This is a genomic window from Cedecea colo (assembly GCF_011808225.1).
Taxonomy (GTDB): Bacteria; Pseudomonadota; Gammaproteobacteria; order Enterobacterales; family Enterobacteriaceae; genus Dryocola; species Dryocola colo.
Window position 1 is genome coordinate 684,168 of record NZ_SOYS01000002.1, and the last position, 115,343, is coordinate 799,510.

The 115,343-nt window shown below is 53.2% G+C and carries 91 protein-coding genes, 1 tRNA gene, 4 pseudogenes and 3 CRISPR repeat arrays (2 of these 99 cut by a window edge); of the genes and pseudogenes, 45 read left to right on the forward strand and 51 right to left on the reverse strand.

All coding sequences use genetic code 11. The features are described 5' to 3' along the window. From E2L00_RS07770 to E2L00_RS07790, 5 genes are all read right to left on the reverse strand, one after another. A protein-coding gene (locus E2L00_RS07770; RefSeq protein WP_167609307.1) for an alpha,alpha-phosphotrehalase crosses the window boundary here: on the reverse strand, positions 1-1,019 show its 5' portion. Its footprint begins 622 nt before the window's first position; 1,019 of the gene's 1,641 nt are visible here — the first part of the coding sequence; it begins with the start codon at positions 1,017-1,019; its stop codon lies beyond the left edge, outside the window. 155 nt (positions 1,020-1,174) lie between these two features. Beyond that, on the reverse strand, positions 1,175-2,266 hold the full coding sequence (locus tag E2L00_RS07775; protein WP_167609310.1) for an ABC transporter ATP-binding protein: 1,092 nt from the start codon (positions 2,264-2,266) through the stop codon (positions 1,175-1,177). Between the two features lie 2 nt (positions 2,267-2,268). Beyond that, complete coding sequence (locus tag E2L00_RS07780; protein WP_167609313.1) at positions 2,269-3,114, reverse strand: carbohydrate ABC transporter permease; 846 nt, start codon at positions 3,112-3,114, stop codon at positions 2,269-2,271. Beyond that, a complete protein-coding gene (locus E2L00_RS07785; RefSeq protein ID WP_201279323.1) occupies positions 3,114-4,031 on the reverse strand; it encodes a carbohydrate ABC transporter permease in 918 nt (305 codons plus the stop codon). The genes E2L00_RS07780 and E2L00_RS07785 overlap by 1 nt, the downstream gene beginning before the upstream one ends. Continuing rightward, entirely contained in the window at positions 4,032-5,297 is a 1,266-nt protein-coding gene (locus E2L00_RS07790) for an ABC transporter substrate-binding protein (protein ID WP_167609316.1), read from the reverse strand. Between the two features lie 282 nt (positions 5,298-5,579). Between E2L00_RS07790 and E2L00_RS21795 the strand changes: the two genes are divergently transcribed. The 5 genes from E2L00_RS21795 to E2L00_RS07810 all read left to right on the forward strand — a co-directional run bounded on the left by E2L00_RS21795 (position 5,580) and on the right by E2L00_RS07810 (position 10,015). Then, a complete protein-coding gene (locus tag E2L00_RS21795) occupies positions 5,580-5,708 on the forward strand; it encodes a hypothetical protein (RefSeq protein ID WP_268903898.1) in 129 nt (42 codons plus the stop codon). A gap of 286 nt (positions 5,709-5,994) precedes the next feature. Continuing rightward, on the forward strand, positions 5,995-7,371 hold the full coding sequence (locus tag E2L00_RS07795) for a GntP family permease (RefSeq protein WP_167609319.1): 1,377 nt from the start codon (positions 5,995-5,997) through the stop codon (positions 7,369-7,371). A gap of 161 nt (positions 7,372-7,532) precedes the next feature. Then, positions 7,533-7,943: a nucleoside diphosphate kinase regulator gene (gene rnk, locus E2L00_RS07800; RefSeq protein ID WP_167609322.1), complete on the forward strand. Its 411-nt coding sequence runs from the start codon at positions 7,533-7,535 to the stop codon at positions 7,941-7,943. 559 nt (positions 7,944-8,502) lie between these two features. Then, positions 8,503-9,576, forward strand: coding sequence for a winged helix-turn-helix domain-containing protein (locus E2L00_RS07805; RefSeq protein ID WP_236127690.1), 1,074 nt, complete (start codon positions 8,503-8,505; stop codon positions 9,574-9,576). Further along, positions 9,548-10,015 carry a hypothetical protein gene (locus tag E2L00_RS07810; RefSeq protein ID WP_167609325.1) on the forward strand — a complete coding sequence of 156 codons (468 nt, stop codon included), beginning with the start codon at positions 9,548-9,550 and terminating at the stop codon, positions 10,013-10,015. The genes E2L00_RS07805 and E2L00_RS07810 overlap by 29 nt, the downstream gene beginning before the upstream one ends. 234 nt (positions 10,016-10,249) lie before the next feature. Here the strand turns inward: E2L00_RS07810 and E2L00_RS07815 are convergent, their stop codons facing one another. The 6 genes from E2L00_RS07815 to folD form a co-directional block, all read right to left on the reverse strand. Then, positions 10,250-11,296 carry a sigma 54-interacting transcriptional regulator gene (locus E2L00_RS07815; RefSeq protein ID WP_167609328.1) on the reverse strand — a complete coding sequence of 349 codons (1,047 nt, stop codon included), beginning with the start codon at positions 11,294-11,296 and terminating at the stop codon, positions 10,250-10,252. A gap of 284 nt (positions 11,297-11,580) precedes the next feature. Next, a complete protein-coding gene (locus E2L00_RS07820) occupies positions 11,581-12,573 on the reverse strand; it encodes a lysozyme inhibitor LprI family protein (protein WP_167609330.1) in 993 nt (330 codons plus the stop codon). A gap of 217 nt (positions 12,574-12,790) precedes the next feature. Continuing rightward, complete coding sequence (gene malI, locus E2L00_RS07825; RefSeq protein ID WP_167609333.1) at positions 12,791-13,807, reverse strand: Mal regulon transcriptional regulator MalI; 1,017 nt, start codon at positions 13,805-13,807, stop codon at positions 12,791-12,793. 87 nt (positions 13,808-13,894) lie between these two features. Continuing rightward, a complete protein-coding gene (locus tag E2L00_RS07830) occupies positions 13,895-15,394 on the reverse strand; it encodes a PTS transporter subunit EIIC (protein WP_167609336.1) in 1,500 nt (499 codons plus the stop codon). Positions 15,395-15,651: 257 nt separating this feature from the next. Further along, positions 15,652-15,864 carry a ribosome-associated protein YbcJ gene (ybcJ, locus tag E2L00_RS07835; RefSeq protein ID WP_167609339.1) on the reverse strand — a complete coding sequence of 71 codons (213 nt, stop codon included), beginning with the start codon at positions 15,862-15,864 and terminating at the stop codon, positions 15,652-15,654. Position 15,865: 1 nt separating this feature from the next. Then, positions 15,866-16,732, reverse strand: coding sequence for a bifunctional methylenetetrahydrofolate dehydrogenase/methenyltetrahydrofolate cyclohydrolase FolD (folD, locus tag E2L00_RS07840; RefSeq protein ID WP_167609342.1), 867 nt, complete (start codon positions 16,730-16,732; stop codon positions 15,866-15,868). A gap of 202 nt (positions 16,733-16,934) precedes the next feature. Between folD and E2L00_RS07845 the strand changes: the two genes are divergently transcribed. Together E2L00_RS07845 and E2L00_RS07850 are read left to right on the forward strand one after the other, a co-directional pair. Next, a tRNA-Arg gene (locus tag E2L00_RS07845) sits at positions 16,935-17,011 on the forward strand. 195 nt (positions 17,012-17,206) lie between these two features. Beyond that, a pseudogene (locus tag E2L00_RS07850) lies at positions 17,207-18,413 on the forward strand (tyrosine-type recombinase/integrase). Between the two features lie 477 nt (positions 18,414-18,890). Here E2L00_RS07850 and E2L00_RS07855 read toward each other — a convergent pair. The 3 genes from E2L00_RS07855 to E2L00_RS07865 form a co-directional block, all read right to left on the reverse strand. Continuing rightward, on the reverse strand, positions 18,891-19,517 hold the full coding sequence (locus E2L00_RS07855; protein WP_236127706.1) for a TetR/AcrR family transcriptional regulator: 627 nt from the start codon (positions 19,515-19,517) through the stop codon (positions 18,891-18,893). A 116-nt stretch (positions 19,518-19,633) separates the two neighbouring features. After that, the gene (locus tag E2L00_RS07860) at positions 19,634-21,106 is read right to left on the reverse strand and encodes an aldehyde dehydrogenase family protein (RefSeq protein ID WP_167609348.1); all 1,473 of its coding nucleotides are present in this window, start codon (positions 21,104-21,106) and stop codon (positions 19,634-19,636) included. A 640-nt stretch (positions 21,107-21,746) separates the two neighbouring features. Next, positions 21,747-22,181 (reverse strand): MarR family winged helix-turn-helix transcriptional regulator, encoded by a 435-nt coding sequence (locus tag E2L00_RS07865; RefSeq protein WP_167609351.1) that lies wholly within the window; start codon positions 22,179-22,181, stop codon positions 21,747-21,749. A gap of 910 nt (positions 22,182-23,091) precedes the next feature. On the opposite strand from E2L00_RS07865, the gene E2L00_RS07870 reads away from it, so the two are divergent. Then, entirely contained in the window at positions 23,092-24,111 is a 1,020-nt protein-coding gene (locus tag E2L00_RS07870; RefSeq protein ID WP_167609354.1) for an alpha/beta hydrolase, read from the forward strand. Positions 24,112-24,455: 344 nt separating this feature from the next. Here the strand turns inward: E2L00_RS07870 and E2L00_RS07875 are convergent. After that, positions 24,456-25,193: pseudogene (locus E2L00_RS07875) on the reverse strand (LysR substrate-binding domain-containing protein); the annotation flags it as partial. A gap of 284 nt (positions 25,194-25,477) precedes the next feature. On the opposite strand from E2L00_RS07875, the gene iraM reads away from it, so the two are divergent. Beyond that, a complete protein-coding gene (gene iraM, locus E2L00_RS07880) occupies positions 25,478-25,819 on the forward strand; it encodes an anti-adapter protein IraM (RefSeq protein ID WP_167609357.1) in 342 nt (113 codons plus the stop codon). Between the two features lie 445 nt (positions 25,820-26,264). Next, on the forward strand, positions 26,265-26,936 hold the full coding sequence (locus tag E2L00_RS07885) for an HXXEE domain-containing protein (protein ID WP_167609360.1): 672 nt from the start codon (positions 26,265-26,267) through the stop codon (positions 26,934-26,936). Between the two features lie 321 nt (positions 26,937-27,257). Here the strand turns inward: E2L00_RS07885 and E2L00_RS07890 are convergent, their stop codons facing one another. From E2L00_RS07890 to galB, 4 genes are read right to left on the reverse strand one after another with little or no spacing between them, the layout of a single operon-like run. After that, entirely contained in the window at positions 27,258-28,127 is an 870-nt protein-coding gene (locus E2L00_RS07890; protein WP_167609363.1) for an NAD(P)-dependent oxidoreductase, read from the reverse strand. 13 nt (positions 28,128-28,140) lie between these two features. Beyond that, a complete protein-coding gene (locus E2L00_RS07895; protein ID WP_167609366.1) occupies positions 28,141-29,223 on the reverse strand; it encodes a 4-oxalomesaconate tautomerase in 1,083 nt (360 codons plus the stop codon). 2 nt (positions 29,224-29,225) lie between these two features. Then, positions 29,226-29,942, reverse strand: a complete 717-nt coding sequence (locus tag E2L00_RS07900) for a 4-carboxy-4-hydroxy-2-oxoadipate aldolase/oxaloacetate decarboxylase (protein WP_167609369.1) — start codon at positions 29,940-29,942, stop codon at positions 29,226-29,228. Next, entirely contained in the window at positions 29,939-30,679 is a 741-nt protein-coding gene (gene galB, locus E2L00_RS07905) for a 4-oxalmesaconate hydratase (protein WP_420808836.1), read from the reverse strand. Before galB ends, E2L00_RS07900 begins: the two co-directional genes overlap by 4 nt. 127 nt (positions 30,680-30,806) lie before the next feature. Between galB and E2L00_RS07910 the strand changes: the two genes are divergently transcribed. From E2L00_RS07910 to E2L00_RS07930, 5 genes are all read left to right on the forward strand, one after another. After that, the gene (locus tag E2L00_RS07910) at positions 30,807-32,033 is read left to right on the forward strand and encodes a LysR family transcriptional regulator (RefSeq protein ID WP_167609372.1); all 1,227 of its coding nucleotides are present in this window, start codon (positions 30,807-30,809) and stop codon (positions 32,031-32,033) included. Between the two features lie 240 nt (positions 32,034-32,273). After that, positions 32,274-33,653, forward strand: a complete 1,380-nt coding sequence (locus E2L00_RS07915) for an MFS transporter (protein ID WP_167609375.1) — start codon at positions 32,274-32,276, stop codon at positions 33,651-33,653. 14 nt (positions 33,654-33,667) lie between these two features. Beyond that, the gene (locus tag E2L00_RS07920) at positions 33,668-34,933 is read left to right on the forward strand and encodes a gallate dioxygenase (protein WP_167609378.1); all 1,266 of its coding nucleotides are present in this window, start codon (positions 33,668-33,670) and stop codon (positions 34,931-34,933) included. A 231-nt stretch (positions 34,934-35,164) separates the two neighbouring features. Then, a complete protein-coding gene (locus E2L00_RS07925) occupies positions 35,165-35,416 on the forward strand; it encodes a DUF1158 domain-containing protein (RefSeq protein WP_167609381.1) in 252 nt (83 codons plus the stop codon). 103 nt (positions 35,417-35,519) lie between these two features. Beyond that, the gene (locus E2L00_RS07930; RefSeq protein WP_167609384.1) at positions 35,520-36,638 is read left to right on the forward strand and encodes a YbdK family carboxylate-amine ligase; all 1,119 of its coding nucleotides are present in this window, start codon (positions 35,520-35,522) and stop codon (positions 36,636-36,638) included. A gap of 45 nt (positions 36,639-36,683) precedes the next feature. On the opposite strand, the gene E2L00_RS07935 is transcribed toward E2L00_RS07930, so the two are convergent. Next, entirely contained in the window at positions 36,684-37,556 is an 873-nt protein-coding gene (locus E2L00_RS07935; protein ID WP_167609387.1) for a hypothetical protein, read from the reverse strand. A 256-nt stretch (positions 37,557-37,812) separates the two neighbouring features. On the opposite strand from E2L00_RS07935, the gene fdnG reads away from it, so the two are divergent. The 4 genes from fdnG (at position 37,813) to E2L00_RS07955 (ending at position 43,591) form a co-directional block, all read left to right on the forward strand. After that, a complete protein-coding gene (gene fdnG, locus E2L00_RS07940; RefSeq protein WP_167609390.1) occupies positions 37,813-40,860 on the forward strand; it encodes a formate dehydrogenase-N subunit alpha in 3,048 nt (1,015 codons plus the stop codon). A gap of 11 nt (positions 40,861-40,871) precedes the next feature. Beyond that, a complete protein-coding gene (gene fdxH, locus E2L00_RS07945) occupies positions 40,872-41,756 on the forward strand; it encodes a formate dehydrogenase subunit beta (RefSeq protein WP_167609393.1) in 885 nt (294 codons plus the stop codon). After that, positions 41,749-42,405, forward strand: a complete 657-nt coding sequence (fdnI, locus tag E2L00_RS07950; protein ID WP_167609395.1) for a formate dehydrogenase-N subunit gamma — start codon at positions 41,749-41,751, stop codon at positions 42,403-42,405. The genes fdxH and fdnI overlap by 8 nt, the downstream gene beginning before the upstream one ends. A gap of 523 nt (positions 42,406-42,928) precedes the next feature. After that, a complete protein-coding gene (locus E2L00_RS07955; RefSeq protein WP_236127691.1) occupies positions 42,929-43,591 on the forward strand; it encodes a Fic family protein in 663 nt (220 codons plus the stop codon). A gap of 28 nt (positions 43,592-43,619) precedes the next feature. Here the strand turns inward: E2L00_RS07955 and cas6f are convergent, their stop codons facing one another. The 7 genes from cas6f to E2L00_RS07990 form a co-directional block, all read right to left on the reverse strand. After that, the gene (gene cas6f / locus E2L00_RS07960; RefSeq protein WP_167609401.1) at positions 43,620-44,174 is read right to left on the reverse strand and encodes a type I-F CRISPR-associated endoribonuclease Cas6/Csy4; all 555 of its coding nucleotides are present in this window, start codon (positions 44,172-44,174) and stop codon (positions 43,620-43,622) included. A 10-nt stretch (positions 44,175-44,184) separates the two neighbouring features. Further along, on the reverse strand, positions 44,185-45,204 hold the full coding sequence (gene csy3, locus E2L00_RS07965) for a type I-F CRISPR-associated protein Csy3 (RefSeq protein WP_167609404.1): 1,020 nt from the start codon (positions 45,202-45,204) through the stop codon (positions 44,185-44,187). Between the two features lie 11 nt (positions 45,205-45,215). Further along, positions 45,216-46,154 carry a type I-F CRISPR-associated protein Csy2 gene (csy2, locus tag E2L00_RS07970; protein WP_167609406.1) on the reverse strand — a complete coding sequence of 313 codons (939 nt, stop codon included), beginning with the start codon at positions 46,152-46,154 and terminating at the stop codon, positions 45,216-45,218. Next, positions 46,147-47,481, reverse strand: a complete 1,335-nt coding sequence (csy1, locus tag E2L00_RS07975; RefSeq protein WP_167609409.1) for a type I-F CRISPR-associated protein Csy1 — start codon at positions 47,479-47,481, stop codon at positions 46,147-46,149. The genes csy2 and csy1 overlap by 8 nt, the downstream gene beginning before the upstream one ends. Before the next feature lie 412 nt (positions 47,482-47,893). Beyond that, entirely contained in the window at positions 47,894-51,139 is a 3,246-nt protein-coding gene (gene cas3f / locus E2L00_RS07980; protein WP_167609412.1) for a type I-F CRISPR-associated helicase Cas3f, read from the reverse strand. Further along, positions 51,136-52,116: a type I-F CRISPR-associated endonuclease Cas1f gene (gene cas1f / locus E2L00_RS07985; RefSeq protein WP_420808840.1), complete on the reverse strand. Its 981-nt coding sequence runs from the start codon at positions 52,114-52,116 to the stop codon at positions 51,136-51,138. The genes cas3f and cas1f overlap by 4 nt, the downstream gene beginning before the upstream one ends. A gap of 236 nt (positions 52,117-52,352) precedes the next feature. Beyond that, positions 52,353-52,801: a CRISPR direct-repeat array (repeat unit 28 nt; unit sequence CTTCTAAGCTGCCTGTGCGGCAGTGAAC). Positions 52,802-53,210: 409 nt separating this feature from the next. Beyond that, positions 53,211-54,458, reverse strand: coding sequence for a mechanosensitive ion channel family protein (locus tag E2L00_RS07990; protein ID WP_167609418.1), 1,248 nt, complete (start codon positions 54,456-54,458; stop codon positions 53,211-53,213). A gap of 231 nt (positions 54,459-54,689) precedes the next feature. Beyond that, a CRISPR array of direct repeats spans positions 54,690-55,557; the repeat unit is 28 nt; unit sequence TTTCTAAGCTGCCTGTACGGCAGTGAAC. A 587-nt stretch (positions 55,558-56,144) separates the two neighbouring features. On the opposite strand from E2L00_RS07990, the gene E2L00_RS07995 reads away from it, so the two are divergent. The 7 genes and pseudogenes from E2L00_RS07995 to lldD all read left to right on the forward strand — a co-directional run bounded on the left by E2L00_RS07995 (position 56,145) and on the right by lldD (position 63,608). After that, positions 56,145-56,600, forward strand: a complete 456-nt coding sequence (locus E2L00_RS07995; protein ID WP_236127692.1) for a (R)-mandelonitrile lyase — start codon at positions 56,145-56,147, stop codon at positions 56,598-56,600. Position 56,601: 1 nt separating this feature from the next. Next, complete coding sequence (locus E2L00_RS08000) at positions 56,602-57,657, forward strand: NAD(P)-dependent alcohol dehydrogenase (RefSeq protein WP_275940754.1); 1,056 nt, start codon at positions 56,602-56,604, stop codon at positions 57,655-57,657. 148 nt (positions 57,658-57,805) lie between these two features. After that, on the forward strand, positions 57,806-58,237 hold the full coding sequence (locus E2L00_RS08005; RefSeq protein ID WP_268903899.1) for a DUF2946 domain-containing protein: 432 nt from the start codon (positions 57,806-57,808) through the stop codon (positions 58,235-58,237). Positions 58,238-58,280: 43 nt separating this feature from the next. Then, positions 58,281-59,627, forward strand: a pseudogene (locus E2L00_RS08010) (PepSY-associated TM helix domain-containing protein); the annotation flags it as partial. A gap of 362 nt (positions 59,628-59,989) precedes the next feature. Continuing rightward, positions 59,990-61,645: an L-lactate permease gene (gene lldP, locus E2L00_RS08015; RefSeq protein WP_167609424.1), complete on the forward strand. Its 1,656-nt coding sequence runs from the start codon at positions 59,990-59,992 to the stop codon at positions 61,643-61,645. Further along, positions 61,642-62,430: a transcriptional regulator LldR gene (gene lldR / locus E2L00_RS08020; protein WP_167609427.1), complete on the forward strand. Its 789-nt coding sequence runs from the start codon at positions 61,642-61,644 to the stop codon at positions 62,428-62,430. Before lldP ends, lldR begins: the two co-directional genes overlap by 4 nt. After that, positions 62,427-63,608 (forward strand): FMN-dependent L-lactate dehydrogenase LldD, encoded by a 1,182-nt coding sequence (gene lldD, locus E2L00_RS08025; protein WP_167609430.1) that lies wholly within the window; start codon positions 62,427-62,429, stop codon positions 63,606-63,608. Before lldR ends, lldD begins: the two co-directional genes overlap by 4 nt. Before the next feature lie 133 nt (positions 63,609-63,741). Here lldD and E2L00_RS08030 read toward each other — a convergent pair whose 3' ends face one another. The 12 genes from E2L00_RS08030 to entC form a co-directional block, all read right to left on the reverse strand. Further along, positions 63,742-64,170 (reverse strand): OsmC family protein, encoded by a 429-nt coding sequence (locus tag E2L00_RS08030; protein ID WP_167609433.1) that lies wholly within the window; start codon positions 64,168-64,170, stop codon positions 63,742-63,744. Positions 64,171-64,535: 365 nt separating this feature from the next. Beyond that, a CRISPR array of direct repeats spans positions 64,536-64,859; the repeat unit is 24 nt; unit sequence CTTCTAAGCTGCCTGTACGGCAGT. A gap of 230 nt (positions 64,860-65,089) precedes the next feature. After that, complete coding sequence (ilvN, locus tag E2L00_RS08035; RefSeq protein ID WP_167609436.1) at positions 65,090-65,371, reverse strand: acetolactate synthase small subunit; 282 nt, start codon at positions 65,369-65,371, stop codon at positions 65,090-65,092. Between the two features lie 3 nt (positions 65,372-65,374). Then, entirely contained in the window at positions 65,375-67,063 is a 1,689-nt protein-coding gene (gene ilvB / locus E2L00_RS08040) for an acetolactate synthase large subunit (RefSeq protein ID WP_167609439.1), read from the reverse strand. 110 nt (positions 67,064-67,173) lie between these two features. Continuing rightward, positions 67,174-67,272 (reverse strand): ilvB operon leader peptide IvbL, encoded by a 99-nt coding sequence (ivbL, locus tag E2L00_RS08045; RefSeq protein WP_167609442.1) that lies wholly within the window; start codon positions 67,270-67,272, stop codon positions 67,174-67,176. Positions 67,273-67,391: 119 nt separating this feature from the next. Beyond that, complete coding sequence (locus tag E2L00_RS08050) at positions 67,392-68,414, reverse strand: CobW family GTP-binding protein (protein ID WP_167609445.1); 1,023 nt, start codon at positions 68,412-68,414, stop codon at positions 67,392-67,394. A 16-nt stretch (positions 68,415-68,430) separates the two neighbouring features. Further along, positions 68,431-68,628, reverse strand: coding sequence for a YbdD/YjiX family protein (locus tag E2L00_RS08055; RefSeq protein ID WP_167609448.1), 198 nt, complete (start codon positions 68,626-68,628; stop codon positions 68,431-68,433). 93 nt (positions 68,629-68,721) lie between these two features. Then, entirely contained in the window at positions 68,722-70,827 is a 2,106-nt protein-coding gene (gene cstA / locus E2L00_RS08060) for a pyruvate/proton symporter CstA (RefSeq protein WP_167609451.1), read from the reverse strand. A 187-nt stretch (positions 70,828-71,014) separates the two neighbouring features. Further along, positions 71,015-71,431, reverse strand: a complete 417-nt coding sequence (entH, locus tag E2L00_RS08065; RefSeq protein WP_167609454.1) for a proofreading thioesterase EntH — start codon at positions 71,429-71,431, stop codon at positions 71,015-71,017. Between the two features lie 9 nt (positions 71,432-71,440). Further along, complete coding sequence (dhbA, locus tag E2L00_RS08070) at positions 71,441-72,193, reverse strand: 2,3-dihydro-2,3-dihydroxybenzoate dehydrogenase (RefSeq protein WP_167609457.1); 753 nt, start codon at positions 72,191-72,193, stop codon at positions 71,441-71,443. Beyond that, entirely contained in the window at positions 72,190-73,050 is an 861-nt protein-coding gene (locus E2L00_RS08075; RefSeq protein ID WP_167609460.1) for an isochorismatase, read from the reverse strand. Before E2L00_RS08075 ends, dhbA begins: the two co-directional genes overlap by 4 nt. 14 nt (positions 73,051-73,064) lie before the next feature. After that, positions 73,065-74,681: a (2,3-dihydroxybenzoyl)adenylate synthase gene (locus E2L00_RS08080; RefSeq protein WP_167609462.1), complete on the reverse strand. Its 1,617-nt coding sequence runs from the start codon at positions 74,679-74,681 to the stop codon at positions 73,065-73,067. Beyond that, a complete protein-coding gene (gene entC / locus E2L00_RS08085) occupies positions 74,682-75,863 on the reverse strand; it encodes an isochorismate synthase EntC (RefSeq protein ID WP_167609465.1) in 1,182 nt (393 codons plus the stop codon). 214 nt (positions 75,864-76,077) lie between these two features. On the opposite strand from entC, the gene fepB reads away from it, so the two are divergent. Then, the gene (fepB, locus tag E2L00_RS08090) at positions 76,078-77,025 is read left to right on the forward strand and encodes a Fe2+-enterobactin ABC transporter substrate-binding protein (RefSeq protein WP_236127708.1); all 948 of its coding nucleotides are present in this window, start codon (positions 76,078-76,080) and stop codon (positions 77,023-77,025) included. On the opposite strand, the gene entS is transcribed toward fepB, so the two are convergent. Further along, positions 77,026-78,282: an enterobactin transporter EntS gene (gene entS / locus E2L00_RS08095; RefSeq protein WP_167609469.1), complete on the reverse strand. Its 1,257-nt coding sequence runs from the start codon at positions 78,280-78,282 to the stop codon at positions 77,026-77,028. Between the two features lie 126 nt (positions 78,283-78,408). On the opposite strand from entS, the gene fepD reads away from it, so the two are divergent. Genes fepD through fepC form a run of 3 tightly spaced genes read left to right on the forward strand, consistent with a single transcriptional unit; the run spans position 78,409 to position 81,202 of the window. Next, on the forward strand, positions 78,409-79,416 hold the full coding sequence (gene fepD, locus E2L00_RS08100) for a Fe(3+)-siderophore ABC transporter permease (protein ID WP_167609472.1): 1,008 nt from the start codon (positions 78,409-78,411) through the stop codon (positions 79,414-79,416). Further along, positions 79,413-80,405: an iron-enterobactin ABC transporter permease gene (fepG, locus tag E2L00_RS08105; protein ID WP_167609475.1), complete on the forward strand. Its 993-nt coding sequence runs from the start codon at positions 79,413-79,415 to the stop codon at positions 80,403-80,405. The genes fepD and fepG overlap by 4 nt, the downstream gene beginning before the upstream one ends. Further along, positions 80,402-81,202: an iron-enterobactin ABC transporter ATP-binding protein gene (gene fepC, locus E2L00_RS08110; protein WP_167609478.1), complete on the forward strand. Its 801-nt coding sequence runs from the start codon at positions 80,402-80,404 to the stop codon at positions 81,200-81,202. Before fepG ends, fepC begins: the two co-directional genes overlap by 4 nt. 74 nt (positions 81,203-81,276) lie before the next feature. Here fepC and E2L00_RS08115 read toward each other — a convergent pair whose 3' ends face one another. The 3 genes from E2L00_RS08115 to fes are packed head-to-tail and all read right to left on the reverse strand — an operon-like array spanning position 81,277 to position 86,648. Further along, the gene (locus E2L00_RS08115; protein WP_167609711.1) at positions 81,277-85,188 is read right to left on the reverse strand and encodes an enterobactin synthase subunit F; all 3,912 of its coding nucleotides are present in this window, start codon (positions 85,186-85,188) and stop codon (positions 81,277-81,279) included. Positions 85,189-85,199: 11 nt separating this feature from the next. Next, positions 85,200-85,418, reverse strand: coding sequence for an MbtH family protein (locus tag E2L00_RS08120; RefSeq protein ID WP_167609481.1), 219 nt, complete (start codon positions 85,416-85,418; stop codon positions 85,200-85,202). 3 nt (positions 85,419-85,421) lie between these two features. After that, positions 85,422-86,648, reverse strand: coding sequence for an enterochelin esterase (gene fes, locus E2L00_RS08125; protein WP_338031903.1), 1,227 nt, complete (start codon positions 86,646-86,648; stop codon positions 85,422-85,424). A gap of 276 nt (positions 86,649-86,924) precedes the next feature. On the opposite strand from fes, the gene E2L00_RS08130 reads away from it, so the two are divergent. The 3 genes from E2L00_RS08130 to gdhA all read left to right on the forward strand — a co-directional run bounded on the left by E2L00_RS08130 (position 86,925) and on the right by gdhA (position 91,364). Further along, entirely contained in the window at positions 86,925-89,204 is a 2,280-nt protein-coding gene (locus tag E2L00_RS08130; RefSeq protein WP_167609487.1) for a TonB-dependent siderophore receptor, read from the forward strand. Positions 89,205-89,296: 92 nt separating this feature from the next. Beyond that, the gene (entD, locus tag E2L00_RS08135; RefSeq protein ID WP_338031904.1) at positions 89,297-89,914 is read left to right on the forward strand and encodes an enterobactin synthase subunit EntD; all 618 of its coding nucleotides are present in this window, start codon (positions 89,297-89,299) and stop codon (positions 89,912-89,914) included. Between the two features lie 106 nt (positions 89,915-90,020). After that, positions 90,021-91,364, forward strand: coding sequence for an NADP-specific glutamate dehydrogenase (gene gdhA / locus E2L00_RS08140; protein WP_167609493.1), 1,344 nt, complete (start codon positions 90,021-90,023; stop codon positions 91,362-91,364). A gap of 211 nt (positions 91,365-91,575) precedes the next feature. On the opposite strand, the gene E2L00_RS08145 is transcribed toward gdhA, so the two are convergent. Continuing rightward, entirely contained in the window at positions 91,576-95,367 is a 3,792-nt protein-coding gene (locus E2L00_RS08145; protein WP_167609496.1) for an NAD(P)-binding protein, read from the reverse strand. A gap of 957 nt (positions 95,368-96,324) precedes the next feature. Between E2L00_RS08145 and E2L00_RS08150 the strand changes: the two genes are divergently transcribed. Continuing rightward, positions 96,325-97,485, forward strand: coding sequence for a pyridoxal phosphate-dependent aminotransferase (locus E2L00_RS08150; protein WP_167609499.1), 1,161 nt, complete (start codon positions 96,325-96,327; stop codon positions 97,483-97,485). A 35-nt stretch (positions 97,486-97,520) separates the two neighbouring features. Here E2L00_RS08150 and opgB read toward each other — a convergent pair whose 3' ends face one another. From opgB to E2L00_RS08165, 3 genes are all read right to left on the reverse strand, one after another. Further along, positions 97,521-99,812, reverse strand: coding sequence for a phosphatidylglycerol--membrane-oligosaccharide glycerophosphotransferase (opgB, locus tag E2L00_RS08155; RefSeq protein WP_236127694.1), 2,292 nt, complete (start codon positions 99,810-99,812; stop codon positions 97,521-97,523). Between the two features lie 381 nt (positions 99,813-100,193). Then, the gene (locus E2L00_RS08160) at positions 100,194-100,496 is read right to left on the reverse strand and encodes a hypothetical protein (protein ID WP_167609505.1); all 303 of its coding nucleotides are present in this window, start codon (positions 100,494-100,496) and stop codon (positions 100,194-100,196) included. Positions 100,497-100,530: 34 nt separating this feature from the next. Continuing rightward, complete coding sequence (locus E2L00_RS08165; protein ID WP_167609509.1) at positions 100,531-101,427, reverse strand: helix-turn-helix transcriptional regulator; 897 nt, start codon at positions 101,425-101,427, stop codon at positions 100,531-100,533. A gap of 503 nt (positions 101,428-101,930) precedes the next feature. Between E2L00_RS08165 and ahpC the strand changes: the two genes are divergently transcribed. The 4 genes from ahpC to E2L00_RS08185 all read left to right on the forward strand — a co-directional run bounded on the left by ahpC (position 101,931) and on the right by E2L00_RS08185 (position 105,058). Continuing rightward, complete coding sequence (ahpC, locus tag E2L00_RS08170) at positions 101,931-102,494, forward strand: alkyl hydroperoxide reductase subunit C (protein WP_167609511.1); 564 nt, start codon at positions 101,931-101,933, stop codon at positions 102,492-102,494. A 74-nt stretch (positions 102,495-102,568) separates the two neighbouring features. Then, positions 102,569-104,137, forward strand: a complete 1,569-nt coding sequence (ahpF, locus tag E2L00_RS08175) for an alkyl hydroperoxide reductase subunit F (protein ID WP_167609514.1) — start codon at positions 102,569-102,571, stop codon at positions 104,135-104,137. 225 nt (positions 104,138-104,362) lie between these two features. Further along, positions 104,363-104,695, forward strand: a complete 333-nt coding sequence (locus tag E2L00_RS08180) for a TehB family protein (protein ID WP_167609517.1) — start codon at positions 104,363-104,365, stop codon at positions 104,693-104,695. Between the two features lie 9 nt (positions 104,696-104,704). Continuing rightward, positions 104,705-105,058, forward strand: coding sequence for a DUF1869 domain-containing protein (locus E2L00_RS08185; protein WP_167609519.1), 354 nt, complete (start codon positions 104,705-104,707; stop codon positions 105,056-105,058). Between the two features lie 207 nt (positions 105,059-105,265). Here E2L00_RS08185 and cysS read toward each other — a convergent pair whose 3' ends face one another. Then, complete coding sequence (gene cysS, locus E2L00_RS08190; RefSeq protein WP_167609522.1) at positions 105,266-106,654, reverse strand: cysteine--tRNA ligase; 1,389 nt, start codon at positions 106,652-106,654, stop codon at positions 105,266-105,268. Positions 106,655-106,831: 177 nt separating this feature from the next. Between cysS and ppiB the strand changes: the two genes are divergently transcribed. The 7 genes and pseudogenes from ppiB to E2L00_RS08225 form a co-directional block, all read left to right on the forward strand. After that, positions 106,832-107,326 carry a peptidylprolyl isomerase B gene (gene ppiB / locus E2L00_RS08195; protein WP_167609525.1) on the forward strand — a complete coding sequence of 165 codons (495 nt, stop codon included), beginning with the start codon at positions 106,832-106,834 and terminating at the stop codon, positions 107,324-107,326. Positions 107,327-107,336: 10 nt separating this feature from the next. Beyond that, positions 107,337-108,056, forward strand: a complete 720-nt coding sequence (gene lpxH, locus E2L00_RS08200; protein WP_167609528.1) for a UDP-2,3-diacylglucosamine diphosphatase — start codon at positions 107,337-107,339, stop codon at positions 108,054-108,056. Positions 108,057-108,195: 139 nt separating this feature from the next. Beyond that, positions 108,196-108,705, forward strand: a complete 510-nt coding sequence (gene purE / locus E2L00_RS08205; protein WP_167609531.1) for a 5-(carboxyamino)imidazole ribonucleotide mutase — start codon at positions 108,196-108,198, stop codon at positions 108,703-108,705. After that, positions 108,702-109,769 (forward strand): 5-(carboxyamino)imidazole ribonucleotide synthase, encoded by a 1,068-nt coding sequence (purK, locus tag E2L00_RS08210; protein ID WP_167609534.1) that lies wholly within the window; start codon positions 108,702-108,704, stop codon positions 109,767-109,769. Before purE ends, purK begins: the two co-directional genes overlap by 4 nt. Positions 109,770-109,964: 195 nt before the next feature. Next, a complete protein-coding gene (mnmH, locus tag E2L00_RS08215) occupies positions 109,965-111,077 on the forward strand; it encodes a tRNA 2-selenouridine(34) synthase MnmH (RefSeq protein WP_167609537.1) in 1,113 nt (370 codons plus the stop codon). A 209-nt stretch (positions 111,078-111,286) separates the two neighbouring features. Beyond that, entirely contained in the window at positions 111,287-111,724 is a 438-nt protein-coding gene (locus E2L00_RS08220; RefSeq protein ID WP_167609540.1) for a hypothetical protein, read from the forward strand. Between the two features lie 339 nt (positions 111,725-112,063). Next, positions 112,064-112,676, forward strand: a pseudogene (locus E2L00_RS08225) (transposase); the annotation flags it as partial. 231 nt (positions 112,677-112,907) lie between these two features. On the opposite strand, the gene E2L00_RS08230 reads toward E2L00_RS08225, so the two are convergent. The 3 genes from E2L00_RS08230 to E2L00_RS08240 all read right to left on the reverse strand — a co-directional run. Continuing rightward, complete coding sequence (locus E2L00_RS08230) at positions 112,908-113,177, reverse strand: HPr family phosphocarrier protein (protein ID WP_167609543.1); 270 nt, start codon at positions 113,175-113,177, stop codon at positions 112,908-112,910. A gap of 9 nt (positions 113,178-113,186) precedes the next feature. Beyond that, positions 113,187-114,047, reverse strand: coding sequence for a class II aldolase (locus E2L00_RS08235; RefSeq protein WP_167609545.1), 861 nt, complete (start codon positions 114,045-114,047; stop codon positions 113,187-113,189). A gap of 62 nt (positions 114,048-114,109) precedes the next feature. Then, positions 114,110-115,343, reverse strand: the 3' portion of a protein-coding gene (locus tag E2L00_RS08240; RefSeq protein ID WP_167609548.1) for an FGGY-family carbohydrate kinase. It continues 251 nt past the right edge of the window; only the last 1,234 of its 1,485 coding nucleotides appear in the window; its start codon lies beyond the right edge, outside the window; it ends in the stop codon at positions 114,110-114,112.

Sequence of the window (115,343 nt, forward strand, 5' to 3'; positions counted from 1 at the left end):
CCCAGCATTTTGGCGGAAGCTTCGCGGAACTCGCCTTCATCGCCAAATTTTGATACGGCGCGAGGCAGATCGTGGTTGCTCCAGAACAGCGAGTTCCAGCCGCGGTCGGCAAGCGCCGTTTGCCACTTTTCAATCACCGCTTTAAAATTCGCCAGCACAAACGGCTTGCTGCGCCATTTGCCCGCCTGTTCATCCCAGAACTGTTTGATATGGTCGAACTGGAAAACCATCGACAGCTCTTCGCGATCGTTCGCACTGTAGAGCAGCGCATCTTGCGGCGAGGCGCTCCAGGCTTCGCCGACCGTCACGTAATCACCTTTACCGAAAGTGGCGCGGTTCATCTGGCGAATAAGCATGTGCAGATTTTTACCGTTCGCCATAATCTGCTTATCCACCTCTTTACCGATCAGATCGATAACGTCCATGCGGAAGCCGCCGATCCCTTTGTCCAGCCAGCGGTTCATCATGGCGTGGACTTCTTCGTGTACGCGGGGATTGTCCCAGTTGAGATCCGGCTGCCGTTTAGAAAACTGATGCAGATAATACTCGCCGCTGGCCTCATCATACGCCCAGCCGCTGCCGCCAAAGTAGGAACGGAAATTGTTCGGCGGGCCGCCGTCCGCCGCCGGTTTGCGCCAGATATAAAAGTCACGATACGGACTATCCTGGGATTCCAGCGCGCTAATAAACCAGGGGTGTTCATCGGAGGTATGGTTGACAACGAGATCCATCAAAATATGGATATCGCGCTGTTTCGCCTGGCGGATCAGCGCTTCCATCTCTGCCATTGTGCCAAACTCGGCGGCAATGTCTTCGTAGTCGGAGATGTCGTAACCGTTATCGTCCATCGGCGAGCGGTAAACCGGCGAAAGCCAGATTAAATTAATACCGAGCTGCTGAAGATAATCGAGTTTGCTGATGATACCGGCAAGGTCGCCGATGCCATCGCCGTTGCTATCCATAAAGCTGCGCGGATAGATCTGGTACACCACCGCGTTGTGCCACCATTTTTTTTCCACCTGGATCTCCTTTTGATATTGGCCCCTCGCCCTAACCCTTTCCCCTTTGGGAGAGAGAAAAGTTAGCTCCGGTTCCCTCTCGCTGAGTGGCGAGAAGAAAACTCAGTTTTGTTCCCTCTTTCCTCTGGAAAGCGGGTTAGGGTGAGGGGAAAATTTCAAACTAAACGCTCAAAAGCCCGCCCGGCATCATCAAACAAATAACAGCTTTCCGGCGGCAGACGCAGGCCGATACGCTGGTCGGGTTTGATTTCGAGTCTTTCAGTATGGCGCATCACTAACGGTTCGCTACCGTAACCGCTATTTACGTAAAGCAGCGTTTCGTTGCCCATATGTTCCACAAACAGCACCTCTCCCTCGACATCCGCGTGGGCAAGCTCTGTAAGCTGAATGTGTTCAGGGCGAATCCCCAGCCGCACGTTTTGCGCTTCCCCATGGCTGGCTATCGGCAAAATGATTTGCTGGCGGTTCTCAAGCATCACTTCGCTGCGCTGCTCGCTTCCGTGGGTCAGCACGCCCGGAATCAAATTCATTTTTGGCGAACCGATAAACTGGGCGACAAATTCGTTCGCCGGACGATCGTAAAGATCAAGCGGCGTACCCACCTGTTCGATTTGTCCCTGGTTAAGCACGACTATCCTGTCGGCAAGCGTCATCGCTTCAACCTGATCGTGGGTGACGTAGAGAATGGTGGCGTTGATGCGCTTGTGCAGCGCGGCGATTTCCATACGCATCTGCACGCGTAAAGAGGCGTCCAGGTTCGACAGCGGTTCGTCGAACAAAAACAGGCTGGGTTCCCGCACAATCGCCCGGCCAATGGCCACACGCTGCCGCTGGCCGCCGGAAAGATCTTTCGGCCGTCTGTCGAGTAAGTGCTCCAGTTGCAAAATGCGCGCGCTTTCACGCACCTTTTCGTCGATCTCCTTCACCGGCAGCTTCGCCATTTCCAGCGCGAACGCCATGTTTTGATACACCGTCATATGCGGATAGAGCGCGTAAGACTGAAACACCATGCCGATGCCGCGCTCGGACGGGGAATCGTCGTTAACGCGCGTGCCGTCAATGCGCATCTCACCGCCGCTGATTTCCTCAAGCCCCGCCACCATGCGTAACAGCGTGGACTTGCCGCAGCCGGATGGCCCCACCACCACCACAAACTCTCCGCTGTTCACTTCAAGATCGAGCGGTTTAATCACTTCTGACGAGGTGCCGTAGCGTTTCTGGATTTTATCGAGTACGAGTTGCGCCATAGTTATCCCTTAATCGCTCCACTGGTCAGCCCGCTGACAATACGTTTCTGGAAGATGAGCACCAGCACGATTATCGGCAGCGTTACCACTACCGAGGCCGCCATAATGCTGCCCCAGGGGAGTTCAAACGTAGAGGCGCCGCTGAACATGCTTATCGCCACCGGCACGGTGCGTTTCTCCCCGGAAATAATAAACGTCAACGCAAACATGAATTCATTCCACGCGCCGATAAATGCCAGCAGCCCGGTGGTGACCAGCGCAGGCGCAAGGATCGGCGCGAAGACTCGCCGGATGATGGTCCAGGTTTTCGCCCCGTCGACAATCGCCGCCTCTTCCAGCTCCACGGGGATCGACTTCATAAACGTCGTTAACACCCAGACGGTAAAGGGCAGCGAAAAGGTGGTGTAGGAAAGGATGAGCGCGCCGAGCGAATTGTAAAGTCCCAGGAAACGCACCAGCTCAAACATGCCGGTCAGCACCGCCACCTGCGGGAACATCGAGACACAAAGGATGGTGAATAACAGAAACTTACGGCCACGAAACTGCACGCGCGCCAGGGCAAAAGAAGCCGTGATGGAAACCAGCAGGCAGATGCCAACGGTAATTGTCGCCACCAGTACGGAGTTCAGCAGGCTGCGTGCGATGCCGTTATCCACCAGCGCCACCACGTAGTTGTGCCAGTGGTAGCCGCTGGGTAAATAAGCCGGTAAAAAAAGCTCCTGGCCGGTACGTAATGAAGTCACAATCGCGTAGTAAAAGGGGAACACGCAGAACAGCACGGCGAAAGTCGCCCCGGCATAAATCACAAAATTTTGCGCGAACTTGCGCTGTCGACGAGTGGTTTTCATCACCGCTTCTCCTTCTCGTTTAAACGTGAGACGCGGATAAAGCAGGCGGCAATGCCCGCCACCATCATAAACACCAGCACCGACGCCGCCGAGCCCACGCCCATGTCCTGGTAGGAGACGATTTGCTCACGCGCGTAGCCGGAAACGGACATCGTCGCCTCGCTGTTGGAAGTCAGCACAAATATCAGATCGAAGATGCGCATGGCGTCCATCACGCGGAAGATCAGCGCCACGATCATCGCGGGCATGATCAGCGGCAGCGTGATGCGTCTGAAGCGCTGCCACGCGCTGGCGCCGTCCACCCGAGCCGCCTCGTACAGATCGTTAGGAATAAGCTGTAGCGCCGCCAGCAGCATCAGCGCCATAAAGGGCGTGGTCTTCCAGACATCGGCAATCACCACCGCCCACATGGAAAGCGAAGGTTCGGCAATCCACGCCAGATGCGCCTGATAGCCAAAGATCTTCGCCAGCAGATCGTTTACCACGCCATACTGATCGTGGAACATCCAGCCCCACATTTTGGCGCTCACTATTGTTGGAATGGCCCACGGCACCAGGATGGCGGTGCGCACCAGCCCCTGGCCGCGAAACTTCTGGTTCATCAGCAAAGCCAGCAACATGCCGAACAACAACTCAAGGCCAACCGACATGACGGTAAACCACAGCGTATTGCCTACCGCCTGCCACCAGAGCGGATCGACCAGCACGCCGCTGCTGTCGCCAGCGTTGCTGGCATAGTAGTTCGCCAGCCCCACCATTTCATACTCGGACGGGTTATCGAGCATCGCATTGGTGAAGCTAAAGAAGAAGGTGCGCACCAGCGGCCACCCGGCCGCCAGTGCAAGCAATACAAGCGCGGGAGCCACCAGTATCCACGCGATACGGCGGCGGCGCTGTTGATAGCCGGAACGAGCCAATTAATGCCAGTCCTTACCTTTCACGCGTTCCAGGCGTTTTTGCAGATCCGCAACGGCAGCTTTCCCGTCAGTGCCGCCGTTAAGTACTTTGAACGTTACGTTGAAGATAGCGTTAGAGACGCGCGGATACTGGCTTTTGGTCGCCGTTGCCGGGCGTGGCACCGCATTGGCGAAGATCTCTTTAAACATCGTCAGATGCGGTGCGGTTTCCAGAACGGCCTTGTCTTCATACAGCGCGGAACGTGTTGGAGCAAAACCAAGATATTTCAACTGCATTTTCTGGGAGTCGGCATCGGTGAGGATCTTCAGCAAGGCGATAGCCGCGTCTTTGTTTTTAGTGTTGGCGTTAACCGACCACTGCCAGCCGCCCAGCGCGTTGGCAGATTTGCCGTCCGGCCCGGCCGGGAGCGGCGCCACACCAACTTTACCCTTCAGCGGACTGTCCTCACCCTGCGAGAGCAGATAGGCGTAAGGCCAGTTGCGCATAAACAGCGCGTCGCCGTTCTGGAACACGGCGCGGGACTCTTCCTCTTTATAGCCAAGCGCCCCTTTCGGCGTGATTTTACCGATCCAGCCTGCGACCATATCCAGCGCCGCTGCGGCCTTAGGATTGTTTATGGTCACGTTTCCTTTTTCGTCGATAAACGTGCCGCCGCCGTAAGAATCAATCCACTCCAGCGCGTTACAGGTTAGCCCTTCATACGATTTGCCCTGGAAGATCATTCCCCAGAAGTTTTTATGGCCGGCCTTGCGCTCTTCAGCCTGTACTTTAGTGGCGATGCGCGTCAGATCTTCCCAGGTTTTCGGCGGTTGTTCTTTATATTTTTCCAGCAGATCTTTGCGGTAGTAGAGCACGCCGGTGTCCAGATAAGCCGGGATCGCTTTCACTTTACCGTTCACCGTGTCGTTCGCCCACGGACCGGGGAAGAAGTCGCCTTTCATGTCGGCAACCGCGTCGGTTAAATCGAGCGTTTGCTTATCGAGCAGCCCTACCCAGATGGTATCGGACTGGAACAGATCCACCGCTTTTTCATCTTTGGCCGCGAACAGTTGCTGAAGCAGCGCCAGTTTTTCATCCGATGCCGCCGGGAATTCAATAAATTCCAGCTTGTTGTTGGTCTGCTTTTCAAAACGGTCTTTGACGTAGTTGCAGTATTCCTTACCGCCAGGGGAAATCGGGCATTCCATGCGCAGGGTATCGGCAAGCGCGGCGTTGGTGACACCCGCAAGCGCTAAGGTAATAAGACTTAACGTCAGCTTTTTCATTTTGTCCTCTTCTGTCAGACGTAACCAAAGGTGGCGTAAAAATAGCCATGCCATCCAAAACGTTAGTTAACGATCTGACCAAGCGGCAAGATTACAGACCGATCTTTGTGCAAAATCTGGAGCTACTGCACGGATATAGCTTTTTTATTACGCCGCTGGCTGAAACGCGCTATACGGCAAATTAAATACGGAAGCGTAAAAAAGATAACTTCAGATCGCTGACAAAGAAGGAAAAAGCGTGTTTATGGCGTCAGGCTTTTGGTATCGACTAAGGAGGTCATCATGAGCACAACTAAACGCTATCTGTTACGGTTAAAAGCGCAGTTTGAACGGAACGATTTGGTCGTCGTTGCCGTGGATAACAAGCGTGGAGGAGATCTTTTAACGCGAGTTTGTCGTAACGGCTCATGATATTTCCTGAACAGGTGAAAACCGCGGTTAGCAAGCAAGTGAGAGGCGCCCATAAAGGGTAATGCAAATCTGTCGCATGGCAGGTTTATTTACGATGAGCAATTCGCTGGATCTCATTTCGGACGGTTTATTTCGATAGTTTGACTCTGCTCGCAAAATGTTAACAAATATGACCAGCCCCGTTCCCGAATGCGTAATGTTACCGATATCATGTTACCGGTATCAGAAACGTAGTGAATTATGCTTAACAGCTTTTCACCTGAAATTCGGCCCGAGGATAATTATTATGACCGAAATAACTGCGCATTACAGTGCGGGTACATTGCTGGGAATTGCAGCCTGTGCAGTAGTGCTCCTGCTTGTTCTTATCATGCGTTTTAAAGTGCATGCTTTCCTGGCGTTAATCCTTGTAAGTATTGCCACCGCACTCGTGACCGGTGTTCCGTTTGATAAAGTTGTCCCGACGCTGCTGACCGGTTTTGGCGGCACGCTGGCGAGCGTTGCGCTGCTGGTAGGTCTGGGAGCGATGATTGGTCGTTTACTGGAAATTTCTGGCGGTGCGAAAGTGCTGGCGGATACGCTTATCGGTAAGTTTGGCCCGCACCGTGCGCCGTTCGCACTGGGCGTGGCTTCGTTACTGTTCGGTTTTCCTATCTTCTTTGACGCCGGTCTGGTTGTTATGCTGCCGATTATTTTCAGCGTGGCAAAACAGTTTGGCGGCTCGACTCTGAAGTACGCCTTCCCGGCGGCGGGGGCATTTGCCGTCATGCATGCTCTGGTGCCGCCGCATCCGGGTCCGGTTGCCGCCAGTGAACTGCTGGGCGCAAACATCGGCCTGCTGGTCATCACCGGCCTGGTTATTGCGATCCCGACCTGGTATCTGGGCGCCTACCTGTACGGCCAGTACGCGGGTAAGAAATTTGATATCAAACTGCCTTCTTCTTTCCTGGGCAGTATTGAAGCCGATGCTAATCACCAGCCGCCGTCGTTCGGCATGGTGCTTTCCATTCTGCTTATGCCGCTGGTGTTAATCTTCCTTGATACCGGCCTGAACACCGCGACGGTGCTGGGTTGGGTAAGCGCCAATAATACGCTGGTGAATTTCCTGCGTATGCTGGGTAAAACACCGGTCGCGCTGCTGATCACCGTGTTCTTTGCGCTGCTGGTCTTTAGCCGCAACCATACCCGTCAGCATCTGGAAAAGGTATGCGATGGCGCGCTTGGTCCCATCTGCGGCATCATCCTGGTGACGGGTGCGGGCGGTATGTTCGGTGGCGTTCTGCGGGCCAGCGGCATTGGCGATGCGCTGGCGGGCGTGCTGTCCGATACCGGTATGCCGGTTATCGTTGCGGCTTTTGTTATCTCTACCGCCCTGCGTGTAGCACAAGGTTCTGCAACGGTTGCGCTGACAACGACCGCAGCGCTGGTTTCGCCGATGGTTGCCGCAACGGCCGGCCTTAGCGAGTTCGACCTGTGCTTTATCGTCATCGCGATTGCCGGCGGTGCCACCGTACTGTCTCACGTTAACGACTCCGGTTTCTGGCTGGTTGGACGATTCCTTGAGATGGACGAGAAGACCACGCTGAAAACCTGGACCGTGATGGAAACCCTGATTGGCACTATCGCCTTTGTGTTTGCGCTGATAGGCAGTATCATCCTGTAATTAGCTGATGGTACGTGTTTGTGACTTCGGTCACTTTTAACCAGAGCTTAAGCTCAGTATCATCGGTAAAGACCAGACCCTCATCGTTTACGGTGAGGGTTTTTCTTTGTACGGTTTCTATACCACGCACATGAGTGCCTGTTTTTTACACGGAGAGAATTATGTCCAGACCTGCCATCATCATTAACGACCTCGATGCCGAGCGTCTCGACCGTCTGCTGGAACAGCCGCAATATGCTACCCTTCCGGTAGCGCAGGCGCTGAACGCAGAGCTGGACCGTGCCGAGATGTGCAGCCCGGAAAAAATCCCTGCGGACGTGGTCACCATGAACAGCCGCGTGAAATTCCGTGACCTGTCGTCCGGAGAAGAGCATGTTCGCACGCTGGTTTATCCCGCTAACCTGACGGACAGCGATACTCACTTATCCGTCATGGCTCCGGTTGGAGCCGCACTGCTGGGCTTGCGCATCGGGGATACGATTAACTGGGTATTGCCAAACGGCAGCCAGACTAACCTCGAAGTACTGGCGTTAGAGTTTCAGCCGGAGGCGGCTGGCGAGTTCCATCGCTAACCGGTTCCGTTCACCCGGGAGCGGCGGTTTATACCGCCGCCAAAACGGCGAATGGAAAACTCAAAAAGCATAAACAACTTAACCTTCTTACCTAACCATTCCGGTCGCCCTTTTATTTTACAAGACAGCCATAACGGGCAACATAATAAAAACATTATCGATAAATAAGCTGCCGCTCGTAAAGTTCAAACCAGCAAAACAGTTTAAATTCTCTGGTCATTTCCGTAATGTAATTATAACTGCATAACTACATAAAAAGGGCTACAAACGCTTAAAGGCTCGGCGCGTGAGCCGTTATACTTTCTTTTTGTTACATAAGTTAATACTTATTAACCTGCATTGTACTTTCTTAAAAAGGGAATAAAAAGTTCGCTGGCTTACAGGTTGCGCGGTACATTTTTATAGCGTAAAAAGGCATCAGGAAGAACCTTTCCTGCCTTCGCCCCGGCAACTGACGCGCTTTGGGTGCCCTGTTTTCCTGAAGAGGCGCTGCACGAATAAGAGCAATCGGCTCTTAACCTTCTCTCGTAGCGAGCCGCCGTCCATGTATGGGCACTAAATGGACTTAATGATTAATTTTAATTATGAGTGGTGCTTTTTAGGCCCGGTTAAAATTAATTGTACTTACAGGAATGGTTTACTGCCGCTATTGAAAATGAATAAATCCTATTTCTCTGTAAATAACTGGTTAATAGATATACCCTCCGGCTCCATTCTTCACCTGACTACCGGCGAACGAAAAAGGCTGGGCGAATATCAATTAAAGCTCCTTGAGGTATTTATCCAGAATACCGGGAAAATCCTCACTCGTGACCAATTGACCAATCTGGTATGGGAAAGGAGAGTTATTGGTAACAATAGCTTACCAAATGCTATTCATGCGTTGCGTTCAGCGCTGGAAGATAATGGCAAGCGACAGAAGATCATCAAAACAATACCTAAAAAAGGGTATCTTCTGGAGGCGGAATATTGCTGTTCGGTAGTTAAAGAGGAAAACGAAGTCAAAGAAAATGACGATGGGTTTCCAGCAGAAAGCTCGACCGGCTCTTTATCCGCCCGGCAACCCATCTTTGTTACCCTGCCGGAGCAGGAAAACCCTGCTTCGGTAATGCAGGCCTTTCCCGCAGAACCGCCAGAAAACAAAGCCCTTAGCATCGTTTCGGCACCGCCTTATGCCTCTGAACAACGCTATTGCCGCCTGTTCATTACGTTAATCGTGGCGATCCTGGCGGCGCTGTTCGCCTGCGCGGGCACGTGGTATTTCCTGGAAGGCCGACAAAATCGTCTGCTGGTGAATGAGCAAGAAACCGATGTCTACAGCAATATATACATCTACAAAATCTCACCAGCCAGCGCCCCGGATCGCAATAAAGATCGAATTTCCGGCAAGCTTAAGGACACGCTTTATCAGCTAAACCAAATACTCAAGGCGCAAGCCATGACGATGAACGTTTATTATATGAGCATCGACCAGACGCTGGATTATACCTTCTCAATAGAAAACCGCTGCGACAGCACACAATTAGCCATGGCTATTTACCACTGGCGTATCGATAGCGGGCAGTTAAACAATCTTATCCTGCGTGAAACAAAGAGGAAGCTGAATGAAATGGCTAGCTGTTCCGGTGAATAAGTGGTTATCCGGCGGAGCGCTATTGCTGGCGATACTGATAACGATAAGTTTTTTTATATGGCCCGTAAACCCGCCACTTCCGCAGAAATTTCAGGGCATTATGCAGATGGGATTTTACGATCTGATGTCGCAACGTAAAGAGATTTACGACGCCAGTATGCGGTCCGTCGGCAACACTATCCTGACGACCATTACCAGTCCGGATGATAACCGCTTCGTGCTTAAAGGTAAGCTCACCAGGCTGGACCTTGACGGTGGAAAAATATTCTTTTCCTATACGCCCATTTATTCAAGCACCATCCGCTCAGGATTAATGGTTGATGGCCTGACCGATCTGCTGCTGCATACGGACGTCTGGATGGAGCCGTTGCAAATGAAGCAGCAGCCTATTGTGGTGGGTCAGAACGGGTTGATCTTTCTCTATCCGTTACAGCGATGATGCGATGCGGTATTACTGCCGTTCGTTGCCTCGCTTAACGCTGCCGGATAATGAAATTTTTTCTTTTTTAGTCCTGCCGGGCGCGTCAGGAATAACTTTCAATGAGACTGATGACAAGCCTCATGGCGTGCAAGGTGCTGAAATACTCCTTTGTTAAAATTCATTTTAAAATCAAATGGTAGATTTTAGGCCGTTAACCATAAAGAAGGAAAAACCACGCTTTCTCCTTCTTTGTCAGCAATCCCCAATATCAACTCCCTTATCGCGCATCGACGCCAGCCGATAGCGCAACGCCCGGGGGGTAATACCTAAAAACTCTGCGGTTTTCAATTTATTGCCTTTGTGTCGCTTCAGTAACCCAATGATGTACTGGTATTCCGCCATGCGGCCATGCAGCTTGACGTTGCGCATGGCGGACATCGAGCCACTAAGGTCGCCGCTCTGCATGTCCTGATAAACAGACATTACGTCAGCGGAAGGTACTGCTGTTAAAAGGGTATTTTTCTGCGCCAGACCTAAATCCTGCGGCGTCATTTCCACGCCGTTACACAAAATTAGCCCGCGTTGAATGACATTCTCAAGTTCGCGCGCGTTGCCCAGCCAGTCGTGGCTCAGTAACACGTCACGCGCCTCGTCACCGAGATGGATTTTCCTCTCGCAGAGAGCCTGGTATTTATTGATAAAGCGCAGCGCCAGCGGAATGATATCCTGTTTGCGTTCGCGTAACGGCGTGATATGAATCGGTATCACTGAAATGCGATAAAACAGATCCTGTCGGAAACGGCCTTCGGCTATCTCAACCTGCAAATCTTTATTTGTCGAGGCCATCAGGCGAATATCCAGAGGGATACGCCGGTGGCTTCCCGAGCATTCGAACTCCTGCTCTTGCAGCACACGTAATAGCCTGGCCTGCAACGTCAGCGGCATATCGCAGATTTCTTCAAATACTATCGTACCGCCGTTCGCCTGCTCAAACTTACCCGGCACGCTGGCGATTGCTCCGGTAAAGGCACCTTTCTCATTGCCGAATAAAATAGTTTCCAGCATGCTTTCGGGAATAGCTGCGCAGTTAACGCCAATATAAGGCGTAGCTTTTCCGGCGGCGTTCTGATGAATATATTTTGCAACATATTCTTTACCCGTTCCGGTTTCTCCGGTAATCAATACCGGCACATTAAACCGTGCTACGCGGCGGGCTAACGAAAATAAATTTAAACTGGCGGGAGCGCTGGCAAAAAAATCGTGTTCATTTCGTGCCTCTCTTTTAACCCCGATATCCATAAGACGTCACCAACGTAATTAAAAATCTCACCAACTGAGATTACAACATTATTGCATCCATTGAGAACGAGTATACTCAGGCACCGGCAATTGTCTTTTTTTTATTGGGTATTAAAATATTAACCTTTTATAATCAGGGAGTTACAAAAATTTATTATGGACAATTAATCACACAAGCTATCACTTGATAAATCAAAAAATATTACACGCTTATCGTTAACAGCGATAAGCTGTAATAAATAAAAATAGAGCTTAGCGATGAACATTATCTGCGTTGATTAAAACTAATTATTCAGAAAACGCATTTTCCATCTCACCAGGGTACGCGGCATGTACTTCACGTCTTTATTTTCGGAGGTGTAATAGTGTAATTGAAGTTCACCCTGTGCTGAAGGCGAGATACGCCCCGCCCAGATTTTTCCTTCCGGGGTATACATAATAATTGCCGTCTGACGGTTCGCCGCCCCACGCACCCACATCGACAGGACCCGGGCGCCAATATTGTCAATATCATCCTGATAAATAAACATGTTCGCGGTTTCGACAAATTTTTGATAATCCTCACCGGTAAGCGCATGGAAACGTTTATCACGCGCTTTATTGTCAAAAATACCCAGCGTAAACAACGTTGGTTTCGGGCGGGGATCGCTATTTGATTTTTCGTAACGTCCGTCGAAGAACACCCCGGAAGGCATCAACAACCGGCACCCCAGGTCGGCATTACTGTGCACCTGAAGAAAGCCGTCTTTTTTAGGAATAATCAGCAGCCTGCAGTTGCTTGTGTCTATCATTTTCTCAACAACGGCCATGCCGTATATCTTGCGTGCTTCCGCCGTAAAATCATCCTTATTCAATCCGGCCCACGCGTGCATATCGATAGTAATGCTCCATTCAGCGCTACGGCTAAACTGTATCGTCCCACCACTCATGTTGGGCGCGCGCATATTCCACCACTGCCCTTGCCAGTCAAACTGATTATCCACATCAGAGATTTTGCCGATCCCTTCGTAATAGGCGCGTTCAATACAGCTATCAGTGGTGCAACTTTCCAGCGACGACTCCCATTGGGTGTAATCTTTACGCACTTTCCTGGAATCATTGTTGACGAGCATCGTGCGATAAATAACCGTCATAGTGCTGTCCAGCCAGCGAAGGTTGTCGTTGTTACAGACGGTATTTTCCAGCGGCGTGCTGGCACGCAGGCAATTCACCGCCAGAGCGCTGCCGCTAAAAAAGCTCAGAAATATAAGCAGAGCAAAGGCGCGAGGTTTTAACATAGATCAGGAAACTCTGGTGACAGGAGGAAACATTCTGTCCAAAAGCCCTGTCGTTTGCAATATAAACCGCTGCCCGTTCACAAACTGCAAAAATAACGAAGACGAAACGATAAAAAATCAGCCAGGCCATTTTTAATAAACGTTGATATTTGAAAAATGACAAAGGCATGAAACAGAGTCTGGGGCAGTTAATTAATTCGTAAGAAATAAAAGAATGCTATGCCGATTCACGCAGTACCAGCTCACCGGAAATAACGATCTTTTGCACCGGTAACGCGGGCGTTTTTATTTTATTGATGATAAGCGTCGCCGCCTGGCGCCCGGTCTCTTCGCTTGATGCCGAGACGTAGCTGAACAACGGCGATGTCAGGTTGATATGCATCATATCTTCAAAGCCAATCAATGAAACCTGCTGGGTCAGAAACACATCTTTGCCCACGTTGCGCCCTACCTGCTGGATGCCGCTCAGGCAACCGATAATTACGGGAGGGGAATGACAGAGAATGGCGCTGATTTTGTTGCTTTGCTCAAGCAAAATGCGGGTTGCCGTTGCTGCCGCAAGCGTATCATTATCGCAGGCTGGCGCCCACTCTTCACGAAACGGTAAATTGTACTGTGCGAGCGCCCCGCGATAGCCCAACAGCCGTTCCTGACGAATCAGACAGCCTGCGGTGCCGCCAAGCCAGGCGATATTACGGTGCCCGCGCTCAATGAGATAACGCGTTGCCTGATTCCCGGCCTGGCGATTATCACGCGCGATAATATCTCTGGTGCTGGTGACGGGAGATTCAGAGATAACGACCGTTGGCAACGGACATTCGGTTATCAGCTCGGGAACGGACGACGAATAATGGTTCGCATTCAGATAAATTACCCCCGCCACACCCTGCTGAGAAAAAGAGGTTAAGCACTGACGGAGCTGCCGATCCTCGTCCTGCGGCTGGCCGAGAAACACCATGAATCCCTGTTTCTCAAGCTGTTGCACGATGCTTGCCGTTACGTTCACGGAAAACGAGTCGGAAAAATCGCGGATAATCAGGCCAATCAGATTTGAAGTATTTGAGCGCAGGTTTGCCGCCGCCGTGTTATGAACATAGCCAAGCTGCTTAATGGCGGCGTTGACCTTGCCAATGGTGGCTTCGGAGATTTTCCCCTTATTACGCAGCACCAGAGACACCGTCGAGACGGAGACGCCAGCCAGCTGGGCTACGTCAATGATATTGACCTTTTTCATCGCGCTCCTTTCATGCAAATTTCCTTATTATCAATACCATAAAGCCCCCGGTAAACCTACAGGGGGCTGATACTTCTTTAAAAGGCGCTATTTACCTATCATCGTCGACATGGTCTGGGCAATAAACTGCGCCCTGGCACCGAATATCACCTGAATACCCGCATCGCCGACAAACACCACGCCGCGCGCACCGAGGCTGTTCAGACCTTCTTTATCGACCTTATCGCTCTTATCCACTTCCAGACGCAGGCGCGTGATGCACGACCCGACGGAGCTGATGTTCTCCGCACCGCCCAGCAGACCGATGATATCACCAGCCAGTTCGGTATCGGTTTTGTCATTGGCATTCGTCGTCACATCCGCACGGCCCGGCGTTTTCACATCGAAACGACGAATGACAAAGCGGAAGGTGAAGTAGTAAATCAGCGCCATCGGCACGCCTACTACAACCGCCATCAGGAAGTTAGTCTGATAACCGTTAAACGACGGCAGAATACCAAAGGAAATATAGTCAATCATGCCCGCCGAGAAGGACTTAGCGATATGCGCATGCAGCAAGTACATGCACATATAAGACAGCCCGGCCATGATCGCGTTAAAGACGTACAGAATCGGCGCTACAAAAATAAAGGTAAATTCAACCGGCTCGGTGATGCCCGTCAGAAAACAGGTCAGCGCCGCAGAGAACAGAATACCGGAGGCAATTTTCTTATTTTTGGTGTTCGCTTCGTGATACATCGCCAGACACGCGGCCGGCAACGCAAACAGCATCAGCGGGAACTCGCCCTGCATAAATTTCCCGGCATTCTGGTAGCTGTCGCTGCTGAAGGATTTTACGCCTTCTTCCAGCATCTTGAACCAGATTGTCTGGTCGCCGTGAATCACCTGGCCTGCATGCGTGGTGTATTCCCCAAACGAGTACCAGAACGACGGATACCAGATATGGTGCAGGCCAAGCGGGATAAGCGCACGCTCGGTCAGGCCAAAGATAAAGGTGGATAATGCCTGGTTGTCGCCATTCACAATAACCGAGAGCGAATCAATCCCCGACTGGATGTACTGCCACACCCACGGCAACGCCATGCCAAGCAGGAAGGAAAGAAATGCCGTAGCAATAGCCACGAAACGCTTGCCGGAGAAGAACCCCAGGAATTCAGGGAGCTGCATGGTGTGGAATTTGTTATAGCACCACGCAGCGAGAATGCCGGAAATCAGGCCGCCGAAGACGCCCATTTGCAGCGTCGGAATGCCCACAACCATGGCATATTTTCCGCCCGCCGCCGCCATTTCCGGCGTGATGCGCAGGATCGTGCCGATGGTCATATTGATAATAAAGACCGATACCGCCGCCGACAATGCAGCAATCCCCGACTCCGCCGCCAGCCCTACCGCAGAACCAATGGCGAACAGCATCGGTAGGTTATCGAAGATCACCCCGCCCGCGTTCATCATTAACGGTAAATGGAATTTATCGCCGAAGGCCAGTAACAGACCCGCAGCAGGAAGCAGTGAAATAGGCAGCATTAATGCGCGGCCTATCATCGACAGCTTAGATAACGATTTCGTAATGCTTGATAACACACTCATAGAAAACCCCCGGTGTTGACGCTGCCATCGCGTTTTGTTTACGCGTTTTTATGGTAAGTAGAACGTTCTACTAGAACGTTCTACTTATAGTGACGAAACGCGTTTTTCCCGGCAACTTAAAATCAGGGATGTAGCCATACTGTTATCGAATATTTGAAGCTGCGCAGGTTTTAACCTGACATTTGTAGGGGTTTTGACGGGAATAATACCGGACAGCACCCTCTTCCTGAGGAAGAGGGTTGGGATGCGGGGAAATCTTAAGCCTGAACCGTAATGCTCAGGCTTTCAAAGCTCACCGTCTGGCCTGCAACGATCTTGCAGCGTTTGCGGGTTTCCACTTCGCCGTTTACCTTCACCAGGCCTTCGGCAATCACCGCTTTCGCCTGCGCACCGCTTTCGCACCAGCCTTCCAGCTTCAGCAGATCGCACAGTTCAACGTGGGGGTGTTTTCCTAATGAGAAGGTCGCCATTTTACTCTCCATCGACATCATGATATTCCTCGCAGGCCTGCAAGGTATTCTGGATAAGAGTGGCGACGGTCATTGGGCCAACGCCACCCGGAACCGGCGTAATATACGAGGCTTTGGCGGCGGCTTCATCATAATTTACGTCGCCCACCACTTTGCCGCTCTCCAGACGGTTGATGCCCACGTCCACAACGATCGCCCCTTCCTTGATCCACTCGCCCGGAATAAAGCCCGGTTTGCCGACGGCAACAATGACTAAATCGGCGTTCTCAACGTGGTGGCGAAGATTTTTGGTAAAGCGATGCGTGACGGTGGTGGTGCAGCCAGCCAGCAGCAGTTCCATGCTCATCGGGCGGCCAACAATATTCGACGCGCCGATAACTACAGCGTTCAGACCGTAGGTATCAATGTTGTAACGCTCAAGCAGCGTCACGATGCCGCGTGGCGTGCAAGGACGCAGACGCGGCGCGCGTTGGCACAAACGGCCTACGTTATACGGATGGAAACCATCAACGTCTTTGTCCGGATCGATACGTTCCAGCACCTTCACATTATCGATACCCGCCGGCAGCGGAAGCTGAACCAGAATGCCGTCGATCTCTCTGTCTGCGTTGAGCGTATCAATCAGCTCCAGCAGCTCTGCTTCGGTGGTGGTATCAGGCAGATCGTAAGAACGGGAGATAAAACCCACTTCTTCACAAGCTTTGCGTTTGCTGCCGACATAAATCTGCGATGCGGGGTTCTCGCCAACCAGCACAACGGCCAGGCCAGGGGCACGTTTTCCGGCGGCAATTCGGGCCTGTACAATTTCTGCCACTTCAAGCCGTACCTGCTGCGCAATCGTTTTACCGTCAATAATCTTTGCTGCCATCAGTCGAAGTATTCCGTCTGTAATAAACCAGGAGGGGGATTGTTTCTATTTTGTCAGAAGCGGGCCCTGCTGTCAGGCAAAGTTCTGCCTGGATGCTCAATTGTCGCGCAGGTGATTGAAAAGCCATTGACTAGAAAGGTGCTGACCGTATAATCCGAGCGTTCCGAAGAATATGCACAAATCGGAACGGCACTTCTGCAGTGCGCCCTTAGCTCAGTTGGATAGAGCAACGGCCTTCTAAGCCGTAGGTCACAGGTTCGAGCCCTGTAGGGCGTACCATTTCGAAGTAAACAGACGTCAACCGACGTCTTTTTTTATGCCTGAAATTCAGAAAGTTGGCTAATTTTAGCGCGTCGAAACTCTCTCAAAGTCTACCTACATCTGCCTGCATCGAGTTGTATCTGTTGGTATATGTGATGGTACAACCCTGTTCAATGAAATCTTGTACCAACAGCCAACAACGGAGAGCCTCAAATGGCATTAACCGATGTAAAGGTAAGAAGTGCAAAGCCTACCGACAAGCTTTACAAGCTTACAGACGGCGAAGGAATGCATTTAATGGTTCATCCTAATGGATCTAAATACTGGCGCTTGCAGTACCGCTTTGACGGTAAGCAAAAGATGTTGGCGTTGGGTATCTATCCTGAGATTTCTTTATCTGAGCCAGGCAACGAAGAGATGAAGCTAAGCGGCATGTCGCTAACGCTATCGACCCCAGTGAACAGAAAAAGGTTGAGAAACAAGCTCGCAAGGCAACGGTAGAAAATACCTTCAAAGCTATCGCTCTGGAATGGCATGAGTACAAGCGCCCTAACTGGTCAAAGGGTTACGCTGAAGGCATTATGGAAGCGTTTGAAAACGATATCTTTCCTGATATCGGTAAGCGCCCAATTGCAGAGGTAAAACCTCTGGAGATCCTCAGTTCACTTCGTAAACTCGAAAAACGAGGTGTCCTCGACAAGTTGCGCAAAATCCGTCAGGCCTGCAACCAAGTGTTTCGTTACGCCATTGTCACTGGTCGAGCTGAAGCTAACCCTGCATCGGAGCTGGCAAGTGCGTTAACCCCGCCAAAATCTGTGCACTATCTTCATCTGTTAGCTGATGAACTTCCGGCTTTCTTGCAAGCTCTCGCCGCTTATTCTGGTAGCCCAATAACTCGGCTGGCAACAAAGATTCTGATGTTAACGGGCGTTCGTACTATTGAACTCCGCATGCTGAATGGAAAGAATTCGACTTCAACAAACGGGTTTGGGAAGTACCGGTAGAAAGGATGAAGATGCGCCGCCCTCACCTTGTACCCCTATCTGCTCAAGTTGAGGCAGCACTACGAGAGATCCAGGCAATTACGGGGCGTTATAACCTGGTATTTCCTGGGCGCAACAACATCATCAAGCCAATGAGCGAAGCGAGTATTAATCAGGTATTAAAAAGGATTGGGTATCACGGGAAGGCTACGGGGCATGGCTTTAGGCACACGATGAGTACGATCCTACATGAACAAATCTATAACACGGCGCGGATCGAGTTACAGCTTGCTCATGTGGATAAGAACACCATTCGTGGCACATACAACCATGCGCAGTACTTGGAGCAGCGTAGGGATATGTTGCAGTGGTATGGGGATTATGTGGATGAGTTGGCGGTAAATGGAGAAGCTGTTGTTATTAGGAAAAAGGCGTAAGTTTGCTGTAGGCATAGAGTCAATGTCGTTCGCCGTGAAGAAGCATTTAATTCGATCTTAAGTCACTAAAAGCTGGCCCACGTCGATAAGAACTCAATTCGTGGGACTTATAATCATGTCTAGTATTTGGAGAGGAGAAGGGAGATGATGCATTGGTATGCAGATTACATCGGTCAAGTTGGAAAATCTAGATTCATAATTGTTCCTATTAACCTAACTGTTTTATTAGGGATAGGATAAAAAATTCAAGCAGGGCTCCTCCTGAATGGAGGAGCTCAACAAAGGGGCATTTTTTTTTGATCTTGGGTTGCATTCATGCTTTGTTCAGAGAATTTATCTCTTCTACTGCAGAATCTGAAGGTCTGCTTAGCGCCAGAAGCGGACATTTATAACCGTTATGCATAAGACCTAATACCAGCCGATATTGCTGGCGTTAAAAACCGAACGCCACTTTACCTTTCTGCTTGGTACAGGTTCTCAAGACTTGAGTTGCAGCGTATCGGCGAACTGGAGGTAATATTGCTCGATGAGTTTATCTCCATTGGCCGGGGAGAAGAGATACAGGCGCATGAGGCCCTCAAAAACTAGGGACAGGCGCTCTGTAATGGCCTCAGGATTGAGCTCGCCAGATATCTGACCGCTTTTCTGGGCTGCGCGTATCAAGCTATGAACACTGCCGACCAGGCCAGACTCCGAATCGCGAAGGAGTTCGGCGACATGCGTGTTGCGCGCACCTTCGCTGGCAATCTCGGCGCGTAAAACCGCCACCGCGTGTCCCTCCGGTGTAAGGAATATATCTGCCAGGAGCTCTTCTATCGCCTTGCGGCTGAAATCGGTACTCCAGAAACGGCTTATCAGATTGTGATGCCGCTGCAGGTCGAGTTCGATAAGCGCAATGATGAGGGCTTCCTTGCTCGGGAAGTACTGGTAGATGTTCGCAATGCTGACCCCTGCAGCCGCGCCGATTTCGGAAATGGATGAGGCGTGAAACCCGCGTTGTATAAAGCAGTTGCGGGCCCCGTTGAGGATCTGGGTCATGCGTTCTTCACGCGCCTGCTCATTTACGGGACGCCCGCGCAGGGGCTTGCTTTTACCAGTTTTCATAATCACTTTATATCCCATTCAAGTAAAACAAGGACGACACCAGAGTGGTGTCATCCTCAGTTTGCAGGTAAGGCTGGCTACACAATGGACGGGCTGTCGATGTGAAGCGATAAGCGTCAGAGTAACGTCGGCGTTGCCTCGACGCTCGCATATACCTTGATTTCCTGAAACTGCTCAATCGCACGTGGCCCGCAGAGGACGCCGATACCACTTTGCTTGAAGCCGCTCTGTTCGAAGTGCTCGGACATGACGCCCCAGCAGTTTATCCAGATATGGCCGGCTTGAATAGCCTTGCCGGCTCGTCGGCAACGCGCCGTGTCGTTCGAAAACACCGAGGCGGCAAGGCCGAATTCGGTAGCATTTGCGCGCATGATTGCGTCGGCTTCGTCTTCAAAAATCTCGAAAGTCTGGACCGGCCCGAAGACCTCGGACTGGATGACACAGGTGTCCAGGTCCTGTACTTCGATCAGGCTGGGACGGTAGAACGCGCCTGCGGCCAGGGGGCCTTCATCGACCGGGCCGCCGCGCACCAGAATGTTTGCATAGGATTCTGCTTCGGCGACCACGGCATCGACGCGTCGCACGCTGGCCTTGTCGATCAGTGGACCAAGCTGCGCCTGTGGATCCTCGCTTTCGCCGAGCCGGACGTTCTGATAAGCCTCGATCAGCGCGGCGCGCAATCGGTCGGCAATGCCACGCTGGGCCAGCACACGCGAACCGGTGCAGCAGAACTGGCCATTCATCGCGACCAAAGCCATGACGATCTGCGGTACCACTACATCAAGGTTGGCATCATCGAATACGACCAGCGGTGCCTTGCCGCCCAGCTCCAGGTTAAGGCGTTTGAGCGTTTTGGCGCCGTTGGCGGCGATGATGCGACCCACCCCGGTGCTACCGGTATAGCTGATCATGTTTACATCGGGGGAATCGACCAGCATGGAGGCGCCGATACTCCCGGTTTCCGTGATCACGTTTAGCACACCCAGCGGCAGCGATTTAACTGCTGCGATTGCCTGGGCGAACAGTGCATTAGTAAGCGCGGTTTGATGAGGCAGTTTCAGCACCACCGTGCATCCCGCAGCCAGTGCGGGAGCAACGGCACGCACTGACAGGATGATTGGTGAGTTCCAGGGCGAGATCACCCCCACAACGCCAAGAGGTTCGGGATCGGAATGAAAGTGCATTCCCGGAGCGGCTTCAAGGGCACGCCCACCGGTCTGCAGCAGCGCGGTGGCGGCGCCATAACGCAGCCAGTCCACCGTCACTGCCAGTTCCCACTGGGTCTGAGCCAGCAGCTTGCCCCCTTCACGGGCGAGCTGGATTGCCATCTCGTCCACCCGCCTGGCGACCTCGTCGGCCAGCTCGAACAGGGCGCGCGAGCGCAGCGAGCGTTCCCGGGCCCAGCTGGTCGTGTCGAAAGCAGTGCGAGCGGCTTCGATCGCCTGACGTGCTTCGTCAGGGCCGATGTCCAGGTAGTTGCCCAGCGGCTGGCCGGTCGAAGGACTGACCGCCTGCCTGATTGTGCCTCCGTTATTCCAGCTGCCGTTGATCCAGTTCTTCGCAGCTTCAGTCAAATTCGAGCGTTCCATGATATTTCCTTTCAGAGCATCCCGCGGATTGATCGACGCAGACACGGAGCGGGTAGTTCCTGGTCTGATCGTTTGACGCTGAAGCTAAAGGCTGCTCGCTCACTGCGTCTTGAATATAAAAGTAAATGATCACTTATATAAATGCAATGGGTATTTTTGCAAGGAGTGCTCAGGCTGTATGTGGATGACTCAATGGCGTGGAGGGTACACCTCTCAGTGAGCATGCAATGGTCATGGCAGGAACGAGCATGTCCCGAGGCGGTCCGTAACTTTTGCTGTATGACCTGAGGTGCGCTGAAACTGCTCCGGGCGCGCGTCTTTCAGCGATAAAAGATCTTCATTGAGTCCAGACGGAGAAATCATGCTCAAAAACAGCATGCTTCCTGTCCATACCGGGCCGAAAGCTCCATCAATAGGCGCAGGTTTACGCCCCGTTTGATGCGAGGGAGTTGGGTGCCTCCTCCCCCTCCAAACCATAACATTTATGACATTGCTCCGGCCGTCGCTATTGCCCTGCGTTAGCGCAATGTCCTCTGGAGGAGCATGAATTGTTGCCGCGATACTTTGATATACCGCTGCAATGTCGGCTGGTGATTCTTTGGCAGCGCCGCCTTTTTAGGGCTAAGATGGTCGGATATGACTATGATTGTCTTGACAGGGCTTTCAGCAGGTTACTCGACAGCTGCCGAAGCAGATCTAACTCCTCATCCTTCATCTGCATGATACATCTCATCTTACCAGGCAGTGCCAGCACAGCCTCTTTCATATCATTCGCCTTTTTAGTAAGCACTACGTTTTTCATCCTTTCATCGCCGGCAACAGCCATCCGCTTCAGAAACCCCTTAGCCTCGAGTTTTTGCACAAGCGGAGACAGCGTTCCTGAATCAAACAATGTCTTCTGGCCAAGTGCCCGTAACGGAATATCGTCCTGCTCATACAGCGCCATAAGTACGACAAACTGCGGGTAGGTGAGGTCAAGTTCTTTCAGTAACGGCCGGTACTGGCGGATCAGCGCGTTAGTAACCGAATAGAGAGAGAAGCACAGTTTATCTTCTAATATGCTGTTTTCTTTCATTTTATTAACTCCACTGAAAAATATTAATAATAATATTTGAGCAAAAGAATATTGCATGCAAGAGATATTCATGAAAGTAAAGTGTCGGGAACGACTGACGCGCTACTGAAAAAACACGATGAACATACTTTTAACGAGGCTCAATCATGAGAATCGTATCAGCTGTCCTTACTTCTGCCATTTTCGCATCCGCCACTGCTGTAGCTTTCGAACAACCGATCAACCTTCCTGTTCCGCAGCCGGAGCGCAGGTATTTCTTAACGTGCCTTGACTATCGCATGCTCACTGGGACGGGTCTCGTCCATGTCATTGAGCCATCCACATAAGGCCTGAGCATTCCTCGTAAAAATACCCATTGCATTTATATAAGTGATCGTTTACTTTTATATTCAGACGAGGCGAATGGGCAGCCTTTAGCTTCGAAGCCAAACGATCAGACCAGGGACTACCCGCTCCGTGCCTGCGTCGATCAACCCACGGGATGCTCTGAAAGGAAATATCATGGAACGTTCGAATTTGACTGAAGCTGCGAAGAACTGGATCAACGGCAGCCGGAATAACGGAGGCACGATCGGGCAGCCGCTATGTCTTCTGGCCAGGTGCCCGTAGCGGAGTATCGTCCTGCTCATGCAGTGCCATGAGTACGACAAACTGCGGGTAGGTGAGATCAAACCTTTCAGTTGTAACCGGTACTGGCGGCTCAGTACGTTAGTAACCGAACAGAGAGAAACCTGTTTTATCTTCTAATTACATGTTTTATTTAGTTTTATTAACTGCACTAAAAAGATACCAAAAATAATACTTTAGCAAAAGAATATTGCATACAAGCATTATTAACACAAGGTAAGTGCCGGGAATGACTGGCGCTTTACTGAATATACGATGAACATACTTTTAACGAGGCTCAATCATGAAAAACGTATCGGCTGTCCTGACTTCTGCTATTTTCGCATCCGCCACTGCTGTGGCTTCCGAACAACCGGTCAACCTTCCTGCTCCCACAGCCGGAGTGCAGGCATTTCTTAACGTACTGAACTCCGGTAGCGGCAAGCCCATGGAACAACTGACCCCGCAGGAGGCCCGTCAGGTACTGATCGGTGCACAGAAGGGCGTTACGCTGCCATCTGCGCAGGTTTCAGAAAAAATCATCATGGTGAACGGGCAATCCATAACGCTGAAAATCGTGAAACCGGACAACGCTACCGGCACACTTCCTGTATTCATGTTCTTCCATGGTGGTGGTTGGGTGCTGGGAGATTTCCCAACTCATGAACGGCTTATCCGGGACCTGGTTCGCTCATCTGGCGCTGCTGCGGTATATGTAGACTACACACCGTCACCGGAGGCCCATTTCCCTGTCGCTATTCACCAGGCGTATGAGGCAACTAAGTGGGTGGCTGAACACGGTCAGGAAATTGGCGTGGATGGCAGCCGCCTGGGCCTGGTCGGTAACAGCGTCGGCGGGAATATGGTGGCCTCTGTGGCGCTGCAGGCTAAACAGTTTAACGGACCGAAGATTCGTTATAACGTGATGCTGTGGCCGGTAACCGACGCGAATTTTGACAGCGCATCCTATAACCAGTACGAAAACGGCTATTTTCTTACGAAAAATATGATGAAATGGTTCTGGGATAATTACACTACTAACGCGTCAGACCGTAACAATATTCTGGCTTCGCCATTGCGAGCCACCACGGCACAGCTGAAAGGATTCCCGCAAACCTTAATCCAGACAGCGGAACTTGATGTTCTGCGTGACGAAGGTGAAGCGTTCGGCCGCAAGCTGGATGCAGCTGGCGTACCAGTAACCGTGACACGCTACAACGGCATGATCCATGACTATGGACTGCTGAACCCGTTAAGTGAGGAGCCCACCGTCAAAACCGCGCTGGAGCAAGCGGGTGCAGCCCTTAATAAACACCTGAAATAATATCCGCATAACGTATAAACAGCACAGCCTGAGGCTGTGCTGTTTTGTGAGTCACTGGTTTTTTTACCCATCTCTGCTCAGCAAAATAAAAATGTGGCGAGGTTTTATATTGCGAGGTTTCTCAAAAATATAGATCTAGTAACTAGTGCTCGTATGGCTGTATGGAACGGCTCCCCGTTGATTAACCCACGGTAATGTTAGTAACGCTTTCATTAGTTGTGATAACAATTTTGAGCTTCCGCTCATAGCAGACTGAGTACGATATAACAGCAGCTAAGTAGCAGGAACGGACAAAATTCATAAAAAAATATTCGGAACGATGTAGGTTATTCCATCGTAAGCCATCAGATTTTCAGTGTATCAATGACGATACGTAGAGCGGGTGACACATTGCGATGAGGATAATAAAGAAACAACCCTTCCCTTCGCAGGCTGTAACGCTGCAAAACCCTGATAAGTACACCACGCTCTACATCATCAGCAACCAGTTCGACAGGAACATATGCCAGCCCCAGACCCAGCCGGGCAGCTTCTGCTTCCATATAGCTGTCAGATAAGGCCCATTGCCCTTCAGGTCGATGAGTGATTTTTTTATCATCCTGATTGAGTTCCCGCTGGTATACGCTTCCGTCGGCAAACTGACAGGCGATACAGGGATGCGTCTTTAAATCCGCAGGGGTTTGCGGAAAACCGTAGCGACGAAAATGTTCAGGAGTACTCACAATGGCCATCTCCATATCGGGCGTAATGCGCACCGCGACCGTACCCTGGCCTACTTCGGGTCCCAGACGGACGCCTGCATCGAATCTCTCCTCGATAATCTCGACGAACCGACTCTCGTTCATCAGTTCGAGCCTGATATCAGGATAGCGCTGTTTAAAGACCGCAAGCTTAGGCAGAAGGCATTTATCAATAGCGTGCTGGCTGGCATTGATGCGGACCGTGCCGGAGGGTGTTTCACGATAATGTGCCAGGGTGGCAAGTCCAGGATCTAACGTATCAAAGCCAGACTCCATCTTCTGGTAGAGCTGCTCCCCTGCTTGTGTCAGTGACAGCTTACGCGTGGTACGCACCAGAAGCTGCGTTTCCCTCTAAGCAGCCAGTACGGCTGCTTTTTATGGCTGAGAGTGGTGAGCATCGCCCATTCTCTTTAAAAATAAAAGATTGTTCGCCGTCTGCTTAATTTACCTGCTCATTCTAATGGCGAATTAATAAACAATTAATTGTAAACAAAACCAAAGATCTCTCCTTTTTGTCAGTTTTGGCATACTTATTTAACCTCGCTGGATATATGTGTGCTGGACGTTATTATTAATCCACGAGGTAAAAGGATACACCTTTAGCTATAACGGGAGGATTTTTTAATATGGACTGGTTTATCAAACAAACGTTCGTCTGTCCAAACACGGGCACAGCCTTTGCTTTAGCCACGTGCATGCGTAATCTGAAACTGATCCTGTGGTATCGTGGCGATTACTTTCTGCGTGAGGGTAATATATTATCAACGAGTCCTTACGGGCTCATTGTAAACGGTAAGGAAAGGGAGTTAGTAATTATGCACGCCTTTCCGTTTTCCTCCACTTTATGGACGTCATTTCGCAATAACATTCATTGCCCCGGTAATAATCACCCATTTATCAGAGAATGTGCAGAAAGATGGAAATGTCTGTTTGAAAACTGTCCTTATGGAATAAGCAAGGAGCAATAACCTTTCGTCAAAAGCACAATATTATTTAATCCTGTATAATTAGGCATGTCGTTTAATAATGATATGTCGACAAGCATCCGCATATTTTACAGGGAATATATTCGCAACGATATAAAGGAGGCGATGAATCCATTCAGGTTGTTCCTGACAATTTCTACGCCTGAGCCTCCTGCTGCTTTTCTTGCTCCTTTCGCCTGAAACGTCTTTTTTGTATTGAGGTGACCATGAACGGATGCTTTGTTCAGGCCCAAATACTTGAAGCCAATGCGCAATCAGCAGCTCGGAATACCGCGTCGTGTCGCGCGACGAAAGTATCTGCCGTTACATCTGCCACTGTTACATTTGATTATTCAGCGCGCCTTATACATATTTGAAGTACGCAAGCGATAAAGCAAAAACAGCTTTTATGGGCATTAACTCAGCCACCAATGACAGGAGAGCCCTTGTGAATTTCTACCGTCAAAACTGGTACTACGTCGGAGGCGCCCTTTTTGTCGCCCTGGCTTATATTATGGGCTTCTGGGGCGTTTATCACCTGACAGAAATCCAGGTGATTCTCATCTATAGCTTTATGGCTATGCTGGCGCATCAATTTGAAGAATACGCCGTACCCGGCGGATTTCAGGGCATTGGCAATATCGCCATGTTCGGCGAGCGCCTGGCTCCGGACAGGTATCCCCTGAATGCAAATCAGGTGATGATTAGCAACGTCTTCCTGACCTATCCCTTTTATGTAATTCCAGTCTTCTTTCCGGATCTCATTTGGTTGGGGTTCATACAGGTTGGGCAGGGAATGGTGCAGATCATCAATCATGGCATCCTTACGAACCTCAGGATGAAGACGCTTTATAACCCCGGCCTCGCCACCGTGCTTCTGCTCCAGTGGCCAACAGGCATCTACTATATATACTTCGTGAGCGCGCATCATCTGGCGATGAATTCGGACTATATTTTCGGCCTGCTCGGTGCGTTTGCCTCGACGGTTGTGTTATGGCTCGGACCCATTCGCCTGTTTCGTGACCGGAATTCGAAATATCCGTTTCGGGAAGCCGATATGTTCAAATTCATGGGAAGACGCCTCAGGGAGATGTTGGCAACGCCCCCTCGTTCTGAGTAGCAATCTGCTTCCGATGCCAGATGCTATCCTTCGGCATCGCTACACACTGAAGGTGACCAGCGATTAAATTGCTGCCGGGATAGCGCACCCGGCAGTCAGGCTTATGGATTACTTTTCAGAAGGAAGCTTTTTATAAGCTATTGATCCTCCTGTGTCATAGACGATCGCCTTTCGCCGATTCGACCTTCTGCACGTGCAGGTGCGCTCGACAATCAACTCCCTTTTCATTTCTGCCAGGGCTCTCATCCCTGAGCGGTGTCCTGAGCCTTAAATGCACGGCCCATCATCTGGGCCAGATCGCCTTTCTCAGGAAATAACCGTTTATTTCAACCTGTCCAGCGCATCCTGCCAGACAAACGGTGTTAGCTCGCTGTATTGTATCCCCTTCTTTGCCATCTTCGACGGTAATCCGGCCTGAACCTGCTGAGTTGCACGGCTCATTGCGGCCGCCACGCCCACGCTCTGCAAGGTTTTCACCACCTCAGCCATTTCATCGGCACGCCTCACCCCATGCTCTGCGACCCGACTAATAAAATAGTGCGGTAAGCTGTCATTCCAGCCAAGTGATGGAAAACTTGCGTGCAGGGAAGACAACACCGCCTCTTCCACTCCGTATTGTCGTGCTGCGCTCAGACATTCGGTGGTTAAAGCCTCAAGGCCCTTAATCATTACGCTGCGACACATTTTGATCGCCGAGACATCGCCAATGCGCTCGCTGCCAGCGCTTGTACTACAGCCCAGCGCATTCAGTTGGTCCGCCAGCGCATGCGCCGCTGGACCGCCAATCAACAGCGGCGTACCGAGACGCTTTGGCGGAACAGGCGCCATAACGGCGACATCAAGATAATCACCAGCCCCCGCCGTTACCGCTCTGGCGCCTGCGCGCTTTGTCTCAGGCGCCACGGAATTAAAGTCCAGAAAAATCTGCCCTGAATGCAGCAACGGAGCAGCCTGTTCAGCTACTGCCAGCGCGCTTTCTGCGGTTACCAGTGAGAATATTAGCTTCGCATCAGCCAGCGCATCGGCCAGCGAACCCGCAGGCTGTACGCCGATCTTCACGGCAAGCTCGTGCAACTGCCCGGCCTGTTCGCTGAGGAATTTTTTATCCCATACGACGATGTCCGCCTTGCCCGCCAAATCCTGCGCATAAATCCGTCCAGCTTCACCAAAGCCAATAATGGCAATTTTCATCGTGAGCATCTCCTCATTTACCTGACCACAGGGAGCCAGGGATCGCCACACGTCCTTCAAACAGCAAACGCGCGGTGCGTATCAGTCCGCTATTAACCACCTTGCCCATCGTATCGCGCGTCAACATTACGCTAAATTCGCCGACAGGATGTTCCACCGCCAGTCGCTGCTCACAGGCATCGCTAACATCCGCTAACCCTTCAGCAACCGAGCCGGGAATCAGACAGGCGGTAGCCACGCTTACCGCGCCCAATACGCCAATCGACGCATGGCAGCGATGTGGAATAAAAGTGCGCGTGGTAAGCGTACCTCCTCGCGTCGGCGCTGCAATTAACGTCATTTTAGGCACGGTACGCTGCGCGACGTTCCCAAGATTCATGCGCGGGCCAGCCTGCAAGCGGATCGACTCAAGACGCGCTTTAAGTTCATCGTCATTATCCAGCTGCTCACGTGTTTCCAACCCGCTGCGTTGCAGGTCGGCTGCGCGTATCAGCACCACCGGCATGCCGTTATCAATACAGGTGACATCAACGCCGTCGAAGGTATCGCGTGCATTTCCGGTTGGCAGCAATGCGCCACAGCTGGAGCCGGCAATATCCTGAAAACTGAGTACCTGCTCAGTTGCAAAACCCGGCACGCCATCAATGCGCGTATCGCCTTCATATTCCACCGCCCCGTCCGGCGTTGCGATTTGCGCTTCGGCGATTTGTCCCGTATTCACCATAAAAATGCGCACCCGCGTCATTGCCTCCTGCACTTTTACTAATCCTTTCTCGATGGCAAAAGGACCAACGGCGGCAAGTATATTTCCACAGTTTTGCCCGTAATCCACCGCGGCTTTATCGACGTTAACCTGGGCGAAGAGATAATCAACGTCGGCATCCGGGCGCGTTGATGGCGAAACTATAGCGACTTTGCTTGTCAGCGGATCGGCTCCGCCGATACCGTCAATCTGCCGCGCATCGGGTGACCCCATTACCGCCAGCAATACCTTATTTCGTGTGGCGTCATCTGTCGGCAGATCCGCTGCCAGGAAACAGGCGGCTTTGGAGGTGCCGCCCCGCATCAATACGCAAGGGATAAGAGTCTGTTTCATTTTCAGAAGCTCTTTAGCTCATCAAGGGAATCCACATAACGCAGGCCCTTTTCAGCCAGCCGTGGGCGCATCTGATAAATATCCAGACCCAATTCTCCGGCCGCCAGCCGCTGACGTTTACTCTCTTCCAGCTCGACACGCTTCTGCGCTGCGGCATCCACCGCCGCGGCTCGTTCAAGCGACACAATTACCACGCCATCATCATCGGCTACAATGATGTCGCCCGGGTTGATCAGTTGTCCGGCACAGGTCACCGGCACGTTCACCGAACCCAACGTTTCTTTTACCGTCCCCTGCGCATGCACCGCGCGTGACCAGACCGGGAAATTCATCTCGCGCAGCGTCTGGCTGTCGCGAATGCCAATATCGCCGATCAGCGCCACCACGCCGCGCGCTTTTAATGACGTCGCCAGCAAATCGCCGAAGAAACCATCGTGGCAATCCGAAGTCGGCGCTACCAGCAGCACATCTCCCGGTTGGCACTGCTCGACCGCAACATGAAACATCCAGTTATCGCCCGGCGATACCAGGACCGTGACGGCACTGCCGGCGATAGCGCAATTTTGCTGAATTGGGCGCACTCGTAAGTCAAGCAAACCGGAACGCCCCTGCGCCTCATGCACCGTTGCCACGCCATATTTTGCGAAACGAGAAATTTGCTGGCTATCGGCACGCGGGATATTTCTTACAACCACGCCTTTTTTATTCACCAGGCTCATGACAGATTCTCCGTCACACGCGGGAACAGACTTTGATAACCTTCGCCGTGGCTAATCGCTTTCGGTGAGGAAATACCGACGTTGCGTTTGGCCTGCACGCCGCGCTGTAAAGCAACGCGCGTATAGTATTCCCATAGGTGTTCCTGACCTGCCATGCACTGAATCGCGGCGTATTTTTTATCCCACACTGCAGAGATATCCAGCAACACATCCGGCTTCCAGCTGCACTGCTCTGGCTGATGTGGTTCGAAACAGTAAACAGGTGGCGCTCCGATAATGCTTTCGCCCGGACGATACCCCTCAGCCTGGGCGATAATCCGCGCTTCCTGTGTCAGGTTGGCCGCGAGCGGATGATCGTAGTTATACGGATCGTTTACAGAATGGGTCAGGACAAAGTGCGGCTGTACTTTGCGAAACACGTCAGCAAGACGGAACAGGGCTTCCTTGTCAGCCCGCAACGGATAATCACCCAGATCAAAAAATTCAATGCTGGCGCCAAGAATTTCCGCTGCGGCCTCAGCTTCCGCCTGGCGATGCTGCTTAACGAGCGCTTCGGTCATGTTGCCTTTACGCCACAGCTTCGCCGATTCGCCACGTTCGCCGAAGGTCAGGCATACAACATGTATCTCGTAACCCTGAGAGGCGTGCAGCGCGATGGCGCCGCCCGCACGCCAGACAAAATCAGCGGAATGTGCGCTAACCACTAAAGCACTTTTCTTTGCGTTCTTTTCCATCATCTCATCCTGCATTTTGCTGTTTTTTTCATCCTGACATGCGGCTTACAGCGCGGATAATGCCTTTCATTGCGTGGGCTATGAATTTTATTTATGTTGTGATTCAGCAAACACAAGCGGGGTGGCGAAAATGAAAAATAAAGAAGTTAATAACGACTTAAAAATCATGCAAATAAGAGCATTCTGCATGGTTGCTGAACGTGGCACAGTCTCGGAGGCGGCAATCAATTTATTTCGTACCCAGTCGGCAATCACCCGATCAATTCGTGATCTTGAGCACACTCTGGCAACGCCGCTGTTTGAGCGTCACGCAAGCGGTATGATGCTGACGGAAATGGGAAAATGCGTTCTGCCCCGTGCCAGACGAGCCATACAGGAGCTTCATCTGATACCGCCTCAGCTCAACAGGTTAAAAGAGCGTGACAGAGTTCGCGAAGATGCGGAACCCATCTGGTTATTTAACCTGCGGCGCTTACAAATTTTTTTGGCCCTGTATCGACTGCATCATACTCAAAGCGTGGCGAATGCGCTGGGGATCAGCCAGCCTGCGGTGAGCGCGGCATTAAAGGTTCTGGAAAAAGGCGCAAGCGTGACGCTGTTTCAACGCACGCCAAAAGGGATGATGCCAACCCCCGCCGGGCGCGAGATGGCGCCTTTTATCAGCCGGGCGCTAAATGAAATTCGCCATATCCCCGAAGATCTGGCAGCGCAGCAAGGCGTGCTAACCGGCACCGTGCATGTGGGGGCGCTACCGCTATGCCGCAGCAGTTTACTGCCGCTGGCGATTGCTCTACTGGTGACACGATATCCCGGTATCAAAGTGGTCACCAATGAGAGCGCCTTTAACGCACTGGTGACCGAACTGCGTGCCGGCGATATTGATTTTATCCTCGGCGCGCTGCGTCAGGACGATGCGGGGCTGGATATTCATAATCAGGTGTTGTTCGAAGAAGAGCTAATTTTACTGGCGCGACCACAGCATCCACTTATTGGACACAAGCTTACGCCAGACGATCTGGCGTTGACGCAATGGATACTGCCGCGTGAAAATTCACCGGCACGCCACCTGCTGGAAGGCGCTTTTCAGGCGGCAGGAATGCGTGCGCCGCAGCCGGTCGTTGAAAGCGGCGATTTGGCAATAGTACGCGGGCTTCTGTTGAATTCAGACATGGTGGCAGCGGTATCGTCCCATCAGATGGAATATGAATTGCGTGCCGGGATCTTTAAGCCTCTGATACTTGATCTGAAAAATACGCGCCGAAAAATTGGTTTAACCTTCCGCCAGGGAGCGCTACATTCCCCTGCCGCAAAAGCGCTGTTAAGCTGTATCAATGAGATCCAGTGCCACACAGCCTAAACATAACTCATATAGCGCACCCTGCTCATCTTCTGTCAGGACGCAGTTCAGCAGCCCTGTGACGCTATTTTTGTATTTTTTTCATTGTTAAATACATCACAATATAAATCTAACTCATACCTCTAAAAGCCTTTTTTGACAGACACCATCCCCCGCCCCACTTAACTTGTTTCTGGATTGTTACCTTCCTCTCACCACAACGATAGCTGCCGCAGGCGGCAAAACTAGAGAGCGTACCCGATGACTGCAAACAACCTGGTTAATGTGAAAACGTGGATCGATTCCCGACCCATTTCAGCTTTTCAGTGGCGCATACTGGCGCTGTGCCTGATTATTATCATGCTTGATGGCTATGATGCTGCGGTAATGGGTTTCATCGCGCCCGCGCTGATTGACCACTGGGGTATGAGCCGCTCGGCAATGGGGCCGATCCTTGGCGCGGCGATGTTTGGCGTGGCGATGGGGGCGCTTATCTCCGGCCCGATATCCGATCGTTACGGTCGTAAACGGGTCATTTTACTGTCGGTGTTAACCTTCTCCGCATTCAGCCTCGCCTGTGCCTTTGCTACTACGCCCGTTCAGATGACGCTGCTGCGTTTTATGGCTGGTTTAGGGTTAGGGGCGGTAATGCCCAACTGCGTAACGCTGATTGCAGAATACATGCCGGAACGTCGTAAGGGCGTGATGATTACGCTGATGTTCAGCGGCTTTAATATCGGTTCAGGACTTGGCGGATTTATCGCCGCCGGGCTGCTGGCGCATTATCAATGGCCTGCGGTGCTGATTTTTGGCGGCGTGCTGCCGCTGCTGATGCTGCCGTTTATAGCCTGGCTGTTACCAGAATCGGCTCTCAACCTGGTGGTTCGCAAAGCGCCGCGTGCGCAGATAGCCGCGCTGCTAAATCGTATGGGCGGAAACTTCGGCAGCGACAGCGCGTTTATCCTTAACTCTCCCGGCGTGAAGCGAAACAGCACCATTGCCGAGCTGTTTCGCCACGGCTTTGCGCGCGGCACCATTATCCTGTGGCTGACCTATTTTATGGGGCTGTTCGTCATTTATCTGCTAAACGGATGGCTGCCGACTATTATGCGTTCCGGTGGTATTTCACTGCAGCAAGCCGCCATCATTGCCGGATTGTTCCAGCTTGGCGGCCCGCTGGGCGGCATTATCGTGGGCGCATTAATGGACAGACTGCACGCAAAATGGGTTATTGGCGTGACATATTTAATCGGCTGCGCATGTCTGGTTATGCAAGGGGCGCTTGGCCTGAGCGGCGTAGCGCTGGGGATTATTATTTTTGTCACCGGTATGTGTATTAATGGCGCGCAAAACGGCCTGCAGGTCTACTCTCCCGCCTATTATCCAACGGAAATTCGCGCCACCGGCGTAAGCTGGATGCACGGTATTGGCCGCATCGGTGCCATTATAAGCTCATCGTTGGGCGGACTGCTGATGGGGATCTTCCCAGGCCAGTCGGCTATTTTCTTTATACTTTCCCTGCCCGCCTTACTCGCCGCAATAAGTATTGTTTTACACCGGAAGGTTCAACTAACTATGAAAGTAAAAGGTGCGGGACTCAGTGAAATTCCAGCGCTATCGCAAACTTTAAATAACCGCTAAGTGGAGCTACCGTTATGGCGAAGATTATTGGCGGCCTGGCCGTTTCTCATACCCCTACCATCGGCTTTGCGGTCGATAACGATAAGCAAAATGAAGGCGCGTGGAGACCGATTTTTGAAAGCTTTGCGCCCATGCAGCAGTGGCTTGCCGAAAAGAAACCTGACGCGCTGGTTTATATCTTTAACGATCACGTAACCTCATTTTTCTTCGATCACTATTCGGCATTTTCACTCGGTATTGATCATCAGTATCACGTAGCTGACGAAGGTGGCGGCCCGCGTGGCCTACCGCCGGTGAAAGGTGATGCGGCGCTGTCACGCCATATCGGCACCAGCCTGATGAGCGATGAGTTCGATATGTCATTTTTTATGGATAAGCCGCTCGATCATGGCTTGTTTTCCCCGCTTTCGGCATTGATGCCGTTTAAACCAGACTGGCCAACAAAGGTTATTCCGTTACAGGTCGGCGTATTGCAGTTCCCTATTCCGTCGGCTCGTCGCTGCTTCAGGCTGGGCCAGGCGCTACGTCGCGCCATCGAAAGTTACCCCGAAGACATTAATGTAGCGATTGTGGCGACAGGCGGATTATCGCACCAGGTACACGGTGAACGCTGCGGCTTTAATAACGTCGAATGGGACCAGCAGTTTATGGATCTTATCGTTAACGATCCGGAAAAACTAACCGAGATGACCATAGCGGAATATGCGGAACTCAGCGGCGTGGAAGGGGCAGAAGAAATTATGTGGCTGGTGATGCGCGGTGCGCTGTCGGCGAATGTGGTGAAGAAACATCAGGCCTATTATTTGCCTTCAATGACCGGGATCGCGACGTTGATTCTGGAGAACCAGGCAGGCGCGTTGCCGGTTGATACCACGAAGCGCCACCGGCAAAAAATGGCCAGCCAGCTGGCGGGAATTGAAAAGCTGTCTGGTTCGTATCCCTTTACCCAGGCGCGCAGCCTTGAAGCGCTAAGGCTGAACCGTTTCCTGCATCAGTTGATTCAGCCCGGTCCGCGCGAGCGTTTTCGTCGTGAACAGGAGGCGATGTTTGTTGAAGCAAAACTCACCGAACAGGAATGTTCTATGGTGCGCGACCGTGACTGGCGCAGCCTGATTCAGTATGGCGCGAGTTTTTTCCTGCTGGAAAAGCTAGGTGCGGTAACCGGTGGCTCGAATCTGGATATTTATGCTGCTATGCGCGGTGTACCGCTTGAAGAATTTATGCGGACGCGTAATCAGCAGGTGACCTATTCGGTAGCGGGCAACGAAAAAGTAGATTGAAAAATCGGCTAATCCGTCCAACGGCAGCTGAACTCAGAAAAGCCTTTCTGTCAGTTTACCGAGTTCAGCTGCGGAGTAGCAGTGCAGTTATTGTGCTAACGCTACATTAGTTTTCCTTTGCTTATCCGTAGCAAACCCGCACGGGCAAAGCCTTAACTGGTTTGCACCTCAGCACCATTTCCCGGACAATGCCCGTCTTTAACGCTGGCTTCATAACTCCGGATACACGACATGAAACATCCCCTCGAATCCCTGATGAGCGCGGGCGGCATTCTGCTGCTGGCTTTCTTATCCTGCCTGCTGCTTCCCGCTCCCCTGCTTACCCTGACGCTTGCGCAAAAGCTGTTAGAGACTTTTCACCTGCTCGATCTTAACCAGCTTTACACCATTATCTTCTGCGTGTGGTTCCTGCTGTTAGGCGTGATTGAGTATTTTGTGATTCGCTTTGTCTGGCGCAGGTGGTTTTCGGTTGAGCGAGGGTAAGCGTTGTTTTTCAGGTGAGCAATAGCGGGCAACGCTGCGCTGAAATATTCTGCCGCTGTCTATACTTATCTCAGGAAATCAACTGACACAATGGGATAGCGCTATGCCACTGACCGATTTTGAGCACTCTGACCCTTACACGCTCGGCATTGAACTGGAAATGCAGATTGTTAATCCGCCCACCTATGATTTGAGCCAGGGTTCCTCGCTGCTGATTAAGGATCTCAAAGGCCGTGTAAGCGCAGGCGACGTAAAGCACGACATTACCGAAAGCATGCTTGAGATTGCCACGGACGTGTGCAAAGACGTGGAAGAAGCAAGAACGCAGCTGACGGATTTGCGCCATCGGGTATTGCAGGCGGCCGATAATCATCATCTGGCGATTTGCGGCGGCGGTACGCATCCCTGGCAGAAATGGCAGCGTCAGGAAGTGTGCCAGAACGAACGCTATAGCCGTACCCTTGAACAATTCGGCTATCTGATGAAGCAGGCCACGGTATTTGGGCAACATGTTCATGTGGGCTGTAAAAACGAAGAGGACGCTATCTATTTGCTGCACGGCCTGTCGCGCTTTGTGCCGCACTTTATTGCCCTTGCCGCCTCTTCACCTTATATCCAGGGTTCAGATACCGCCTGGGCCTCTTCGCGACTGAATATTTTTTCCGCTTTTCCGGATAACGGCCACGCGCCCTTTGTCGGCAACTGGCAAGAATTTACCTGGATGTATCAACGCCTCGAAACCAGCGGCATTATCCAGTCGGTAAAAGATCTGCACTGGGATATTCGTCCCAGTCCAAAATTTGGCACCGTCGAAGTGCGGGTCATGGACACCCCGCTGACCATCACCCGGGCGATAAATATTGCCGGATTTATTCAGGCCCTTTCGCACTGGCTGCTAAGCGAACGTCCGTTCGTTCCGCGTTCCGAAGATTACCTGCTCTACCGTTTCAACCGTTTCCAGGCCTGTCGTTACGGGCTTGAAGGCACGCTGACGGATGTACGAACCGGGGAACAACGCACTATTGCCGAAGATCTTTTGCCCTTGCTCGACACGCTCGCACCTTACGCAGCAGAACTCCGCGGAGAAAGCGCGCTGGAAGCGATTCACGACTCGGTTCGCAACAACGTCAGCGACACCGCGCAAATGCGTGACTTCATCGCCGGAGGCGGTTTACTGACGGAACTGGTGCGGGAACACTGTACGGTCTGGGCTGAGAAGTAAATCCAGAGGTTATTCACCCGGCATAATAATGCCGGGATAAAAATCTCATTTGGCATTGAATGACCAGAGCGCCGCATCTTTATGTGCCGGATCGAGCTTATAGGCGGCATTCAGCTTCGGATGCCCGGCAATCAGTTCGACAAGATCTGTAGCCGAGCTTATCGGTGCAAGCTGATAGGCCTCATCAATTTTACGTACTGCCGCAATAAATTGCGGCTTGGTCGCATATTTTCGCACCGCTTCGTTTTCCGCGTAACGTTTTTGCTGGGCGATAGCAATCATCCAGAACATTGGCCGCCACCAGGCCCAGGAAAAATCACAGCGCCCGATAACGTCCGTAGCGTTATTCTGGTGAGCCAGAATAGAAAAGAAATTGATTAGCTCATCAAGCTTATAGCGATCGTTTTGTTCACCCAGCCTGAATTCAGCAAGGTTTTTATAGCGGGTCACCAAAGAAATACGTGGCCAGGCATCGTCATGCAGATCTTTTTGCCCTGCGACATAAAAACGTGAAACGATAAATTCAAAATAGTCACGGCTCGCCATCGCCGGAATCAACACATTCATCGAGGCATTCTTCACGCCCTGGAAATATTCGCTACAGTAAGTCTGGAATAAACTCACCACCGCACTCTCTTTTGCATGCTCCGCTGAAGCCCGGTTTGCCTCCGCCGTTTTAGCCAGCTCGCTTTTGGTTTCCTGTAATTCATGGAGTTGCAGGAATACCGTCAGGATCACCCCGCACAGCGCCAGACCCGCGAAAAGCGCATTCACACTGCTGAACATATCGGCCAGCGGCTGGTTGGTTATCGCTTTTATTTTCACCGGCTCTGCGCCCACATACCAGGCCCATGACCAGAGGCCAAAAATCATCACCGTGGAAAAGATCACTAAATAAAGAAACGTTCTGCTTTTCATCCCTTCTTCCTTTTTATGGTTTTGCTCCGCAATCGTAGCAATATCATTTTTTATGCAGCATAAATCGTTTGGGAAAACTGCCCGTAACCCGCGCCAGTAAATCCACGCATCAAAAGTGGTTATTAAATATCCATCTTATCTACTCATTAAGAGGTGTTTACCTACCCAATCAATAGCGAATTGATTTTACTCAATATACCTCGTATCCCAGTTGCTATTTTCGCCATCGTTAATACGTCATGACAATGAGGTTTAGATGGACGTCAGCCGCAGAAAATTTTTTAAAATCTGTGCCGGCGGAATGGCAGGGACCACCGCGGCGATGTTGGGCTTTACCCCAACCGCCGCGCTTGCGGAGGTGCGCAACTATAAGCTGCTGCGCGCGAAAGAAACTCGCAATACCTGTACTTACTGTTCCGTAGGATGTGGATTATTAATGTACAGCCTGGGCGACGGCGCGAAGAACGCCAAAGCCAGCATTTTCCATATTGAAGGGGATCCGGATCATCCGGTCAGCCGTGGCGCGCTCTGCCCGAAAGGCGCAGGCCTGCTGGATTATATCCACAGCGATAACCGCCTGCGCTATCCGGAATATCGCGCGCCGGGCTCAGATAAATGGCGGCGCATCAGCTGGCAGGACGCCTTTGAGCGCATCGCCCGCCTGATGAAAGATGACCGCGACGCGAATTTCGTTGAGAAAAACGAGCAAAACGTTACGGTGAACCGCTGGCTTTCTACCGGCATGCTGTGCGCTTCGGCCGCCAGCAACGAAACCGGAATGCTCACGCAGAAATTTGCCCGCTCGCTGGGCATGCTGGCAGTGGATAACCAGGCGCGCGTCTGACACGGACCAACGGTAGCAAGTCTTGCTCCAACATTTGGTCGCGGTGCGATGACCAACCACTGGGTTGATATCAAAAACGCCAACGTTGTGATGGTGATGGGCGGCAACGCCGCTGAAGCGCATCCGGTGGGTTTCCGCTGGGCGATAGAAGCCAAAAACAACAACGACGCCACGCTGATTGTGGTCGATCCGCGCTTTACCCGCACCGCTTCGGTGGCGGATATTTACGCGCCGATCCGCTCCGGCACCGACATTACTTTCCTGTCGGGCGTGATCCTGTACCTGCTTTCCAACAACAAAATTAACGCCGAATACGTCAGAAGCTACACCAACGCAGCCCTGCTGGTGCGCGATGACTTTAGCTTTGATGACGGCCTGTTCAGCGGCTACGACGAAGAAAAACGTCAGTACGACAAAACGAGCTGGAACTATCAGTTCGATGAAAACGGCTATGCAAAACGCGACGACACGCTGGCGCATCCGCGCTGCGTATGGAACCTGCTCAAAGAACACGTTTCCCGCTATACACCGGATATGGTCGAGCATATCTGCGGCACCCCGCAGGCGGACTTCCTGAAAGTCTGCGAAGTGCTGGCTTCCACAAGCGCTGCCGACCGGACGACAACCTTCCTCTACGCGCTGGGCTGGACGCAACACACCGTGGGCGCACAGAACATCCGTACCATGGCGATGATCCAGCTGCTGCTCGGCAATATGGGCATGGCGGGCGGCGGCGTCAACGCCCTGCGTGGACACTCCAATATCCAGGGGCTGACCGATCTGGGTCTGCTTTCCACCAGCCTGCCGGGGTATCTGACCCTGCCGTCTGAGAAGCACACCAGCCTTGAAACCTATCTGGCGGCCAACACGCCGAAGGCCACGCTGCCAGGCCAGGTGAACTACTGGGGCAACTATCCAAAGTTCTTCGTCAGCCTGATGAAAGCGTTCTACGGCGATGCCGCGACGCGGGAGAATAACTGGGGCTTTGACTGGCTGCCGAAGTGGGATCAGACGTACGACGTGCTGAAATACTTCGACATGATGGACCGCAATAAAGTCACCGGCTATATCTGCCAGGGCTTTAACCCGGTTGCCTCCTTCCCGGATAAAAACAAGGTCGTCGCGAGCCTGAGCAAGCTGAAGTATCTGCTGGTTATCGATCCGTTAGTGACCGAAACCTCCAACTTCTGGCAGAACCACGGCGAGATGAACGATGTCGACACGGCGAGCATTCAGACCGAAGTGTTCCGCCTGCCGTCCACCTGTTTTGCTGAAGAAGACGGCTCTATTGCCAACTCCGGACGCTGGTTACAGTGGCACTGGAAAGGTGCTGATGCGCCGGGCGAAGCGCGTAACGACGGTGAAATTCTGGCCGGCCTGTACCACCGCATGCGCGAGCTGTATCGCACGGAAGGCGGGAAAGGCGCCGAGCCGCTGCTGAAGATGGGCTGGCACTACGATCGGCCGGATCATCCGGAGTCCGAAGAAGTGGCGAAGGAGAACAACGGCTACGCCCTCGAAGATCTCTATGACCCGGCCGGAAACCTGCTGGCGAAAAAAGGGCAGCTGCTGGACTCCTTCGCGCTGCTACGTGACGACGGTTCAACCGCATCCGCCTGCTGGATCTACGCCGGTAGCTGGACGGCAAAAGGCAACCAGATGGCGAACCGTGACAACAGCGATCCGTCAGGGCTTGGCAATACGCTGGGCTGGGCCTGGGCATGGCCGCTCAACCGCCGCATCATTTACAACCGCGCTTCCGCTGACCCGCAGGGTAAACCCTGGGATGAGAAACGCATGTTGATTAAATGGAACGGGGCGAAATGGGTCGGCAACGATATTCCCGACTACAACACCGCGCCGCCGGGCAGCGGCGTCGGGCCGTTTATCATGCAGCCTGAAGGCCTGGGCCGTCTGTTTGCCATCGATAAAATGGCCGAAGGGCCGTTCCCGGAACACTACGAGCCGTTTGAAACGCCGCTGGGCACCAATCCGCTGCACCCGAACGTGGTCTCTAACCCGGCAGCGCGTCTGTATGAAGCCGACGCCAGACGCATAGGCAAACGCGAGCAGTTCCCGTATGTAGGCACGACGTATCGCCTGACCGAGCACTTCCATACCTGGACCAAGCATTCGCGGCTTAACGCCATCGCGCAGCCGGAACAGTTCGTGGAAATCAGCGAAAAGCTGGCGGAAACAAAAGGGATTGCTAATGGCGACCACGTAAAGGTTAGCAGCAAACGCGGCTTTATCCGTGCCGTCGCGGTGGTAACGCCACGTCTACGTACGCTGAATGCGGGCGGACAGGAAGTGGAAACCATCGGGATACCGCTGCACTGGGGCTTTGAAGGCACGGCGCGTAAGGGTTATCTCGCCAACACCCTCACCCCGTCCGTCGGCGACGCCAACTCGCAAACGCCGGAGTACAAGGCGTTTCTGGTCAATATTGAGAAGGCGTAAGGAGCGAACTCATGTCCATGCAATCTCAGGATATTATCAAGCGTTCGGCTACTAACAGCTTTACGCCTCCGCCGCAGGCCCGCGACTACAAGGAAGAGGTCGCGAAACTGATTGATGTGTCGAGCTGTATTGGCTGTAAAGCCTGTCAGGTCGCCTGCTCCGAATGGAACGATATTCGCGATGAGGTGGGTCACTGCGTCGGGGTTTACGATAACCCCGCCGATCTGAGCGCCAAATCCTGGACGCTGATGCGTTTTTCGGAAACGCAGCAGAACGGCAAGCTGGAGTGGCTTATCCGCAAAGATGGCTGCATGCACTGCGCGGACCCGGGCTGCCTGAAGGCCTGTCCGTCCGCCGGAGCCATTATTCAGTACGCCAACGGCATCGTTGATTTTCAGTCGGAACATTGTATTGGCTGCGGATACTGTATCGCCGGGTGCCCGTTCAATATTCCGCGCCTGAACAAAGACGACAACCGCGTCTACAAATGCACGCTGTGTGTGGATCGCGTAAGCGTCGGCCAGGAGCCAGCCTGTGTGAAAACCTGTCCGACCGGTGCCATTCACTTTGGTACCAAAAAGGAGATGCTGGAAGTGGCGGACGAGCGCGTGATGAAGCTGCAAAAACGCGGCTACCAGCATGCGGGCGTCTACAACCCGCAGGGCGTTGGCGGTACGCACGTGATGTATGTTCTGCACCATGCTGACCAGCCGGAGCTTTACCATAGTCTGCCAAAAAACCCGCAAATCGATACGCCGGTCAACCTGTGGAAAGGCTTGCTCAAACCGCTGTCGGCGGCAGGTTTTATCGCGACCTTCGCCGGGCTGATTTTCCACTATATCGGCGTCGGGCCAAACGAGGAGGTAGATGAAAACGAGGAGGAACATCATGACTAAGAAGGGCAGGATGATTGTCAGGACAAAGTTTATCGACCGCGCCTGTCACTGGACGGTAGTGATTTGCTTCTTCCTGGTGTCGCTCTCCGGCATCGCGCTGTTCTTTCCGACGCTGCAATGGCTGACGGAAACCTTCGGTACGCCGCAGATGGGCCGTATTCTGCACCCCTTCTTCGGCGTGCTGATTTTCGTGGCGCTGATGTTTATGTTCACTCGCTTTGTACATCACAACATTCCTGATAAACACGACATTCCGTGGGTAAAAGGCATCGTTGAGGTACTCAAAGGCAACGAGCATAAAGTGGCAAAGGTCGGCAAATACAACGCCGGGCAGAAAATGATGTTCTGGACCATCATGAGCATGATTTTCGTGCTGCTGGTGACCGGCGTTATCATCTGGCGGCCTTATTTCGCAGACTTCTTCCCCATCAAAGTCGTGCGGTACAGCCTGCTTATCCACGCAACAACGGCAATCATTTTGATCCACGCCATCCTTATCCATATGTATATGGCGTTCTGGGTGAAAGGCTCAATTAAAGGCATGATTGTCGGTAAAGTGAGCCGCCGCTGGGCGCAGAAACACCATCCGCGCTGGTATCGTGAGGTTGAAGCATTAGAGGCGAAGAAAGAAAGCAGCGAGGGGCTGTAGTTCTGCAAAAAATAAAAGAAGATGGCGCGTAATCTACGCTCTGCAAGGCAATGAAGATATTGCCTGTAGAATCGCAATGGCTCGTCATCTTTTTTATTATTGCAGGCTGTGCGTGCGGCAGTGCACATACTGATTAAGCTCGGTACGCGGTTCGTAAATTTCTAAGCTGCCTGTGCGGCAGTGTACAGAAAATTTACACGCCTAACCGATTGATGCAAGGCGCCTAATGTCTATTCCACACTCAAATACTCTTTTTCAGACCGCATAGGTTATATCTAATAAAATCAATAAATTATACTAATCGCCAAATTAAGATTTTATCAACAGGCCGAGCCAGAGACGTATTCCATAATTAACTGGATTGCTCATGACACTAAATATGCCAGAATGAGCACATCGTCACTATGCACGTTTATTCAATATCGTAAACGGATACCGGTCAGGATAGGTTAACAAAATGAGCAAGTTAGGATTCACCTGGAACGCAGCCTCGCTTCCGGCTGTTCAACCTGTTGGCATTAAAATGGCCGTCGCAATTTATAAACAACAGTTCACCGCTTTTGTCTGGGATGCCTCAGCGCTTGAGGGTAACCCTTACACTTACGTAGAAGTTAAAACGCTGCTTGATGGCGTGACCATCGGAGGTCGTAAGGTCTCTGATACTGAGCAAGTATTAAATCTGGCAGACAGCAACAAGAAATTACTGGAACTTGTCACCAGCGGTCGGTTTGATCTGAATAAAGAGACTTTCACTCTGCTACACACCATTATTGCCCGTAATGAAGCGCTGGAATGGGGAGTATTACGCGGAGAAGGTGAACAAACGCAATATACTCCTAACGTACATTTGGGTGAGGCTGGTCTTTATAAACCCCTGCCTACGCTTCCTGGTGCGGTGGAGTTGAATCGAGTTTTCGCTGAGGGCGTGGCCCACATTAAAACACTGCCGCCGGTAGAAGGAGCCCTGGCAACGTTCCTTTTTGGTGCGCTGCAACAGTTCTTTTTTGATGGCAACAAACGCACCAGCCGTCACATGATGAACGGCTGGCTTATGAGCCATGGTTTTCGGGCAATCAGCATTCCGGCTGCCCGTGCGCAGGAATTCAATGAAAAAATGGTGCAGTTCTATATCTCGAAAGAAGGCACTGAAATGATGCAGTTTTTACTGGATTGTCAGAGTGATTAGCCGGGCGAGACTTTCACCCGGCATCAGATTAAAACCAGGGGATGGTAGCCCCGTCGCTAAAGCCGTAATTACTGAAGTTGCCGCTGATTTGCTGTTCTTGCAAGTCACTATGATGAATAAACAGGCGAAATGCCTGTCCATTGGAAAGGCTTTTCAACTGGATAAAAGGCAGTTTGCTACGCTTTTCCTGCATTGCGCTCAGCCGATGCTGCGCTTCTTCTTCCGTTATCCACCCTTTGCGTACCGAGCGGCGCAGCAGTCGTTCAGGGCTGCTTTTTACCTGAACACGAGTAACTTTGCGCCAGCCTTTAATTGCCGGAACGGGTAACACGGATGAGGCAGTACAGTAATCGTTCAACCCTGCGCGCCAGCCGGTCGCTTCCAGTTCCTTTAGCGCAGTTTGTTTACCGTGCAAACGGAGCACGCCGCCGGGAGAGCGGTTATGTTCAGGAAAACTGACGCCGATATCTCCTTTTTTTCTGCCGCCCAGCGCCCTGTGAAGTTTGGCAAACAGCGCCGCCATCAGCATAGACTCCTGAAACTCCGGGTCCGGCAGAACTCGAATGTCCTGATAGCTATCCATCCGCTGCTCCTTATTCAGATTTCTCACCAAACACGCCGCCGCGGATCAAGACCGCCATAACGTAATGCTGCTGCTCAGCCGCAGGTTTGTCACCTTTGGTCACCCAGTTATCCAGAAGCGTATAGAAATCCATTTTATCTTTTGGCTGACGGCAGGCGATACCCCGGCTGGTGACCGAACCATACGGTTCCACCGCAATAGCCCCCAGCGACTCAACCTGCGGATGCCATGTATCAATGGTACGCAGCGCGTTGCCAACCTTTTGCGAGTGCAGCGCCGCCACGTCGTTTACCTGATAAAGCACTTTGCTTTTACTACTGTTGCTATCCAGCACCAGTTCCTGCGACGGGAAGACTTCCTGCCCTTCGCCCAGACGCACAAACGCTTCCACATTCAGCAGCACAAAGGTATCGCCCTTCAACCCCTTTTCCATCTCGGCGGCAAGTTCCTGAATGGCGTTGTCACGTTTTTCAAAATTACGCAAAGAGAAGTCGTGAGCGTTAAATGTCCACGTCTTGTTGTTCTTCTCATTTCCGTTGTCTTTCTTAGTAACGATCACCTGAATATGTTCCGCCCCAACGCGGTTACGCCATAAAAAACGCCCGTTCGCGAGGTTAGTGGCATAGCGCAGCGCCAGTTCACCGAAACCATGTTCGGCTATATAACCTTCGATGGTTTCCTGTAAGGCATTCTGATACGTCTTATCGTTACAGACTGAGGGCGTTGCCAGATTACCCAGCACGCGCAGCGTAAAGGTCATTTTTAAAGTATCGGCATCTGCCGGAAGCGCGGCCATATCCACACGTTGCAGGTTGGCTTTCTGGATTTCAGCATCCAGTTTTGCCGGGTCGCTGACCAGTGCATTTTTGAGGCGGTTGGAGATAGTACCGCGCACCGCTTTTTCCTGAATGCGCACCGGCTGCCAGCTATCGCCCTGCCAGTTTCCAGAAAACATTACCGCGTCCGAATTCGCCAGCTTACGTTCAAATGCCAGTACCGATGCGGTTTTAATCGTCGTTGCTTTAGCCATTTTTTCGTCCCTTAAAAATCATCAAAGTTACGTGGGTCTTCGTCTTCATCCGATTCGTCATCAGTCAACGCTTGTCCGCGACAGTAATAACCAGATGCAGTGTTGTGGTAACGCCAGAACAGTTCAGTCAAATCTTTAATACGATGCGCACCGCGCCACTCGCCAACACCATAAACGGCCTCGGCAAAGCAGAACGGCGTCTCTTCATCGCGCGAATGGGTTACGCTGCCGGGTGCATAAAGTGGGGAAATACGCTGCCAGCCCGTCATCAACGGAACCAGGTAGCCAGGGAAGGGTTTCCCCTGATAGCTCCAGGTGGCGGCATCACCTGCTTTTTCGCCGCCTTCGGCCACCATCTTTAATGCTGCAAAATCGAGCCACGCGTCCATCATTTCGGCTTCTGGATTAAGCCGTCTAAGCTGCTGATAATGTTCGTCAAGTAAGGATGAACGATCCACCAGAACAAAGCCGGGCATCAGACCATAGAGCAAGGATTTGATCTTTGAGGCGCTACGGACCTGCACGTTGCGAAGCCCGGTGATGCTTCCACCCGCCAGCTTTTGCGTCTGACAGAGCGTTTGTATGTGCTTTGCCAGCTCGCGCATACCAATCTCGCCGTTAGCTATCTCGCCCTCGCATTCCAGAATCAGCGAAACGGTGAGGTGCATACGCCCCTCTTCATTAAACGATGCGGTTTTGCCTTCGCGTGTTAGCGGGTTACGGGTAAGAGCAAACTGATAGTCGCGTCCGGATGAGTGAGCGTGAACCTGGTGGTGATGACATATCACGGCGCAGCCTTCCAGCCGCAGCCCGTGGGATGCCTGAAGTTTGCGGGATAAAGCGTGGGTATAGCCTAAAAAATGGGTGATGGCAGGAAATCCCCAGGTTAGCCCTGCAACGGCATTGGCATTTTCAACCGTCAGCCACGGTAAAATAACGATATTACTCATGGCGGTAGCTCCTTATAGCCTGTTCCATTTCACGCAGTCGGCGCTGGAAAAGGGGCCGGGTTTGCCACTCGCGCCGCTCCGTCTGCCCGACAGCCATATCGGCCCGATGCAGATGGCCGTTCAGCCACAGCGCAAAATCATCCGCAACGGCGTCTTGCCAGTCGTCTTTATCGCGTTCCGCCCGGAATGCTTCATCGCTTTGCGTTCGCCACGGATCGAGCCACAGTTGTTGATGCGCTTTAAACTGGCAATTTTCATCACGAGTCCATCCGCCCCACTCCTCGCGCTGGATATCTGCCGCAAGGTTAAATAACAAGTCGATAAGCTCGTCGGTATAGCGATTACGTTGCTGGCGGATCCGGTAATTCTTCGTGTTACCGGTACTGATAAGCAGATGAATCAGACGACGGCGAATCTGGCGTGTAGTGCGCTCAAACGGCCCCTGGCCAAAAATTGTTTTCATCTTCAACGGCGGCTTTTGCAGAGTTTCCCAAAGCGGGGCTGTCGACGGTAATAGCCATACGCGCCCGCCACGGCCGCTGTTTAACGCCGAAATATTCTGCGGTTTTGTACCACCAAAATTTATTACTGCCAGATTCGGAAACATTACCAGCGGCTGCGCATGCCACTCGCTATTTTTACGGGCAGCCCAGACGGCTTTGCTTTCCTCACTAAAACGCAGCGCCGTCATACGGTCATGCAGCGCCTGCGCTAAAGACGAGGAAAATAGTGGGCTAAGCAGATGATAGCCATCTTCCACAGGAACATAGACCTGCTTTGCAAGCTTGTGAGATGTGGGTTGTTTAGTGGTTAACGCGCGGGAAAATCCTTCCACCCACTGCGCCAGTTGTGCATCGTTTTCCGCCAGTTCAGCCAGCACGCTGTTATCGCCGCGTTGCAAGCAGGCAAGCAGCGAATCACCGTCGATTTCGGTTTGCAGGAGCTTAGCCACGTCCAGCGCCGCTGCGTTACCGACCGCATCGGCAGCAGGTTTAGCGAGCGTCGCCGTAGCAAGATAGCCGTCGTTTGCCGTAGCCATGCTAAAAATGCTGCTGCTTTTCGAGTCACCGTGTGTGTATTTGGCTGCATGGGTAACAAGGCTGATTTGTCCGGCGCGCTTTGCCGCATCCGTTAGCCAGGCGCGGGTTTCATAGCGTAATTCCAGTTCGCGGCGCTGCTGTAATAATTCCACCTGCAATTGAGCGCGTTCACTTTCTCCCGCAGCAGCTGAACGCTTAGCCATGTCTTTATCGAAAGCGTCAAGCCTCTTCTGCCATCGCCCCGCTATGTACTGAACGATAAAATCGGTCGGTCCATTTCGTGTCATTTTCACTCCCTGCTATCGTTTAACTGCCGATATTAATAGTGAATATTGAGCCAGAAATTTGCATCCCTGGCGCTTGCCCATAAAAATTATTCCGGATTGCAATCGGTTTGATCCATAACACCGCACTTGTTAACAGGCATAGAACACACAGCATCTGTTTAAGCTTCATCGCATTAACTGCTTTATAAGAAGGGCTATTGAATGCGTTAAGTTTATGAGGCGCACCTACACAAATCAACTCCTAAATAATGCTGCTTTGCTTACCTATATAAAGCTGCTTATGATACCGATTTACTAATCCCTCTTCGTTATTTAAACTTCTGACACTGCCGTACTGGCAGTTTAGAAATAAATAAAGCTTCTATGCTCTTAGACTAGCTTTTACAAACTGCCGCACAGGCAGCTCGCGCCCTCAGTCGAGGGCGCGAAATACACCCAGCAACGGATGCCATAACCAGGCATCCGTATCCCCTTCTTTAAAACGCAGGTTAATTTCCCCATAACGATCGCTGACATCCGCCAGTTCCAACTCTCTGGTTTCTGCAACCTGCTGCATAACCTCCGCGTACTCGTCTGCCATCCAGGACGATACGCCCTCCGCCATCTCCAGTTCTTGCGGTGTAAACACGCCTGCCTCTTTCCAGCCCGCTGCACAACCTTCATCGCGGAACATAAATTTCGGCTCGTCGAACTCGTCTTCCATACGCAGGAAATATTGTTTTTCCGGCTGCGAGTTGCGAAACGGCTTACGGCGCTGAAGCTCCCCGTTCCAGTTCATTGATTTACTCCACCAGTCCGACGCTACCGCTCTGTCCTTCTTATTTTTGCCCAGCAGTTCCTGCCAGGAACGCCCGTGCTCCAGAGCGACAAGGCTGTCATAGCGTTCAATCTTCCCAGGCGGGATATCCAGAATGCGCGGTGCGGCGTTGATGCTGCAATAGTGCTCCGGTTGCAGAATTTCAGTGAGGTCATGACTGGTCAGCGGAAAATCCGCTGTTTCAAAACCAGGTTTGCACATAGCGGGAGTTTCACGACAATAACCACGGATATTTTTATTCAGAATCAGCACATTGCTGCTTTCAGGGATATTTTGCCGATGACGTTGTATACGCCCGGAAAATTGAATCAGCGAGCGCATTGAGCTGGGCTCGATGATTCCCCAATCGGCGTCCCAGTCCCTGCCCACCTCAACAACGGAGGTTGCCAGCACGACAAATAGATGATGCTGCGCGGAACTTTGCTCAACCGCCCGGCGAATCTCCGGTTGTTGCCAGAGTGTATTCGGATCATGGCGGGAAAATGCTTCATCAAGACGCTTTTCCATATGGGAACGCATCATCAGCGGATGCTGGCTGTGATAAACACAATAGTGAACGCAGTACCCGTCAGGCGATGGCATTCCCATCAGGGCTTTCGCCGTTGCGACCAGCGGATTGATATTCGCCATGCGCACCAGTCCCAGCGATACTGTTTTACCGCCGCGGCTCTCGTTATGCTTATCGTGTAGAGCGAACATTTCGCGGTAAAAAACCTGGGCCACAGCCGCAATTACAGAGTCGGCGCGGGACGATGCCGGAGAAACAGTGACGATATTCGCCTTACGCAACACGGGTTTTTCAGGCAGTCGCCTTGCCCGCCGTGCCGCAAACTCACAGTGCGCTTGATAAAAATCGGTCGGGTTACTGAATTCCCCCGGACGGGAATCATCTTCATCAAACCAGGCGCAGCAGACATTCAGCGGCTGACCCGGCTCGCCGCAGGCCTGCTGATAAGCTTTGCGCCCGGTGCAGTACGCAATAAATAACGCCTGAACCAGCGCCGGAGGTAGCGTGGCGGAAGAGAGCAACACCCGACCACCGAGCATTCCCGTCCAGTTAACCAGGCGGCAAAGCGCGTGCTGATCGTTAATGTCGAAGTCATCCGGCTCGTCGAGGACCAGATCGCTGGTCAGCAGGCGCAGCATCGGCGCTATCTGTTTGCCGCCGCGCACGCCTTCAGTGGCGGGCATTAAATGATCGATTGTGGCGACCAGCACCGGTGCGTCCACCAGTTGCCGTAGCTTTATGTCCTTCTCCAGCCACTGGCGCAGCGGCCCGGTATTGGTAACGTCGTCATAATGTACGTACTGATGTGACTCAAAAAGTTCTTCTGCGGAAACACTGCTCGTATCCGGTTCGTTCTCCCGTTGATGCAGTTCCCGTACGGCACAAGAACCAATCAGCACGGCGAGATCGTCCTCGCCCAGCCCAAGCCGCGAGCGAAGCGCATCCCCGGTTTGCAACGTAAGCGTGCGCAGCCCCAGCGCCACGGTAAAACGGCAACCTTCCTCCTCTTGCGACAGGGCATACATAATGCGCGCGTTGGCCAGCGTTTTTCCGCAGCCGGTAGAGGCCATATTAATGCCGAAGAAGCCTTGCTTCCTGGAGCGCTCACGCAGGCCTTCGGCAACGTCCCAGGCTCGGTTCTGCCAGCGAAATCGCTCATCCCTCGCCCGCTCACGAAAACCCTTATGACGAGTGATTGCAGGCAACTGGCCGCGTAGTGCAGGAAAAGTACGGCCAAGTAAAAAAGCGTGATGACTGACGCCGACCGTATGCTCATCCAGCTTTTGTTTTAGCTCGCCGGTCTTACGATCGGTATTCGCCCATGCGCGATAGCTTTTATCCTGCCATCCAGTAACCGGGTCATGGGCGGAATAGTGGTGATCGGCAAGCATTAAAGCCAGGCGGGCAAGATGCACGGTAAAAGTCTGGTTCAGCGCACCAAAATCCTGCAACGACACGGCGTGCGTCGCGCGCTTCGCCAGTTGCTGTGCCTTTTTACGCCATGTGCTGCTTTGCAGCGGCGTCCCGCCCGGGAAAGTCCATACACGGTGAAAATCGCTAACGCGCCAGTCGCTAAGATGGTTTAACGCATTCCAGTACACGTTAAGCTGATTCGTCAGCCAGGTCTCACTGCCGGAAAGCGTCGGCTCATTTTCGCCAAGAAACTGCGGCAGGCGATGATGCGAAAGAATCAGCCACGCCACAACCTGCGCCAGCGGCGGCATGCCGATAAACGGGCTGTTGCTTTGCTCTTTATTATCTCTGTGCAGACGATCCAGCCAGGCCGCTTCGTCATTACCCGTCAACGTGCCGAGTTTTTTCAGCCATTCTTTGTCAGACTGCTCGCCGATAAAAGCCTGAAACAAACGTACGGAGATCCACTCATGGCGAAAGGGCTGATAGCGATGTGTGCCTTTTTTGCCCTGCAAATTGTCCTGAAACAATGCCCCTGCTTTTCCAAAATCGTGAAACAGCCCGGCAACACCCGCCAGCAGCGCAATACTTTCCATGCTTCGCCAGTTTGACTCATGCTGGCTACGCAAAATGTCGCGCGAGGTTCTGTTGGTCGGCACGGCTCCCGTCACGCCAAATCGCCGGGGATTTCCTGCAATCCACAATAAATCTGTCTGCCCACTTTTTTTAATCCAGTGGCAGGCCACCGCCGTGTTACGTCTTGCGGTTTTACGCAACAGCCGCCTGAGGGTTTCAAGCCCTTCAAGAGTAATCGCCGTTTGCCAGGTTGCATCACCTTTACGCTCGGCAAACCGATCGAGAATACGACAGGTTTCCACGCGGGCATTTTTACTGCATTGAGAGATAAGCAAAATATTCATGCGCGATACTGCCCATATAGCGAAGCCGTGCTTTGCAGGGACGCGATTAATAAATCCAGCGCTTCCGATTGCTGAAACCCGGTAATACAGCGCTGACGAAAAGTTTGTTCATTTTCGCCTTCCATCGCGGCAATAAAAGCCTGCGGTAATACCAATGCATCTTTAATAAGATCGGCAAGATCAAAAACCAGACCACCCCGGCGGGTTTTACCATGGAGAACAGCCAGCCCCTGTGGGATCCCCGTTACCCATGTCGCCACTGCGGCAACTCCGTAAGCCAGATAGTTACCGTGATCGAGAAAGCGGTTAGCCGTATCCGCGCCGCCACCCCGTTTAGCTCGGATAAATTCACCATACTGCACGGCCTGGCTGGCAAACTTATAGAGTGTTTTAGTCAGTAGCGCTTCCTGCAACATAAGGGCATTTTGCGAATCAGCGACGTCAATTCCTTCACGAAAGCGCGTAATTTTGTCCATAAGCAGGGAGGATGAAAGCTGGAAACGTTTTTCGCGCTGCATTCTGGCGTTCAGCCAGTGGCGCTCAATTTGCTCAATACGGATTCGCTGGAAAGTTTTGGCGGCAGCCAGACGTTTTTCTTCATCGAACCAGAACGACACCCAGTTTTGAAGATATTCAGTAGGACGATATTCACTTTGCGGCGTTATCCAGGAAACATCAATATCCATTTCGTTGCCGGAATAAAGCGGCGTGCCACTCCCACCGCAAAACCCAACTACTACCCCGGCCCGGGCAAATTCACGCATCGCAGCCTGAGTCACCGAAGTGCCGGTTCCCAGCATCACTACGGTGGTATTTGCGATAGGGATATTCCAGTAAAGCGATTCTTTACCTTCTTCGGTAACATATTCCACCCGCCCGCCGTTAACCAGTACACGACAATATTGTAAATAATAAATATTGGCGCGCTTTGAATGCAGAATAGTTTTTAAGTCTGAAGGCATAAGCATAACGGAAATATCCTTAGGAGGCATAAAGACCGGTTCGGTAATAATATCCCCGGCATCCACTGGCTAAGTCATCACCTTAACTCCTGCATGTAAGCCATCTCAAACGGAAAATTACATAATTTTGAAGTTAAACAAAAGGTTGAAATATTTATTACGGGTGAGGGCTGGTTGGGGAAAAGTTTTTATTTTTTGGCTGCCTTTACGGCAGTGCACACGACCCGGAACCAGCGACGGCAATCGCTCCGCTTCTAAGCTGCCTGTGCGGCAGTGCACCTGGACCCAGAAACAATAGCCGATACCATGGACTTCTAAGCTGCCTGTGCGGCAGTGCACATCTGCAGATGGTTCAGGGTTCCGCCTTTTATCTTCTAAGCTGCCTGTGCGGCAGTGCACCTCATGTGCAGCACTTCGTACAGCTTGCGGATCCTTCTAAGCTGCCTGTGCGGCAGTGAACCGAGTGTGCAGAGGGAGTCAACTGTCTTTGTCCTTCTAAGCTGCCTGTGCGGCAGTGAACGTACACCGACCGGGAATGTGATCGCCTGCTGTCTTCTAAGCTGCCTGTGCGGCAGTGAACTTAATATCGCCGTATGCCATGCAGCCTTTTGACTTCTAAGCTGCCTGTGCGGCAGTGAACGGTATCGCCATCTATCTTTAACCAGGTTTCCTCTTCTAAGCTGCCTGTGCGGCAGTGAACAGGAACTTTACACGTATAATCGATTGATGCAAGGCGCAAAAAACCCGCTTTTTATGCGCTTACCCTTTTTCTGGCGGTTAAATTCATCGCAATAAAATCAAAGGGTTAACGCTACTTAAAAAATTAGGGTTCACCAGCAGCCACGCACGGATGTTTAATATGTTAGGTAAAAATCTTTCCACGCTACCAGCACAATAGCGAACGTCTTTATTTACCTAAGGATAAACAAAGGCTTATACAGTTAAGCTGAAAATACCAACCAGATTTTTTAACTAATTTTTATAACGGCTGAATAATTACATCAGGAACAGACGTCCAGGATAAGCATTTCGCTAATAAAATATTATTTGCTAAAAACTCGCTTACATGAATTATCACGCAGGCGAGTTTTTATTTCATAGCAAAAAACTCAGCGGCTAAACTGCAATCCTATCGAACGAATATCATTCCCTGTCGGAGACTGATGGAGCCGCAGGCCAAATTCATCGATAACGGCAAAGATATGTTCAAAAATATCCGCCTGGATTGCCTCGTATTCCAGCCACACAACGGTATTAGTAAACGCGTAAACCTCAAGGGGAAGCCCTTCTGCGCCCGGCGCGAGCTGGCGTACCATTAGCGTCATATCTTTGCGAATATGCAGGTGGTTTTGCAAATACTCTGTCAAATAAATTCTGAACGTACCGACATTGGTCATGCAACGGCCATTAAGAACCGATGCGCTATCGCTGTTGTGCATACGGTTATATTCTTCAATTTCTTTGCTGCGGGAATCTATATACGGCTTCAGCAGCTTCGCGTTAATCAGACGCTGCTGCTCTTCTGCTGACAGAAAATGAATACTGGTGGTATCGATATTAATACTGCGCTTGATACGACGACCACCGGACTGCGACATCCCGCTCCAGTTTTTGAATGCGTCAGAGACCAGCGCGTAGGTAGGAATGGTGGTAATGGTATTATCCCAGTTGCGTACTTTCACCGTAGTCAGGCCAATATCCGTTACCGCGCCGTCGGCGCCGAACTTTGGCATTTCAAGCCAGTCGCCAAGCTTTAACATACGGTTAGCAGAAAGCTGGATCCCGGCGACAAGACCAAGTATTGGATCTTTAAATACCAGCATGAGTACCGCAGCCATTGCGCCAAGGCCGCTAATAAGAATAGTCGGTGACTGACCGATGATGCGGGAGATCATCATAATACCAATCACAATCGCACTGATTAATTTGACACCCTGAAAAATCCCTTTCAAAGGAATATTAGAGGCGAAGGTAAGCTTCTGCGAAAGGTTATAGACGACATCAAGCAGTGAAAATAAAGACAACAGCGAATACAGCATGATCCAAAGCTGCGCACCAATAATCAGGATGGTGCTGATATCGGTGCCTTTTTGTAGCCACAATACCGCCTGGATATTGACGATAATCCCCTGCAACGTTAAAGCGAGCCTTTGAAAGAGCTTGTTCTCAGTGATAATTTGCAGCCATAAATGCTGACTGGATTTCGCCCGCTTCTCAAAAGTACGCAGCACAATACTATGTAGAATAAAATGTACAATAAGCGAAAATATAAAAATAATGCTTAAAATGATAATTAGCGAGGTTGTCTGGGTAATGACGATCCCGAAACCATTTAAAAATGAAGCCAACTCTTTCATGCAATCTCCTTTTAATCAGGGTATATCATGCCGTGTCAGAGATTGGGCTGCAACTTTCAATGTAAATACAAATATCTTAAAAATACGTTACGATGTGGCTACCTGACAGCCGGTTGGCAGGGAATTTTCCACCCATTTATAGACATTGTTTTCCTGCGAGAAAATCAGCCGAGGTGGTGAATTCGGTTTTAACTGGAAGTGGCAAAAGCTTTTTCAAACAAGGTGGGCATATTTTTAAACTACCTGTGCGGCAGTGAGCACACCGGCGACTACTCAGCAGCATCGAACACCTTTCTAAACTGCCTGTACGGCAGTGAACAAATTGTATGGGTGATTTCCATAAAAAAGTAATTTCTAAGCTGCCTGTACGGCAGTGAACGAGCCGCCAACGTTCAGGTTATCCGGCAGGGTTTTCTAAGCTGCCTGTACGGCAGTGAACCAGCACCGTCTCGGGCGTGATATCCGTCTGTCTTTCTAAGCTGCCTGTACGGCAGTGAACGGACTAAGCAACCATCAGCGAGAAATCGTTGATTTCTAAGCTGCCTGTACGGCAGTGAACTATCACAATATTTAGTTAACCCCTTGCGGCAATTTCTAAGCTGCCTGTACGGCAGTGAACCGCATCGCGGAGCTGGAAGAAAGCCACACTCATTTCTAAGCTGCCTGTACGGCAGTGAACGATTCTTTACGCAGCTCTTTGCCTTTTTCGCTTTTCTAAGCTGCCTGTACGGCAGTGAACAGCTGATGCGATCTGCTGGAATGTTCCGGTTGTTTCTAAGCTGCCTGTACGGCAGTGAACGTGGAGAGGAGTTCAACTCCATTTCAGAGAACTTTCTAAGCTGCCTGTACGGCAGTGAACATCCGGAATAACTGCAAACGCAAAGCGCGGATTTTCTAAGCTGCCTGTACGGCAGTGAACGACGGCATGGTTATTACGGAGGATATCCGGCTTTTCTAAGCTGCCTGTACGGCAGTGAACAAATTTGATGAGCTGCTCATCATAATCGAGCATTTCTAAGCTGCCTGTACGGCAGTGAACATTGCTTTCTTTACTTTTCGCGCATCCATCACTTTCTAAGCTGCCTGTACGGCAGTGAACAGGAACAATACACCGATAACGCTTTGATTAACAATGCCTAAAACTCGTTTAGTCTTTTGAACCCCTAATTTTCACCCTCTCTATTAAGAGATTAAAAATCAATAGCTTATATTTGATACCGAAATTAGGGTTTGAGGGCTTTCACTCAAATCATGCAACTTTTTCATTCCAGGAAAATATTTTTCGAGGCGCTTTCCTGAAATGGAAATACCTCGTTGCGGGGTGACGGTGTGGCAAATTATTATCCCGCTATAACGCAATATTTATCCGCTGACAATCGCCCCTGGCACTTTAACTCCTGAGCCGTGCGCGTCTATGAACAAAAAATACCGTCGTAGAGACAGTTTCTCCATTAATGACCGAAGGGAGCCGATTGAAGTACATAGCAACCACAACATCAGCGTAATTCTGTGAGCGCCTGGGCTTAACGCCGCGCAACCGCAGCATCGTTTCCGGAACTTGTTTCCTATACTTCAGACGTGTTGATCCACGATTCGTGGTTACGTCCAGCCCTGACGCCACGCGAATGCGGCTCGATCAGGGAGCGAGGTGATAAAATTACTGGCAACTTCAGCCGTTGTGTTGTCATGTTTACTCCGGCAGCGTATGCCGAAATGGAGGAAAAAGTGGAAGAAAAACTGAAAATTACCCCGGCGGGTTCTCAGCCTTCTCAGACTGGCCCGGAAAATTACTTTACCGGCCGGGTGCGCATTGATGCGCCCTTCCAGGCCCCAACGCCTGCCCGCGTTGGCGGTGCCGCTATTACATTTGAACCGGGCGCACGCACGGCCTGGCATACTCATCCACTCGGCCAGACGCTGATCGTTACCCAGGGGCACGGCTGGCTGCAGGAATGGGGATGTCCCATAAAAGAGATAAACCAGGGTGATATTGTCTGGATCCCGGAAGGCGTTAAGCACTGGCATGGCGCTACGCCTGATAACGCAATGACCCATATCGCCATTGCTGAATCCCTGAACGGCAGCCCGGTTGAGTGGATGGAACACGTTAGCGACGACCAGTACATAAAACAGGAGCAATAAGATGACGATGAAGGTGCTCGGCTATGCAGCACAAAGCGCGCAGGTTCCGCTGGCCCCGTTTGAGTTTATACGCCGCGATCCGCGCCCGGACGACGTGGTGCTGGAAGTGATGTACTGCGGTGTGTGCCACTCAGACCTTCATCAGGCGCGTAACGACTGGGGATTCAGCGCTTACCCGCTGGTGCCGGGCCACGAAGTTATCGGCCGCGTTGCGTCAGTTGGCAGTAACGTCACCAAATTCAAACCGGGCGATTACGCCGGAATTGGTTGTATGGTGGATTCCTGTCGCGTTTGTCATCCATGCAAAGAGGGGCTGGAGCAGTATTGCGAAGAGGGTAACGTGCAGACCTATAACGGCGTTGACCGTCACGACCATCAGCCTACCTACGGCGGTTATTCGCAGGCAATTGTGGCTTCAGAAGATTTTGTTCTGAAAATGCCGGACGGACTCGATCTCAAGGGTGCCGCTCCGCTGCTTTGTGCTGGTATCACCACCTGGTCGCCGCTACGCCACTGGAACGTCGGTAAGGGTAGCAAAGTTGCGGTTATCGGGCTGGGTGGCTTAGGCCATATGGCGCTAAAATTTGCCAACGCGCTGGGTGCGGAAGTGACGCTCTTTACTCGTTCTGCCAGCAAAGAGGCAGACGCCCGCCGCTTAGGGGCGCATAACATAGTGTTATCTACCGACGACGCGCAGATGGCGAGCGTGAAGAATCAGTTTGACCTGATTATCGACACGGTTCCGTATGTTCACGATATCAATCCTTATATGCCAACCCTGACGCTGGGCGGCACGCTGGTTTATGTCGGGCTGCTGGGGGAAATAGACCCACCGGCCAGTACGTTGCCGATGATTCGGGGCCGTCGTTCAGTTTCCGGCTCCGCAATCGGTGGTATTAAAGAAACCCAGGAAATGCTGGATTTCTGCGCCAGGCACGGCATCGTGTCTGATATCGAAATGATCGATATTAAGCAGATTAACGAAGCCTATGAACGCCTGTTAAAAAGCGATGTAAAGTACCGTTTTGTCATTGATATGGCGACGCTTAATGCTTAAATCCGTGGGTGGCAGCGCTGTCGCTTGCCGCCAGTTTTCTCCGCTGCGCCGCGCATAATGAGTCGCTAAGCAGGTACATTACTTTTAACAATTCATTTCCACCAGGGTACAATCGGGTAACAGTTCACGCTTACGGCAGATAGCCCGATTGTTCTCATTCTACTTCTCTCGCCATAAATGGCCTTCGGCGATCGCGCTCCTGGCGATGCTGATGCTTTTTATTGCTCCGGTGATTTCAAAATCACTGGAGCACAGGCGTGCGGCGGAGATAAACAATCATGCTGAACACCACATGATGTCCCACTCCGACGGCATGATGGCGGAGATGGGCCCAATGGAAATGCCCCTCGCTTCCCATTTGCTGCCGGGCGCAGGCGCGTCGTTGATGGATGATATCGCATGCGGATACTGCCAGCTTTTGCTGCATGTACCCCTTATCGTCTGGCTGTTTATTCCCTTCATCTGGCTGGCGTGGCGTATTACCCGCGCCCCGCCGCCTGCGGTTATCGCCCCGCTGCTGGCGCAGCATGATGACGCTAAAGCCCAGCCACGCGCGCCTCCTGTTGCCCCGTTTCGTTAAAACACTTTCACATTTAACGTAATGGCTATGCCACAGGATAACTATGTCTTCCCAACACTCTCAGCTCGCCTGTCGTGGCGCGCTGCTGACGCTTTTGCGTCGCCTGCATTTTTACATCGGCCTGTTCGTTGGCCCCTTTATTTTTGTTGCCGCTCTCACCGGCACGCTGTATGTGCTGACGCCTCAGATTGAGAACGCGCTTTACCATGAAGCCTTGCATGCCGAAGCGTACGGCCCGCAAAAATCCCTTGCCCAACAGATAGCCGCCGCACGTAAATATATTGGCGAAGATGCCAGCATTTACGCGGTACGCCCGGCTCCCCGGCCGGGTGACACTACCCGCGTGCAGTTTGTCGATCCTGCGCTTGGGGCATCTGAATCCCGCGCGATTTTTATCTCTCCTTCCACGCTGGCAGTTAAGGGAGATATGACCGTCTACGGCACCAGCGGCGTGCTGCCGCTACGTACATGGATCGACCAGTTTCACCGCGGATTGTTGCTGGGCGATACAGGACGGCTTTACAGCGAACTTGCGGCTTCCTGGCTGTGGGTGGCGGCTCTGGGCGGCGTGGTGCTCTGGTTAACCTCACGCCCGAAGCGAAAGCTGAAAGTGCGCCGTACCCCACAAACTACAGCCCGGCACTGGCACATCACGCTTGGAGCATTTTTGCTGCTCGGGCTGATGTTCTTCTCTGCCACAGGGCTCACGTGGTCACAGTGGGCGGGCGGAAATATCGATAAGCTTCGTAGTGAACTGGGCTGGATGACGCCCCAGGTGAATACCACACTAACCCCGCAAACCGGCCATCAGCACCACGATCCGCACGCTGAGCACCATGCGATGATGGCGGGAATGGTAATGCCTGCTGCCGCAGATGAAAGCTGGGACCGCGCACTCCATGCGGCACGCGCGGCGGGAATTGAGTCAGATAAGCTTGAAATCCGCCCGTCCCTGGCGGCGGATAAAGCCTGGACGGTTACCGAAATCGATCGGGCATGGCCTACGCATGTTGATGCGGTGGCTGTCGATCCAACCAACTTTACCGCTATCGATCGGGTTCGTTTCGCCGATTTTCCGCTGATTGCCAAACTTACGCGCTGGGGTGTCGATGCGCATATGGGCGTGCTGTTCGGGCTGCCTAATCAACTGCTGCTGGCGGCGTTTGGCTTTGGCCTGTGCGCGATGATCGTGCTTGGCTACCGGATGTGGTGGCTGCGTCGTCCTGCGGTCTCTGCGAACAATCCTGTACACACATTGAGCGAGGCGTGGTTTGCATTGCCGCAAGCCTTGCGCGCAGGCTCGCTGTTTATTGCCGCCCTGCTCGGTTATTGCCTGCCGGTGATGGGCGTGAGCCTGCTGCTGTTTGTGGCTGTTGATTCAGCGCGCTGGTGGTTAAGAGTATTCAGGAAGCAGGTATCCCCTTAAAACAACCCTCACCCTAACCTTTTCCCTGCGGGAGAGGGAATCGATCTGTTACTCCTTCGTCCTGAGAGAAGGAGTTGTTCGGTTTCTCTCCCCCGCCAGGAGAAAGCCGGGGTGAGGAAAACTTCGGCCAGCCCCTTCAATATTGGTCCTACCAATACTACCGAAAACGTGACCGCTTTGCGCAATATGGCAAAAAACTCAACATAAATATTGCCACCAATTAACACAAGATTAACCATAAGCCATCATTTACCCTACATCACCATATTGGTCCTACCAATCTGGCGAAAAAATAATAAGCACGTCACGTTCCGGAGAAACATCCTATGCAAGCCTGGCAACAAGTTTACGACCCGGCAGGTAATATCTGGCTGTCCAGCCTGATTGCCGCCCTGCCAATTCTGTTCTTTTTCTATGCGCTGATTAAGCTGCGCATGAAAGGCTATCTGGCCGCAACGCTGACGGTCGGGCTGGCGCTGCTGGTCGCATTATTCTTCTATCGTATGCCGGTTGACCGGGCGCTGTCGTCCGTGGTGTACGGCTTCTTTTACGGCCTGTGGCCGATTGCATGGATTATTATCGCGGCCGTTTTTGTCTACAAAATATCGGTGAAAACCGGGCAGTTCGACATTATCCGCTCGTCGATTCTCTCCATCACGCCGGATCAGCGTTTGCAGATGCTGATCGTTGGTTTCTCCTTTGGCGCCTTCCTTGAAGGGGCCGCAGGTTTTGGCGCACCGGTAGCGATTACCGCCGCCCTGCTGGTCGGCCTGGGCTTTAATCCGCTCTACGCCGCCGGGCTTTGCCTGATTGTGAACACCGCGCCGGTCGCCTTTGGCGCAATGGGGATCCCGATTATTGTGGCAGGTCAGGTGACAGGGCTGGACAGCTTTGAGATAGGCCAGATGGTTGGCCGCCAGCTACCGTTCCTGACAATTATCGTGCTGTTCTGGATTATGGCCATCATGGACGGCTGGCGCGGCATTAAAGAAACATGGCCGGCGGTGATAGTCGCTGGCGGTTCGTTTGCTATCGCCCAGTACCTTAGCTCTAACTTCCTTGGCCCGGAACTGCCGGATATTATCTCATCGCTGGTTTCACTGGTCTGTTTAACCGCTTTCCTGCGCGTCTGGAAACCGGTGCGCATTTTCCGCTTTGGCGACGTTGGCGCGTCAGTAACGGACCAGACCCTGGCGCGCAAAAACTATACGCCCGGCCAGGTCATTCGCGCCTGGATGCCGTTTATTTTTCTGACCGCCACCGTCACCATCTGGAGCGTGCCGCCTTTTAAAGCGCTGTTTGCCCCGGGCGGCGCGCTGGCAGACTGGGTATTGAATGTTTCCGTGCCGTTCCTCGACAAAATGGTCGCGAAAATGCCGCCTGTCGTGGCAGAGAGCGTGGCTTACGCCGCGGTGTATAAATTCGACTGGTTCTCCGCGACCGGTACCGCGATTCTGGTTGCAGCGCTAATTTCTATCGTTTATCTGCGCATGAAACCAAAGGATGCTGTCGTAACCTTTGGTGAAACGCTCAAAGAGCTGGCGCTGCCCATTTACTCCATCGGCATGGTGCTGGCGTTCGCGTTTATCTCTAACTATTCCGGCTTGTCTGCCACACTTGCTCTGGCGCTGGCACATACCGGACACGCGTTCACCTTCTTCTCGCCGTTCCTCGGCTGGCTGGGCGTGTTCCTGACCGGCTCCGATACGTCATCGAACGCGCTGTTCGCAGCGCTACAGGCAACGACCGCACAGCAAATCGGCGTCTCGGATCTGTTGCTGGTGGCGGCAAATACCACGGGCGGCGTCACCGGGAAGATGATTTCCCCGCAGTCTATCGCCATTGCCTGCGCGGCTGTCGGGCTGGTCGGTAAAGAGTCAGACCTGTTCCGCTTTACCGTAAAACACAGCCTGATTTTCACCTGTATGGTGGGCCTGATAACTACACTTCAGGCATACGTATTAACCTGGATGATTCCATGATGACAGCACAACCGCGCCTGGCAGACCATCTGGCCGAGCGCGTCAGGGCGTTGATTAACGAGCGTAAACTGGAGGCGGGCATGCGGTTGCCCGCCGAACGCCAGCTCGCCTCGGAAATGGGCGTTTCCCGTTCGTCCATTCGCGAGGCTATCCAAAAACTGATAAGCGAAGGCGTGCTGATTAGCCGTCGCGGCGGTGGCACTTTCGTGCGTTATGAAGTGCAGGCATGGTCCGAACAGCGCATCGTACAGCCGCTAAAAACCCTGGTCGAAAACGATCCAGACTACCGCTACGACATTCTGGAAGCACGTCATGCCATCGAAGCCAGTACCGCCTGGTACGCGGCCATGCGCGCCACGTCCGCCGATAAAGAAAAACTCATCGCCTGCTTTGATGCCACCGTACAGTTCAAGGAGAGCGACGACCCGGATCTGGCCGCTCAGGCCGACGTGCGTTTTCATCTGGCTATCGCTGAAGCTTCGCATAACATCGTACTGCTCCAGACCATGCGCGGCTTTTTCGATCTTTTGCAAACTTCCGTGATGCACAGCCGCCAGCGCATGTACACCGTACCCAGCATTTTTGCCGGACTTACCGAACAACATAACGAACTGCTACAGGCGATTCTGGCAGGCGACCCCGAACGCGCGCGGCGTGCTGCGAAGGCGCATCTCGGGTTCGTGCATACCACTATTAAAACCCTGCATGAAGATGAAGCCCGACAGGCCCGTATCACCCGCCTGCCGGATGAAGATACCGACGTTACGAGGGAACACAATACATGATTATTTCAGCCGCATCAGACTACCGCGCCGCCGCACAGCGCATCCTGCCGCCGTTCCTTTTTCACTACATTGACGGAGGGGCCTATGCCGAACAAACGCTGCGCCGCAATGTGGATGACCTGGCGCAGGTGGCGTTAAGACAGCGTGTGCTGAAAAACATGTCGGCATTAAGCCTGGAAACCAAACTCTTTAACGAAACGCTTTCTATGCCGGTCGCGCTTGCTCCGGTAGGTTTGTGCGGCATGTACGCCCGTCGCGGCGAAGTTCAGGCTGCCAAAGCCGCTGCTGCAAAAGGCATTCCCTTTACGCTTTCGACCGTTTCTGTTTGCCCGATCGAAGAAGTCGCCCCGGCCATCGATCGTCCGATGTGGTTTCAGCTTTACGTATTAAAAGATCGCGGCTTTATGCGCAATGCGCTAGAGCGCGCTAAAGCAGCCGGTTGTTCAACGCTCGTCTTTACCGTTGACATGCCAACCCCCGGCGCACGCTATCGCGATGCACATTCAGGCATGAGCGGGGCAAACGCCGCGATGCGCCGCTACTGGCAGGCGGCGACGCATCCGCAATGGGCGTGGGACGTGGGTCTGCACGGTCGTCCGCACGATCTGGGAAATATTTCGACCTATCTGGGCAAGCCAACCGGGCTTGAGGATTATATTGGCTGGCTGGCGAATAATTTCGACCCCTCGATCTCCTGGAGCGATCTGGAGTGGATCCGCGAGTTCTGGGACGGCCCGATGATCATCAAAGGAATTCTCGACCCGGATGATGCCAAAGACGCGGTGCGTTTCGGCGCCGACGGAATTGTCGTGTCGAACCACGGCGGCCGCCAGCTTGATGGCGTACTCTCATCCTGTCGCGCCCTGCCCGCCATTGCCGACGCGGTTAAAGGGGATATCGCTATTCTGGCCGACAGCGGCATTCGCAACGGGCTGGACGTGGTGCGCATGATTGCCCTGGGTGCCGATACCGTTCTGCTGGGCCGCGCATATTTGTACGCTCTGGCAACGCACGGCCAGGCAGGCGTTGCCAATCTGCTGAATCTTATCGAAAAAGAAATGAAAGTGGCGATGACGCTTACCGGCGCGAAAACCATCGCAGACATCAGTCCGGAACTGCTGGTGCGTGAAGGTCTGAAGGATATTCTTTCACCTGCGGAAATGGCGGTTGGATTTTAAATAAGAGAATGCGGCGGGTGCAGAACAGGCCTGGCCCGCTAGCTCAGAAAACTGTATCCCGGCGGCATGTGCTAAGAAGGGATATGAACGTTGACGTTGTCTCCAGAAGTATCTGGAGACAACGGACAGCGGATTAGTTGAGTTTGTAATCCAGCGTAATTTCAGCTTTCATTAGCTGCGAAACCGGACAGCCCGCTTTCGCCTTCTGAATGATTTTTTCAAACTCCGAACCGTCAATATTCGGCACTTTTACGTTGCTGGTCAGCGCAATTTTGGTAATGGCAAAGCCGCCATCTTTCTTGTCCAGGGACACATCCGCAGTCGTGTCGATGCTTTCAGGCGTGAAACCTTCTTCACCCAGCATCAGCGACAGCGCCATGGAAAAACATGCAGCATGGGCCGCGCCGATCAGCTCTTCCGGGTTGGTACCAGCAGCGCCTTCGAAACGGGTGTTAAAACCATAAGGTTGCTGTTTCAGCGCACCGCTTTCGGTGGATACCGTGCCCTTACCGCCTTTAATATCACCTTCCCAGTGAGCCTGCCCTTTCTTATGAATGGTCATATATTCGCTCCTTTTTTATTTACACAAACCACAAGTATAGAAGCTGAACAGGGGCTTGCCTGGCAACTAAGAGCAATCTTTAAGCAATAAAATTAAAACAAACAGATGCCACTCTCGGCGTGTTTACGCCGTAGCAGACATAAACTAGGCCTTTTCATAAACCGCTTTTTGGCCAGCTTATCCAGCAGCTATTCCCAGTTTTCTGCTGCTTAAAAGCCACACCTAAGCAACAAAAAACCGATGGTATATTTGCGCATCCTGAACGGCCGCGAGCCGCCCAATTTATACGCCTAGTTAAGTGCTTTATTTTGCATCTACCTATGCGGCAGTGCACGGCAGATCGCCGCGAACCTGAATCGGTACATCTTCTAAGCTGCCTGTACGGCAGTCCACATCATGGCCCCCTTCGGCTCCCCGTCCGTACCCTTCTAAGCTGCCTGTACGGCAGTCCACTGCTCGATATCATTTCAGCAAGTACGCGGCCACTTCTAAGCTGCCTGTACGGCAGTCCACTGAAGAAACGCCAGTCACCCATTCCTGCTGCGCTTCTAAGCTGCCTGTACGGCAGTTCACATGCCGCCGAGGATTGTCCAGTCGCTGCTGTTCTTCTAAGCTGCCTGTACGGCAGTTCACAATTCGGTACTGAACTTCTATCGTGCGCTGATCTTCTAAGCTGCCTGTACGGCAGTTCACAGAAGCTTTACATGTATAACCTCTTGATGCAAAGCGTAAAAAATGACTTGCGAAGCGAAGAACCCTTTTCTGGCGCCATTAAATTTTTATTATTAAAATCAATGCATTATAAAATGCATTAAAATTAGGGTTTCCTGTTTAACGGTAGCCACGCCGCTCTGCTGTCGTCAACTTTTTCCAAACGGCAATGGATGAAACCTGAACGTCTCACCCACCGCTTTTGAATTTACTGCACTAATGCCGTTAGCTTGCCAAATACGTCGGCGCCGTCGACGTCGCGCTTGATCTGCACCACGTCCTCCAGCTTATCTATCTCGCTGATCATCTGCTCCAGACGCTGGTCATCATTGACCTGAAGCCAGATGCGGCTCCGATCGCCGGTAGATAGCGGCAGACAGAGAATGCCTTCAACGTTAAAAGCGCGGCGGGCAAACAGACCACAAATGTGAGACATCACGCCCGGATGGTTACGCACCGTAAGTTCCAGAATAACGGTTAGCTGTTGCATGGCTTACTCTCCAATCATTTCAATATTGGCAGCGCCTGGCGGCACCATCGGGAATACTTTTTCTGCCGCATCGATGCGCACGTGGATCAGGCACGGACCCGGACGTGAGATCGCTTCCTGCAAAGCCGCCTGCGGATTTTCTGCTGCGTTTAAATCGCAGGTCGCAAGGCCAAACCCTTCGGCAATTTTGAGGAAGTTCGTCTGCCCGGAATAGGTCGCGGCAAACACATTCTGCTGATAGAACAGCGTTTGCTGTTGATGTACCAGCCCCAGCGCCTGGTTATTCATCAGGATGATTTTCACGTCCAGATTGTGCTCGGCGGCGGTCGCCATCTCCTGAATATTCATCATGATGCTGCCGTCGCCGGTGAAGCACAGCACCTTACGCTGTGGTTCTGCAAGCGCGGCGCCTACGGCGGCAGGCAGGCCAAAGCCCATCGTCCCAAGCCCGCCGGAGGTCAGCCACTGACGCGGCCGGTTCAACGGATACGCCTGCGCTACCCACATTTGATGCTGGCCGACGTCGGTGGTGATAATCGCTTCGTCATCCACGCACGCGGCGGCAGCGCTAATCAGGCCATATGGCGTCAGCGGATTATCCACGCCCGGCATGCTGAACGGAAATTCCTGCTGCAAACCAGCAACCTGTTGCAGCCAAAGCTTACGAGGCTGGGCGTCGATTGCGGGCAGCAGTTGTTCCAGCACTTCGCCCACGTCGCAGCGAATGGCGATGTGCGCCTGTTTGATTTTTCCCAGCTCGGCCCTGTCGATATCTACATGGATAATTTTCGCGTTCGGGCAGAACTGCTCGGTTTTACCGATGGCTCGATCGTCAAAACGCGCGCCCATAACGATCAGCAGATCGGCTTCCTGCAGGATGTAGTTGGTGCTGCGCGCTCCGTGCATGCCCAGCATGCCCAGCGATAAAGGATGGCTGGCAGGAATCGTACCCAAAGCCATCAGCGTCATGGTCGTTGGCAGGCTGGCTTTTTCGGCAAGCAGCCTGGCATTCGCGTGGGCGTTAATAATGCCGCCGCCCAGATACAGCACCGGGCGCTGCGCCTGGTTAATCATTGCTGCGGCATCGGCAATTTGCTGCGCTGCAAATTGTGGCGCTGGCGTGGGTTCAGAAACGGGCGGCAGTTCGCTGATGTCGATTTCGGCAGTTTGAATATCTTTCGGGATATCGATCCACACCGGGCCGGGGCGGCCGGATTCAGCAATGCGAAACGCGTCGCAGATAACCTGCGGCAGCTCGGCAATATCACGAACCAGATAGTTATGTTTGGTTATCGGAATGGAAATCCCGTAGGTATCCACTTCCTGGAACGCGTCGGTGCCAATCATCGATTTTGGCACCTGGCCGGTGATGCACACCAGCGGAATGGAGTCGAGGCGCGCATCGGCAATTGCCGTAACCAGGTTGGTGGCCCCCGGGCCGCTACAGGCGAGACACACCGCCGCTTTGCCCTGGGTACGAGCCATGCCCTGCGCCATAAAGCCCGCGCCCTGCTCGTGGCGGGCCAGAATATGACGAATTTTTTTGCTCTGACTTAGCGCATTGTAAAGCGGCAAAACGGTGCCGCCGGGGATACCGCTAACGGTGGTGATGCCGTGATGCTCCAGCATTTGCACAATCAATTGTGCGCCAGTAATACGACCTGCCTGCGGTGGGTTTTCCGAAATTGCCATGCTCCAGTCCTTCTCTCATGCCGTTTCGCTTTTCGGCCGGGGGACTAAAACAAGAAACCCCGCCCGGTTTGCGCCGGCGGGGTTTTGGAATCGATGCGTTGATTCAGACCCTACGGCGCATTGCCGACGACGACCACCACACGCACGACGACCACCGCGGCTGGTAGCGCGGTAAGTAGTAGGGCTGCGTTGCGAGTGAATGGAGTCATTTGGGTCTCGAATTAATGAGTAACCTAAAGTTAACGTGAAAATCATACAAACATACTGCTTCGTTTCGCACAACAGCTTTATCTCTGTTAGCAAAAAATCGTGCGTAAGATCACATCATTTAAATAGCTGTTGCAGCAAATTCCCGTTGCAGTTCGTCAACCGGCAGGTAGCGGCCAATAATCACCAGCTTTGAGATACGGGACTCGGTTGGCTGCCATGCTGAGCCATAATCAAAGCCCGCTACCTTATGCACGCCCTGCACAATCAGGCGCTGCGGATTATCGGCAATCGCCAGTACGCCTTTGTAGCGCAGCATATCGTTGCCAAAACGGGCGATGCAGCTTTCCATAAAAGCGCCAATTTTTTTCAAATCCAGCAGGCCCGCGTCAAAAACATGCGCCTGAATAGCATCATCCCAGGACTGTTTTACCGCTGCTTTACGGAACGGCTGGAAGCGGGAAACGTGCTGGCTGTCCGCGCGGATAATATGAAATCCTCCCGCCAGCTCGACGTTATCCGTAAGTTCAAACGCATTGAGATCGAGCCAGAGATCTGCCGGACATTCGCCGTTAGCGATCTCGTAGATCTCCGCTTTGCTGTTGATCCGATGGATCCTTGCCAGCGCCTGAGCTTTTGTTTCTTCGTCAACGCGATCGGATTTTGTAAGTAAAATCCTGTCCGCAAAACCTAGCTGTGAAGCAGCTACGGCATGCTCATCAAGCTGACGGGAAATATGTTCCGCATCGGCAAGGGCTATCACCGCATCCAGACGCAGCGCCTCGCGCAGGCGTTCATCAACGAAAAAGGTCTGCACGATGGGTGCCGGGTCGGCAAGGCCGGTGGTTTCTACTATCAGCCTTTCGAATCGCAGTTCGCCCGCAGCGCGTTTATCCAGCATTTCACTCAGCGCTGCCGTAAATTCACCCCGCACGCTGCAACATACGCAGCCATTGCTCAGCTCCACCACGTTGACGTTTTCTCCGCCACGCAGCAGCGCGCCATCAATATTCACGGCGCCAAATTCGTTTTCAAGGATGGCGACAGGCTGGCTGTCATTATGGGCGAGGAAATAGTTCAGCAGGGTTGTTTTCCCGGCGCCGAGAAAACCGGTCAGTAGCGTGACAGATACCGCTTCATTCATGTCAAAATCCTTAAGTTTAACAGCAGCGAGCGCCGCCTTTACCGCCATAACGCGCGTCCTGACGCTCGCGGAAAAACGCTTCATAGGTCATCGGCGTCTGCTCAGGATGGGTGAGACGCATGTGCTGCACATAGTTGTCGTAATCCGGCACGCCGACCATCAGTTTGGCGGCCTGGCCGAGATATTTTCCTGCTTTGGCAAGGGTATCGAACATGGTTTCTCCTGGAACGGTGGATGGCGCGTTGCTTATCCACCCTACAAAACCCAAGGCGGGTAAGCGCAAAGCGCCACCCGCCTCCGGTCGGTGCTAGTGCGCGTTCTTAGCCTGCGTCACGATATCTTCGTAATCCTCAGGCATCGGTTCGTACGGCGTTTCGTTGGCGGTTGGCTTATCTGTTTTCAGCGCCTGAAGCGCCGTTTTAATCGAGAACAGGCCCAGCACCACAACGACCACCATAAAGAAGATGGTCAGCCCGGCATCCAGACGGTTGTTGAACACCAGCTGCGAAAGCTGCGACTGGGTGTACTGCGCCGGAATATTGCCGCTGTCGATCATCGCCTGGAACTTATTAGCCACGGCCAGGAAGCCCACTTTCGCATCCGGGCTAAAGGATTTCTGCCAGCCTGCCGCCAGGGTACAAATCAGCAGCCAGGCCGTCGGCACCAGCGCCACCCAGGCGTATTTCTGCCTTTTCATTTTGAACAGGACGACCGCGCAGAGCATCAGCGCCATCGCCGCCAGCATCTGGTTGGCAATCCCAAACAGCGGCCACAGGGTATTAATACCGCCGAGCGGATCGACCACGCCCTGATGCAGGAAGTAACCCCACGCCAGCACGCACAGTGCGGTTGCCAGTAAGTTCGCTGGCAGAGAGTCGGTTCTCTTAAGCCCCGGAGAGATAACGCCCAGCAGATCCTGCAACATAAAGCGCGCCGCACGCGTTCCCGCATCCACCGCCGTGAGGATAAACAGCGCTTCGAACAGGATAGCAAAGTGGTACCAGAAGGAGACGTCCATCAGGCCGCCCAGCGCGCCGTGCAGAATGTAAGCCATGCCCACGGCTAAGGTTGGCGCGCCGCCCGCCCGCGAAATAATGCTCTGCTCGCCCACTTCATTAGCGATGTTGCTCAGGGTGTCCGGGGTTATCTGGAAGCCCCAGCTACTCACTACGCTTGCCGCAGAAGCCACCACGTCCGTCGCCCCTGCGGGCGCCAGCACCGCCAGCGGGCTATTCATCGCAAAGTACACGCCCGGGTCGATAACGCAGGCCGCAACCAGCGCCATGATCGCCACGAACGATTCCATCAGCATGCCGCCGTAGCCGATAAAACAGGCCTGGTTTTCATTAGCCAGCATTTTCGGCGTGGTGCCAGAGGCGATAAGCGCGTGGAAACCAGACACTGCGCCACAGGCGATGGTGATAAACAGGAACGGGAACAGGTCGCCTGCCCACACCGGACCGGTGCCATCGATAAATTTGGTCAACGACGGCATTTGCAGCGTTGGACGCATAATCAGAATACCGATAGCCAGCCCAATAATCGTGCCGATTTTCAGGAAGGTAGAAAGGTAATCACGCGGAGCCAACAGCAGCCACACGGGCAGCACCGCCGCCACAAAGCCATAGCCCACCAGTATCCACGTCAGCTGCACGCCGGTGTAGTCAAAGTACGGCGCCCAGGTTGCGCTTTGCGCTACCCAGCCGCCGGAAATGATAGCGAAAACCAGGCACACCAGGCCGATAATCGACACCTCACCGATACGCCCTGGACGCAGATAACGAATATAAACCCCCATAAACAGCGCCAGCGGAATGGTAAACGCGACGGTGTACGTCCCCCACGGGCTGTGGGTCAACGCTTTCACCACGATCATCGCCAGCACCGCCAGGATAATCACCATGATCATAAAGCAGGCAACAAGCGCGATAACGCCTGCGGTATTGCCCATCTCTTCTTTCACCAGTTCACCCAACGAACGTCCGTCGCGGCGGGTGGAGACAAACAGCACCATAAAGTCCTGTACCGCACCGGCCAGCACCACGCCCGCCAGCAGCCAGAGCATGCCCGGCAGATAGCCCATCTGTGCAGCAAGCACCGGCCCGACCAGAGGCCCGGCCCCGGCAATGGCGGCAAAATGGTGACCGAAAAGCACTTTTTTATCCGTCGGCACATAATCCAGCCCGTCGTTATGGCGCACGGCAGGCGTCATACGGGTGGCATCAACGGTTAATACGCGTTTAGCGATAAACAGTCCGTAATAGCGATACGCAATAAGATAAACGCAGACCGAGGCAACCACGATCCATAGCGCGTTGATCTGTTCGCCCCGGTTAAGGGCGATATAGCCGAGCGCGAATGCCCCGATAACCGCGAGCACTGCCCATACGAGGTGTTTCCCTGGGTTCGTCATAATTGTTTTCCATTGTCAGGCCAGAAGCGTGAGGTGTTACATTTTGTTTCTAGAACAAAAGGTTGGATTTAACAATATGGAACCTGCGGAATACGCTGGTTTGACCGGGTCTTTACATCAGCTTGTTAAGGAGATCACTTTGTGATGTAAAGACGCGGTAAAAAGTTGTGGGTCCGAGATGCGGTTATTAACCCAACACCGCCGTCGTCAAACGGCTGGTACAGCAGCGCTTGCCGCGGATATCAAAGATGGCAATCTCCCAGACCTGGGAAGATTTACTGAGGTGCAGCGGTTTGCATACGCCGCGTACCTTTCCTGACGCCACGGCGCGGTGATGGCTGGCGCTGATTTCCGTCCCCACCACGCACTGCCCTTCTGAGGTGGTCAGAAACCCGGCCATCGATCCCAGCGTTTCCGCCAGCGCAACCGAAGCGCCGCCGTGCAGCAGACCGAACGGCTGATGGGTGCGTTCATCCACCGGCATTTCCGCTTCCAGACTCTCTTCATCCATGCGCGTAAAAGTGATGCCGAGCCGCGCCACCATGGACTTCTCGCCCATGCTGTTTAGTTCATCCAGCGTGAGCTGTCGTTTCCAGATACTCATTGCTTTTCCTTACGCGCCGAGCGTCGCGCCGCCGTCAATCACAATGTCCTGCAAGGTGATATGGCTGGCATGAGATGAGGCGAGGAACATAATAGTGCTGGCGATCTCCTGCGGACGAGCGATTTTGCCCAGCGGGATGCCCAGCTTGAACTGCTCCGGAAAACCTTTGATGCGCTGCTGTTCCGCATCCGGCGTTTTCCAGAGCCGGCGTTGCATGTCGGTATCGGTGGAACCCGGGGATACCAGATTGCAGCGCACGCCGAACGGGGCAAGTTCCAGCCCAACGGTCAGCGCCAGGCTTTTCAGCGCGGCTTTCGATGCGCCATAGGCAGACATGCCGGTGCGCGGAGTGTGGGCCGCGTCAGAAGCGACGGTCACGACCGCCCCGCTGCGCTGTTCGCGAAAGCGCGGCATGGTCGCCCGGAACATATTGAATGCCCCGCCCACGTTGACCGCAAAAGTCTCCTGCCAGTCCTGTAACGAAAGCGTATCCGTTGCGCCCATGCGCAGAATACCGGCGGCATTGACCAGCACGTCCAGCTGCGGCGCATCGCCCAGTAACCGCTGAGTGACGGCCGTAACCTGTTCCGCATCCGCTACGTTAAGCGTTTCGGTCGCAAAGGGATAATCATCCAGCGGGAAAGCCAGATCGAAGCCGATAACCGTGGCACCGGCGGCGCTGAACGCCAGCGCGGTGTGATAGCCAATGCCTTTGCCCGCGCCGGTTACCCAGACGCGCTGGCCGCTAAAGTCTGTGCTCATGCCTGCGGCTCCCGCGACAGCAGCGCCCACCAGGCGTCAATGGTCGGGTTTTTCGCCAGCATCACGAAATCGATATCGGCGTGAATTTTGCGCCAGCTCGCAGCTAAAGCCATCATGCGCACGGAATCCAGACCGTAATCGATCAGGTTTTCGTCATCTTCGGGGATGTCGGATTCATCAAGCAGCGGCAGCACCAGATTACGCAGTTGCTCTTTGTTCTGCGGAGCAGATTCCGGCAGCAGATCGCGGGTCATCACCACGCGCCCGGAGCGGCCTGCGGTATATTTCAGCGCCATCATGTGCTCTTCGCGGCTGAAATCAGCCAGCGCGTCTGCCACCATAAACGGCTTGATGTCGCGCATAAACGCGTCGGTAGCGGTGGTCATACAGCCGATATGGGCGTACACGCCGCAGATAATTAACTGGTTACGGCCGGTTTCCTTCAGGCTTTGCTCCAGCGGTGAGCGGATAAACGCGCTGTAGCGCCATTTGGTCAGCACCGTGTCGTTTTCATCGGGCGCAAGGGCGGCGACAACTTTCTGGCGCTCGGGATGTTTGTTCAGGCCCGGCCCCCACATATCGTTTAACAGCGCGCGATCCTCGTCGCTCTGGTTGTTCGGCTGCGCGGTGTAGTAAACCGGGATATTGTTGCGTTTACAGTAGCTTCTCAGCGCGGCGATATTGTCGATAACCTGCTGGATCATCGGGCAGTTGTCGCCCCAGAAATCGATAAAATATTCTTGCATATCATGGATTAACAGAGCAGCGCGCTCGGGCTCAAAGGCCCACTGCACTTTGCTTTGCGGCAGGTCGGCAGCCGTCGGTAAGGAATATGCGTTCAGTTTTGGAATAGCCATAGTTTCTCCGTCAATCAGGAAGCCAGCTGTTTTTGGGCAATCAGCTGGCGCAAACGTTTTTTGTCCACTTTGCCAACCGGCGTAAGCGGCAGGCTTGCAACAATTTCGATACGATCCGGGAGTTTGAATTCCGCAATGCCCAGCTCGCGCAGGTAGCGGCGGATCTCCACGGCGCGGAACGGGCGGCTGCCTACGATAAACGCGCAGCTTTTCTCACCCAGCAGGCTGTCTTCCATCGATACCAGCGCGGCGTGGATTATTTCTTCGTGGCGCAGCAGCAGGTTTTCGATCTCCTCGGCGGCGATCTTCTCTCCGCCGCGGTTAATCTGATCTTTTTCGCGGCCCTGAACGGTGATGTAGCCGTCCTCAGCAATCGAGATCAGATCGCCGGATGAGTAAAACCCGTTGGCGTCGAAGGCGCTGGCATTGTGTTCCGGGCTGCGGTAATAGCCACGGAAAGTGTACGGGCCGCGCGTCATCAGGCGGCCGACTTCACCCTGCGGCAGCGGATCACCGTTTTCATCGGCCACCCACACTTCGTCGTCCGGGCACATAGGTTTACCCTGGGTTTTGAAGATGTGTTCGTTGTCGTCATCAAGGCGCGTGTAGTTCACCAGGCCTTCTGCCATGCCGAACACCTGCTGGAGCTGGCAGCCAATTTCAGCCGGAATACGCGCCGCCAGCGCTTCACTCAGGCGTGCGCCGCCGACCTGTAATAAAGTCAGCGACGTCAGCGACTGGTTGCTGCCCCACTCGCTAATCGCCTGTAGCCAAAGGCTGACGGCAGGCGGAACCAGGGCAGTAACGTTTACCTGATGGCGTTCGATAAGCGGGAAGCACAGCGTGGCGCTCGGATCGCCCGCCAGCACCACGCGGCCGCCTGCATAAAACACGCCAAGCGAGCCTGGCGAACTTAACGCATAGTTGTGCGCGGCAGGAATTGCGCATAAAAAGCGGGTATCTGCATCGAACCGGCAGATTTCCACGCTGCGGCGAATGCTGTAGTAGTAATCGTTATGCGTGCGTGGAATGAGTTTCGGCGTGCCGGTGGTGCCGCCGGAAAGCTGGAAGAAGGCCACTTCATCTGCCGCCGACGACGTAGCGACAAAGCCATCTTCCGGCTCGCTGATAAACGCGCTGAGTGAACGGCTACGTTCGTTTTCGTTCAGCAATACCGCCATGCGCAGAGAAGGATTCTGGCTGCACAGGGCGTTCAGGAAATCGTCGTGCGCAAAAAGGTTGTGCTTGCGGTCGGCGATAAGTAACGCTGGCTCAAGCTGCTTTGCGTAGGCTTCAAGCTCGGTACGCTGGTGGCTGAACAAGGCATTAACGGGCGCAACACCAATCTTCAGCAGCGCAAACAGGGTGATATAGAGTTCCGCCACGTTGCCAAGCTGCACCAGCGCAGTCTCGCCGGTACGTAAACCGCGGCGTTGCAGCGCGCAGGCCAGGCGGGTGGCTGCCTGCTCCAGATCGCGATAGCTGTAATGACGCTCGCCGTCGATAAGCGCAATGGCGTCATTTTTGGCATGACGGCTCAGGATATCGGTAAGCGGCAGATCGGCCCAGTAGCCTTTTTCGCGATAGCGTGCGGCCAGATCCTCCGGCCAGCGGGTGAATTGAATCGCCATTTAATTAAGTCCAAATACGTTAAGCATGGTGGAAAGTTTTACGCCCGTTTCGCGCCACTCGGATTCCGGCGACGAGGCGGGCACAATGCCCGCGCCGGCAAATAAACGAACCTGTTTATTCGCCACGCGTGCGCAACGAATAGTAACCACCCACTCGCCGTTACCTTCGGCATCGCACCAGCCGACAATACCGCCGAACAGCTGGCGGTCGAACGGTTCCAGCTCGGCAATTAACCGTTGTGCAACGTCGTGGGGGAAACCGCTGAGCGCGGGAGTTGGGTGCAGCAGGCAGGCAAGCGACAGCGCGTTGTCCCTGGGATCTTTCGTTTCGCCGTCAATTGGCGTGGCAAGGTGCCAGAGCGTTGGCGTGGTAATCAGTTCAGGTACATCCGGCAGCGCCAGATAACGGCTGCGCGGCTGTAGTACGTTTTGCATCGCGCTGGTGACCAGGCCATGTTCATGACGGTCTTTGGCTGAATTCATCAGCGCCTCGCCAACCGCTTTGTCACGCCGGGCATCTGCTTTATCGCGACGGGCAGAACCGGCCAGCGGCAGCGAACTGAACGTTTCGCCATCTTTACGCAGCAGCAGCTCAGGGCTTGCGCCCAACAGCGAACCGCCATCGGGCAGCGGGACGTGGAAGTTAAAGCTGGCAGGATTCTGCGCAATTAGCCGGTTTAACAGGGCAGCGATATCAATCGGCGCGGCGTTTTCGATATCTATCAGACGCGAAAGAACCACTTTATCAATACCCGGCTGGCGGGTTGCGGCGGCGGCATGCGCCACCATTTCCATAAATTTATCCTGCTCAGGAATGGCTTTGCGGGTAACGATGCCCGGCTGTATCACCGTCTTGCTTTGCTGGGCTTCCTGCTGGCGTTGAGGACGCGAAAACGCCTGCCAGTTTTGCGGAATAAACAGCGCAGACGGCTGTTGGGTATCAAACGGAATCGCGCCCACGACTATCGGCTTCTCAATCCCCTGTTTTCCGGCGCGTGCAAAGGCATCCTGCAGCTGTGTTTGCAGGTTGCCCTGCACATTCGCACCATCTTCAGCGGGACAATCCAGCCGCGTAAAGCAGCCCTGAGTTGAAAAACTCCGATAAGGAGACATAAAGAAAAAGCTATCCGCGCAAGGGGTTAGCTGCTTTTTCTGTGGCTCCTCGGCCAGTAATGTATCCATGCGTTCTCCGTTAAAAATGATAAAGGATATTAATAATAATTATCATTTGTATTTCGGTGTCGTAACCTAAAGAGAATCCTTCTCTCTGTCAATCGGGACAAAACTTTTTTAACCATTCCCACGCTTGCACCGATACGGCATAATCATGAAAATGAGAAGCATTATTGATTACTTTAACAGGATCGCCCGCGTGAAAATCAGAATTCCCTCAGCCCTGGTTAATCTTACTTTTAGCACCGCTTTACTGTTGGGCCTCAGCAATTTAGCCCACGCCGCCGACTGGCCGCGCCAGGTTATAGACGGCCGCGGTACGCACATGCTGACACAGGCGCCGCAACGTATTGTTTCCACCAGCGTCACGCTGACCGGCTCGCTGCTGGCCATTGATGCGCCGGTGATCGCCAGCGGGGCAACTACGCCCGGCAACCGCGTGGCAGACAGCCAGGGTTACCTGCGCCAGTGGGGAAAAATCGCCAAAGAGCGTAACGTTAATCGCCTCTACATCGGTGAGCCAAGCGCCGAAGCCGTGGCCGCACAGATGCCGGATTTAATCCTGATAAGCGCCACCGGCGGGGATTCCGCCCTTGCCCTTTATGACCAGCTTTCCGCTATCGCCCCCACGCTTGTTATCAATTACGATGACAAAAGCTGGCAGCAGGTACTGACGCAGCTCGGTACGATAACCGGCCATGAAAAACAGGCCGCTGAGCGCATTGCCAGCTTTGATAAACAGCTTACAGATGCGAAAAAACGTATTACGCTGCCGCCGCAGCCCGTTACCGCGCTGGTCTACAGCCCCGCCTCCCGCTCCGCGAACGTCTGGACGCCTGAATCCGCGCAGGGCAAATTACTCCAGCAGCTTGGGTTCAGGCTCGCAACGGTGCCGCAAGCTATTCACACCAGCCAGAGCATGGGCAAACGCCACGACATCCTGCAGCTTGGCGGTGAAAACCTCGCGGCTGGCCTGAACGGGGAGAGCCTTTTCCTGTTCGCCGGCGACGAGAAAGACGCGAGCGCGCTGGAAAATAACCCGCTGCTTTCGCACCTGCCAGCGGTAAAAAACAAGCATGTCTATCCGTTGGGCACCGAAACGTTCCGTCTCGATTACTACAGCGCAAGCCGGATACTGGAGCGCATGACCGAGCTGTTCGCCAACGGGTAATTATTTTGCCGTTGCCGTCTCGGACTCCACCGGGGCGGCCTGCTGATAGCGACGCAGCTGCACCAGCACAACCGCCAGCGCCACGCCGATTAAGGCCAGCACCAGCCCACCCGAACTTGCCGCCGCAACGGGCGTCATGGCAACCGTCATCCCACCCAGAATCGCAGCGCCAATGGCATCGCCCGTGACGTTCTGTGCCGTCCACAATCCGTTGATGCGACCCAGCATGCTATCCGGCGTAAGCGACTGAATCAGCGTGTATTGCAGCAGCGAGCTGATGGCGCTGAGATAGCCAAACAGCGCAAGGCAGGCCAGCCCCAGGCCCCAGACGGGCATCAGGCTGAACAGGCCAACCGCAATAAAAGACACGATGCCGCTTATCAGCATAATCGCACCGGGACGAGCGTGATGGGCGATGCGCCCGCTGGTCAGCGCGCCAGTCGCCGCGCCAAGAGGAACGGCGGCATACATCAGACCGATTTGCCCGGCGCTCATCTGCCAGTGTCCAGCCAGTGCCGGATACAGCACGCGCACCGCGCTCGCCATAGTCAGCAGCGCCCCTACCAATGCAATGCCGCCAATAATTGGGTGGCTTATCAGAAAACGCAGCCCGTTAAGCAGGGAAAGCAGAGGATTTTCCCGCGCCTGCGGAGGCGGCGGTAGCTGCGGTAGACTCAGCAGCGGGATTAACGTCACAAAGGTGCCGATAGAGGCCAGCCCGTAGTTCCAGACTACGCCGCCGGATGCCAGCAGCAGCCCGCCGATCATCGGCGAAATGACCGAGCCAAGGCGCACCGTCAACATGGTGATCGCCCCCGCCTGCATTAAGTTTTCACGGCCAACCAACGTGGGCGTCGCCGCCAGCAGCGCGGTCACGCCAATCGCACCAAAGAAGCCATCCCACACGCCGAGCAGATAGATAGCGGCCAGCGAAGGAACCGGCAGCGCCGCGTTGAGCGTCAGCCCGATAAAGCCTAATCCGCAGGTTGAACGCGCCAGCAAAATAAGACGGCGGCGCTCGTGGCGGTCCGCCAGCACCCCGCCCATCATCAGCCCGATAAACATCGAGCCGCCCGTCAGCGTTACCGCAAGACCGACCTGCAACGAAGAACCCGTCAGCGTTTGGATTTGTACCGGCACGGCTACGCCCAGCAACCCCAGCGAGACGATGGAGATAAAACGAGCGAGAAACACGGCGCGGAATGCCGGATGGGTTTTCAGCAGGCTGAGATTTAACAACAAAGAATTGCGGTTCATTACATGACCTTAAAACGAATTTTTCTTTCCGGGTGCGTGGCGGCTCATGCTACCATAAACAAATAAGAGTGATAATGATAATAACTATCATTTAATTTCACGTAAGGTTATTTGTCGGGCGGAAATATGTCGGCTTCGCGGTTATCAGCACGCACGCTTGTTCTGCTGATCCTGTTTTTTTTGCTTTTATTAATGGCTACTCTCAGTTTGTTATCAGGCGCAAAATCGCTGCCGGTTGATGTGGTGATAGCTGCGCTCGGCGGTCAGTGCCAGAGCGCGGATTGCACCATCGTGCTGGACGCGCGTCTGCCACGAACGCTGGCGGGTATTCTCGCTGGCGGTGCGCTTGGCCTCGCCGGAGCGCTGATGCAAACGCTCACCAGAAACCCCCTCGCCGATCCCGGCCTGCTTGGCGTTAACGCCGGTGCCAGCTTTGCTATCGTTGTCGGTGCTGCGGTCTGGGGCCTGACATCCCCGTTTGCCCTTCTCGGGCTGGCGTTTTTCGGCGCGCTAATGGCGACGCTGGTGGTGGCGTTTACCGGCAGCCAGGGCGGCGGGCAGCTTAGCCCGGTCCGCCTGACGCTGGCAGGCGTTGCGTTGGCCGCGGTGCTGGAAGGCCTGAGCAGCGGCATCGCATTGCTTAATCCGGTGGTCTATGACCAGCTCCGCTTCTGGCAGGCCGGTTCACTTGATATCCGCACCCTTTCTTCGCTGAAGATTATTCTCGTCCCGCTGCTTGCGGGCGGCGCGATTGCGCTGTTGCTCGGCCGCTCGCTTAACAGTCTGAGCATGGGCAACGATACCGCTACGGCGCTGGGCAGCAAAGTTGCGCGAACCCAGCTATGCGGTTTAATTGCCATTACGCTGCTGTGCGGAAGCGCTACGGCGGCGGTCGGGCCTATTGCGTTTATCGGCCTGATGATGCCGCACCTGGCCCGCTGGCTGGTGGGCGCCGATCACCGCTGGTCGCTTCCCGTTACCCTGCTCGCCACGCCAACGCTTCTCCTGCTCGCCGATATCATTGGCCGCATGCTGGTGCCTGGCGAGCTGCGCGTGTCGGTGGTCAGCGCCTTTATCGGCGCGCCGATGCTGATTTATCTGGTGCGTCGCCAGCGTAAAGGGGGCGGATTATGAATCGCCTCTCCCCTCGCCTGATTATGCTGTGCCTGCTGTTGATTTTCTTCAGCCTGGCGCTTGGCGTATGGAGCCTTGGCAGCGGCGTGCTTCCGCTTTCGGCAGGCCAGGTTGTTGAAGCATTGCTCGGCTATGCGCCGCGTAATATTTCCCTGGTGGTGGTTGAATGGCGGCTGCCGCGCGTGTTAATGGCCTTACTAATCGGCGCGGCGCTGGGCGTGAGCGGTGCAATATTTCAGTCACTGATGCGCAACCCGCTCGGCAGCCCGGACGTAATGGGCTTTAATACCGGCGCCTGGAGCGGCGTGCTGATAGCCATGGTGCTGTTTGGTCAGCACCAGACGGCCATTGCCGCCGCCGCGATGGCAGGCGGCGTGTTCACTTCGCTGGTGGTATGGCTGTTTGCCTGGCGCAACGGCATCGAAACCTTCCGCCTGATTATTATCGGCATCGGCGTACGCGCCATGCTGGTGGCGTTTAATACCTGGCTTTTGCTGCACGCGTCGCTGGAGACCGCGCTCTCTGCGGGATTATGGAATGCGGGTTCCCTGAACGGTTTGACCTGGGCCAAAACCTTCCCCGCCGCGCCTTTAATGCTGCTGGCGCTGGCGGCTGGCGCGCTGTTAGTGCGTCGTATGCGGCTGCTGGAGATGGGGGATGACAGCGCCTGCGCCCTCGGGGTTTCCGTTGAGCGTTCGCGTATGATGCTGATGCTGACCGGGGTAATCCTCACCGCTGCCGCTACCGCGCTTGCCGGGCCGATATCCTTTATTGCGCTTGTCGCCCCGCATATTGCCCGTCGTCTGAGCGGCACTTCCCGCTGGGGCTTATTACAGTCAGCGTTGTGCGGCGCGGCTTTATTACTCGGCGCGGATCTCTGCGCCCAGCGTCTGTTTATGCCGTACCAGTTGCCGGTAGGCGTGGTGACCGTGAGCCTCGGCGGCATCTACCTTATTGCGTTGTTGATTCAGGAGTCCCGTAAGAAATGAGCCAGATCTCCACTCCATCGCGTCTGTACGGCGAGCAGCTTACGCTGGGATACGGCGCTCACGTGGTGGCCGACGGGTTGACCGTCACCATTCCTGACGGGAAATTCACCGCGATTATCGGCCCGAACGGCTGCGGTAAATCAACGCTGTTACGCACGTTAAGTCGCCTGATGAAGCCTACGGCAGGCCAGGTATGGCTTGATGGTAATGAAATTCATCGTTTTGCGACCAAAGAAGTGGCGCGGCGCATCGGCCTGCTGGCGCAAAACGCCAGCGCGCCGGGTGATATCAGCGTGGCTGAACTGGTGGCGCGAGGACGCTATCCGCACCAGCCGATGTTTACCCGCTGGCGTGAAGAGGATAGCAGCGCTGTCACCCGCGCCATGCAGGCGACACATATTGAAGACCTGGCCGATCAGCCTGTGGATACGCTATCCGGCGGCCAGAGGCAGCGCGCATGGATTGCGATGGTGCTGGCGCAGGAAACCTCCATCATGCTGTTGGATGAGCCGACCACCTGGCTGGACATCAGCCATCAGATTGATTTGCTGGAGCTGCTGAGCGAGCTAAACCGTGAGCAGGGCTATACGCTGGCGGCGGTGCTGCACGATTTAAATCAGGCCTGCCGCTACGCCACGCATTTAATTGCGCTGCGCGACGGGAAAATCGTTGCTGAAGGCGCTCCGGGCGATATCGTCACCCCGGAACTGATTGAGGCAATTTACGGCCTGCGCTGCATGATTATTGAAGATCCGGTGGCGCATACGCCGCTGGTCGTGCCGCTGGGACGAACCTGAAGTCGCTAAATTCTATTGCCAGACATGTCAGCAGCGGGTGAAGCCCCCCTTTCCAAAAGAGAGGAGGGCCTGAATTACAGGGCCAGCACCCGCTGTAGCACCGGTCCAATCTCAACAAACGCATCCGGGGAAATAATATCCACGTGGGCGCAGTCCAGACGATGAACGTCCAGCTCGGCTATCCACGGCGCCCAGGTTTTTTGCGGGTCCATGCCTTCCGGCAGCGTTCGTTCCGCAACAAACAGCGTCGCTTTCCCGGCGAACGTTGCGCTGCTGGCCGTAGACAGCAGCCGTACCGCATCCCCGTAGTTACCTTCAATGGCCTGGAACAGCGCGTCTGAGGTTTGCCCCTGCTGCGCCGCAACAAAGGCTTCACGTTCGCGGTCAATCTCTTCCAGCACCGCCGGATCGAGTTCGTTCGCGCCCTTCTCCGCCCAGTTCTGCGTTTCTGGCGGCCAGGTATCGAGCAGGCCGAGGAAGACGACTTCTTCCCCTGCGGCTTCGAGCCTGGCGGCAATGCCCTGCGCCAGCGTACCGCCGAGAGAATAGCCCATCAGATAATACGGCCCGTGTGGCTGTAAGTTACGCAACGTCGCCAGATGCGCCTCGCAAACCTGTGCCAGATTTTCCGCCTGCTGCATCGGGCCTGCTGGACGCGGCGACTGGATGCCGGTTATCGACCAGCGCGGGTCAAGATAGCGTTGCAGCACGCTAAACTGCCAGGCAAAACCAGAAGCCGGATGGAAGCAGTACAGCGTCGGCCCGGTACTTTTACGCAGCGGCAATACGGCATCAAAACCTGCGCGATTCGCCTCTTCTTCGCTGCGTTCTTCCGCCAGCACTTCCGCAAGCTGGCCAACGGTAGAAGCTACCATTATCTGGCCCGGCGTCACCGGTATTTTCAGCTTGCGTCTGAGATCCGCGGCCAGGCGCATCGCTAACAGCGAATGCCCGCCAAGCGCGAAGAAATCATCATTTATCGACTGGATCCCGCAGCCAAGCAGGCTGGCAAAGGCTTCGGCGATGGTCTTTTCGATTTCGCTTTCTGGCGCACGGCCAGCACCACGCCGGGCCATTTCCGGCAGCGGTAATGCTTTGCGGTCGAGCTTACCGTTGGCGCTGAGCGGGAAATCCTTCAGCTGCACCAGCGCCACCGGCACCATGTGCGCAGGCAGCATATCTGCCAGCTGTTCACGCATGGAATCAACGGGTAATGGAGCGCCCGATGTGGAAACCAGATAACCCACCAGCTGACGCGCATCGCCGCCGCTGACCGCAGCACCCTGATTGAGCACGCAGGCATGCGTCACCGCCTGAGCAACATCTTCCAGCGCCTGCATCGCCCGGTCGATATCCCCAAGTTCAATGCGCTGACCGCGAATTTTAAGCTGATCGTCGCTGCGCCCCAGATATTCCACCGCACCGTTTTCCAGCCAGCGCGCCACATCGCCGGTGCGATACATACGCTCACCGGCAGCAAAAGGATCGGCAATAAAACGGCTTGCCGTCAGATCCGGACGTGAAAGGTATCCCTGCGCCAGCTGGATCCCGGTGAGATAAAGATCGCCTGCGATCCCCACCGGCACCGGGCGCATCGCGGCATCCAGAATGCGCAATCCTGTATTCCATACCGGCCAGCCAATCGGCACGCTGCTGCCCGCAACACGGGCCAGTTCGTTACCAAACGCCGGATACCAGCTTACGTCCACGGCGGCCTCGGTTGGGCCATACAGATTGTGCAAAGGCGCGTGCGTAAGCTGCTGCCACTGGCGGCACAGATCCGCAGGCAGCGCTTCACCGCTACAGAACACGCGTCGCAACGTAGCGCAGGATAAAATTGCCTCATCGCTGGTGAGCGCGGTAACAAACGCCGCCAGCATTGACGGTACAAAATGCGTGGTCGTAACGCGATAGCGGGTAAATAACCGTTGCAGCGCCTCGGGATCGCGGTGCGCTTCAGGCGGCGCCATTACCAGTTGCGCGCCGACTATATACGGCCAGAAAAACTCCCAGACCGACACATCGAAACTGCACGGCGTCTTCTGCAAAACGACATCTTCGTCGTTCATGGGGTAATGGTTTTGCATCCACAACAGCCGGTTAACGATAGCCTGCTGCCCTACCATTACGCCTTTCGGACGACCGGTTGAACCGGAAGTAAAGATCACGTAGGCGGTATGTTCCGGCTGTGAAAGATCCAGATGCTCCGGCAGATCCGCCGCCGCCAGCTCATGCTCATAGCAGAAGGTTTTCAGCCCGTTAATAACGCTAAAGCGAGACAGCTGTTCGGCTGAGGTAATCAGCAGGCGCGGGGCGGCATCTTCCAGCATCATTTGCAGGCGCTCATCCGGATAGCCGGTATCCAGCGGCAGCCAGGCGGCCCCCGCTTCGACAATTGCCTGCAACGCCAGCGACAGGAAGACCGAGCGCGGAAGAGCCACGGCAACCACATCGCCCGGTTTAACGCCCTGAGCGATTAACGCATTTGCCAGCGCCAGCACCTGGTGGCGCATTTCCCGGTAGGTGAACTGGTGATGTTCATCGGCCAAAGCCGGCGCGTCCGGCGTGCGGCGTGCCTGTTCGGCTATCAGGCTACTCAATGTGGTGGCTGGCACCGGTGTTTGCGTATCATTGACGCTTTCCAGCAAGGCGGTTTCGGCGTCATGCAGCAATTCGGCATCCACGCAACGTAATGCGGAATTAGCCGCAAACTGGCGTAATAATAGCGGCAGGCGAGCCATATGCTGCTGCAACGCCTGCGCCTCATAGCGTTCCTCGTTTGCCAGCAGTTCGAGGGAGAAGTCGCCCTGTTCGCTGATGTATAAAGCAATTTCCAGATCGCGTACCGGGCCGGAAGCCAGCTGATGCGTAATGCCCTCTATGCCGGCAAAGTCGAGACGGTAATCGAACATTTTCAGGTTCAGCACCGGACCAAACAGCGGCTCGCCGCTGGAGATTTGGCCCAGATCGCGCTGGATTTGCTCAGCGTCGTAGCGCTGATAACGACGCATTCCTTTCAGCTCTTTCGCAAGTTCCTGCGCCAGTTCGGGTAGCGTGGCATTTGGCCGGATGCGCACGCCAAACGGCAGAACGTTCAGCACCGGGCCGGTCGCGCACAGCGCGCTTGAGCCGATGCGGCGCATAAAGATAAAGCCGGCGGAATAGTCGGCGCGTCCGCTTAACCGGCCGAGCCACAGCGCGACCAGGCCAAGCGCCATATCTGCGGCGCTCAGACCGCTACCGGCCACCAGCCTGCGAAAATCTTCCCTGTCAAAACTTAGCGTCTGGCGGATAAGCTTCGTGGTGGAGCCCTGCCCGCTAAGCGGCTGCGTGGAAAGCGTGGCTGGCAACGGCAGCTGACGAGCTTTATCAGCCCAGAAAGCCGCGTCTCGTTTCCAGGCATCGCTTTCACGGTAACGTTCGTATTCCGCAACCACGTCGCTAAACGGCGTAAACGGTGATGGTTCCGGCTGTTCATCACGGCAGTAAGCCGTATAAATATTCGCGATCCTGCGGGTGATAGCAGTGAAGCTGAAGCCATCGACAACCAGATGATGAAAACGCTGATACCAGAACCAGCGCGTGTCGCTCAGGCGCAGCAGTTCGTGGTGATAAAGCGGCTTTTGGCTTGCGAGGCGCAAATCCTGGTCAAGATCGTCACGCATAATCGCAAGCGCAGCGGCCCGTGGATCGGTCTCATTGCGCAGATCGCGACAGGTGGGCGCCGCGAAAACGGCGGCAGGATCGATCCACTGCCTGGCAATGCCATCCACTTCACCAAAGCGCATGCGCAGGGTATCGGCCTCCGTCATGCCGGCAATAATCGCCCTGCATAACAGCGCCTCATCAAGACTTCCGTTTAATTCTACATAGTGCGCCACGCTCCATGCGTTGGGCTGCGGCGAAAGCTGATCCGCCATCCAGATACCGGGTTGCGCAGCCACCAGCGGCAGCATGTCAGTTTGTTGCACTACGGGTGTTGTCATCAGCACTTCACTCACTTCGCCTCTCCTTCACGAACAAAAGAGACCGGTTGTAAATTCGTCCAGTTAGCGTTAAGCCAGCTATTGCAGATCTCCGGCACAGCGGGCTCGCACACTACCTGCCAGCCTGCGGGCAGCGCACAGTTTTCCGGCCATAGGCTGAACTGTTTTGCAGCATTTTCGAGGATGAAAAAACGGCCCTGCGGGGCGTCGAAAGGATTACTGTATTCCATGCCTTACTCCTGTCTAATCGGGGCTTGCCAGAGCCAGGCCAGCCCGTCAAGCAGGCCGCCACGCCAGCAAAGCGCATCGTGTCCACCGTCAACTTCGCGGTAGAAAACAGCTCGCTGTGTTTGTTGTAATAAGGGATAAAGGCGAAGATTTGCCCGGTGAATAAGCGGTTCACGCATGCCCGCCTCAAGGTAAATACGCAATGGTTCAGGTTTGATTTGCCCTTCCCGTAGCTGCCTGATAAGCAGCCCATCCTGCTGCTGAGGATCGCGCTTCGGCCACCAGTAAGAACCGGACTGGCTGAGCACGCAGCCGAACGTTTCAGGCCAGTGTAACCCGGCATATAGCGATGACAATCCGCCAAAGCTTTGCCCGGCCACGACCGTGGTTTGCGGGTTATTATTCCATGCCGCATATTCCCGTAGCTGAGGGAGAAGCTCTTCCTGCACCGCCAGCCAGAAATCTGAATTACAGGGTAGCTCCCGGCTGCGGTGCGCGTTATCAATAACATCTATCAGCACATAGATGGCTTCCGGCAGCGCGCCAGCGTTGGTCTGTGCCTGAAGAGCTGGCCACGCGGGCATGCCTTCCGCCCAGAATTGCCCGTCGAGTAAAATAGCCAGCGGACGCTGTTCCGGTGCGCTATCACCGGTTGCGAAAATCCACACGCGGCGCTTGTTTCCCAGCCGCTTGCTCTGCCAGGTGATGCACTGCGCGGGTTCCCAGCAAGCTGCCGGGGTATCCCAGCCCGGTTGTAGCGACGCATCGGGCAGATGAAGCGCAGAAACAGGGTGTCCGCGTCCGCCTCGCCAGCTGTCCGGGTTAAACGGGTCGGCAACCGCATGCGGCAACGTTTTGCGCCAGCCTTCGCGCAGAGCGACAGGATCTGGCGCTTCTCCGGTAAGCGCCGCTGCGGGAAAGTCGTCTTCACCGGAAGAGGGGATCAGGCAGTAGCTACCGCGCCATGACGAGCTGAGCCGTGCTTGCCATTGCCAGACATCGGTGCCCGCGACGCGCTCCAGCGTTTGCGGATGGGAACGCTGATGGTGGTCGGTCACGCCGGTGATATAAATCCATACGCGCTTGATGTCCGATGTGCGCTCGTCTCCTGCCGGATCGCGCCACCAGAACGTCACGGTGCAACTGCCGTCCTTTCCACAGACGACGGACGGCCCGCGCTGCGCCGCAATCTCCTGCCACCAGCTGTCACTTCCGATCTGCGTCTTAGCCACCAAATCATAACCTTTTGTTATTAATAGCATAAATTTCATTGCTCAGAAATATATTGATAATACTATTGATAATTATTTTCATTTGCAATAGCGTATTCGCGCTCGTTGGGCTACGGCTCCTGAGCGAAAACAACCAGTTGCCGAATGCCAGGGAAAATGCTGCTCTTTAATTCAGCATCGTCGCGCGGTATCGGTATGACTCATGGACATCCATGCTGCACTCCGGCCCTCTGGGCAAGGAAGATACGGAGGACAGCGTTCAAGCAGGCCGTCATAATGAATAAGAAGATCCAATATTCCCTTGCGATGCTCATCAATATGGGAATTTACAGCGTTGCGCCTCCGGCATTTGCGCAAGAGAACGCTGCTGACAGCAAAGAAACCGCACAAAATCCCGCTCAAGAAGAAACGATGGTAGTAACGGCCGCCGAGCAGAACCTGCAGGCTCCGGGCGTCTCTACCATCACCGCCGAAGAACTTAAAAAGCGCCCTTCCGCGCGTGATGTCTCTGAAATCATCCGTACCATGCCGGGCGTAAACCTGACCGGCAACTCTACCAGCGGACAGCGCGGCAACAACCGCCAGATTGATATCCGCGGCATGGGGCCGGAAAACACCCTGATTCTGGTCGACGGTAAACCAGTAACCAGCCGAAACTCCATTCGCCTGGGCTGGCGCGGCGAGCGAGATACCCGCGGCGATACCGGCTGGGTGCCGCCGGAAATGATCGAGCGTATCGAAGTGATTCGTGGCCCTGCGGCGGTACGTTACGGCAACGGCGCGGCGGGCGGGGTGGTGAATATCATCACCAAAAAATTCAACGATGGCTGGCATGGTTCCTGGAATACCTATTTCAACGCACCGGAACATAAAGAAGAAGGTTCCACCAAACGCACCAACTTTAGCCTGAATGGCCCGCTGGGCGACGATTTTAGCTTCCGTCTGACCGGCAACCTCGATAAAACCCAGGCCGATGCGTGGGATATCAACCAGGGCCATCAGTCGGCTCGGACAGGGAACTATGCCGATACGCTGCCTGCAGGACGCGAAGGGGTAGAGAACAAAGATATCAACGGCGTCATGCGTTGGGACTTCGCGCCGATGCAGTCTCTTGAACTGGAGGCCGGTTACAGCCGTCAGGGCAACCTGTATGCCGGTGATACGCAGAACACCAATAACGACAATAAAACCAACGGCTATGTGAAGAAGAACTATGGCAAGGAGACCAATCGCCTCTATCGCCAGAACTACGCGCTGACCTGGAACGGCGGCTGGGACAACGGTATCACCACCAGCAACTGGGTGCAGTACGAGCACACCCGTAACTCTCGTCTTGGCGAAGGCCTGGCTGGCGGTCTCGAAGGGCTATTTAATAGCAATGCGTTTACCGACATCGACCTTAGCGATGTCATGCTGCACAGCGAGATCAGCCTGCCGTTCGAGCTGCTGGTTAACCAGAACCTGACGCTGGGTACGGAGTGGAACCAGCAGCGGATGAAAGACATGTCCTCCAACGGGCAGGCGTTGACGGGTAAAAATACCGGCGGCGCTATCGACGGCATTGATTCAGCCAACCGTAACCCTTACTCCAAAGCAGAGATTTTCTCGCTGTTTGCCGAAGACAATATCGAAGTGACCGATTCCACAATGCTGACGCCAGCCTTGCGTTTCGATCACCACACGATTGTGGGCAATAACTGGAGCCCGTCGCTCAACCTTTCTCAGGGTCTGGGCGATGATTTCACCCTGAAAATGGGCATTGGCCGTGCTTATAAAGCACCGAGCCTGTATCAGACCAACCCAAACTATATTCTGTACAGTAAAGGCCAGGGCTGTTACGCCAGCGCCGATGGCGTCGGCTGCTACATGATGGGTAACGACGACCTTAAAGCCGAAACCAGCATCAACAAAGAGATCGGTCTTGAGTTCAAACGCGACGGCTGGCTGGCCGGTGTGACCTGGTTCCGTAATGATTATCGCAACAAGATTGAGGCGGGCTATGCGCCAGTTACCTCAAACTCCAGCGGTACTGATATCTACCGGTGGGAAAACGTGCCGAAAGCGGTAGTGGAAGGACTTGAGGGTACGTTGAACGTGCCGGTTAGCGATACGGTTAACTGGAGCAACAACATTACCTATATGCTGCAAAGCAAGAACAAGGAGACCGGTGACCGACTGTCGATTATTCCTGAGTACACGCTGAACTCTACGCTGAGCTGGCAGGTTGTGCAGGATGTTTCCGTACAGTCAACCTTCACCTGGTACGGCAAGCAGCAGCCGAAGAAGTACAACTACAAAGGTCAGCCCGTCACCGGGTCTGAGAAAGATGAAGTGAGTCCGTACAGCATCGTTGGCCTGAGCGCGAGCTGGGATGTGACCAAAAACGTCAGCCTGACCGGCGGCGTGGATAACATTTTCGATAAGCGACTGTGGCGTGCGGGTAATGCTCAAACCACCGGTAGCCTCACCGATGCTTCTTATATGGCGGGCGCAGGCGCGTACACCTACAACGAACCTGGACGTACTTACTATATGAGCGTAAATACGCACTTCTAAGCGTGAGCGGGAGGAGGTTTACCTCCTCCTTAAAACTTATGCACTATCAGCTTGCTCACTTTGACATTTTTCCTTGTCCACGCGTTATACGCGTGGATTTCGACGTTTCTACTTTTAAGCCCGACGATCTCCTGTGGCTGCCCCATCACGACAGGCTTGCGAACGCCGTCGCCAGACGCAAAGCCGAACATCTGGCCGGGCGAATTGCCGCACACGAAGCGCTGCGTCTTTATGGCGTGAACGATTATATTCCCGATATTGGAGCGCATCGCGCGCCTTGCTGGCCGCCGGGGTTTACCGGCAGCATTACCCATATCGACAGCTTAGCGCTGGCGACAGTTATTGCCGATAGCCCGGCCAGGCCTTGTGGAATTGGCATCGATACTGAAATCATTTTGAACGCTTACGATGCGCAGGATATTGCCGACGGCATCGTCAACGCGGCCGAGCGCGAGCTGCTTGCTATCTGCGGCCTGCCCTTCCCCGCTGCCCTGACTTTAGTTTTCTCCGCTAAAGAGAGTTTATTCAAGGCGTTATATCGACACGTCGGACAATATTTCGATTTTTCCGCCGCAGAAATCACGACAATTAACAAGCATTCCCTCGAGCTGAAGCTCATCGTCCGCCTCGGCCCTTTTGCGGCGGAACAACGCTTTTCCGCGCGCTGGTTTAATGACGCTGAGCGATTAACGACGCTAATAACTCTCTGAGAATAATAAAAAGAAAACGCTTGCGGCGACGTAATAAGAGAATGTTATAGTCAAAAAATAACCACTATAGACATCACAACAACATTGACGACAAGGAGCTTTCTTAATGGAGAGTACCGTTTCTCTGGAACAGTTTTTAACCTCAGTACAACAGCGCGACCCGCACCAGACCGAATTTTCCCAGGCGGTGCGCGAAGTCATGACTACCCTGTGGCCTTTTCTTGAACAGAATCCGCAGTATCGTCGTTCGGCGTTGCTGGAGCGTCTGGTCGAGCCGGAGCGCGTGATTCAGTTTCGCGTCGCCTGGGTGGATGACCGCAACCAGGTGCAGGTTAACCGCGCCTGGCGCGTACAGTTCAACTCCGCCATCGGCCCTTTTAAAGGCGGGATGCGTTTCCATCCGTCGGTAAATCTCTCTATCCTGAAATTCCTCGGCTTTGAACAGACGTTCAAAAACGCCCTTACCACGTTGCCAATGGGCGGCGGCAAAGGCGGCAGCGACTTTAACCCGAAAGGCAAAAGCGAAGGCGAAATCATGCGCTTCTGTCAGGCGCTGATGCTTGAGCTTTACCGTCACCTGGGGCCGGACACCGATGTGCCTGCGGGCGATATCGGCGTGGGAGGCCGCGAGGTCGGCTTTATGGCGGGGATGATGAAAAAACTTTCCAACAACACCGCCTGCGTGTTTACCGGCAAAGGCCTCTCTTTCGGCGGCAGCCTGATCCGCCCGGAAGCCACGGGTTATGGCCTGATTTACTTCACCGATGCCATGCTGCAACGCCACGGGCTGGGCTTCGAAGATATGCGCGTTGCGGTGTCCGGTTCCGGCAACGTGGCGCAATACGCCATCGAAAAAGCGATGGCGCTGGGCGCCCGGGTTGTCACGGCATCTGACTCAAACGGCACCGTGGTGGATGAAGAAGGTTTTACTGCGGAAAAGCTGGCGCGACTGTGCGAAATCAAAGCCAGCCGCGATGGCCGCGTAATGGACTACGCGCGCGAGTTCGGGCTGACCTGGCTTGAAGGCCAGCAGCCGTGGAGCGTGCCGGTTGACATTGCCCTGCCGTGCGCCACCCAGAACGAGCTGGATGAACAGGCGGCCCGCACGCTTATCGCCAACGGCGTGAAAGCCGTAGCGGAAGGCGCGAATATGCCAACCACTATCGAAGCCACCGACCTATTCCTCGAAGCTGGCGTGCTGTTCGCGCCGGGCAAAGCGGCCAACGCGGGCGGCGTGGCAACCTCCGGACTGGAGATGGCGCAAAACGCCGCACGCCTGAGCTGGAAAGCAGAGAAGGTGGACATTCGTCTACACCACATCATGCTGGATATCCACGAAGCCTGTGTAAACTACGGCGGCGAGGGCAAACAAACCCATTATGTACGCGGCGCGAATATTGCGGGCTTTGTGAAAGTAGCCGATGCGATGCTGGGCCAGGGTGTGCTGTAAGTTTTTTGGCCGTTGCTGACAGGAAATCCACGCCATCGCGTGGATTCAGACTGACAGCAAACCCTCAGCCTGCTCAGGTTGAACGTATATCGCCAGATAAAAACCAGTAAAATCAATGGATTTATTTTGCGCTGGTAAATCCAAAGAAGGAAAAACCACGTTTTTTCCTTCTTTGGCAGCAATCTCAATCCACGCAATCGCGTGGATTTTTTTACGAGTCTGACCCCGAGCGCACATAGCCCCGACTTTTCACTTTTTCGGCGGCGGTCTTTCCGGCAAGGAAAGCATGGTCGGAATTGTAGTACTCCCATTCGCTGTAGCGTCCGGCCAGCGTAATATCCTGTGTCAGCAGCCACTTACGTATCGTCTCAACGTTGCTTTTGCGCTGCCTGTCGTAAATAACGTAGGCAAACGGAATATCGATTTGATTGGTAGTGATAATCGCATCGTCAGCGTTGAAGATGCCTGCCGCAATACACTCGCGAATGCACCTGTCGGTCAGCGCTTTTCCCTCCAGCGGCAGCGGTTTGCTGTCCGAATAGCTTATTTCACACGTCAACCCGCAGCCGCCTGGAGGATTACATTCAGGGCTCGCATTTCCCTGCACAAATATTCTGTGGAACAGGGTATCGCCTGCAAAGTAGATCCAGTGCTTATCCGTTAAATCCGCTCGTCCTATGCCCAGATTTACACACCTTACTGACACGTGATGTAAGCCGCTGGCCGCCGCCCGGACATCGGGAGGGGCTTCATTTCCCATCATCTCGATAAGCTCAGGCAGAACCAGGGTGCTGATTAGCTGCTCGTAACGGTAGTGCCTGCCGTCACGGAGCACGGCAATATGCTGAGCGGGGTAAATCTGGCTAATCTCAGCGCCTGTCTCCACGACGCCCTGAATATGCGGCAAAAAGCCGGACATCAGCGCCTGGAAACCGCCTTTGCGCGGGTAGCCAAAGCGCGCGTTTGGCCCCATCGGTTTGCCGACGGGTTCAATAGCACCTTCGATAATCTGCGCTAAATCCGGCAGCGGCACACGCCCGCCCAGCCATGATGTTTCCATTTCTGAAAGCGGTACGGTCCATAATTTTTTGTTGTAAGGGATAGCAAAGTGGCGGGCGATTCCCTTTCCCCACGTCTGATAGATAAAGGCTTCAAAACTCTCTCCTGGGCACGCCTGGCCTGTAGAGTTCGACTGGTTAAAATCAGGCACCGTTCCATCAGCGCAGCAGTCTGAAAGCCGCTTTTGATTTTCAGAGGAATTCGCCGCGCCGCCAGCCTGCCCGTATCTGGCCTCTATCGCGCCGAGCAGACATTCCTTGATTGTCTCTGCGGGCAAACCGTAGAGCGCCCCCTGGAAGGGATAGCGGGTATATACCCCATCGGTATAAATCCACGCCTCGCGCTCCTGCCAGTGAATATTGTCGCCCAGCAGCATTTCATAAAGATCCAACACATAGGGATCGTTCGAGAACATAATGTGTCCGGCATAATCGAAGGTAAATCCTTTATCTTCAATGGAGCGACACCATCCTCCCACGCTGCCATTACGTTCGAGCAACACGGCCTCAGAACCGTAATGATACGCGGCGCTCAGACCGGTAGGCCCGGCGCCCAGAATCAGGCAACGCGCGGCGGTTACCTTACCTGTGTGTGCCAGCGGCAGACGCGTAACCTGCCGTTGCGCCGCCTCGTCGTTTATCCCATGCGCCTGTACCTGCACCGCCTGCTCCTGCGTGGATGCTTTCTCCATCAGCTCGTACATCGCCCTGGCGGTATTGTCCCACGAGGTTGCAGACACTATGGCTTTCATCTGCTGACGCTGCTCGGCTCGGGTTTCCGGCGTCATTGCCAGCGCCTGTTCGCAGGCATAAATAAAGCCCGCGATGTCCTGGGCTATAGCCACAACATGACCGTAAGGCTGCACCACATCGGTGATTGCGGTGCTGACAATCGGCAACTCCGCAGCCATATACTCAAGAACTTTAGTAGGGCTGATATAGCGCGTTGAGGCATTAAGCGCAAAAGGCATCAGGCAGACATCCCAGCCAGCCATAAAATGCGGTAAAGCCTGATAAGGTTGCATGCCAAAGTAATGAATGTTTTCTCTTTGGGGAAGCTGAGCCGGGTCGATTTTCACCACCGGCCCCACCATAATCAGCTGCCATTCCGGATGCGCATCCGCCAGCGCCGCGAGCAAAGCCAGATCCATTCGTTCATCAATAACGCCGCAATAGCCCAGCCGAGGATGAGGCAACGCATCCTGTAACGGATGATGATTGTTTCTGTCGAGCGCCTGCTCAAAATGCACGGCATCTACGCTACTCGAAAAACAGTGAACGTTGGGATGCCGCCCTGCTTTCGCAGCATAAAGACTTGGTCCCCCGGTGAAAACGATATCAGCCCGCGCCAGCAGCGCGGATTCACGTTGCACCAGTTGTCTGGGTGCCTGCTCAAAGGCGGACAGCTCATCCATACAATCGTATACCACAAGCGCTGGAGTAAACCCGGTCAGCAAGGGTAGCGCCATCGGGGTATAGAACCAGACGATCGGCGTATCACCTTCCTCAATGAATTCCGCCAGCAGCGGCTGCATATAAGCGATTTGGCCGTCGTGAAAACCTGCCACCTGTAAAGGCGTGTGAGGCTGCACTACGGTCACATTCGGCGCGGGATGCGAAAGCATCAGTCCGGGTGAATCAGGTGAAAACATCGGCTCTTCAATAAAAAATATTTGATAATGCTGAGCCAGGCGGGTCATTAAATGCTGGGGGCGCTGGAAAACGAAGCCCCAACGTAAATGGCTAAAAATATAAATTTTTTTCATAGAAGGCCTTTGTTTTCTGATGTCTGTTACAACGTCCAGTCGCTTTCGAAACAGATCCAGCCTGTGCTGCGCCCGCAACAGAGCGTTGGCATAAACCGTATCCAGTAGTCGTGCAAATGGATCCGCGCCGTCGCGGTCAAGTTCCCATAGTCCGCTGTGATGCCAGGCATTTTCATCCTCCCAGTCAGGCCGGTCGATGACGGGGTAAAGACAGATCCCCAACATTTCAACGCCTGCCAACTGAGCCTGTGCCACTTCCGTTACCACCTGCTCTATCCATGCCCCACGTCCGCTGCCCACATGGCTGGTTTCTGCCAGCAAAATGGGGCGCTGGTAACGTTGATAAAGCTCCAGCAGCATCTCGCAGGGCCGTCTGCGCCTTGGGTCGCCCAGGTGCCACCAAAGCCGCTGATTGCTGCCGCTTTCCCATTGATTGTCGTGATAATAATTGGCGCCTATCAGGTCCAGATACCGCGAGGCTCCTCCCAGCTCCGGTTCAACTCTACCCGCCAGCATGTCCCAGGACTGAAACTGGGCGGCGTGCCAGTTCGCCACGTTTTCGAGCCCTTCAGGGTCGTTATCCGGCGGCACCAGATGAATTATTGGGTCGCAATGAAGAATTCTGGCTCGTGGATCAGCTCGCCAGATGGCATCGCAGGCGGCGATACATGCCCGCACTAACTGGCGTTTACTTTCTTCTCCGGTGCGCTCGCCGGGAGGGGCGGAGCAGGGAAACAGTCCTACCGACAATCCCCAACTGGTAAAGGAAATCTCGTTAACCGGTGAATAAACGGGTGCCTGAGAATAGTAAGGCCGTAAAAAAGCGGCCAGCGCGCCGCATAAACGGGCAAAACGTGTAATAAAATCCGCTGCGAAGATGTCGGTATCGTCTGGCCAGCCGTAATGGCAAATCGTCCAGCAAATCTGGATATTCTCCTCCTCTGCCGCGACCATCTTTGCCGCGATGGTCGAAAAGTCATATCCGTCTTTGCCTTCCACTAAACGCCAGCCGACGCTTTCACGGACGGTAGCAAAACCAAAAGGATTTAGCCGCTGATAGTCCTCCCGCGCCCGCTGGTCGTGCCCCGTGGCAGCGTTCATGGAAACCGCGTTTCCCCATTTTGTCCTGTGATCGGCACCTTCGAAACCCGCCTGCCAAAAAGAGTTGAAGAGCGTCATCTCACCGCCTTAACAGTCTGCGTTATTTCTTCGTCGGTTTATTTGCGGATCTGGTAGAGGCCGCTTCGTTTTTCTCTATCAGAAGAACCTGGGGTTAACACTCTACTTAAAATTGGCAAATAATTTTGGGTCAGGCGATGGGTGACATAATATTTTGTCATGCCCTCACCACCTTATGAGAAAAAACCTTCGATAAAGCAAATAAATAAACCAGCACGTTGAAACAGATGCGTCGTTTAAATTACGGCGCGTAAGAAAAATAATCATCCGGTATAATCCAGGGGTAGCATAACGGATTAATATTTAAAGGCAGCGCCAGGCCCCGGTTAGTAAATGCCGGTTGGTATGGTTGCCCCATTCGCTATCTACAGGCGACTTTCGGTGTTTAAAGGTATCGATAGTGCTAAGGCCAGCTGCCCGACATCTTCATCGTTACGTTTCCTGATTTTACAATCATCATTATTAACCCCTTGAACGCAAAGTATTTAAAACTAAAAACAAGCGTAAAAAAACAAGGTCAGCTTAAATTATTCGCACGACATTATTAAAAGTAGCCGTAAATTTGATAGTTAACCATAGCACTATCAAGTTTAAAGATAATAATTTTTAATAAAATTGGGCGAGGGAACAACGGCCTAAAATGTGTTTTATATGAGCGTATTATTCAATCACTTCGATTTAAGGTTAACTTTCTCAGTTAAAAATTAAATACATTCGTCGCACGGCGATATTACCCGCTGAAAATAGTCACTTTTATTTTGTAGCAGCGGCTGCTGGCGCCAGACGGCAGCCAGCTCGATTTTGATTTCCAGGCTTCAGGCGTGGGCCGGTATTCCCCATCTTTTCATCGGATTAGTCATATAGTTATTCCTTCCTGGCTTAAAGCCCGTTGGCAACAACGTGCTATAGTCCCGGCAACAGAAGGAATACATGCCCCACATCAAAGGTCGCCTAACCATGAGCCAGAATCCCTTGGTTCCCGAGAGCAAATTACCCGCTCTTGGCACCACCATTTTCACGCAAATGAGCCAGCTTGCGCAGCAGCATCAGGCTATTAACCTGTCCCAGGGCTTTCCAGATTTTGACGGACCGCGCTATTTGCAGGAACGCCTCGCTTTTCACGTTGCTAATGGCGCAAATCAGTATGCACCGATGACCGGTGTACAGGCGCTGCGCGAAGCCATCGCCGATAAAACCGCCGGGCTATACGGCTATAAGCCTGACGCAAATACCGATATCACTGTAACAGCCGGGGCGACAGAGGCCCTTTACGCAGCAATTACCGCGCTGGTCCGCCCTGGCGATGAAGTGATTTGCTTTGACCCCAGCTACGACAGCTATGCTCCCGCCGTGACGCTTTCCGGCGGGGTACTCAAACGTATCGCCCTGCAACCGCCCAGCTTCCGGGTTGACTGGGAAGAGTTTGCCGCGCTGCTTAGTCCGCGCACGCGCCTGATTATTCTGAACACGCCGCATAATCCATCGGCAACGGTGTGGCGCAAAAGCGATTATGCAGCGCTCTGGCAGGCAATCGAACAACACAAAGTTTATGTAGTGAGCGATGAAGTTTACGAGCACATCTGTTTTGCCGAAGAGGGCCATGCCAGCGTACTTGCCCATCCGCAGCTTCGCGAACGCGCGGTTGCCGTCTCTTCGTTTGGCAAAACGTTTCATATGACAGGCTGGAAAGTAGGTTACTGCGTGGCGCCGGCGGCAATAAGCGCCGAACTGCGCAAAGTACACCAGTATCTGACTTTCGCCGTCAATACGCCGGCACAGCTTGCGCTAGCAGACATGCTGCGCGCGCAGCCTGAGCATTACCGTGAATTACCGGCATTCTACCGTGCCCGGCGCGACAGATTTATGCAGGCGCTGGCGGACAGCCGCTTTGAAATACTGCCGTGTGAAGGCACTTACTTCCTGCTGGCAGATTACAGCGCGATTTCCGATCTGGACGACGTGAGTTTCTGCCAGTGGCTGACCAAAGACGTGGGCGTTGCGGCGATTCCGCTGTCGGTGTTCTGCGCCGATCCCTTCCCGCACAGGTTGATTCGCCTTTGCTTCGCAAAGCAGGAAGCAACGCTTGATGCGGCGGCTGAACTTTTGTGTAAGGTTTGAAACTTCCCTCTCCCTTACGGGAGAGGATTAATTTTCTAAGCCGTGGGCACCACTTTAATATCCTCCATCCCAATACCCAGCTTGCGGGGTTCATGGCCGAGAATATTGCCCTCATTGGACAACTGCGGCTCCGGCGGAATGATTTCCAGCGTGCTGCTGCGCTGCGGATTATCGAAATGCAGCGTTGTGGTGGTGATTTCTGCACCAAGCGTCAAAGTCTGCTGCTGGTTGCCTACCTTAACCGGCACCGCTTTCCCCGCGTTTGGCCCGAAGGCTTTGGCGGTAATGATCAGATCAAATTTCTCCGGCAGCGGTTCGGCGTATTCAATCTTCACCTCCGGCGCCAGATTGGCGTTTGACCAGCGTCCCCAGGCCTCAGGACGTGAGATACCGCTAAACTGCTTCACGTTTTGTGGTGCACCCGGCACGCTGAAGATAAAGCTATCCGCCTGATAGCGAATCGCGTTTTCATCGGTTTTCAGCGTCGCCACGTTATGATTGAATCTGTCTTTATCGAGCGGCTCATCGGTAAATTTCACCGCCTGCTTATCAGTCTGCGCCTCCACCAGACGCACCGAAGGCTTGCCGCCCAGCTGCCCCTGCGACACGCACAGTCCGGTAGAGAGCGCCAGTTGCGGATCCCACAAACGCGCCATTTTGAAGCAACGATCAACCCAGATAAATTTATCTTTTACAGCAAAACCTGCCAGCTGGTAACGCAGCGGCGCGGAATATTCGCTTTCCGGCAGCGGCTCAATTTTGTCGTCAGATATGCGCAACAGCAGCGGCATTTTGAAGTGCGCACCAGAGTAGCTGAACGTATTTTTCTTTTGATCGATGGAGTATTCCGTGATGGATTTCGGGAAGTTCCACAGGTCGATGACGTCCGGTTTCCATTCGAGGACTTTCTCTTTGATATTCATAAACACAGAAGAGAGCGACTCGCCCGAAATACTACTGCGTCCGAGGCCGATGTAATTGTCGCCGCCCAGAATATCCAGCACCGTTGCGCCGTTATCCATCGTGCTGCGTTTCACCGGAATTAATTTTGCCTCTGGCTTATCGCCACGAATGATAAAAAATAAATTATCGCGTTCCTGCTTATTCAGGTATTTATAAGCCGTGTTATTCATCGCCAGATGATCGGACGAAACGACAATTACTGTATTTTTAAAGTACGGCGAGGCCTTAATTTTTTCGATTAACGCCGCTACGTGTTGCTGGCTACAGGCTACCGCGCTGAATGACTGGTTTACTTTACCGTCGAATGTGTAGCTGCGACGGCTACAGGTTTTTGAAATGAAACCGTCCGGGTGATGGGTATCCACCGTCAGCGTAAATAACGAGAAACGCTTATTTTCTTTTGAAAGCTCGATGAATTTTTCGTAAACCTCATCCAGAACGGTATCGTCATAAAAGCCCCAGTTGTTGCGATAAGTCGGGTCGGCGACGATGTTTTTCAGCTCTTGCGCGCCATATATATGCTCAAAGCCGTGGGATTGTAAAAAGACATCTTTACCCGCAAAGCGCAGGTCTGCGCCCTGCATAAAGTAGTTTTCATAGCCGGAGGATTTCAGAATATCGCCAAGGCAGACGTTCTTCGGGAAGAAGCTTGACATAGAAGCCGACGAGTTGCCCTCGAAAGGCGCAAACAACGGAATGCCGCACTGAGAGGAAACCATCCCGGCAATAGTGTAATCGGTACCCGGCAACTGGCCGGTATGGCTAAAATCCATGCCGGAATCTTTCAGCCCGGTTAATTCAGGTGCCAGATCGGGGAATAATTCCGGTTGGAAATAAGTACGCTCAAGGCTTTCGCCATAAATATAAACCAGGTTCAGCTTTGGATTAGTAATTACGCCATGTGGAGTTTTATAATAAGCGGCGAAATCGGAATCTCCGGTGCGGGTCTGAGATTTTAATAAACTAACGACCTGGCGAAACGCGGAGGAAGCATCCACCGAAGCCAGGGCGAGCGCTACAGCTAACAGGCTGTAGCCAAAATGATGAGGATGTTTACGGCGGCGCAAAATCCATGTCAGCAGCCCAAAAATCACCATCAGGCCTGCCAGCACCCCAAGGCCCGGCAGAATATATTTCCCGATACCCGCGCCCGTCAGGCTGCTGGTCAGCGTATAAAGCACCGCATCATTAATACCATCGCCGGTAAAGTAGTTGCTGGCAACCAGCGTCACATTAAGAACGATATACAACGTCAAAATCAGCAGGATGGAACTAAACCACCAAAAGTTTCGACCGCCTTTAGCGGCATACACAGCAATGGCTGCCACAAATAACGAGATTGAAAGCAATTCCGACAACTGCATGCCCCTCACTAAAATGCACGCCTTACTGGCGCGCAACTTGCCTCAGAGAAATTCTGAGCGCTCAATCTACCGTCGAAGGCAAAACGTTGCAATTTGTCTGTCACAAAAGTGTGCTGCATTGCAGAATTGTCATGCGCTGCGGGGCTGTGCGCGCTTCTTATAGTTTCAGCGCCCGACGCCCGGGCCTGCAAATTACGGGGGCAAACAGACCGGCTACGGTTAAAATTGTTCCTACTATTATTCGTTATTAAGGTTATATCTCTGCACAAGCCGTACAGAAACTTTATTTCTCACTGCAATTTATCGATAACGAAGGAAAAATAAGAAAATTCATTGCCTACGGCTACGTAACAGACGCCCCGTCAGAGCGTCTGTTATTTATTACTCAGCGTCAAAAACCTTACGCGGTACGAACGCTTCAGGCTTCTCGCCGCTGGCGCTTTGCACATTATTGTTACGTTCGTGGCGTTCGCTCTGATGGGCGTAGCGCACGCCCGCAATGCGCCGATGTAAATTGCGATGGTGGATAATGCGGATCGGCGTTGCCGTTCTGCTTCGCTGGCTGAAAACAGAACTCCACGGCCAGGCAGTACTTAATGAGCGAGATTTTACCGGCGCTCCTTGTCGCTGCGACAGCCAGCTTACGGTGTTAAGGTGCGGCAACCGGCTTACCGGAGGTAACATTTTTGCGCGTTTTTATTATAGCCAGATGAAGGCCTTACATTCCCAAATAGCCTCTGATTTCAGCTTCCATTTCCTGCTGCAAACTTTCAGGAGAGATAATTCGTAAATGGGGAAGCCAGTATTGCACCACGGGCAAGACTTCATTTTTATGCGACACAGTGGTAGAGATGATTAATCCGCCATCGGTCAATACCTTTTCTACAACTTGCCCAACGACCAAATTTCGGCGTTGGAAATACTCAGTCACTTCCGACGATACCTTTATTATCACCTTAAATTTTTGTTCGTTACTCCAGACGCTTTCTTCATTTTTTAACTCTTCTAATAAATCAGCAGAACGCGTAAAGAGGTCAAAAGTACATTGCAGGGCAGATATTTTACCGAGCGTAAACTTTTTCATTTTCTTATTATGCAGCGCGGCGAGGTACCAAACCCCATTATGGTTAATTAACTGGTAAGGTTCGACGCTGTAGGTTTGCTGTTCAGCACGTTTGAAGTACTTAAATGACACCCGACGCCGCTCATCAATTGCCTTTTGTAAGCGGGTGAAGTTCTCCGTTTGCTGCTCATTTTTGATATAGCGATGCCCCTTTACGAGGATATTCTGCGCCGGCTCCGGGTAAAACATGGACTGAAGCATTTTTCGGTCCAGCACCGGGAATAATCCTTTTACGCCCGCAACCCTGGCGAAGGTATCGATACTTGAAGCATCAAACTTGCCCAAATATTCAGGACGCAGGCTATAGCTGTTAAGAGCGGCATTTTTCTCTATCCCGGCGATGGCGAGCCTTTCTTCTATATCGCGGCGGATAGTGCGCGGATGTACGCCGTATTCTTCTGCAAGTCCATTAAGCGTTAATGCTTCACCGCGATTAAAGCGTAATAAAATATCGGCAAGACGCGTAGCCAACAAGAGATTCTTTTTGCTCATGGTTCCCTTCCCTGTTTCCTGCTGTGGATAAGCTTATCTGCCCTGGTTGACAGGTTATGTCACCGTCAAAAAGTTTCAGATATGCTGCCTTTTCAATTAGGAATAGAGAGCCATATCGGCATCTATGATAAAAACTTGAGTTAATACGCAATCAAAGCGGCAATGAGCGGTTTGTTAAACGATGCAACAATAACCATCGAAATAATAAATAAAGGAAACTTTTTATATATTTCTGCTGATGATAGTCCAGAGCTATCGCAACCATTGCCGCTTCGGCGATTGACCTTTCCACCGCTCAGGTGCTGTAATTTCTGCGCTGTTATAATTTTTTAAAGTGGAATTGTAACGCGCAACATTAAGAGGCCACCCCGCAACGGGTGGCCTTTTTCTTTTGTGAAAATAGCGTTGTAAGGTATGGCTTATTGATTCAATACGGCCTACCCATTAGAGATAAGCCCTCAACTCAGGTAACTTTCCCCCATCGCAAAACGGAGGAAGTACAGATGTCCTTAATCAACACAAAAATCAAACCATTCAAAAATAGCGCTTTTAAAAACGGTGAATTCATCGAAGTTTCTGAGCAGGACGTAGAAGGTCGCTGGAGCGTATTCTTCTTCTACCCGGCCGACTTTACCTTTGTATGCCCAACTGAACTGGGCGACGTGGCTGACCATTACGAAGAATTCCAGAAGCTGGGCGTAGATATCTATTCTGTTTCTACCGACACCCACTTTACCCATAAAGCATGGCACAGCAGCTCTGACACCATCGCAAAAATCAAATACGCGATGATCGGCGACCCGACTGGCGCGCTGACCCGCAACTTCGAAAACATGCGTGAAAACGAAGGCCTGGCGGACCGCGGTACCTTTATCGTTGACCCACAGGGCATCATCCAGGCTATCGAAGTCACCGCAGAAGGCATTGGCCGTGACGCATCTGACCTGCTGCGTAAAGTAAAAGCGGCTCAGTACGTGGCTTCTCACCCAGGTGAAGTTTGCCCGGCTAAATGGAAAGAAGGCGAAGCAACCCTGGCTCCATCTCTGGACCTGGTCGGTAAAATCTAAGCCTTACCGCGTTTGATATCCCCTTTATCGGCAGCCTTTGCTGCCGATTTTTCTCGCCATCAGGGAGACTTACCATGCTCGACACCAACATGAAAACACAGCTCAGGGCCTACCTTGAAAGATTAACTAAACCTGTTGAGTTAATTGCCACGCTGGATGACAGCCCTAAGTCATCTGAAATAAAGGAACTGCTGGCGGAAATTGCGGAATTATCTGACAAGGTATCTTTCAGTATTAATAATGAATTGCCGGTGCGTAAACCGTCGTTCCTGATTACAAATCCGGGTTCCGATAAGGGTCCGCGTTTTGCGGGTTCCCCGCTCGGCCACGAATTTACTTCTCTGGTACTGGCCCTGCTCCAGACCGGGGGACATCCGTCGAAAGAGTCGCAGGATTTGCTTGAGCAAATTCGCGAAATCGACGGCGATTTCCACTTTGAAACCTATTACTCGCTCTCCTGCCACAACTGCCCGGACGTTGTGCAGGCGCTGAACCTGATGAGCGTGCTTAACCCGCGCATCAGCCATACCGCGATTGACGGCGGCGTCTACCAGAATGAAATTCAGGAGCGCAACGTGATGGGCGTTCCGGCGGTTTACCTGAACGGTAAAGAGTTCGGCCAGGGCCGCATGACGCTTGCGGAAATCGTCGGCAAAATTGATACCGGCGCGGAAAAACGCGCGGCTGAAGCCTTAAATAAACGCGAAGCCTACGACGTGCTGATCGTCGGTAGCGGCCCGGCGGGCGCGGCGGCGGCCGTTTATGCGGCGCGTAAAGGCATTCGTACCGGTTTAATGGGCGAACGCTTTGGCGGCCAGGTGCTGGATACGGTTGATATCGAAAACTACATTTCCGTGCCGAAAACAGAAGGCCAGAAGCTGGCTGGCGCGTTGAAAGCCCACGTTGACGATTATGACGTGGACGTTATTGATACCCAGAGCGCAAGCAAGCTGATTCCTGCTCAGGCTGAAGGCGGTTTGCATCAGATCCAGACGGCCTCTGGCGCTACGCTTAGCGCACGCAGCATTATCATCGCGACCGGTGCAAAATGGCGCAACATGAACGTGCCGGGCGAAGATCTGTATCGTACTAAAGGCGTGACCTACTGCCCGCACTGCGACGGCCCGCTGTTTAAAGGCAAGCGCGTTGCGGTTATCGGCGGCGGCAACTCCGGCGTGGAAGCGGCAATCGACCTGGCGGGTATTGTTGAACATGTGACGCTGCTGGAATTTGCGCCAGAGATGAAGGCCGACCAGGTGCTGCAAAATAAAGTTCGCAGCCTGAAAAACGTCGACATTATCCTGAATGCGCAGACGCTGGAAGTGAAAGGCGACGGCTCAAAAGTAACCGGCCTGCAATATAAAGACCGCGTGACCGATGCCGTGCATGATGTCGCGTTATCAGGCATTTTCGTACAAATCGGCCTGTTGCCAAACACAACCTGGCTGGAAGGCAGCGTTGAACGCAACCGCATGGGTGAAATCATCATTGATGCGAAATGCGAAACTACCGTGAAGGGCGTATTTGCTGCCGGTGACTGCACCACCGTACCTTATAAGCAGATTATTATCGCAACCGGCGAAGGTGCCAAGGCCTCATTAAGCGCTTTTGACCACCTGATTCGTACTTCCGTCCCCGAATAAATCAAAGACTCACCTGCAAAACTCAAGCGGCTTCGGCCGCTTTTTTGCGCTATTAACCCTCTTTACCCACTGGAAAAAAGGGGTTAATGACACGCTGCGCGACGTCGCTTAAAGCGCAAAGTGGTACGCTACTTCCTTAAGATTCCTGTTGATCCCTGATAGCCGCATCGCGCATTTTTCCGTAAAAGCATGGACAAGGTTATTGGTATGTATAAGGCCGAGCTTATGAAGCGAATCACTATTCCCTCTCATTATATACACACACGTAGCACACCGCTCTGGACGCGGGAAACCGCGCCGCCCGGAATCTGGAAGCGCCATCTGGATGCCGGTACGCGGCAGGGCGTTTATCCCCGTTTAACGGTGACGCAAGGAACAATTCGCTACTGTGGTTATGCCGATGAATTTAGCCCGGAACCGGTTGAAACATTAGTTATCGAGGCCGGACAGTTTGGCGTCTTCCCGCCGGAGAAATGGCATCTTATAGAGCCTTTATCCGACGATGTTTTATTCAACGTTGATTTTTACGTTGACCCGCAAATCCTGCTTGAGGAGTGAGGCTTAAAAATGGATGCTAAAGAAGAAAACAAAGGTTATACGCTGGCCGTGATGAACCGCAAGACCGGAACGGTCGCCGAAAAAGTTTACATGAAACCAATGGCGCTTTATGTGCCATCCTTCGCTGTCGCAGCGGTTGCTGCGCTGGTGGAAAGCATAGAGCCGTCGGATGATTGTACGGTTTGCGATACCGGCTACGCGCTCACCGTCACCAATAACAATAACGGCGTCTCGGTAGATAAAGACTTTATGACGCTGGCGCAGCTGGCGGAACCGGATACCGCCACCGATGCCGTGAAAGATCTTATTAATATCGTGCGCGGCTATGACGACGATGAAGAACATAACGTTTGTGGCTGGTAGCCTTTACTCGTTTTTAGCGTTTCATGCCTGAGGCAAAAAAGCCTTGTTCAGAAGCTGACGGCCACTGACAAAGCTCTTAAGGGTTAAAAGCCTCGTCGGTAGTTTTAAAAGCAAAGACTTAAGGCATCTGGTTTGTCCAGACACCCGAAAACCACGCTTTCAGGTGCCTGGACTTAATCTAAAACCTCTCGGGGACTGAGAACGCGGTTATTTTCTGCGCCAGGTCGTGCCCGCCGCGCCGTCTTCCAGCACAATTCCCATCTCGTTTAAACGGTCACGCGCCTGGTCGGCCAGCGCCCACTCTTTTGATTGGCGGGCATCGTTACGTTGTTTGATGAGCGCTTCGATTTCAGCAACTTCGCCGTCGTCTGCCTGCGCCCCGCTTTGCAGGAAGGCTTCTGGTTCCTGCTCCAGCAGGCCCAGCACGCCAGAAAGCTGACGCAGCGCCGCCGCCAGTCCGTTCGCCGCGGCCAAATCTTCAGTTTTCAGCCGGTTAACTTCGCGCGCCATGTCAAACAGCACGGAATAGGCTTCCGGCGTGTTGAAATCGTCATCCATTGCTTCGCAGAAGCGCGCTGCAAACGCTTCGCCGCCCGCTGGCTGAACGGCGCTGTCCGTGCCGCGTAGCGCGGTGTATAAACGCTCCAGGGAAGTACGTGCCTGTTTCAGGTTTTCTTCGCTGTAATTCAGCTGGCTGCGGTAGTGGCCGGACATCAGGAAGTAGCGAATAGTTTCCGCATCGTAGTACTTCAGCACGTCGCGCACGGTAAAGAAGTTGCCCAGCGACTTGGACATTTTTTCACGGTCGACCATCACCATCCCGGAGTGCATCCAGGTATTAACGTATTCACCGTCATGCGCGCAGGTGGACTGCGCGATTTCGTTTTCGTGGTGCGGGAACATCAGATCCGAACCGCCGCCGTGAATGTCAAAGTGATTGCCGAGCTGTTTGCAGTTCATGGCGGAACATTCGATATGCCAGCCTGGACGGCCTTCGCCCCACGGGGATTGCCAGCTTGGCTCGCCCGGTTTGGACATTTTCCACAGCACAAAGTCCATCGGATTGCGTTTCACGTTCGCTTCGACTTCAACGCGCGCGCCGGCCTGGAGCTTTTCCAGATCCTGACGAGAGAGTTTGCCGTAGGCAGGATCGGTTTCCACAGAGAACATCACATCGCCGTTGGAAGCTACGTAGGCATGATTACGCTCGATCAGCTGTTCAACGATTTCGATAATTTCAGGGATGTGCTTAGTGGCACGCGGTTCGCTGTCCGGACGCAAAATGTTCAGCGCGTCAAAATCAGCATGCATTTCGGTAACCATACGATCGACCAGCGCCACGAAGTCTTCGCCGTTTTCATGGGCACGCTTGATAATTTTATCGTCGATATCAGTGATATTGCGTACATAATTCAGCTTATAGCCGAGGAAACGCAGATAGCGCGCAACAACGTCGAAAGCAACAAAAGTACGGCCATGGCCGATGTGACAGAGGTCGTAAACGGTAATACCACACACGTACATGCCGACAGCCCCGGCATGAATAGGTTTGAATTCCTCTTTTTGACGAGTCATTGTATTAAAGATTTTTAACATCAGGGGATTCCATATCAACGTGTGTAAGCAAAATTGGGGTATATGTTACCTCAAAATTACACACGCAAGCAGTACGCTTTGCAAGGTGATGATCATGTTGAGTTATGCTATAACAACCACCTTGTGTGGCGGCACCGTCTGCCGGAACACTGTCTGACTAAATATAGGATGCACAGCATGGTTACTTTTCACACTAATCACGGTGATATCGTCATCAAAACTTTTGACGATAAAGCGCCAGTTACCGTTAAAAACTTCATGGATTACTGTCGTGAAGGCTACTACGACAACACCATTTTCCACCGTGTGATCAACGGCTTTATGATCCAGGGCGGCGGTTTTGAACCGGGCATGAAGCAGAAAGAAACCAAAGATACCATTCAGAACGAAGCGAACAACGGCCTGAAAAACACCCGCGGCACCCTGGCAATGGCCCGCACCCAGGCTCCGCACTCCGCAAGCTCGCAGTTCTTTATCAACGTGGCTGATAACGACTTCCTTAACTTCAGCAGCGAGAGCATGCAGGGTTGGGGTTATTGCGTATTTGCTGAAGTTGTAGAAGGTATGGACGTGGTTGATAAAATCAAAGGCGTTTCCACCGGCCGCAGCGGCATGCACCAGGACGTTCCTAAAGAAGACGTCATCGTAAACAGCGTGACCGTAAGCGAATAATCTCCGCTTAATGATCCTGTTTATCGCAGATTTACATCTCTGCTCAGAAGAACCGGCGATCACCGCCGGTTTTCTACGTTTTCTGGCAGGCCAGGCGCGCGAAGCGCAGGCGCTCTATATCCTCGGCGATCTTTTTGAGGCCTGGATTGGCGACGACGACCCTGAACCGTTGCACCGCGAAATTGCATTAGCAATCAAAGATCTGGTTGATTCCGGCGTGCCCTGCTACTTCATTCACGGCAATCGCGATTTCCTGGTTGGAAAACGTTTTGCACGCCTGAGCGGTATGACGCTGTTGCCGGAAGAAAAAGTTCTCGACTTATATGGCCGCAGAATATTAATTCTGCATGGCGATACGCTGTGCACGGACGACGCTGGTTATCAGGCATTTCGCAGAAAAGTTCATCAGCCGTGGTTACAGCGGTTATTCCTCACGCTGCCGCTGTTTATTCGTAAGCGCGTCGCCGCCAAAATGCGCGCCGGAAGCAAGGCCGCTAACAGCAGTAAATCCGTGGCAATTATGGACGTGAACCAGCAAGCCGTCATCGATGCCCTCACCCGCCATCAGGTGCAGTGGATGATTCACGGCCATACGCATCGCCCTGCCATTCACCCGCTTGACGCCAACGGCCAACAGGCGTTTCGCTGCGTGTTAGGCGCCTGGCATACCCAGGGTTCGACCATCAAAGTGACCCCGGAAGACGTCGAGTTAATCCCTTTCGATTTTTAGCCTTAAACCGCCTCTTTTCGCCGCTTTCTTCCCCACGCAACCGTTTTCCTTACCAGTTGTTCATGATATTCTTCCACTCCTTCTGACCGACCGCCAGGCGTTCGGTGATGTTTGCACACCCACAGGAGTTTTGAGACGCATGTCCCCGAACCAATCCCCGGCGCGTATCGCCATTGTCATGGGTTCCAGAAGCGACTGGGCCACCATGCAGTTTGCCGCAGAAATCCTCACCGCCCTTGAAGTCCCGCACCATCTTGAAGTGGTTTCCGCTCACCGCACGCCGGATAAGTTGTTTAATTTTGCCGAGCAGGCTGAAAGCAACGGCTATCAGGTAATTATTGCGGGTGCAGGTGGCGCTGCGCATCTGCCCGGTATGCTGGCGGCGAAAACGCTGGTGCCGGTTCTTGGTGTTCCGGTACAAAGCGCGGCGCTGAGCGGCGTGGACAGTCTCTATTCCATCGTACAAATGCCGCGCGGTATACCGGTTGGCACGCTGGCGATTGGTAAAGCGGGTGCGGCAAACGCGGCTTTGCTGGCGGCACAGATTCTGGCCCTGCATGACGAGGCGTTGCGTAAGCGTCTGGCTGCGTGGCGTAACGCACAGACAGAAGAAGTGTTGCAGAACCCGGACCCACGGGGTGAGGCATGAAACGCGTCTGCGTATTAGGCAACGGTCAGTTGGGCAGAATGCTGCGCCAGGCGGGCGAGCCGCTGGGCATTGCGGTTTATCCGGTCGGGCTTGATGCTGAACCAGAAGCGGTTCCCTTCGCGCAAAGCGTCATTACCGCTGAAATCGAGCGCTGGCCTGAAACGGCCCTCACGCGCGAGCTGGCTCGTCACAACGCTTTTGTTAACCGCGATGTTTTCCCGATCATCGCGGATCGCCTTACGCAAAAACAATTATTCGATAAACTTAAGCTCGCAACCGCACCGTGGCAGTTGCTTTCCAGCCGCGATGAATGGGCTGGCGTGTTTGCTAATCTTGGCGAGCTGGCTATCGTGAAACGCCGCGTTGGCGGTTACGACGGGCGCGGCCAGTGGCGCTTGCGCCGCGATGAAAACGACCAGCTACCGGACGACTGCTACGGTGGATGCATCGTTGAGCAAGGCATTAATTTCTCCGGTGAAGTTTCCCTGGTCGGCGCGCGCGGCCATGACGGCAGCACGGTGTTTTACCCGCTGGCCCACAACCTGCATCAGGACGGCATTTTACGCACCAGCGTTGCCTTCCCGCATGCAAACGCCGGTCAGCAGCAGCAGGCGGAGACGATGCTCTCTGCCATCATGCATGAGCTGAATTATGTCGGCGTGATGGCGATGGAGTGCTTTATCACGCCAGCCGGTCTGCTGATCAACGAACTGGCGCCGCGAGTTCACAACAGCGGGCACTGGACGCAAAACGGCGCGTCCATTAGCCAGTTCGAACTGCATCTGCGTGCGATTGTTGATTTGCCGTTGCCGCAGCCGGTTGTTAACGCCCCGTCGGTAATGATCAACCTGATCGGCACCGGCCTGAACTACGACTGGCTGAAACTGCCGCTGGTGCATCTGCACTGGTATGACAAAGAGGTGCGCGAAGGGCGCAAAGTTGGCCATCTGAATCTGAACGACAGCGATAAAGTGAGGCTGAGCGCATCACTTGCAGCGTTAGTACCGCTGCTGCCGCCGGAGTACGCGAGCGGCGTTGCCTGGGCGCAGGGCATGCTTCTGTAGCAGTCCGGATCTTGCGGCGGGTGGCGCTACGCTTACCCGCCCTACAGAAATTTGTTTGATCCATAAGCTTTGGTAGGCCGGATAAGCGGCAGCGTCATCCGACATCCGGTACGCCGAACTTTCCCCTCTTTCTTTTCTTGCTCAGCAGGCGCACAATCCCCGGCGTTTCATCCCCATTCGTCTCAAGGTTTATGCATGCCAAACGCCCGTCCCGACACCCAACAATATGAACATTTGCTGCGCGCGGATATTCCGCTTATCGACGTGCGCGCACCGGTTGAGTTTGCTCAAGGGGCCATGCCCGCGGCGCTGAACCTGCCGTTGATGTTGGACGACGAGCGGGCCGCCGTAGGTACCTGTTACAAGCAGCGCGGCCAGCAGGCAGCCGTTGAGCTGGGCCATAACCTGGTGAAAGGCGAGGTTCGCGATGCCCGCATGCAACAATGGCTGGAGCAGTGCCGGCTGCATCCTGAAGGCTATCTGTGCTGTGCCAGAGGTGGGATGCGTTCCCATATCGTGCAGCAGTGGCTGCGCGAAGCTGGCATAAACTATCCGCTGGTGGAAGGCGGCTATAAAGCGCTGCGCCATTACGCATTGCAGGCCATTGAGTCCCGCGCAAAGTGGCCGATGATGATGGTGAGCGGCAATACCGGCTGCGGCAAAACTATTCTCATCCGCTCGCTGCCAACGGGTGTCGATCTCGAAGGGCTGGCGCATCATCGCGGCTCATCGTTTGGCCGCACGATTGTCGAACAGCCTTCCCAGGCAAGCTTTGAGAATAACCTGGCCGTTACGCTGCTCAAAAAAAGCGAGGCCGAGCCGGTGACGCTGGTTATCGAAGACGAAGGCCGCATAATTGGTTCCCGGCATATCCCGGAATCCTTCAGGGAAAATATGTCACGCGCGCCGATTGTGGTGATTGAGGACCCGTTCGAACTACGCCTGGAGCGCCTGAAGCAGGAATATTTCCAGCAGATGAGCGAGGCATTTTTGTCCGTCAGCGATGAAGAAACCGCGTGGAAAAATTATGCGGAGTATCTGCACCACGGCCTGTTTGCTATCCGTCGCCGCCTGGGGATGGAGCGTTTTCAGCAGTTCACGGTGAGGCTGGATGACGCGCTGTTAGCGCAAAGAAAAACGGGGACCTGCGACGGCCATCTGGCCTGGCTTGCGCCATTGCTGGAAGAATATTATGACCCGATGTATCGCTATCAATTAAGTAAGAAAGCAGACCAGATCGTCTTTCGCGGAGATTACAGCCAGGTTGAAGGGTGGCTGCGCGACAAAACAGGCGGCCAGGCGAATTAACCTTTCATAGTGAACTAAAGGGCCGGATTATTCCGGCCCTTTTTTTATCTAAATCAATAATACCCACACTTCCAGAATTTTCAGATGCTATAAAAATTGAAGATTATTTGTGCAGAAGATAGCTTGAGTTGGCTGTAAAAGCAGCAGATTAGCCAGCGAGTTCATATGCTGGATCACTTTAAAATGGAGTTTGAAAATGAGGTTATACGATGAAGCACGTGATCCTGCTTCTGTTATTGTCCGGGCTGGTTGCCGGTACATTGGCGGCTTCAGTGAACTGGCCCGATGCCCTGAAGGGAATTGCAGCTGGTGAGCAGGTCTGGCTCGATAAAGCGCCAGATCTTGCCGCCGTGGCGGATGTTAAACAGGCGATTGCCCTTGAAGACGCGCTGCCCAGTTCGCTGGCAAAAAATACTCCGGGAACGTTGAAAACGCTCAGTCTGATAGACGCAAAAACCTGGCCCCATATGATAGGGACGGACATTGTCTGTGGATTACCGTTTGAACAGCCAGTCGCCGAGGTCGAAGATTTTTATCAGCGAACGCGCATGGCGTTACTAATTACAGACAAAGGCGCGACCTGTCTGTGGATCCTTGAAGCCACCTACGAAGAATGGAAAGCAGATAACGCCCGCAAGGCTAAGTAATATAACCGCTGTATCAAAGCGCCTTATTTTTCAAAGAGAGGCGCTTTTCAACTCCATCCCTCATTGCTTAACGTCTGTTAAACGTTCATAACCAATATCGTTTAACCTGATGTCAGCTATATGCCAGATAGAGTCATTCACACCCTGAGAGTTACACTTTTAAGTGATTCAGGGTATGCGCTTACCGGTTACGAATATAGTGCCAGAATCACGTGATGTGATGATTGCCGCTTTGCTTTCGAGCCAGTAAGTGCTCCACGTTCGCTAACGAATGCTCAGGATATGCAGACAAACTGCTGACTATATTTCTTTCGAAGAACGTGGAATGCATACCAGGATGGCCCTGCTGTTGCGTATACAGAGCAGCGGGTTGCAAGCATTGCCAGCGCTGTTCCCCTTACCACCGATAAAACTGTCATCGGGGCGAATGCACTAATGGCAACAGCGCTTGCATCGCAAATCACACTGGTCGATGACCTTATCAGAACCTACGACGAGAGAATCGAATCGTTGTTCGAGACGCTGCCGAATACAGATCTTTTCAAATCACTTCCGGGCATGGGCCGTGTATAGGCCCGCTAATGCCTGTAGCACCGGGTGATAACCGTAACCGCTTTAACAGTGCAGAAGAAATTCAAAACTACGCTGGCATTGTGCCAGTAGCGAGCGAAGTGGTCAGAAATCCTGAGTCTGGTGGCGTTGGCAATGTGCCAGGTTCGTTCGACAAACGTTCGTGGAATGGACTGCGAAGAGGATTAACTCAGCATACTGGACCAGACTGTATTATCAGGAGCAACGAGAAAAGGGGAAATCGCATCAATCCGCGATCCGGGCTCCGGCGTTCAAATGGGTAAAGATTATCTACCGCTGCCGGAAAGCCAGAACCTGCTACGGCGAGGCAAAATACTTGCTGGCACTCAAAGAGAGATATTCGCCCTTGCTGAAGCCATAAAAAACTTGTCGAGTGCCTCAGGACGTGAAGCGGATATTTTGTGGACTGGCCCTCGAAATAGTAAGCATTCGTTTGTCTCATGAGGTGAGAATATCCGGCTTCGCTGGTAAACCATCAAAAAAGTGTTTTATTTCAATCGGATGAACGCTGAGTCATCACCTGATGAGCATCAATAATAAGCGATACAGAAAGCCTTACAACTCCCTGCATCGTTTTTAGGTTTTTATTTCACTAAGATGGTTCACCAAAACCATCAGCAAAGGCGATCTTTAATTCAGACATAAAGGCCAGTTCATCTTGCCCATCACAAATTAAATCAACCATGGTATTTCCCTTTACGCCCGCACCCAAGATACTCATCATTCCCTTGATGGGGATTTCTTTGTCATTATTAACCAGCGTCAGAGATGACTGGTATTTTTTGACAATCTTTGCCAGCGTCGCGGCTGGCCGGGCATGCAAACCGGTGCTGTTAACAACCCGTACTTTTTGCCTGATCATATTCTCTCCTTAAGATGCCCTGCGTAACGCCGGATGGAGTTTATTCATCATCTGAATTTTAGAATAAACGTCATCTTCAACCGCCTGTTTCGCATTAGCCATGACGCGAGCCAGATTAGCCTCATTGTTATTATTTACCCATGCTTTACCGACAGTGGTAATAAAGGCTTTGCGCAAGTCGCTCGCAATATTAACTTTGGCAACTTTATAATCAACAAAGCTTCGCAGAATATCTGCGTCAATACCTGAGCCGCCATGAATAACCAAAGGAACTGGACTAACGGTCGCGATGCGTTGTAGCAGCGGGATATCAATACGTGGGATATCTTCCAGGCCGTGCACATTGCCAATCGAAACGGCCAGCATGTCACAGCCCGTTTCGTTAACAAAGCGCTGGACTTTTTCGGGCTCGGTTTTGCAATCGGCCTCGCTGACATGATCATCTTCCTTACCCAGAATGGCTCCCAGCTCCGCTTCGACAGGCACACCAAATGATTTACAGAAATCTACGGCTTCGCGCGTAAAGGCGATATTTTCTTCGAACGGCAGGGCTGCACCATCAATCATTACCGAGGTAAAACCGGCTCTGACGGCCTGCTTAACATCCTCCAGCGTTTTCCCGTGATCCAGATGCAGACTGACCGGCACATCCATTTTATCGGCATGCCGCTTAACGATTTCATAAATGTAATCGTAACCGGAAAGCTGGGCGTTGGTTGGCGCTATCTGAATAAAATTAGGCAACCCCGAGCGTTCTATTGCATTGAGAATAGAAATGGTGGTTTCGAGGTTGGTCGTGTTAAATGCGCCAGCAAGTACGCGTTTTTCCTGAATACAATCGAGTAAGATTCTACCATTGACTAAGGGCATATTAACTCCAGATATTTGGGTGATAAAAATAAATAAATTATCTAGTTACTGAGTTATCACAGTTATACGTCAGTAATCACTCCTTCCTGCAACAATTTAAAGCGATAAAAGGCTAACCATTGTTGCTGATATATTTCCAACTTTGCTGAACGAACCGTATCAGGAATATAGCGTTTAGCCACAGGTGCAGGAGGGAATACAACCTCCGGGCAGGCTATCGACAATGCCCCAACGGATACGGTTTCATCAAAAGCAATTGCCTCGACCGGACACTGAAGGATGTCAGCTTTCAATTGCAGCCAGTACGGGTTTTTCACCGCAGGTCCAATCACTTTTACCGTGCTGCCAGCCGGGATGTTAAAGCACTCGTAACAGTGTGCGAGTTCCATTACCAGGCCGATAAATACGCTCTCAAGGAGAGTCTCAGGGGCCAGTAAATCCGTCAGACCAAACATCAGGCCGCGAGTATGCCGGTTTTTGTTTGGCGAACCAGAACCCCGTAAATGAGGAATAAACACCGGCACATGATCGGCAGACCAGCAGGGCTGAAGGTATCGCTCCATTGCCTTTTTCAGGGCAATATGGATTTCCTCAGCCGTTAAACGAAACGTTTTTTGTACCCATTCAAGCGCATAGCCACCGACAGGCAGGGAAGCGAAAAGCGTGAAAAATTCGCCGTCGGAATAACAGCCATTCGCCAGCTTATCCCGCCGGGCCTGGGCATTCAGGGTCGGTTGGGTGTTCAGCAGCAGGATACCTTCTGTCGTCCCCGTAGAGTTCAGTACATCGCCCGGCTGCATCTGCAACGCACGGGCCCCCACCATATGATCGTGTCCAGCCAGGGTGACTTTAACCTCATGAGAGAATCCCAGTTCATTTCTGAGCTCAGGCGTCATCCATCCGGCCACCTCATTCGGCGCTATCAGCGGAGCCAGTACATCGAAAGGTACGCCGAGTATCTCCGCCGCTTTGCGGGACCAGGTACGGCTGGTAACGTCCAGGCACAATGTTCTGCTGGCCAGCGACACTTCTGTCTTTTTCTCACCAGTCAGCCACCACAACAGGACTTCTGGCGCATGTAACCAGCAGATGTCTTTCCTTTCATGCAACGAGTAGGTATCAAGCAACCAGCGCATTTTGAACGCCGAGTAGTTACTGTGCGGTGGTAACCCCGTGATTGCATAAAGTTCTTCAATCTCTGACTCGCTTAAAGACGCGAGATAGGATTCACCACGTCGGTCATACCAGGCCAGCATGGGAGTAAGAATGTTTCCCTGCTCATCCACGAACACACCA

What these genes read in the sequence shown, in the direction of transcription:
- fdnI (WP_167609395.1), top strand. Translation starts at nt 41,749, where the DNA reads ATGACTAAGAAGGGCAGGATGATTGTCAGGACAAAGTTTATCGACCGC.
- entS (WP_167609469.1), bottom strand. Translation starts at nt 78,282, where the DNA reads ATGAACCGCAATTCTTTGTTGTTAAATCTCAGCCTGCTGAAAACCCAT.
- E2L00_RS07895 (WP_167609366.1), bottom strand. Translation starts at nt 29,223, where the DNA reads ATGAAACAGACTCTTATCCCTTGCGTATTGATGCGGGGCGGCACCTCC.
- cas3f (WP_167609412.1), bottom strand. Translation starts at nt 51,139, where the DNA reads ATGAATATTTTGCTTATCTCTCAATGCAGTAAAAATGCCCGCGTGGAA.
- E2L00_RS08185 (WP_167609519.1), top strand. Translation starts at nt 104,705, where the DNA reads ATGGATGCTAAAGAAGAAAACAAAGGTTATACGCTGGCCGTGATGAAC.
- E2L00_RS07855 (WP_236127706.1), bottom strand. Translation starts at nt 19,517, where the DNA reads ATGAAAACTGGTAAAAGCAAGCCCCTGCGCGGGCGTCCCGTAAATGAG.
- lpxH (WP_167609528.1), top strand. Translation starts at nt 107,337, where the DNA reads ATGATCCTGTTTATCGCAGATTTACATCTCTGCTCAGAAGAACCGGCG.
- ilvN (WP_167609436.1), bottom strand. Translation starts at nt 65,371, where the DNA reads ATGCAACAGCTAACCGTTATTCTGGAACTTACGGTGCGTAACCATCCG.
- ahpC (WP_167609511.1), top strand. Translation starts at nt 101,931, where the DNA reads ATGTCCTTAATCAACACAAAAATCAAACCATTCAAAAATAGCGCTTTT.
- E2L00_RS07775 (WP_167609310.1), bottom strand. Translation starts at nt 2,266, where the DNA reads ATGGCGCAACTCGTACTCGATAAAATCCAGAAACGCTACGGCACCTCG.
- ybcJ (WP_167609339.1), bottom strand. Translation starts at nt 15,864, where the DNA reads ATGGCGACCTTCTCATTAGGAAAACACCCCCACGTTGAACTGTGCGAT.
- malI (WP_167609333.1), bottom strand. Translation starts at nt 13,807, where the DNA reads ATGAAAAAGGTCAATATCATTGACGTAGCCCAGCTGGCTGGCGTCTCC.
- E2L00_RS07925 (WP_167609381.1), top strand. Translation starts at nt 35,165, where the DNA reads ATGAAACATCCCCTCGAATCCCTGATGAGCGCGGGCGGCATTCTGCTG.
- fepG (WP_167609475.1), top strand. Translation starts at nt 79,413, where the DNA reads ATGAATCGCCTCTCCCCTCGCCTGATTATGCTGTGCCTGCTGTTGATT.
- iraM (WP_167609357.1), top strand. Translation starts at nt 25,478, where the DNA reads ATGGACTGGTTTATCAAACAAACGTTCGTCTGTCCAAACACGGGCACA.
- csy1 (WP_167609409.1), bottom strand. Translation starts at nt 47,481, where the DNA reads ATGACACGAAATGGACCGACCGATTTTATCGTTCAGTACATAGCGGGG.
- E2L00_RS07795 (WP_167609319.1), top strand. Translation starts at nt 5,995, where the DNA reads ATGACCGAAATAACTGCGCATTACAGTGCGGGTACATTGCTGGGAATT.
- mnmH (WP_167609537.1), top strand. Translation starts at nt 109,965, where the DNA reads ATGCCAAACGCCCGTCCCGACACCCAACAATATGAACATTTGCTGCGC.
- csy2 (WP_167609406.1), bottom strand. Translation starts at nt 46,154, where the DNA reads ATGAGTAATATCGTTATTTTACCGTGGCTGACGGTTGAAAATGCCAAT.
- gdhA (WP_167609493.1), top strand. Translation starts at nt 90,021, where the DNA reads ATGGAGAGTACCGTTTCTCTGGAACAGTTTTTAACCTCAGTACAACAG.
- cstA (WP_167609451.1), bottom strand. Translation starts at nt 70,827, where the DNA reads ATGACGAACCCAGGGAAACACCTCGTATGGGCAGTGCTCGCGGTTATC.
- ilvB (WP_167609439.1), bottom strand. Translation starts at nt 67,063, where the DNA reads ATGGCAATTTCGGAAAACCCACCGCAGGCAGGTCGTATTACTGGCGCA.
- E2L00_RS07815 (WP_167609328.1), bottom strand. Translation starts at nt 11,296, where the DNA reads ATGGATATCGGGGTTAAAAGAGAGGCACGAAATGAACACGATTTTTTT.
- E2L00_RS07790 (WP_167609316.1), bottom strand. Translation starts at nt 5,297, where the DNA reads ATGAAAAAGCTGACGTTAAGTCTTATTACCTTAGCGCTTGCGGGTGTC.
- ahpF (WP_167609514.1), top strand. Translation starts at nt 102,569, where the DNA reads ATGCTCGACACCAACATGAAAACACAGCTCAGGGCCTACCTTGAAAGA.
- E2L00_RS07870 (WP_167609354.1), top strand. Translation starts at nt 23,092, where the DNA reads ATGAAAAACGTATCGGCTGTCCTGACTTCTGCTATTTTCGCATCCGCC.
- opgB (WP_236127694.1), bottom strand. Translation starts at nt 99,812, where the DNA reads ATGCAGTTGTCGGAATTGCTTTCAATCTCGTTATTTGTGGCAGCCATT.
- lldD (WP_167609430.1), top strand. Translation starts at nt 62,427, where the DNA reads ATGATTATTTCAGCCGCATCAGACTACCGCGCCGCCGCACAGCGCATC.
- E2L00_RS08235 (WP_167609545.1), bottom strand. Translation starts at nt 114,047, where the DNA reads ATGCCCTTAGTCAATGGTAGAATCTTACTCGATTGTATTCAGGAAAAA.
- E2L00_RS08000 (WP_275940754.1), top strand. Translation starts at nt 56,602, where the DNA reads ATGACGATGAAGGTGCTCGGCTATGCAGCACAAAGCGCGCAGGTTCCG.
- E2L00_RS07810 (WP_167609325.1), top strand. Translation starts at nt 9,548, where the DNA reads ATGAAATGGCTAGCTGTTCCGGTGAATAAGTGGTTATCCGGCGGAGCG.
- fepD (WP_167609472.1), top strand. Translation starts at nt 78,409, where the DNA reads ATGTCGGCTTCGCGGTTATCAGCACGCACGCTTGTTCTGCTGATCCTG.
- E2L00_RS08150 (WP_167609499.1), top strand. Translation starts at nt 96,325, where the DNA reads ATGAGCCAGAATCCCTTGGTTCCCGAGAGCAAATTACCCGCTCTTGGC.
- E2L00_RS08030 (WP_167609433.1), bottom strand. Translation starts at nt 64,170, where the DNA reads ATGACCATTCATAAGAAAGGGCAGGCTCACTGGGAAGGTGATATTAAA.
- E2L00_RS08180 (WP_167609517.1), top strand. Translation starts at nt 104,363, where the DNA reads ATGAAGCGAATCACTATTCCCTCTCATTATATACACACACGTAGCACA.
- E2L00_RS07995 (WP_236127692.1), top strand. Translation starts at nt 56,145, where the DNA reads ATGTTTACTCCGGCAGCGTATGCCGAAATGGAGGAAAAAGTGGAAGAA.
- E2L00_RS08160 (WP_167609505.1), bottom strand. Translation starts at nt 100,496, where the DNA reads ATGTTACCTCCGGTAAGCCGGTTGCCGCACCTTAACACCGTAAGCTGG.
- E2L00_RS08055 (WP_167609448.1), bottom strand. Translation starts at nt 68,628, where the DNA reads ATGTTCGATACCCTTGCCAAAGCAGGAAAATATCTCGGCCAGGCCGCC.
- E2L00_RS07910 (WP_167609372.1), top strand. Translation starts at nt 30,807, where the DNA reads ATGAAAAATAAAGAAGTTAATAACGACTTAAAAATCATGCAAATAAGA.
- E2L00_RS07820 (WP_167609330.1), bottom strand. Translation starts at nt 12,573, where the DNA reads ATGTTAAAACCTCGCGCCTTTGCTCTGCTTATATTTCTGAGCTTTTTT.
- ivbL (WP_167609442.1), bottom strand. Translation starts at nt 67,272, where the DNA reads ATGACTCCATTCACTCGCAACGCAGCCCTACTACTTACCGCGCTACCA.
- E2L00_RS21795 (WP_268903898.1), top strand. Translation starts at nt 5,580, where the DNA reads ATGAGCACAACTAAACGCTATCTGTTACGGTTAAAAGCGCAGTTTGAA.
- E2L00_RS08080 (WP_167609462.1), bottom strand. Translation starts at nt 74,681, where the DNA reads ATGGCGATTCAATTCACCCGCTGGCCGGAGGATCTGGCCGCACGCTAT.
- E2L00_RS08145 (WP_167609496.1), bottom strand. Translation starts at nt 95,367, where the DNA reads ATGACGCTCTTCAACTCTTTTTGGCAGGCGGGTTTCGAAGGTGCCGAT.
- E2L00_RS07805 (WP_236127690.1), top strand. Translation starts at nt 8,503, where the DNA reads ATGGACTTAATGATTAATTTTAATTATGAGTGGTGCTTTTTAGGCCCG.
- E2L00_RS07935 (WP_167609387.1), bottom strand. Translation starts at nt 37,556, where the DNA reads ATGAAAAGCAGAACGTTTCTTTATTTAGTGATCTTTTCCACGGTGATG.
- E2L00_RS07830 (WP_167609336.1), bottom strand. Translation starts at nt 15,394, where the DNA reads ATGAGTGTGTTATCAAGCATTACGAAATCGTTATCTAAGCTGTCGATG.
- ppiB (WP_167609525.1), top strand. Translation starts at nt 106,832, where the DNA reads ATGGTTACTTTTCACACTAATCACGGTGATATCGTCATCAAAACTTTT.
- dhbA (WP_167609457.1), bottom strand. Translation starts at nt 72,193, where the DNA reads ATGAGCACAGACTTTAGCGGCCAGCGCGTCTGGGTAACCGGCGCGGGC.
- E2L00_RS07955 (WP_236127691.1), top strand. Translation starts at nt 42,929, where the DNA reads ATGGCCGTCGCAATTTATAAACAACAGTTCACCGCTTTTGTCTGGGAT.
- E2L00_RS08165 (WP_167609509.1), bottom strand. Translation starts at nt 101,427, where the DNA reads ATGAGCAAAAAGAATCTCTTGTTGGCTACGCGTCTTGCCGATATTTTA.
- E2L00_RS07890 (WP_167609363.1), bottom strand. Translation starts at nt 28,127, where the DNA reads ATGAAAATTGCCATTATTGGCTTTGGTGAAGCTGGACGGATTTATGCG.
- lldP (WP_167609424.1), top strand. Translation starts at nt 59,990, where the DNA reads ATGCAAGCCTGGCAACAAGTTTACGACCCGGCAGGTAATATCTGGCTG.
- E2L00_RS07860 (WP_167609348.1), bottom strand. Translation starts at nt 21,106, where the DNA reads ATGGAACGCTCGAATTTGACTGAAGCTGCGAAGAACTGGATCAACGGC.
- purK (WP_167609534.1), top strand. Translation starts at nt 108,702, where the DNA reads ATGAAACGCGTCTGCGTATTAGGCAACGGTCAGTTGGGCAGAATGCTG.
- E2L00_RS07990 (WP_167609418.1), bottom strand. Translation starts at nt 54,458, where the DNA reads ATGAAAGAGTTGGCTTCATTTTTAAATGGTTTCGGGATCGTCATTACC.
- fepC (WP_167609478.1), top strand. Translation starts at nt 80,402, where the DNA reads ATGAGCCAGATCTCCACTCCATCGCGTCTGTACGGCGAGCAGCTTACG.
- entH (WP_167609454.1), bottom strand. Translation starts at nt 71,431, where the DNA reads ATGAGTATCTGGAAACGACAGCTCACGCTGGATGAACTAAACAGCATG.
- cas6f (WP_167609401.1), bottom strand. Translation starts at nt 44,174, where the DNA reads ATGGATAGCTATCAGGACATTCGAGTTCTGCCGGACCCGGAGTTTCAG.
- E2L00_RS07780 (WP_167609313.1), bottom strand. Translation starts at nt 3,114, where the DNA reads ATGAAAACCACTCGTCGACAGCGCAAGTTCGCGCAAAATTTTGTGATT.
- E2L00_RS07865 (WP_167609351.1), bottom strand. Translation starts at nt 22,181, where the DNA reads ATGAAAGAAAACAGCATATTAGAAGATAAACTGTGCTTCTCTCTCTAT.
- cysS (WP_167609522.1), bottom strand. Translation starts at nt 106,654, where the DNA reads ATGTTAAAAATCTTTAATACAATGACTCGTCAAAAAGAGGAATTCAAA.
- E2L00_RS08120 (WP_167609481.1), bottom strand. Translation starts at nt 85,418, where the DNA reads ATGGAATACAGTAATCCTTTCGACGCCCCGCAGGGCCGTTTTTTCATC.
- folD (WP_167609342.1), bottom strand. Translation starts at nt 16,732, where the DNA reads ATGGCAGCAAAGATTATTGACGGTAAAACGATTGCGCAGCAGGTACGG.
- E2L00_RS08220 (WP_167609540.1), top strand. Translation starts at nt 111,287, where the DNA reads ATGAAGCACGTGATCCTGCTTCTGTTATTGTCCGGGCTGGTTGCCGGT.
- lldR (WP_167609427.1), top strand. Translation starts at nt 61,642, where the DNA reads ATGATGACAGCACAACCGCGCCTGGCAGACCATCTGGCCGAGCGCGTC.
- entC (WP_167609465.1), bottom strand. Translation starts at nt 75,863, where the DNA reads ATGGATACATTACTGGCCGAGGAGCCACAGAAAAAGCAGCTAACCCCT.
- purE (WP_167609531.1), top strand. Translation starts at nt 108,196, where the DNA reads ATGTCCCCGAACCAATCCCCGGCGCGTATCGCCATTGTCATGGGTTCC.
- galB (WP_420808836.1), bottom strand. Translation starts at nt 30,679, where the DNA reads ATGATGGAAAAGAACGCAAAGAAAAGTGCTTTAGTGGTTAGCGCACAT.
- fdxH (WP_167609393.1), top strand. Translation starts at nt 40,872, where the DNA reads ATGTCCATGCAATCTCAGGATATTATCAAGCGTTCGGCTACTAACAGC.
- E2L00_RS07930 (WP_167609384.1), top strand. Translation starts at nt 35,520, where the DNA reads ATGCCACTGACCGATTTTGAGCACTCTGACCCTTACACGCTCGGCATT.
- rnk (WP_167609322.1), top strand. Translation starts at nt 7,533, where the DNA reads ATGTCCAGACCTGCCATCATCATTAACGACCTCGATGCCGAGCGTCTC.
- E2L00_RS08115 (WP_167609711.1), bottom strand. Translation starts at nt 85,188, where the DNA reads ATGACAACACCCGTAGTGCAACAAACTGACATGCTGCCGCTGGTGGCT.
- E2L00_RS07920 (WP_167609378.1), top strand. Translation starts at nt 33,668, where the DNA reads ATGGCGAAGATTATTGGCGGCCTGGCCGTTTCTCATACCCCTACCATC.
- E2L00_RS08130 (WP_167609487.1), top strand. Translation starts at nt 86,925, where the DNA reads ATGAATAAGAAGATCCAATATTCCCTTGCGATGCTCATCAATATGGGA.
- E2L00_RS08075 (WP_167609460.1), bottom strand. Translation starts at nt 73,050, where the DNA reads ATGGCTATTCCAAAACTGAACGCATATTCCTTACCGACGGCTGCCGAC.
- E2L00_RS08230 (WP_167609543.1), bottom strand. Translation starts at nt 113,177, where the DNA reads ATGATCAGGCAAAAAGTACGGGTTGTTAACAGCACCGGTTTGCATGCC.
- E2L00_RS07915 (WP_167609375.1), top strand. Translation starts at nt 32,274, where the DNA reads ATGACTGCAAACAACCTGGTTAATGTGAAAACGTGGATCGATTCCCGA.
- E2L00_RS07900 (WP_167609369.1), bottom strand. Translation starts at nt 29,942, where the DNA reads ATGAGCCTGGTGAATAAAAAAGGCGTGGTTGTAAGAAATATCCCGCGT.
- csy3 (WP_167609404.1), bottom strand. Translation starts at nt 45,204, where the DNA reads ATGGCTAAAGCAACGACGATTAAAACCGCATCGGTACTGGCATTTGAA.
- E2L00_RS08050 (WP_167609445.1), bottom strand. Translation starts at nt 68,414, where the DNA reads ATGAATGAAGCGGTATCTGTCACGCTACTGACCGGTTTTCTCGGCGCC.